Below are 113,250 nucleotides of genomic sequence, written 5' to 3'. Positions count from 1 at the left end.
GATGCTCGCCGTGCGCGAGGCGGATCCGGCCGCGGAGATCGCGCTGACCTGGACGACCAAGGCCCCGCCACGCCCGGTCCTCCTGGACGCGGTGAAGCCGCGCTGGCTCAACTACCGCTTCCCGCTGATCGACCGCGAACTGACGCTCCACGTGCACCGCCAGGGCCTGCTCGTCTCGGCCTGGACCCCGGACACCCGCCGTTCGATGCGCCGCCTGATCGACGCGGGCGCCGACGCGATCACAACAAACCGCATCGACACCCTGCACGGCCTCCGCCGCCTTCCCGAGACCGCCTGACACGAGGCCGCGCATGCCACCCACCTGGAACTGGGAGACCGCCGAAGGCATGCTCGGCATGGATGACCCAGCCGAGTGGGACGCCGCCTACGCACGCGGCGAGCGGTCGCTCGGCACGGCGGTCATCGGGCTCGCCTTCCACTGCACGCCGGCGGACGCCTCGCCACGCATCCTCAAGGGCACCCGGAAGGCCCTGCACGACCGCCGTCGCTGCGACTGGTCCGCCGGAGCGGCTACAGCCCCGCCAGCCCGTTCCACCGCTTCGCGAACTCCGTCCGCTCCCTCGACGTGATGTCCCGCGCGATGACCAGCCGCTCGCGCATCGCGTCGTCGGGGAAGATCAGCGGATCCTCGGCGAGCGCGGCGAGTTCCTTGTCCTTGGAGGAGGCCAGGATGTCGCGGGCGGCCGGGACGGGGCAGACGTAGTTGACCCAGGCGGCGAGCTCCGCGGCGACCTCGGGGTCGTAGTAGTAGTCGATGAGCCGCTCGGCGTTCTGCTTGTGGCGGGCCAGGTTGGGGACCATGAGCGACTCCGCCCACAGCTCCGCGCCCTCCTCGGGGACGACGAACTCGATGTCAGGGTCGTCCGCCTGGAGCTGGATGACGTCGCCGCTGTAGGCCTGGCAGGCCAGGACGTCGCCGCTGGAGAGGTCCTTGATGTAGTCGTTGCCGGTGAACCGGCGGATGTGATGGCTGTTCACCATCTTCTCGACCTTGTCGCACATCCGGTGGAAGTCGTCCGCCGTCCACTTCCTGATGTCCACGCCGTCGCCCTGGAGGAGCAGCGCGAACGCCTCGTCGAGGCCGGAGAGGAGGGTGACGCGGCCCTTGAGGTCGTCCGCCCACAGGTCGGAGACCTGCTTGATCTCACGGCCGACCTTGCGCTTGTTGTACGCGATGCCGGTGATGCCGGACTGCCAGGGGACCGTGTACTTGCGGCCCGGGTCGAAGTGCGGCGAACGCAGCAGCGGGTCCAGGTACTTGGTGACGTTGGGCTGGCGGGCGCGGTCCATCTCCTGGACCCAGCCGAGCCGTACGAAGCGTGCGCACATCCAGTCGCTGATGACGATGAGATCGCGGCCGGTCTCCTGGTGGTTCATCAGGGACGGGCTGATCTTGCCGAAGAACTCGTCGTTGTCGTTGATCTCCTCCGTGTAGCGGACGTCGATGCCGGTCCGCTTCTCGAAGGCGTCCAGCGAGGGGCGCTTCGTCTTGTCGTTGTCGTCGGTGTCGATGTACAGCGGCCAGTTGGCGAAGGTCAGCGTCCTGTCCCTGCGCGAGCGGTCCCGCGCGGCCCGCTCCCCCGGTTCGATGTACGCGGCCGGCACCCCGCATCCGGCGAGCGCGCCGACAGCCGCACCGACGGCCGCGCCCCCGCCCAGGACGCGGAGCAGGGAACGGCGGGACACGGAGGAGGTCCGGGACCGGGGCACGGAGGAGGTCATGGGGTTCGCTCGCACCTCGGCAGCATGCGCCCTCGCCCGTCGGCGCGGCAATGGACGCAGCGTCGAGCCCCGCCCCGAGGAGCCGACACCTTGTCGATCACCTCGCCGTGCGCGCGTACGTCACGCGGGCTCCAGCCACCCCGCCAGGTCCCCCGCCGTGACCCGCTCCACCGCCGCCTCGTCCACCGGTCCCGGGAAGAGGCGGTACGCCGTGCCGGACGCCGCCGCCTCCGCACCCGGCAGGTCGCCGTGCAGCAGCGCCAGCAGGGCCGCCCGGTCCGTCAACTCCGCCTCCGCGCGCAGCGCGTCCGGCTCCCAGCCGTCCCGTACGCGCAGCGCGAAGTCGGCGCGCGGCTCGTCCTCCGCACGGCGGTAGCCCCACAGGACGTGACCGCGGCCGCGCACGTACACGTCGCCGTCGGTGCGGGCCGCCGCCGTCCAGCAGGCCAGGTCCCAGAGCGTGGCCCGGCCGCGCGGCTGGAAGGTGTCGAGGAGGTCGTTGCCCATGCGGCCGATCTGCTTGCGGTAGCCCCACACGGCGTGGTGCGTGCCCGTCGTGGCGAGGGTGACGTCCGTCCACCAGGCGCGGCGCGTCCGCAGGTCGACGATCATGGGCACGGTCAGCTTCGCGTCGCCCGCGAGATCGAAGCGCTGCCGGACCGTACGCGGGTCGTAGACGGCCCGCTCCTTGCCGGTGACCGCCATGAACCCCGTGAAGGCGTCCGGGAGTTCGTCGAAGGGGATGTCGTTGTACGAGAACACCGCGGGCACCACGAACCGCACCCCGGTGTTCGCGAGCCGCGGCAGGTCGAGGTCCAGGTACTCGGTGGCGCCCCGCGGTGCGGGCGCGGAGGTCAGGTCCCCGGAGTGCCGTGCGGCGCCGCCCGCGTACTCCAGCCGCGTGTAGTCGCAGAGGCCCACGAAGCGCCACAGGTCGTCGTAGAGCGCGACGGACAGGTCGAGGTCGACGCGTACGCCCTTGGGCTGCGTCCAGTGCAGGAAGAGGCGGACGGTCTCGCTGTCCTGCGGCATCGGCAGGGAGGCGCCGCGCGGCACGGCGACGAGCGAGGCGGCCGACGCCCGCTCGGCGAACGGCACGGGCAGGTCGGCGAGCGCGGCGTCCAGGACGGCCACGTCGTACCGCTCGCCGTCCCGTTCCGCGAGACGTCGCACCGCCTCGGCCTCGATGAGCTCACCGGCGCGGCCCGCGACGCGGGCGGGCAGCGGCGGCCGGTGGTCCTCGACCGCGTACGCCTTGGTGACACGGCCGCGCGGGAAGAAGACGCGGCGGTGCCCCGGCACGGCACGGACCTTCATACGGCCGTACGCCCCGAGCAGCGGCCCGGGGCCGGAGCGCGGCAGGACGTCGGCGAGCGCCTCGCCGACGGTGTCGGGGAGCGTCGTCGAGCCGGAGCGGGCGAGCAGCAGGTCGAGGCGGCGCAGGAATTCGCCGGGGCGCTCGCGCAGCAGGCGTACAGCGGCCTCGACGTCCCAGTGGCCGAGCGCTTCCTCGACGCGCGCCTGCCAGGTGACGACGTGCGGCCGGTCGCCCGCGAGGCGGACGTCGTCGTGCCGGGCGGCCTCGGCGAGCAGGACCTCTCCGAGCGCGCCGTCACGCACGCGCGTGCCGCGCAGGGCGGCGAAGGCGAGTGCCACGCGCGCGTGGCGGCGGGCGTGCTCGAAGGGGTGCAGGATCTCGCCGACGCGCTGCCACGCGCGCGGGTGGCGTGCCATGTCCTCCGCGAGGCGCCGGAAGTCGAACCCGTCGAGCAGGGCGAGGAGTTCGCGGCGCACCGGTCGCGGCAGGCCGCGCAGGCGCGGGAGTTCGAGCAGGTCGGGGTCGCCCCCGGAGCGTACGACGAGGATGCGCAGCACGTCGGTGGCCGTGTCCGCGTACCGCCCGATCAGCGGGCGCACGGCGGGCAGGTCGAGGAGCGGCGCGAGGGCGAGCGCCTTGCTCTCGCGCAGCGGGATGTCGGGCGGCAGCCACGCCGCCGCGGCGGCCGGGTCCAGGTGGCCGAGGAGCAGGACGAGGTCGTCGTGGTCCTGCGGGTTCAGGGGCGTGCGGCGGGCGAGCAGCGCGCCGAGTTCGGCGGCGGCGTCGCCGGGGGCACCGAGGGACAGGGCACGCAGGACGGGGCCGCCGTCACCGGCCCGGTCGGCGCCGGTGTCGAGCCAGGGGTCGAGGGGTCCTTCGGTCTCGTAGCGCTTGTCGCAGATCGGGCACTCGTACCACTCACAGCACTGGTCGCAGCAGTTCCAGGGGGCGGTCTTCGCGCCGAGGCAGTCGTCGCACAGGAGGTGCGCGCACGGGTCGAGCGCGCGCACGCTCGCCTTGGTGCCCGCGCAGTTCATGCAGGGCTGGTGCGGCTGCGCGGCGAGGTACTCGGCGACGACGGTGGTGTACCGCTCGTACGCGGGCTGGAAGGCGGTCTCGGCGGGGAACCGCGCGAACAGCGGGGCGTGATGCCGGTCGGAGCCCATCAGCGCGTCGACGTCGGCCAGCAGCTTGCGGCCGGTCGTGGCGAGGTCGTCGGCGGACAGCGCGGTCAGCGCGCGGCGCAGGGGGGCTGTCAGCAGGTGCCCGCGGTCGGCGAGTTCGGCTTCGAGGACGACGACGCCGGCCTCGGTCACGGCGGACGGTCCGGCGCCCTCAAGGACGGCACCTTCCTCAAGGACGGCACCTTCGGGGACGTAGACGCTCTGCCGACGGCGCAGCAGCATACCGAGGAGGTCGTCGTGCGTTGTCGTCGTCATCAGGTCCCACCCCCGTGGTGCGGAGAAAGAGCGGGGGCGGGGAGTGGGTGCGCTACGGATCTTTTACAGAGAAGAAAAAAGAAGGAAGCACACCGCGGAGCCGCCCCCGCGTACGCAACGGTACGCGGGGGCGGCGGGCCCGGTCACTTCAATAAAACCCAGGCCAGAGCGGTACTAGCCCTCGATGGACGTCATCACGTGCTTGATGCGCGTGTAGTCGTCGAAGCCGTACGCGGAGAGGTCCTTGCCGTAGCCGGACTTCTTGAAGCCGCCGTGCGGCATCTCCGCGACCAGCGGGATGTGCGTGTTGATCCAGACGCAGCCGAAGTCGAGGACCTTGGACATGCGCATCGCGCGCGCGTGGTCCTTCGTCCAGACGGAGGAGGCGAGCGCGTACTCGACGCCGTTCGCGTACTCGACGGCCTGCGCCTCGTCCGTGAAGGACTGGACGGTGATGACCGGGCCGAAGACCTCGTTCTGGATGATCTCGTCGTCCTGCTTGAGGCCGGAGACGACGGTCGGGGCGTAGAAGTAGCCCTTCTCGCCGACGCGCTGACCGCCGGCCTCGACCTTGGCGTGCGCCGGGAGGCGGTCGATGAAGCCGGAGACCTGCTTCAGCTGGTTGGCGTTGTTCAGCGGGCCGTAGAGCACGTCCTCGTCGTCCGGCTGACCGGTCTTCGTGTCGGCGGCGGCCTTGGCGAGCGCGGTCACGAAGTCGTCGTGGATGGACTCGTGGACGAGCACGCGCGTGGCGGCCGTACAGTCCTGGCCGGCGTTGAAGAAGCCCGCCATGGAGATGTCCTCGACGGCCTTGGCGATGTCGGTGTCCTCGAACACGACGACCGGCGCCTTGCCGCCGAGCTCCAGGTGGACGCGCTTGAGGTCCTTGGAGGCGGACTCGGCGACCTGCATGCCCGCGCGCACCGAACCGGTGATGGACGCCATCGCCGGGGTGGGGTGCTCGACCATGGCGCGGCCGGTGTCGCGGTCGCCCGTGACGACGTTGAAGACGCCGGGCGGCACGATGGAACCGATGATCTCGGCCATCAGGACGGTCGACGCCGGGGTGGTGTCGGACGGCTTCAGCACGACCGTGTTGCCGGCCGCGAGCGCCGGGGCGAACTTCCAGACGGCCATCATCATCGGGTAGTTCCACGGCGCGACCTGCGCGCAGACACCGATCGGCTCGCGGCGGATGATGGAGGTCAGACCCTCCATGTACTCGCCCGCGGCGCGGCCTTCGAGCATCCGGGCCGCACCCGCGAAGAAGCGGATCTGGTCGACCATGGGCGGGATCTCCTCGGACCGCGTGAGCCCGGTCGGCTTGCCCGTGTTCTCGACCTCGGCGGCGATGAGGTCCTCGGCCCGCTCCTCGAACGCGTCGGCGATCTTGAGCAGGGCCTTCTGCCGCTCGGCGGGGGTGAGGTCGCGCCAGGCGGGGAACGCGTCGGCGGCGGCCTTCATGGCGGCGTCCACGTCGGCCTGGCCGGACAGCGGCGCGGTCGCGTAGGCCTCGCCGGTCGCCGGGTTGATGACCTCGGTGGTCCGTCCGTCGGCCGCGTCCCGGAATTCTCCGTTGATGTAGTTGCGCAGACGGCGCAGCTCGGTGGTCACTTCCGCGGCCCTCCAAGTCAGATGTCCAATGGATGAGACACCCACCCTAGTCGCTGTACCGACGCTTTCAACATACCCAGCTGCCCAGAACTGCGGAATCCGTGAGTATCCGAGTCTCAGACAACGAATTTCATCGATCGAGGCTTGCGGAAGTGACGAGACGTCGTGCACAGTGAGCCTGTGGCCAGTCGCAGCGCAGACCCCAGCACCCCTCGCAGCTCCCGCACCGGAAACCCTGGCGGAAGCGGCAGTGGGAACGGCACCCCTCCCGTGGACGCCGTATCTCTGGCGATCATCGAACAGCTCCAGGAGGACGGACGCCGTCCGTACGCCGCCATCGGCAAGGCCGTGGGCCTCTCCGAGGCGGCCGTGCGCCAGCGCGTCCAGAAGCTGCTCGACCAGGGCGTGATGCAGATCGTCGCCGTCACGGACCCGCTCACCGTGGGCTTCCGCAGGCAGGCGATGGTCGGCATCGACGTCGAGGGCGACGTGGACCCGGTCGCGGACGCCGTGGCCGCCATGCCGGAGGCCGAGTACGTGGTGATGACCGCGGGCTCGCACGACCTCCTCGTGGAGATCGTCTGCGAAGACGACGACCACCTGCTCGAAGTCATCAACAAGCGCATCCGCGCCCTCCCCGGCGTGCGCTCCACCGAGAGCTTCGTCTACCTCAAGCTCAAGAAGCAGACCTATATGTGGGGAACCCGATAGCCGTGAGCAAGGACCTCAGCCAGACCGCCTACGACCACCTGTGGATGCACTTCACCCGCATGTCGTCGTACGAGAACGCGCCCGTCCCCACCATCGTGCGTGGCGAGGGCACCTACATCTACGACGACAAGGGCAAGAAGTACCTGGACGGCCTCTCAGGCCTCTTCGTCGTCAACGCGGGCCACGGCCGTCACGAGCTCGCCGAGACCGCCTACAAGCAGGCGCAGGAGCTGGCCTTCTTCCCGGTGTGGAGCTACGCCCACCCGAAGGCCGTCGAGCTGGCCGAGCGCCTCGCGGACTACGCGCCGGGCGACCTCAACAAGGTCTTCTTCACCACCGGCGGCGGCGAGGCCGTCGAGACCGCGTGGAAGCTGGCGAAGCAGTACCACAAGCTCAACGGCAACCACACGAAGTACAAGGTCATATCCCGCGCGGTCGCCTACCACGGCACCCCGCAGGGCGCCCTGTCCATCACCGGTCTGCCGGCCCTGAAGGCCCCCTTCGAGCCGCTGGTCCCCGGCGCGCACAAGGTGCCGAACACCAACATCTACCGCGCCCCGATCCACGGCGACGACCCCGAGGCCTTCGGCCGCTGGGCCGCCGACCAGATCGAGCAGGAGATCCTCTTCGAGGGCCCCGAGACGGTCGCCGCCGTCTTCCTGGAGCCGGTGCAGAACGCGGGCGGCTGCTTCCCGCCCCCGCCCGGCTACTTCCAGCGCGTGCGCGAGATCTGCGACAAGTACGACGTGCTGCTCGTCTCCGACGAGGTCATCTGCGCCTTCGGCCGCCTCGGCACGATGTTCGCCTGCGACAAGTTCGGCTACGTACCGGACATGATCACCTGCGCCAAGGGCATGACCTCGGGCTACTCCCCGATCGGCGCGTGCATCGTCTCGGACCGCATCGCCGAGCCGTTCTACAAGGGCGACAACACCTTCCTGCACGGCTACACCTTCGGCGGCCACCCCGTCTCCGCCGCGGTCGGCATCGCCAACCTCGACATCTTCGAGAAGGAGGGCCTCAACCAGCACGTCCTCGACAACGAGGACGCGTTCCACCAGACCCTCAGCAAGTTGCTCGACCTGCCGATCGTCGGCGACGTCCGCGGCAACGGCTTCTTCTACGGCATCGAGCTCGTGAAGGACAAGGCCACGAAGGAGACGTTCAACGACGAGGAGACCGAGCGCGTCCTGTACGGCTTCCTCTCCAAGGCGCTGTACGACAACGGCCTGTACTGCCGTGCCGACGACCGCGGCGACCCGGTCGTCCAGCTCGCCCCGCCGCTGATCTCCACGCAGGAGACCTTCGACGAGATCGAGGGCATCCTGCGGCAGGTGCTCACGGAGGCGTGGACGAAGCTGTAAGCGCTTGGTCCGATCCGGTGTGATCCGGTGTGATCCGGTGTGATCAACAACGGCCCGGGGGCCGCCGTTCGAGTGAGAACGGCGGCCCCCGGGCCGCGTCGTTTCCGGCCCGGTCCGCCCCTGTCCCTACCGTGCCCAGTGACCGATCGGCCCCGCCTTCGTTCCCCCGTACGGGGGAGTCGAGCTGATCTGAACCGAGGTGTACGCCATGGTGGCCCCGCCGGACAACGACGTGCTGTGGGCACGCGCCCTACATGTCACACACAACGGCTCCCCCGCCCTCACCGGCGTCTCGCTCGGTGTCCGCGAGGGCGAGATCCTCGCCGTCAACGGCCCCCGGGGCAGCGGCAAGACGACCCTCCTGCAGTGTCTCTCCGGCCAGCTGCTGCCCCAGAAGGGCGAGGTGTGGTTCAACAGCACGCCCGTCCACACGATGGGTCCACTCGTACGCGAACGGCTGCGCCGCGACCGCTTCGGCTGGATCGACCCCGAACCGCACCTCGTCCCCGAGCTCACCGCCTGGGAGAACGTCGCCCTGCCGCTGATGCTGCGCGGCGCCTCGCACCGGGTCTCCAAGCCCGCCGCCCAGGAGTGGCTGGACCGCCTCGACATCGGCGGCTGCGCGCGGAAGCGGCCGCACGCGCTCCTCCAGTCGGAGCGGCAGCGCGTCGCCATCGCCCGCGCCCTGGTCACCACGCCGTCCGTGCTCTTCGCCGACGAGCCCACGGCGCCCCTGCACCGCGCCGACCACACACTCGCCCTGCGCACCCTGACGACGGCGGCCCGCTCCCACGGCATCACGGTCGTCCTCGCCACGAACGACCAGGCGGTCGCCATGCTGGCCGACCGCACGGTCAACCTCCTGGACGGACGACGGGTCAGCACCGTGCACCTGCCGGGGGCGGACGGGTCGGAGGCAGGTGAGGGGGCGATGCCCGAGAAGTCGGACACCACGGAGCCCCCGGGTGTCGCGGACCCCGCGGACACGACGGGCGCCACCAGCGCGACCGGAGACACGACCCCCACAGGCACCACGATCACCACAAGCACCACGACCACCACAAGCACCACCGCCGGAGCCAGTCGTTCCGCCGGGGTCACCGCCCCCGTCCGGACGGAAGGGGCCGCGTGCTCGCTTTCCGTCTAGCCCGGGGCGCCCACCCCGTCGTCCAGCTCCGGCGGCTCCTCGTCGCCGCCGCGTCCGCCGGCACCGGCTTCCTGCTTCTCTGCACCCTGGCGTACGCGATGGAACACCCCGGAGCGGGCGCCGGTCTGCGCCTCGCGTGGTGCGCCGCGCCCGTCGCCGCCACCGTCTACTTCGCCGTCGCCGTCGCCCGTACCGACCCCGGCACCCGCCCCCGCAGCGGGCTCTCCGCGGTGGGCCTCGGCCCCGGCCGCCTGATGGTGCTCGCCACCATCTCCACGGCCGTCGCCTGCACGCTCGGCTCCATGCTCGCGCTGCTCTTCTTCCTGCACCTGCGCGGCGACGTCTCGGGCTTCCCCTTCGACGGGTCGGCGGCCGATCTGCTCGCCGCCGACCAGCCGCTGCCGGTCGCCGCCGCGCTCACCCTGCTCGCGGTGGTCCCGCTCGCCGCGTCCGCGGCAAGTGCCTTCGTGCTGCGACCACATGCCACGAAGACCGCGGCCGGAGCCGCGGGCACGCCCCGCGGAGCCAAGGCCCGTCCGGCGACCGCGCCCAGGCCGGACGCCGAGGCGGCACCCGAGTCCGGGCCCTCGACCCGCCCAGAACCCAGTACCGGTCCCGGCACCGACCCCGCCACCGGGCCCGCCGCGCCCGCCCCGCCCCCGAGCGGTCTCCCGTGGGGCGTCGCGCTGCTCGCCGCCGGCCTCGCCGTCGAGACGTACACGAGCCGCTCCGGCACCGCTCCGCGCACCGGCCTTCCCCTGCCCGGCAGCGCCGACGGCAGCCCCGCGGGCGTGCTCGCCGGATGGGCGCTGACCGCGCTCGGCCTCGTCCTCGCGGGTCCCGGCCTCACCTACCTCTGCGGACGGCTGCTCCAGGCGGTCAGGCCCGGTGCGCTGCGCCTGCTCGCGGGCCGCGTCCTGCAGGAGGAGGCACGGCGCATCGGACGTCCGCTCGGCGTGCTGTGCGCGGTGGCGTCGGGCGCGTACGCGTCGATCGTGCTGTACGCGGGGCCGCGCCCCGAAGCCGGTCCGCTGACCACGCTCGGCGTGCTGCTCGTCGGGGGCTGTGCGGTGCTGACGCTGGCCACGGCTTCCGTGGAGGCCCGGCAGGCCCGCTCGGAGACGACGTCCGCGCTGCTGCGGCTCGGCGCGCCCGCGACGGTGCTGCGCGGTTCGGCGGCGCTCCGCGCGGGCGCGCTGCTCGCCGTGTTCGGCCCGCTGACCTGGGTCGTCGCGCAGTTGGCCGCACTGCCGCTGACCCCGTGACAGGTATGCCGGGAGTGACCGCGACAGGTATGCCGGGAGTGACCGCGAAAAGAAGTCACGAGAAAGTTCGCGACGAGCGATGAGTTCCGAGTCGAACGGATGTCTATCCTCCCGTAAGCACACGCGCCGACAGCGCACCCACGCAGCGCGCACACGCGCACACACGCCTCGGGAGAGACACACATGTACCAGCAGATGATCTTCGTGAACCTGGCCGTGTCCGACGTCGCCGCGTCGAAGAAGTTCTTCACGGAGCTCGGCTACACGATCAACCCGCAGTTCTCGACCGACGATTGCGCGTGTGTGACGATCAGCGACACCATCGTCGCGATGATGCTGAGCAAGGAGCACTACGCGAACTTCACGCAGAAGGAGATCGCGGACTCCACCAAGGTCAGCGAGACGCTGATCTGTCTGAGCGCCGAGAGCCGCGAGAAGGTCGACGAGCTCGTCGACAGAGCGATCGCCGCCGGCGGCACGGCGGGCAAGGTCCAGGACTACGGCACGATGTACGGCCGCGCCTTCGACGACCTGGACGGCCACACCTGGGAGGTCATGTGGATGGACCCGTCCGAGGTCCAGGGCTGACCGAGGCCCCGCTGCCCGCCCTGCTTAGCATGGGCGGATGCAGCCGACTCCCGAACCCGCGTCGCCGGCACCCGTGTCCCCCGGGACGTCCGGGGCCGCGCCCGCCCCGCAACACCCCGGCGAGGACCGCGAGATCGAGACCCTCGCCGAGTTCGACGAGGTCTCGGGACGCGGCGCCCTCGCGGGGCGCCGCGTCCAGGCCGTCGACCTGACGGAGCGCACCTCCGCCCTCCTCGCGGCCGACGTCGCGGGCGCCGTCTTCCTCGGCTGCCCGATGCGGGAGGACGCGGCGGCGAAGGTGCGGGCGGGCGGCGCGCTGGTCTTCCCGCCCGTCCCGGGACTGCCGTTCAACCCGTACCGCGGCCTGCTCTACTCCGCCGACGACCTGTTCGCCGGCCTCGCCGAGGGCGGATACGACGCGACGCCGGACGCGCACGCGTACGACTGGTTCCAGCGCACCAAGGCCGACGGCGACGTCTTCTCGTCGATGCTGCGCGCCATACACGACGACTCCATCTCGGACGCCCTCGACGAGCTCCTCGTCGGTGCCGAGGTCGTCGGCGTAATGGGCGGTCACGCGATGGCCCGCGGCACGGAGGCCTACGCGGGGGCGGCCCGCCTCGGCCGCGCGCTGGCCCGCGCGGGGTTCACGGTCGCCACGGGCGGCGGCCCCGGCGCCATGGAGGCGGCGAACCTCGGCGCCTACGCGGCTCCCTTCGACGACGCGATGCTGGACGAGGCCCTCGAACTCCTCGCCAAGGCCCCGTCGTTCACGCCCTCCGTCACGGAGTGGGCGCGGGCGGCGTTCGCGGTACGCGAGCGGTGGCCCGACGGCGGCGCCTCCGTGGGCATCCCCACGTGGTTCTACGGCCACGAGCCCCCGAACGCGTTCGCCTCGCACCTCGCCAAGTACTTCGCCAACGCCACCCGCGAGGACGGCCTCCTGGCCCGCTCGAACTCCGGCGTCATCTTCCTCCCCGGCGCGGCGGGCACCGTCCAGGAGGTCTTCGACAACGCCACCCCCAACTACTACGAGTCCCGCGGCGAGCCCACCCCCATGGTCCTGGTCGACCGCGCCCACTGGACCGACCACCTGCCGGTGTGGCCGCTGCTGCGGTCGCTGGCCCGCGACCGCTCGATGGAGTCCCGGATCGCCCTGGTGGACCGGGTGGAGGACGCCCCGGACGCTTTGCGAAAGCTCGGCGCGACACCGTCCCGTACGGCCTGAGGCCTCGTGCGCCACGACGGAACCGCACCGGCTCACACGAACGAAGCCCGCTCCGGCCAGAAGTCCAGCAGCCCCCGCTCCCCCACGACCTCCACGTGCCCGCTGTCGAGCGGCAGCCGCCGGTGGAAGGCGAGCAGCAGCACCCCCATGAGCGGCCCGCGCCCTTGAGCTCCGCGGCACTGTCCTCGGGGTCGGTGCGCTGGGCGAGGGCGACGAGGTCGAGCCATTCGTCGATGGCGTCCGCGGCGACCTCCGGGGCGACCTCGAACGGGACGCCGACGGTGACGGCCGCGTCCGCGCGGTGGATCACCAGCTCGCGTGTCATGCGGCGCGCCCAGAACCCGGCGCTGTGGTCCTCGGCCCACGACCACACGGCCGCGTCGGCGCCCGCCTCGCGGAACGTGGCCGCGCCGGGCTCCGCGGTGCGGGCGAGCCAGGCGTCGAGGGCCACCGGGTCGTCGCCCTCGGGACCTTGAGGTCGAGTTGCCGGGCGACTTCGTCGCAGTATCGATCATGGCCGAGTGTCGTCATAGCCGAGTGTCGTCATGGCCGAACACTGGAACGACCCGCCCGGGGCGGTACCCGAGTTGCGGCGTCGGCACACAGCCGACCGGCCGAGCACCGGAGAGGGCACTCAGCCGAGTACCACCACATCCTCAGCGTCGAATCCGACACCCACCGTCTCCCCCACCGCCGGCGCCCTGCGCAGCGCGCAAGCCGCCTCCAGACGGGGCCCGTCGGTGGGCTGGAGGTGAACGGCGACGTGCGTACCCCGGAAGGTGCGTGCCGTGACAAGGCACGGCAGCCCCTCCTCGGCGGAGACGAGCCGCACCCCGGCCGGCCGCACCAAAACCTTGCACGGTCCGGCCGAGGTGCCCTCAGGGACCGGGATCTTGCCCCACACCGTGTCGGCGGCCCCTCCCGCCACGGTCGCCCGCACCACGTTGTCGAAGCCGAGGAATCGCGCCACGAACTCGTCGACAGGGTGCTGCCACACCTCCAACGGCGTGCCGGACTGGGCGATCCGCCCGTCCCGCATGACGACGACGCGGTCGGCGAGCGCGAAGGCCTCACCCTGGTCGTGCGTGACGGCGAGGACGGTCGTGCCCAACTCGTCGAAGAGCTCACGGAGTTCGACGACGAGACGCTCCCGCAGCGAACGGTCGAGCTGGCCGAGCGGCTCGTCGAGCATCAGCAGCCGGGGGCGTGGCGCGAGTGCCCGCGCCAGCGCCACGCGCTGCTGCTCACCACCGGAGAGCGCCGCCACCGCACGCCGCTGCGCCTTCGGGAGGCCGACGAGGTCCAGCAACTCGGCGACCCGGTCGGCCTGTTCGCCGCGCGACGCACCGTGCATGCGCAGCCCGAACGCGACGTTGCCCGCCACGTCCCGCTGCGGGAAGAGCTGGTGGTCCTGGAACATGAGGCCGACGCCCCGCTTGTGCGCGGGCACCCCGCGCTGGTCGCGCCCCCCGAGGACGACCCGCCCCGAATCGAGTCCCTGGAGCCCGGCGACCACCCGCAGCAGCGTCGACTTGCCGCTGCCGCTCGGCCCCAGCACACAGACGATCTCATGCTCGGCGACATCGAGGTCCACGGCGTCGAGCGCGGCCCGCGCCCCGAACCGTACCGTCGCGTCCCGCAGGCTCAGCAGCGCGTCCGTCATCAGAACTCCCCCGTGGTGCGCCCGGTCCGGACGCGTTCCAACATCATCAGGGACACCGCGCACACCACCATGAGAATCGTCGAGAGGGCCATCGCCTGGCCGTAGTTGAGGTCGCCCGCGCGTCCGAGCAGGCGGGCCACGGCGACCGGCAGCGTCGGGTTGTCGGGGCGTGCGATGAAGACCGTCGCGCCGAACTCGCCGAGCGAGACGGCGAAGGCGAACCCGGCGGCGATCAGCAGTGCCCGCCACACCATCGGCAGGTCGACCTCGCGCCACGCCCGCAGCGGCGAAGCCCCGAGCACGGCCGCCGCCTCGCGTAGCCTGCCGTCCACCGCGCGCAGGACGGGCAGCATGGTGCGTACGACGAACGGCACCCCGACCAGGGCCTGGGCGAGCGGCACCAGGATCCAGGAGGACCTCAGGTCCAGCGGCGGCTTGTCGAGCGTGATCAGGAACCCGAAGCCCACCGTCACCGCGGAGACGCCGAGCGGCAGCATGAGCAGCGCGTCGAACCCGCGCACGAGACGCCCCGCGCGCCGGGTGAGGGCGGCGGCCGCGAGCCCCCCGATCAGCACGGTGATGCCCGTGGCGACCACCGCGTATTGCAGCGAATTACCGATGGCCTCGATCGGCGGCACGAGGAAGGCGCCGCCGTCCGCCGAGGTCAGCTCCTTGTAGTACGCGACCCCGAAGCCTTCGGGACCGTCGAAGGACCGCTGCACCAGCACGCCGAGCGGCAACAGGATCAGCAGCACGACCGTCACCATGACGAACGCGAGCAACGTCCACTGCCCGGCGCCGCGCGGCCTGCGTGCCACCGCGGAGGCGTCGACGAGCTTCAGCGCGCTCTCGCGCCGCCGCACCGTCCACGCGTGGATCGCCAGGATCAGGCCGACCGCGGCGAACTGCACGAGAGTCAGGACGGCGGCCGTCGGCAGGTCGAGGAGTTGCGCGGTCTGCCGGTAGATCTCCACTTCGAGCGTCGAGTACGCGGGTCCGCCGAGGATCTGCACCACGCCGAAGGAGGTGAAGGTGAAGAGGAAGACCATGAGCGCGGCGGCCGCGACGGCGGGCGCGAGCGCGGGCAGCGTCACCGTCCGCCACGCGGCCCACCGGGAGGCGCCGAGCATCCGCGCGGCCTCCTCCTGGCGCGGGTCAAGCTGCGACCAGAGGCCGCCGACGGTCCGTACGACGACCGCGTAGTTGAAGAAGACGTGCGCGAGCAGGATCGCCCACACCGTGGTGTCCAGGCGTACGCCCCACAGCTCGTCGAAGAGCCCGCCCCGCCCGATCAGCGCGAGGAACGCCGTGCCGACGACGACGGTCGGAAGCACGAACGGCACGGTGACGACGGCCCGCAGCACCCGCTTGCCGGGGAAGTCGAAGCGCGCGAAGACGTACGCGCCGGGGAGCGCGATCAGGAGCGTGAGCGCCGTCGACGCGAGCGCCTGCCAGGTGGTGAACCACAGCACCTGCCGGATGTCGGACTGCCCGAGGACGTCCGTGATCCGCCCGAACCGCCACACGCCGTCGACGTGCAGCCCGCGCGCGACGATCGCCGTGACGGGATAGGCGAAGAAGAGTCCGAAGAACGCGACGGGCACGGCCATCAGACCGAGCCGCGTCGCGCTCCCGCGCCGGGACCCCGCGCGTGGGCCCGGTTTCGCTACTTCAGTACGAGCGAGGTCCACGACTTGATCCACGGCTCGCGGTTGTCGGCGATCTTCTTCGGGTCCATGGTCTGCGGGTCGTCGACCGTCACGCCGTGCTCGGTGAACAGCTTCGGCAGCTTGGTGCCCTCGCGCACCGGGTTCACGAACATGTTGAGCGGCATGTCCTCCTGGAACTCCTGGCTCGCCAGGAAGTCGAGGAGCGCCTTGCCGCCCTTCTCGTTGCCCGCGTTGCTGAGCAGGCCCGCGTACTCGACCTGGCGGAAGCAGGTGCCGGTGGCGACGCCGGTCGGCGCCTGCTTGGGCTGCGGCTCGCCGTACAGCACCTCGACGGGCGGCGAGGAGGCGTACGACACCACGAGCGGCCGGTCGCCCTTGGCCTTCTTGCCACCGGCGGACCCGGAGAACTCCTCGTTGTACGCCTGCTCCCAGCCGTCGACGACCTTGACGCCGTTGGCCTTGAGCTTCTTCCAGTAGCCGGCCCAGCCGTCGTCCCCGTACGCGGCGGCGGTGCCGAGCAGGAAGCCGAGGCCGGGCGACGAGGTCGAGGCGTTCTCGGTGACGAGCAGGTTCTTGTACGCGGGCTTGGTCAGATCGGCGAAGGACTTCGGGGGCGCGAGCTTCTTGTCGGCGAAGTACTTCTTGTCATAGTTGACGCAGATGTCACCGCTGTCGACGGGCGTGACCCGGTGCTTGCCCTCATCGACCCGGAACTCGGCCTTGATCTTCTCCGAGCCCTTGACCTCGTGAGCCTGGAAGAGCCCGTTGTCGAGCGCCCGGGAGAGGAGCGTGTTGTCGACGCCGAAGAAGACATCGCCCTGAGGGTTGTCCTTGGACAGGATCGCCTTGTTCACGGCAGCGCCGGCGTCACCGTCCTTGAGGACCTTGACCTTGTACCCGGACCGCTTCTCGAAGTCCTTCAACACGTCCTTGGAGACATTGAAGGAGTCGTGACTGACCAGCGTCACACTCTTGGAATCGGACGTCCCGGACCCGCCCCCGGAGCTGCCGCACGCGGAGACGGCGACGAGCCCGATGCCCACCGCCACGGCGGTGAACGTGACCTTCTTGGTGCTCCCTGACTTGGTGGTGCTCACTGACTTTCCTCCTGGGTGACCAGGAGAAGACGCGGCCCCGCCCGCGCACCGACGGCACGCGGGCAGGGCGCTACAGCTTGAGTGATGCCCGAACTTCCTACCCAGAATGACCTGGGCGAGGTTCAGAGGGTCTGCGGCCCACCTGTCCAAGTGACCGCACTCTCAGCGCTGTGGCGCTCCCCTGTCGGAATATGCAGATGTGTGTACTCGTACGCAGCGGTACGCCCGCCAGACTACCTCTCGACCTACCGCTCGGCCGCCGCCAGCTGGCCGCACGCCCCGTCGATCTCCTGACCACGGGTGTCCCGAATCGTGACGGGCACACCGTGGGCGGCGATGGCCTCCACGAACGCCTTCTCGTCCTCGGGCCGCGAGGCCGTCCACTTCGACCCCGGCGTCGGGTTCAGCGGAATGAGGTTGACGTGCACGGGCTTGCCCTTGAGCAGCCGCCCGAGCCGGTCACCACGCCACGCGTGGTCGTTGATGTCACGGATGAGCGCGTACTCGATGGACAGTCGGCGCCCGGACTTCGCGGCGTACTCCCACCCGGCGTCCAGCACCTCCCGCACCTTCCACCGCGTGTTGACCGGTACGAGGGTGTCGCGCAGCTCGTCGTCCGGCGCGTGCAGCGAGATCGCGAGCCGGCACTTGAAGCCCTCGTCGGCGAACCGGTGGATGGCGGGCACGAGCCCCACCGTCGACACGGTGATACCGCGCTGCGAAAGACCGAGACCGTCGGGCTCCGGGTCGGTCAGCGCACGAATGGCACCGACGACCCGCTTGTAGTTGGCGAGCGGCTCGCCCATCCCCATGAAGACGATGTTGGACAACCGTGCCGGCCCACCCGGAATCTCGCCGTCCCGCAGCGCCCGCATGCCGTCGACGATCTGATGCACGATCTCGCCGGTCGACAGGTTCCGGTCGAGACCGGCCTGCCCCGTGGCGCAGAACGGACAGTTCATGCCGCAGCCCGCCTGCGAGCTGATGCACATGGTGACCCGGTCCGGGTACCGCATGAGCACGGACTCGACGAGCGTCCCGTCGAACAGCCGCCACAGCGTCTTGCGCGTCGTGTCGTCGTCACAGCTGATGTGCCGCACCACAGACATCAGATCGGGCAGCAACGCGTCCCGCAGCTTCTCGCGCGCCCCGGCCGGGATGTCGGTCCACTCGGCCGGGTCGTGCGCGTACCGCGCGAAGTAGTGCTGCGAGAGCTGCTTGGCACGGAACGGCTTCTCGCCGATGGCGGCGACGGCTTCCTTGCGCTCGGCGGGCGTGAGGTCGGCGAGGTGCCGCGGGGGCTTCTTGGCACCGCGGGGCGCGACGAAAGTGAGTTCTCCGGGTACAGGCATGGTCCTTCCAGTGTCGCAGATCCACATCGCTGACCTTGGCTCACGGAGATCGGTGTAGGTCATCACTGCCCGTCATCGGTCGTTGTGGGCCCTCCTCGCACGGCCCACAGGTCACAGGCCTGAAAGTGCCTTCATGCTCACCCCGCTGCGGTCACCGACTACGAGAAGCAGCTCTGCCTCACCTCCCGGCGCCGCGACGCCGCCCAGGGCAAAGGCTCCGTCGCCAGGCCTGCCGCGCGCGGGGAGTGGGGGTGGGAGATGCCACCCAACGTCATCGACCACGCCGCCTGAGCCGACAACAGATCGGGATCAAATTCCCTAAGACGCCCATCGGACGGACACGAGCTTCGTCGCACGGGCTTTTGATCCGGAACCCATAACGGAGCACAGACATACGCAGTGAGAACGACACCTGCACATACAACTGAAAATGAGGCAGAGCCTGGGACCCGCACGTCCGAGAGGATGCTTTACCCCGAGGTGAAACATGCCTTTCACCTCGGGGTGCGAATCACCTTCGGCCTCTAGTTGCAACCCAGAAGACCAACAGGGCGCCCGGTACAGCAATAGCCAAATAGAATAGGGCCGACTGAGCCACGCTTCCGTCATCTGCCACAAATTCGCTACCGATTAGCAGGACGAAGAAGAAGGCGAATGCGGCGACGGCCGTTCCGATAGCTGATGGGGTGCGCATGCTCCCCTCCTAGGCGTTTAGTAGCACTTGGCGCCCTTGAACTTGGCAAGGTAGGTGAACTTGAACTCTACACCCTTCTTGCACTTGTCGATCTTTTCGTTGCCCATGGATACAACCGCGGCGTAGACGCCTGCGGCGACGGCTCCGCCGATCCCTCCGGTGATGGCGCCGATGAGACCGGCTGCAGTAGCCGCAGACCCAGCATTGACGGCCTTGGCCTGAGACTTGCTCAGCTTCACGTAGACGTACCAACCAAGGCTGACACCACGCGCCACGACCTCGGTCGCGTCAGCCTCCGGCACCTCACCCTTTACCACCGTGACGACCGGGGAATCTTTGAACGCCTCGACAGCCTCTTCGTAGGTGTATCCCTGCGAGGCGAGGTCCAGGTAAGCGCCACCATCGTCAACTGCCGCAACTGCGGCGGGCTTTATTTTGCCCTGCCTGGCAGTTGAGGCAGACGCCGCAGGGGCAACCGCAGCCAGCAGCGCACCAGTCATGACTGCCGAGCAAGTTGCCTTGAAAACACGGGACTTGATCACTCGTAACCTCTGCCTTCATAACGCTAGGGATTCCTCGGGGTGTTCGGACCAAAGGACCGTAGCATGATCAAATCTTTGCCAACCTCGCCTCAACGAGGCAAGACGACGGCACGTCAATTCTGCTGCCATGTAGGGAAGTTGCAGAACTCTCCAGTGCGCGCGTACCCGCCAGAGCTGGAGCCCGGTTCATTTCGCTTTTGCGCATTTGAGATCCAATCGAAATCTACAGCGCTGTAGAACAGGCTCAAATGGTTCTAAATGGCTCAAAAGCAACTACCCGTTCGCGATCACCACGAGCGCTTCAGGCACGAGGCCCCTGAACTCGTCAGCCACAGCCCGTTAGGTCCCCCCGGTCTGACCCACGTGCCGTTACGGACGAGCCCAGCCGCCCAGAGCCAACTCCGGCCGCTCTTCCTGGCCTTCATCTGCACATCTGCGGCGGCGAAGGGCTGGCAGGCCGACCGGCCCGCACCCCACGCCCTGTCACAACTCGGAGGCTTCACCATGCTGTTGGGAAAGAGCACTCCCACGCGCTACGAGATCAGCATCACCCCCGTCGCCCCCGTCCGGCGGCCCATCTGGTTCTGGGCCCTGATCGTTTTGCTCGTTCTCGCCCTCGCCGCCGTCATCGACGGGCACGACGAGGACGCCAGCCCCGCGCACCGCCCCGAGCACACGCAGACCGCCGACACCCGCACCCACGGCCAGGAGTAGCGCCGTGGCCTGCCGCGAGTGCACCGCGGGACACCCCGTCCTGCTCGACTCCTACCCGGCCGGCGACACCCGCGCCTCCTGGTCACCGCGCACCGTGCCACCCAGGCCCGCAATGAGGCCCCTGGCCCGGTCCACGTCCACTACGACCAGGCCAACGACACCTTCGCCGTCATCCGCACCGCCCCTAGGAGAACCCCGCATGAGTGCCGCCCTGTGGCCCGTCACGGCCCGCATCACCGCCACATTGGACGCGGCCAACGGCCGTGACGAACACGAGATCGCAATGCGCCTGCTCAAGGTCAACGAGGAGGCCGGGGAAGTGGCCGCCGCGTACATCGGTGCCACCGGCCAGAACCCCCGCAGGGGCCTGACCCACAGCCACAACGACGTCGCCCAGGGAACTGGCCGACGTCATCGTCGCCGCCGCGGTCGCCCTGCTCTCCATCACCGACCACGCCCCCTCCGTACTCAACATCAAGCTGCACAACGCCGCTCAGCGGCTCACCCTGCCTCCCCGGGACGGACGCTGATGGCCCGGTTGCGCATCGAGCGCACCGCTTGGCCCCGGCCCGCCCTCGTCCTGTCGGACACCCCGCGCCCCGACTGTCCCGACTGCGAGGGCGCGGGCGCGGGCGGCACGGAGTACGACCCCGGCGACCCCGAAACCGGCGAATACGCCGGTACCAACTGGCACCGTGCCACTGCTGGAACGCACAGCGCCGCTGGATCGTGCTGCCGCTCCCGCGCCGCCGCTGGCACCCGCGCCGTCACACCGACCCGTGGGCCGCCCACGGCTACAGGGACGGTCCGCCCTTCTAACCCATTGACCAGGGAGATTCCATGTCGTTCGGAGAGACCCCCGTCACCGTCGTCGGCAACCTCACCGCCGACCCCGAGATCAAGTTCACCGAGGGCGGGGCCGCACTCGCCAAGTTCACCATCGCGACCACCCCGCGCGTCTTCGACCGCGAGTCCAACCAAGGGAAGGACGGCACGTCGCGGCAGGGCGAAGTCTTCGGTGTGCCGGTCGACGCCGTGGGGTCCCTTACGGGCTGGCTGCACGACGGGCTGCAGATCAAGGTCGTGACGGGCAGGGCGCTCTTCGGGAAGCCCAAGAACAACAAGGTGCGTGACGTGCCGCTCCCCGATTCAGTCGCTCAGGCACTCACTCAGCACATGCAGCACCATCCGCCCGTGGACGTCACGCTTCCGTGGAAGAGGCCCGATGGCCCGCCCGTCACCAAGCGGCTCATCTTTTCGGGCCCGAAGGGCAACCACGTCTACCGGAGCAACTTCGACATCAGCCCGTGGAAACCAGCTCTTGCTACGGCAGGCCCCATCGACAAGCCGGAGGACGGCGCCCCCCTGCCCTCGGCTCGCGAGCACGGCATGCACGCGCTTCGACACTTCTACGCTTTTGTGCTCTTGGACGCTGGAGAGAACATCAAGACGCTCAACAGCTACCTCGGGCACACAGATCCCGGCTTCACTCCGCGGGTCTGCACGCACCTCATGCCGAGCAGCGAGTCCCGGACGCGAAGGGCAATCGACACCCTCTGCAAGAGCGCCAGCGAGGGCAACGAGGCTCAGGCAGCGTAGAAACGCAGGGGAGGCGAGAGTGCAGGTAGACCCAGGTTCCCTGCACTCACTCTCCACGCGAGCTACCCGGGCTCGCTATGCAGTGAGCGCCAGCGCGGGAACAATGCCCCCATGGGCGTTTGGGGGACGTTGCTCGCAACCGTTGTTGGTGCTGCGATCGCTCTACTGGGGCAGCACCTCGTGAAGCGCGCTGAACACAGGGCTCGCATCTCGGAACTGCTCTTGGAGCAATGCGCTCTGGTAGCCGCCTCATCCTCAGACTTCCATAACCGTGTCTGGGAGGAGCGGGTCCTCAACATGGTGGACCGCGTCAGTAGCTGGGATGTATCGGCTCACCAGCTGGCATCGGCTCGGCTGCGAATCCTCTCGAAGGACCGGGCCCTGCTCTCAGCGCTGCAGGAACTGAACAGGGCCGGTCAGCAACTCGGCAGCTACTGGCGGCGAGGCATCGTGGACGAAGCCGAGTTCACCAGCCGTTGGAACCGGCACCGTATCGCCACCGAACAATTCCTCGCCGCGAGCGGCGAGGTAGTCCATCAACGCCTCTCACATGCATGAGCAGTGAAGTCCCACCGCCCAGCGACGGCCCAGCGCCCCCGAAGAGGCCTCCCTACCAGTGCCAAACGATCAGGTAGGGGGCCTTTCACGGACGAACCACTGGCAGTTCCCCGGGCACAGGCAGGTCCTTCCAGTGCCGCAGACGTACGACGAAGGGCCCGCCGCCCTGTGGACAACGGACCCCTCACGCACATCTACGCAGGTCAGGCCTCGTATCAGCCGAGCCCCACGAACGCCACGAGCAGCAACCACACCACCGGTGCGGTCGGCAGCAGGGAGTCCAGGCGGTCCATGATGCCGCCGTGGCCCGGCAGCAGCGTACCCATGTCCTTGATGCCGAGGTCCCGCTTGATCATCGATTCGCCGAGGTCGCCGAGCGTCGCGCTCGCCGCGACGGCGAAGCCGATCACCAGGCCCTGCCACCACACACCGTCGTCGATGAGGAAGTGCAGGCACAGCGCGCCCGCGGCCATCGCGAAGGTGACCGCGCCGACCAGGCCCTCCCGGGTCTTGCCGGGGCTGATGCGCGGCGCCAGCTTGTGCTTGCCGAAGCGCCAGCCGATCGCGTACGCCCCCGTGTCACTGACCACGGTCAGGAGCAGGAACGTCAGGACCCGCTGCGGACCGTCGTCCGCGGTGAGCATCAGCGCCACGAAGGTCGCGAGGAACGGGACGTAGAAGGCCGCGAAGACCCCCGCCGTGACGTCCTTCAGATAGCCCTCGGGCGGCTCCGTCATGCGCCAGACGAGGACGGCGAGTGCGGTGAGCGCCATCGCGACCCACGCGCCCTCGGTCCCGCGCACGTACCCGGCGACGACCATCGCCGCGCCGCCCACCGCGAGCGGCACGAGGGGCGCCTTGATGCCCTTGCGCTCCTCCAGGCGGGAGGTGAGCTCCCAGAGGCCGACGACGACGGCGACCGCTATGACGCCGATGAAGACGGCCTTCACGATGAACAGCGACGCGATGATCACCGCGCCGAGTCCCACACCGACTCCTATGGCTGCCCCGAGATCGCGGCCCGCGCTCTTCTTCTGCGGTGCGGCCGGGGCGGGCTGCGGCTGTGGTGCGCTGGGCATGGGCTCCTGCGGAGGCTCGTCACGGAACAGGGGGCCGCCCATCCGAGTGGCCCCCCGGTCGTCGTCCTGGTCTCCGCCGGTCACGGGTACGTCGGGCACGATGGGCATGGGCTGCGTCTCGGACGGAAACAGCGCGTCCTGCGCATCGTACGCGGGACCCGGCGGGGTCGCCCCCTGGCCGGGGCCCTGGTCGGACGGCCCCCAATACCCGGCTCTGGGCGGCGCCCCCCAGGAAGAGTCGTTCACGGATCGATTTCCTGATTCCTCGGACTCGAGCCTCGGCTCAGACTTCGAGCAGCTCGGCTTCCTTGTGCTTGAGCAGCTCGTCCACCTGGGCGACGTACTTCGCGGTGGTGTCGTCGAGCTCCTTCTCGGCGCGGCGCCCCTCGTCCTCGCCGACGTCGCCGTCCTTGACCGCCTTGTCGAAGGCCTCCTTGGCCTTGCGGCGGATCGACCGGATCGAGATCTTGGAGTCCTCGGCCTTGGTCTTGGCGACCTTGATGAACTCCTTGCGGCGGTCCTGGGTGAGCTCGGGGAAGGTCACCCGGATGATGTTGCCGTCGTTGCTCGGGTTGACGCCGAGGTCGGAGTCCCGGATGGCCTGCTCGATGTTGCGCAGCGCGCTCTTGTCGAACGGGGTCACCACGGCCATCCGCGGCTCGGGCACCGAGAACGAGGCCAGCTGGTTGATCGGCGTCAGCGCGCCGTAGTAGTCAGCCACGATCTTGTTGAACATCGCCGGGTGCGCACGGCCGGTGCGGATCGCGGCGAAGTCCTCCTTGGCGACCACGACGGCCTTCTCCATCTTCTCCTCGGCCTCGAGGAGGGTCTCTTCGATCACCACTTGCTCCTGCGTGTCTTGAGTGGCCCGGCTAGCACGGGGCGGCCGGCTGCGTCGCGTCTCTTTCCTGCACGGTGTCCGACCGGCAGGGCTTTGTCCATCCCCTCAAGGCCCGTCCACAGGACGTTCCTTGAGGCTGGCCCAGGTCTCTCGGGGTCAGGCCCGGCTTCCCTGGTCGCCCACGAGTGTGCCGATCTTCTCACCCTTGACGGCCCGTGCGATATTGCCCTCGGAGAGCAGCTCGAAGACCAGGATGGGCAGCTTGTTGTCCCGGCACAGCGTGATCGCGGTCATGTCGGCGACCTTGAGGTCGCGGGTGATGACCTCGCCGTAGCCGAGGGAGTCGAACTTCACCGCGTCGGGGTTGGTCTTCGGGTCGGAGTCGTAGACCCCGTCCACGCCGTTCTTGCCCATGAGCAGCGCCTCGGCGTCGATCTCGAGGGCGCGCTGCGCGGCGGTGGTGTCAGTGGAGAAGTACGGCATGCCCATGCCGGCACCGAAGATGACCACACGGCCCTTCTCCAGGTGGCGCACGGCGCGCAGCGGGATGTACGGCTCCGCGACCTGCCCCATCGTGATGGCGGTCTGGACGCGGCAGTCGATGCCTTCCTTCTCCAGGAAGTCCTGCAGCGCGAGGCAGTTCATGACGGTGCCGAGCATGCCCATGTAGTCGGAGCGGGCCCGGTCCATGCCGCGCTGCTGGAGCTCGGCGCCGCGGAAGAAGTTGCCTCCGCCGATGACGACGGCGATCTGGGCGCCGTCACGGACGACGGCGGCGATCTCCCGGGCGATGGCGTGCACCACGTCGGGGTCGACCCCGAGGCCGCCCCCACCGGCGAACGCTTCGCCGGAGAGCTTCAGCAGGAAGCGTCCGGCTACTTTGCCGTCATCACTCTTCGAGTCGGCCTGGGTGGTCATGTGCTTCTCGCTTCTCTTACTCGGCACAACATACGAAGAAGGCCACTGCCGGTGGGGTGTCGTTCGCAACCCATGCTCGGCAGTGGCCTCCTCGTCAGATCCTGCGGTCGTACGTCGCGTACGAGGACCGTACGCGGGCGACCGCTGTCGACCCTATACGGGTCTACCGTCGATCGCGGTACGGACTCAGATGCCGACCTTGATGCGCGAGAAGCGCTTCAGGGTGACACCGGCCTCGGCGAGAACCTTCTCGACCGACTTCTTGTTGTCCAGCGCGTAGGGCTGGCCGAGGAGGGTGGCCTCCTTGAAGAAGCCGTTGACGCGACCCTCGACGATCTTCGGGAGGGCGGCCTCGGGCTTGCCCTCGGCGCGGGTGGTCTCCTCGGCGACGCGACGCTCGGTCTCGACGACCTCGGCCGGGACGTCCTCACGGGAGAGGTACTTCGGCGCGAAGGCGGCAATGTGCTGGGCGATGCCCTTGGCGACGTCGGCGTCGGCCTTGTCCAGCTCGACGAGGACACCGATCTGCGGGGGCAGGTCGGGCATCGTGCGGTGCATGTACGCGGAGACGTAGGCGCCGGAGAACTGCGCGAAGCGGTCCAGGACGATCTTCTCGCCGAGGTTGGCGTTGGCCTCGTCGACGTACGCCTGGACGGTCTTGCCGGCCTCGATCTCGGACGCGAGCAGCGCCTCGATGTCGGCCGGGGAGGTCTTGGCGATGTGGGCGGCGAGGTTGTTCGCCACGGCCTGGAACTTGTCACCCTTGGCGACGAAGTCCGTCTCGCACTTCAGCTCGACGATGACACCGGAGGTGTTGTCGTCGGCGATGAGGGAGACCACGGCGCCGTTCTCGGCGGAGCGGCCCTCGCGCTTGGCGACGCCCTTCTGGCCCTTGATGCGGAGCGCCTCGACGGCCTTGTCGACGTCGCCCTCGGCCTCGTCGAGCGCCTTCTTGCAGTCCATCATGCCGGCGCCCGTGAGCTCACGGAGCTTCTTGACGTCAGCGGCGGTGTAGTTCGCCATGATCGAAAATTCTCTCTCGAAGTCTGAAAGATCTACGGAGGTCTACGGGTGAACGGCGGGGGCCGATCGGGCCCCCGCCGTCAACAACCGAACCTGTGAGGTCAGGCCTGCTCGGCGTCCGCGGCCGCGGCGGGGGCGTCGGCCTGCTCGGCGTCGGCAGCCTTCTCCGTCTCGGCGGACTTCTGAACCTCGGCCTCGGCCTCGGCGGCCTTCGGCTCGTCGGCCTTCTTCTCGCCCTCGAGCAGGTCGCGCTCCCACTCGGCGAGGGGCTCGCCCTGGGCCTTCTCGCCCGGCTTCGAGTCACCGGCGGCAACGCCGGAGCGGGCGATGAGGCCCTCGGCGACGGCGTCGGCGATCACGCGGGTGAGCAGCGTGACGGAGCGGATCGCGTCGTCGTTGCCCGGGATCTTGTAGTCGACCTCGTCGGGGTCGCAGTTGGTGTCGAGGATGGCGACGACCGGGATGTTGAGCTTCCGGGCCTCGCCGACCGCGATGTGCTCCTTCTTGGTGTCCACGATCCAGACGGCGCTGGGCACCTTCTGCATCTCGCGGATACCACCGAGGGTCTTCTCCAGCTTGGCCTTCTCGCGCGAGAGCACGAGAAGCTCCTTCTTGGTGAGACCGGAGGCGGCGACGTCCTCGAAGTCGATCTGCTCGAGCTCCTTGAGGCGCTGCAGACGCTTGTAGACGGTCGAGAAGTTGGTGAGCATGCCGCCCAGCCAGCGCTGGTTGACGTAGGGCATGCCGACGCGGGTGGCCTGCTCCGCGATGGCCTCCTGCGCCTGCTTCTTCGTGCCGACGAACATGACCGTGCCGCCGTGGGCGACGGTCTCCTTGACGAACTCGTAGGCGCGGTCGATGTACGACAGCGACTGGAGCAGGTCGATGATGTAGATGCCGTTGCGCTCCGTGAAGATGAAGCGCTTCATCTTCGGGTTCCAACGACGGGTCTGGTGACCGAAGTGGACGCCGCTCTCCAGCAGCTCCCGCATCGTGACGACGGCCATGGCCGTTCTCCTTGAGATTCTCGGTTGTGCCGCGTGTGCCGGACGGCACTCGCGCCTGACGCCCGCTGTGCGCCTTGCCACTGGTTGCCACCAGGGACCGAGGGGCGCTGACACCGGCTGTTCATGGCCTGGTGTCGGGGCGTGCGAAGTCGACCCGGTGACCCGGATCGCCAAAAGAAGTGTACGGGACCCGCGGGGTGGCAGGTGACGCCGCTTCCCTTGACCGGGTGGCGGCACTTTCCCCCGTCCGGGCGCGGCGCTGTCCCCCGTCCGGGCGCGGTGCTGTCCCCGCCCAGGCGCAGCGCTCTCCCCCGCCCGGTCTGCGGCGCCTCACCTGCGCGGGTGACGGGGTTGTCCACAGCCCGGCAGTCGTCCACAGAAACGGTCCATGATCCCCGCGGGCGGGCCCGGCGCGGGACGGTTCTCACATGCACCCGGAACTGTTGCTGCCCACGCTGGCGGCCCTGCTCGTGACCTTTCTGGCCCCGGCCCCGCCCACGGCTTCGACGTGGCCGGTGGGCGCCCGGCCGCCGGTCGTACGCGGCTGGAGCCCGCCGGCGACCGCGTACGGAGCGGGTCACCGGGGCGTGGACCTGGCCGCCGCGCCGGGCTCCGCGGTGCGCGCCGTGGCTCCGGGGCGCGTCTCGTTCGCGGGCCGGGTCGCGGGCCGGGGCGTGGTCGCGGTGGAGCTGGACGGCACGGGGGATCCACCGCTGCGCACGACGTACGAACCGGTGCGGGCGACGGTGAAGAAGGGCGACACGGTTGAGGCAGGGGCACCGGTCGGCTTCCTGGAGCGCCCGACGGGCCACTGCCCGACGAGCTGTCTCCACTGGGGCCTGCTCAGAGCGCGGACCTACCTGAACCCGCTGACCCTCCTGCCACCGTGGCTCCTGGGCCACGGCCCGTCCCGCCTGCTGCCGACCCAGGACCCCTTGAGGCCGCCTTCGTACGCCTACACGCGGGAAGGGCCTCCCTACGGGCGAGGGGCGTACGTCCACGGGCGGGAAGGGCCGTCCTACGGGCGAGGGCCGTACGCCTACGGGCGAGGTCCGTACACCTATGCGCGGGGGCTCAGCCCTGGACTCCCCGCAGCGCCATGGCCACGGCTGCCTCCGTGATGGCCTCGGGCTGCTCCGCCACGCCGAGCTCGATGCGCCGCACCGCGGCGTCCACGATGCCCTGGAGGAGCATCGCCGCCATGCGGGGCTGCTCGTGCCCCAGCTCTTCGAGCGCCTCGACGATCATCGCGATGAGGCCACCGTGCGCGGCGCGGATCTTCTCCCGCGCCCCGGCGTCCAGCTCGCTCGCGGAGATGGCGACCACGGCGCGGTGCCGCCGATCCCCGACCAGCGCCAGCTGCCGTCGTACGTACGCCTCGACCTTGCCCTCGGCCGACTCCTCGCACTCCATCGCCGCCGAGACCTCCGCCGCCCAGACGGGGAAGTCGACCTCGCACAGCTCTTCGACCACGGCGGCCCGCGACCGGAAGTACTCGTACACGGACGACCGGGCGAGCCCGGTGCGCTCGGCGAGTGCGGGGAAGGTCAACGCCTCCGTACCGCCTTCGGACAGCAGGGAACGCGCGGCGTCCAGCAGGGCGCCGCGCTGCATCGACCGGTGCTCGGCCACGGAGGCCGCTCGAATCCTTGGCACGGCTCCACTTTACGGATGGGACGCCGCACACGGGAGCCGCTCCCTCGCGCGCGCCCTCGGGCAGGGACGATTCAGCGACACTCAGCGCCCAAAACTCGCCAGCTTCGCACGCAGCTGCAGCACGGATTTGGTGTGGATCTGACTCACCCGGCTCTCGGTCACCCCGAGGACGTTGCCGATCTCGGCGAGCGTCAGCCCTTCGTAGTAGTAGAGCGTGACGACGGTCTTCTCACGCTCCGGCAGCGTGTTGATGGCCCGCGCGAGCAGCCTGCGCAGCTCACGGTCCTCAGCGACCTCCACGGGGTTGTCGGCCGCGTGGTCCTCGAGCGTGTCCATCAGGCTGAGCCGGTCGCCGCCGTCGGCTCCCGCGTGGAGCAGCTCTTCGAGGGCCACGACGTTGGCCAGCGACAACTGGCTGAAAACCGCGTGCAGTTCCTCCAGCGCGATCCCCATCTCGGCGGCGACCTCGCCCTCCGACGGAGTGCGCCTCAACTGCGCCTCGAGTGTGGCGTACGCCCGCTCGACGTTGCGCGCCTTCTGCCGCACCGAACGCGGGATCCAGTCGAGCGCGCGCAGTTCGTCGATCATGGCCCCGCGGATGCGGGTGATCGCGTACGTCTCGAACTTGATGGACCGCTCGATGTCGAACTTCTCGATCGCGTCGATGAGCCCGAACACGCCTGACGACACGAAGTCGGCCTGCTCGACGTTGGGCGGCAGCCCCACGCTGACCCGCCCCGCGACGTACTTCACCAGCGGCGAGTAGTGCAGGATCAGCTGCTCCCGCAGCCTCCCGTCCCCCGTCTCTTTGTACGAGCGCCACAGCTCGTCCAGCGACGAGGGCGCGGGGGGCCGCTCCTGCTCGCCGCTACGGGCGGCGGGGGGAGCCGCTGCCCGATCGGACCCTGAGGTGTGCTGGGGCATTCGTCGCCTTGAGCCGTTCTGCCGTGAACCTGGGAGGTCGGTGAGGTCGCCTGAAGTGGGGAGATCGCGTGGGTCGGTGTGGTCGCGCGAGTCGGTGGGGGCACCGGTGTCGCTCGCGCCGGAGCGGTGGAGAGCGTGCGTGGAGTGAATGAGGTCGTCCGTCTGTTGCCTGTCCGCGTCGGAATCTGTGTGAGCGTAGCGTGACTGAAGTGTCGCAGTGAGCGAAGAGTATGGGATCGCGCGTGCGCAGATACGTTCCGCTTGCCCCCTTCAGGAGTCGGCGCCGTCGCTCTGCGTGATGACTCCGGCGCGCCAACTGCGCGATTTCCCATGGTCGTCGGGGGTCATCCGTCCGGCGGAACACGCTCGGTCACGATTCCTTTCCCTCGGCGCAGACGGACAGAATCGCCTGGCGTGTCAACTGCCAGCCGTCGCCGTGTCGTTCGACGAACCCCAACGACTGAAGTTCGTACAGCCGCCCGACCGCGTCGTCCTCGGTCGTCCCCGCGCCGATCGCGATGTCCCGCACCGCCGCGAGCCCCCGTGCGGGCAGGGCCGCGAGGACGCGCCGCACTCCGGAAGCGAGCAGGTCTCGTGGCACGACGGGCCCCCGCCGGACCGGAGCGAGCTCCCCCATGTCACCGACCAGCTCGACGACTTCGGAGGCGTCCGTGACGAGGACTCCGTCGCCCCGCAGCAGTTCGTGCACGCCGGCCGACAGGCCGCTGGTCGCGGGCCCCGGCACACCCATCACGAAGCGCCCCAATTCCTGGGCACTGCGCGCCGTGGCGAGGGCCCCGCTGCGGTATGCGGCCTCGATCACCACCGTCCCCCTGGTCAGTGCCGCGATCACCCTGTTCCGCAGAATGAACCGGCTCGGCGTCGGATGGTCCCCCGGCGGCAACTCACCCACCACGAGGCCCTGTTCCGCGATGCGTCCGATGAGCCCGGCGTGTCCGCGCGGGTAGGGCCGGTCGACCCCGCAGGCGAGGACGGCCACGGTTGCACCGCCGGCGCCGAGCGCCCCTCGGTGTGCGGCACCGTCCACGCCGTACGCCCCTCCTGAGATCACGACCCAGCCGCGCTCCGCGAGCCCCGCGGCGAGCTCGGCCGCCATGTGCGCGCCGTATTCCGAACAGGCCCGCGAGCCGACGACGGCCACCGACCGCAGCCCCCATATCCGCAGGGAGGGCCGCCCCCGCACCCACAGCCCGACCGGACGCGCGTCCCCCAGGTCGTCCAGGGTCACCGGCCACTCCGCGTCCCCCGGACACACGAACCTCCCCCCGACGTCCCGCGCCGCCGCCAGGTCCTGCTCCGGGCGCGCCGCGGCGGCCCGTGCCCGCAGACCCTCCCACCGCCGCGCCGTCACCCCCGGCAGCCGCGCCTCTTCCTCCGTTCCGGTGAGGCGCCGCAGCACTTCGCGCGGCCCGACCTCGCGCAGCCACCGCCCACCGGCGGCGTCACCCGGTTCGAGGACCCGCGTCAATGTGACGCGCGCCAACCGCTCCCCGTCGGACAGCGGGACCGACGGCGCGTCGGCGCTCACGAGGACGCCCCGATGACCATCGGCACGCCTCGCGCGATCCCCGTACGCAGTTGCAGCGCGAGGGCGACGTCCTGCGCCAGGGGCCGGTCGTGCCCCGCGAGGTCGGCGACGGTCCAGGCGACCCGCAGCACGCGGTCCAGTCCCCTGGCTGTCAGGAAACCCCGCTCCAGGTCCAGTTCGGCCGCCTCCAGCGCACCGGGAGCCGCGGGCCAGCGCGTGCGCAGGGCGTGTCCCGCGACCTCACTGTTGGTCCGCCAGCCGGTGCCGGCCAGGCGGGCTGCCGCCCGTTCGCGCGCGGCACGCACCCGGTCGGCGACGGTCCGGGTGGACTCCCCCGGCGTGCCGTACCCGGCCAGCTCGGAGCGGGTGACGGCCTCCACCTCCACCTTCAGGTCGACCCGGTCGAGCAGCGGCCCCGAGAGGCGGGCCTGATAGCGGCGGATGACGGACGCGGGGCATTCGCAGCCGTCGCCCAACAAGGTGTACCGCCCGCACGGGCAGGGGTTGGCCGCGAGCACCATCAGAAACTTGGCGGGCAGCCGCACCACGCCCGCGCTGCGCGCGATGACCACGTGCCCCGACTCCAGGGGCTGCCGCAAGGAGTCCAGGGTCTGACTGCTGAACTCGGGCGCCTCATCCAAAAAGAGCACCCCTCTATGAGCGAGCGAGACCGCGCCCGGCCGTGCGATTCCCTTGCCGCCGCCCACCAGTGACTGCATGGTCGCGGAATGGTGGGGGGCGCAGTACGGCGCGATGTCCACCAGCGGTCGGCCCGGGGGCAGCATGCCCGCCACCGAGTGGACCGCCGTCACTTCCAGGGACTCCTCCCGTGTCAGCCGCGGCAGGACCGCCGGGAGCCGCTCCGCGAGCATGGTCTTGCCCGCGCCCGGTGGTCCTTGCAGGAAGAGATGGTGCGCGCCGGCCGCGGCCACTTCGACGGCCGTCCTCGCCGCCACCTGCCCGACGACATCGGCCAGGTCGAGCGCGTGGGCGTCGTCCGGGGCGCCGCTGAGCCCCGTGCCGACCCCGGTGCCCGGCACGCACAGCCCGGCGAGCAGCGGGTCGGGCCGTCCGGGCTCGTCCGGCTCCTCCTCCGGCACCGGCTCGTCGGTGAGCACGGCGATGAGCTGGCGCAGACTGCGCACCCCGAGGACCGAGATGCCCGGCACCAGGGACGCTTCGGCGGCGGTGCACTCGGGGACGACCACCTGTTCGTACCCCGCGTCGGCCGCCGCGAGGACCGCGGGCAGCACCCCGAGGACCGGGCGCACCCGGCCGTCGAGCCCGAGCTCCCCGATCATCACGATGTCGGCGAGGACACGGGGATCGATCCGCTCGGCCGCTCCGAGGACCGCGCAGGCGACGGCCAGATCGAAACCGCTGCCGCCCTTCGGCACCGACGCCGGGCTCAGCCCGACCGTGAGCTTCTTCTGCGGCCACTCACCGCCCGAGTTGACCACAGCGGCCCTGACCCGGTCGCGGCTCTCGGTGAGGCTCTTGTCCGGCAGCCCCACCAGCGTGAACGCCGCGACTCCGGGCTCCAGGTCGGCCTGCACCTCGACGACCACGCCCTCGACGCCGACCAGCGCCACCGAACACGTACGCGCGAATCCCATCAGGCCACCCCCCGCGCATGCTCGACCACGGGAACACCGCGTCGCGGGATCAGGACTCCGACCAGGTCGATGCGGACGCCGCCCGGGGGTGGGCCGCCGCGTTCCTCGATCCAGCGTTCGGCGAGCCTTCGCAGCCGTTCCGCCTTGGTCCGGTCGACGCCTGCCATCGGGTGTTCGAAGGGTGGGGAGCCGGCCGGGCCCCCTCTGCGCGTCTTGACCTCGCAGACGACGAGTGCCTCGCCGTCCATGGCCACGATGTCGATCTCACCGGTCCTGCCCGCGCGCCAGTTGCGCTCCAGGACCGTCATCCCCGCGTCGATCAGCCGTCGTGCGGCCAGATCCTCGCCGTACCTGCCGAGTGCTCCCCGTGCGTTCATGTCGGCACCACCTCCGACACCCACGGTCACGGTTCAGCCCGCACCTGTTGGATCTTGGTGCACTACTCACCGGTTGTGGAAAACGCCCTCACCCCGCCGAGTGAATCAGCCGCACGCGGCGGGCGAGTACGGCTGCGTTCAGCTGCCCGGCAGCTCCAGATCGCTCTTGTTGAGCTCCTCGATGTTCACGTCCTTGAACGTGAGCACCCGCACCTGCTTGACGAACCGGGCGGGCCTGTACATGTCCCACACCCAGGCATCCGCCATCGAGACCTCGAAGAACACCTCGCCCTGAACCGAGTGCACCTGCATCTCGTAGTCATTGGTGAGATAGAAACGGCGTTCGGTCTCGATCACGTATTTGAACAGCCCGACGACATCGCGGTACTCCCGGTAGAGCTTCAGCTCCATCTCGGTCTCGTACTTCTCGAGGTCCTCGGCGCTCATGGCATGTTCCCCTTCAGCCGTGCGTCCCCCTATTGTGCGTCAGCCCCGCGAACCCCTACACGATTTCCGTGTCGAGGATCTCGGGCCTGTCCGGGGGCCCCTCGTCGAGCAGTCTGCGAAGCAGCTCGGCGAGCCTGGTCGGGTACACCGTCTCATGAGCCTCGGTCAGTTCTCGGCACGTCCACCAACGTGCTCCGTCGACACTGCGTCTTTCCAGCTCGGTCAGACCCTGCGCGGCGATCGCGGTCTGCGACGTACGCGCCAGGTAGTACCACTCGTCCTGGTCCCAGCGCCGCCCCGCGAAGGGGAACGAACACACGCGCCGCCACAGGACCGGACCGAGCTCGACCTCCGTGATGCCGGTCTCTTCCCGCAACTCGCGCAGGGCCGCCTGCTCCCGCGTCTCGTCGCCCTCCACCCCGCCGCCCGGGGTGAACCACCAGTCGTCCGACGCGTTCCCCGGCTCGAAGCCGTGCATGAGCAGGATGCGGTCGCTCGGGTCGAGCAGGATCACCCGGGCGACCCTGCGCAGCTCAGCCGACACCGGCGGTCTCCTGAGCACCGCTGTCGGCGCGGCGCCGACCCGCGCGCCTGGCCACAGGACCGTAGGCCGCGCCGCCCAGGACGAGGACCATGCCCGCGACGACGGCAATCACCATCAGGCGCAGCGGGCCCGGCTCGGAGGTGCCGCCCGGCAGGGCAGCGAAGCCGTCGGGCCGCTCGATCATGCCGAACCGGTCCATCGGCCAGGCCACCGCGTCGACCCGCGCCTTCACGGCCTTCCGCGACACCGTGCCGTTCTCCCCGTCGGTCAGGTGCGCGGTGGAGTCCAGCGACCCGCTGCGCTCGTCGCCGAGCAGGAACAAGCGCCCCTTGGGCACCGTCGTGGCGGGGATGCGGGTGGCCACGGCGGCCTCGCCCTGATCAAGGAGATACGGTTCTGCGACGTCCTCGCCGTTGACGGTGAGCTTGCCGTTCTCACAGCAGGCAATCCTGTCGCCGCCTATGCCGACGACGCGCTTCACCATGGGCAGGTCGCCCCACGTGGACTGCTCGAAGACGACGACGTCGCCGCGGCGCACCTCGTCGCCGTCGATCCGCTGCGCGAGCACACGGTCGCCCGAGCCGATCGTCGGGGCCATCGATCCGGTCGGGACGGTGTACGGCTGGTACAGGATCGCGCCCCAGACGAACCCGCCGAGGAAGAGCACACAGCCGAGGGCCACGGCGATGCCCGACAGCACGCTGCCGAGCCGTCCGCGGCCCTCGTTCGTACGTTGTGTCCTGCTCATCCCGGTGCTCCCCCATCTCGGAGACGACCTCGCCGCCCGTGCGTACGGGCGGCGGAAGATCGGCGATCTGGGACGGCACCCTACCCGGCGGTACTGCCGCCAGAAACCCTCGCGGCGCGCGCGGCGGTCACCGTGAGACGGCGCCTGCGCCACAGTACGAGCGGCACGGCACCCGCGAGTCCGAGGACGCCCGGAGCCGCGCCGGAGAGCGCGTTGATGCCCGGCTGGTCGAAGGTGTCCGGCTTGGGCAGCGTCGCCCAGCGGGTGGGCGGCCAGGCGATCACGATGGCGCGGCCCACGACGTTGTCCACCGGGACGGCGCCGCCGCCCGGCTGCTTCTGGTGGTACCGGGAGTCCAGCGAGTTCTGCCGGTGGTCACCCATGACCCAGATTTTGCCCTTGGGAACCTTGATCTTGAACTGGCCGCCCTGGTCGTCGACGCTGCACGGGGTGTTGCCCGCGAAGACGTACGGCTCGTTCAGCGCCTTGCCGTTGACCTTCACCGGACCCGTGCCCTTGCACTCCACCGTGTCGCCCTCGACGCCGATGACGCGCTTGATGAGGTCCTTCTCGTCGGCGGACGGCATCAGACCGACCCAGCCGAGGACCCGCTGGATCGCGTTCGGATCGGGCGTGGGCTCGCCGTCCAGCCAGTGGCCGGGGTCCCTGAAGACGACGACTTCGCCGCGCTCGGGCTCGGAGCCGAACCATGGCGTCAGCTTGTCGACGAGGACGCGGTCGCCCTGCTGCAGCGTGTTCTGCATCGAGTCCGACGGAATCGAGAACGCCTGGACCAGGAACGTCTTGATGAGCAGCGCCAAGACCAGGGCGATACCGATGAGGAGCGGCAGCTCCTTCCAGAAGGAGCGGGGCTTCTTCTTGGGCTGCTCGGGATCCTGCTCGCGCGTCGCGCCACCGTCGCCGTCGTCGCCCACGGCGTCATTCCCGGGGGTCGTACCGTCCGCGACGGGGTCGACGCCCGGCTCGTCGGATCGTACCGGCCGATCTTCGGGCCCCTCGTGTCCGGATCGTGCGCCGACCGCCAAATCCCCCACATCCACTCCTCAGTCCGTGCCGCCGCCTGCCCCATATGCGATGCAGGCCCACCACTCCCATAACGAGCGGGAGTTCCGCAGGGGTCGGGAGCCGGATCAATCCGTATCGATCGTCAGGGGTCAGCCTATGCGACGCTCCTGTGGCGATGTCCGATCCCGCACGCGCGTCGGGAACTGACGCATAGGTGTCCGGTGCCTCGAGCTTGCGCCAGTGTCCGAAGGGCCACGCGATGACCATGGCGCGTCCGACGACCTGGTCCTCGGCGATCGTGCCGCTGAACTTCTCGGTGCGGTGGAAGCGGGAGTCGGCCGAGTCGCTCCTGTGGTCGCCCATCATGAAGAGGCGGCCTTCGGGGACCTTCACCTCGAACTCGAAGGCGGAGGGCTTGTCACCGGGGTTGATGTAGGGCTCGTCCAAGGGCACGCCGTTGACGGTGACCTTGTCGTTCTTGTCGCAGCACTTCACGGTGTCGCCGCCGACGCCGATGACCCGCTTGATGAGGTCGCGTTCGCTGTCGGACGGCAGCAGGCCGATCTGGGTCAGCCCTTCCTTGACCTGCTTGACGACCACGGGGTCGTCCTTCTTCTTGCCCTGTTCCTCTTCGAGCCAGCTGCCGGGGTCCTTGAAGACGACGACGTCGCCGCGCTCCGGCTTCGATCCGAACCAGGGGGTGAGTTTGTCGACGAGGACGCGGTCGCCGATCCGGATCGTCTGCTCCATGGAGCCCGACGGAATCACGAAGGCCTGCACCAGGAAGGTCTTCAGGACGAGGGCTATGAGCAGCGCCACCCCTATGAGAAGGGGTATCTCCTTGATCGCCGAACGTCGCCTGCGTCGCTTGACCTTCTTCGCGAGCTTGCGCCGCTCTGCACGGCCGGGCAGGGCGGGGCCGTCGGTCGGCCGGGATCCCGTGGGCAGCCGGGTGTCGACGGCGTGGCCGGCGCGGGCGCGTCCGCGGCTACCCATGGGCGCCTCCGGGTGCGGGCACGCGCGCGTAGCTGTCGGGGCGCTCCAGGGACGTCCAGCGGCCGACGGGCCAGGCGATCCAGTCGGCCCTGCCGATGACCGCGTCGACGGGGATCATGCCGCCGCCGGGCTCTCCGAGGTGGTCGCGGGAGTCACGGGAGTCACTGCGGTGATCGCCGAGGAGGAAGAGGCTGCCCTCGGGTACGACGACGTCGAAGGGCACCTTGGAGGCGGTGTCGCCGGGGTACAGGTACGGCTCGTCGACCGGCTCGCCGTTCACCTGGACCCTCCCCCGTTTGTCGCAGCAGACCACCCGGTCTCCCCCGGTGCCCACGACGCGCTTGATGTAGTCGGCTTCTCCGAAGTAGCCGCTTCCGTCGAAGACCACCGCGTCACCCCGCTGTGGCCCGGAACCGAAACGGTACGCCAACTTGTTGACGAGTACCCGGTCCCCGGAGCGGAACGCGGGCTCCATGGAGCCGCTCGGGATCTGGAAGGGCTGCACCACGAAGGCGCTGAGCAGGAGCAGGGCACCCACGCACAGCAGGAACGACAGCGTGAGCCCGCCGCCGGGCACGCGGTCGACGAGGGACGCAAAAACGGAGCGCGACCGTTCCTCCGTCTCCTCGGATGCTTCGGCGACGTCCGTGACGTCTCCGGGCTCGGAGGGTGGGGAGGAGCGGTCGCGCTCCGTGTGCTGTGCTTCGGTGTCCATCGGGGCCAGATGCTATCCGGCCCCGCTGTGGACCCGCGCGGGAGCTCAGCTCTCGCGCTTCTCCTTGATCTTCGCGGCCTTGCCGCGCAGGTCACGGAGGTAGTACAGCTTCGCGCGACGCACGTCACCGCGGGTGATGAGCTCGATCTTCTCGACGATCGGGGTGTGCACCGGGAAGGTGCGCTCGACGCCGACGGAGAAGGAGACCTTGCGGACCGTGAAGGTCTCGCGCACGCCGGCACCCTGGCGGCGGATGACTACGCCCTTGAACTGCTGCACACGGGAGCGGTTGCCCTCGATGACGCGGACGTGGACGTTGACGGTGTCACCCGGGCGGAAGGCCGGGATGTCGCTGCGCAGCGACGCGCTGTCGACGGAGTCGAGCAGGTTAGCCATGATCGTCTGCTTTCTTCACTGATGCCACAGGTCATCAGCGGAACGTGGTGATGAGGTTTCGGTAGCTGATCGCGTCGGGCGGGCGTCGTTCCCCCTGTGGCAGGGGCGCACGCTGGACGTACAGCAGCGTTCTATTCTTCCACGGCCTCGGGGTTACGCCCAAATCGGCCGTCAGGCCCCGGCCGCCACCCCAGGATCGAGAGCATCTCGCGGTCCTTCTTGTCGAAGGCCCCGGGGTCGCAACGCTCGATGAGATCGGGCCTGTTGCGGGTCGTGCGCCGGAGCGCCTCGTCCCGCCGCCAGCGGGCGATCTTGCCGTGGTGTCCGCTGAGGAGGACGTCGGGGATGCCGTGGCCGCGCCACTGGGGAGGCTTGGTGTACACCGGGCCCTCCAGGAGGTTGGCCATGGCTCCGGGGGCGAAGGAGTCGTCCTGGTGGGATTCGGCATTGCCGAGGACGCCGGGCAGGAGCCGGGCCACGGCCTCGGTGATGACCAGGACGGCGGCTTCCCCGCCCGCGAGGACGTAGTCGCCGATGGAGACCTCGTAGACGGGCATGCGGGTCGCGTACTCGTCCGTGACGCGGCGGTCGATGCCTTCGTAGCGTGCGGGCGTGAAGACCAGCCAGGGGCGCTCGGAGAGCTCGACGGCGAGTTCCTGGGTGAAGGGGCGGCCGCTGGGCGTGGGGACGACCAGGACGGGCCCGTGGGCCCCGTTCTCGTACCCGTCGGCGAGCACGTCGTCGAGGGCCGCGCCCCAGGGGTCGGTCTTCATGACCATGCCGGGGCCGCCGCCGTAGGGGGTGTCGTCGACCGTGTTGTGCCGGTCGTACGTCCACTCCCTGAGGTCGTGCACCTGGACGTCGAGCTGCCCACGCGCGCGTGCCTTGCCCACGAGGGAGACGTTCAGGGGGTCCAGGTACTCGGGGAAGATCGTGACGACGTCGAGCCGCATTACGCCTCGTCCCGGGTGGAGGCGATCTCCGCGCGGTCGTCGATCAGGCCGGGCGGCGGGGCGATGACGGCCTTCTGCTCCTCCAGGTCGATCTCGACGACGATCTCCTGGACGAAGGGGATCATGACCTCGCTGCCGTCGGGCCGCTCCACGATGAAGAGGTCCTGCGAGGGCAGGTGCGAGATCTCGGTGATCCGGCCGACCTCCTCGCCGTCCTCGGTGACGACGTCGAGGTCCATGAGCTGGTGGTCGTAGAACTCGCCCTCTTCCTCGGGGAGCTCTTCGGGGTCCACCTCGGCGATGAGGAGGGTGTTGCGCAGCGCCTCGGCGCCCGTGCGGTCGCGCACGCCCTCGAAGCGCAGGATCAGTCGGCCACTGTGCACCCGGCCGGACTCGATGGTCAGCGGCCCCGTGGCGGCGGGGTCGGTGGCGAGCACGGCGCCGGGGCCGAGCCGCAGCTCCGGCTCGTCGGTGCGGACCTCGACGGTGACCTCACCCTTGATGCCGTGGGCACGGCCGATACGGGCGACTACCAACTGCACTAGCGTTTCTCCTCATCCAACGACTACGGGCCGGGGATGGCCCTGGAGCCCTCCCCGGCCCGAGCCGGTGCTGCTGTGGTTCTACGAACCCATCGGTCCTGGGAACCCGGTTCAGCGAACCTGGTCCACGTCGACGAGGTCGACGCGGACACCACGGCCGCCGATCGCGCCCACGACGGTGCGCAGAGCGCGCGCGGTGCGGCCGTTGCGGCCGATCACCTTGCCGAGGTCGTCGGGGTGAACCCTGACCTCGAGGACGCGCCCGCGGCGCAGGTTGCGCGAGGCGACCTGCACGTCGTCGGGGTTGTCGACGATGCCCTTCACGAGGTGCTCGAGAGCCTCCTCGAGCATGCTCAGGCCTCGGTGGACTCGGTGGACGCGGCGTCAGCCTCGTCCGCCTTCTTGTCCGACTTCTTGGCCTTCTGCGTGATGGCCTCGCCCTTGGCGTCGTCGCCCTCGAGACCCTTGGTGAAGGCCTCGAACGCGGCGCGCTTGTCCTTGGGCTCGGCGACCTTCAGCGGCGCCGGGGCCGGCAGGCCCTTGTGCTTCTGCCAGTCACCGGTGAGCTTCAGGATGGCCATGACCGGCTCGGTCGGCTGGGCGCCGACGGACAGCCAGTACTGGGCACGCTCCGAGTTGACCTCGATGCGCGACGGGTTCTGCACCGGGTGGTACAGACCGATCTCCTCGATGGCCCGGCCGTCACGGCGGGTACGGGAGTCGGCGACGACGATGCGGTAGTGAGGCGAACGGATCTTGCCCAGACGCTTCAGCTTGATCTTGACTGCCACGGGAGTGGTGTCTCCTGGTCTTGACGTGGGTGGGCACAACGTGGATGCCGCGTGGGGTTGCGGTACTCGAGTGCCCGATGGACGCGTCAGCCGGAGGAGAGAGGGGTCCTGTGCGACTGTCGAGTACAGCTAGCCATTGTGCCATACGTCGGCGGGGCGCCCGCACCCGGACCGGGCGCCCCGGTCCAGCTCAGCCCACACCCACCGCGACCCCTTCCGGGATCCGGAACGGCTTGCCGCAGCCGCCGCACATGATCGGCGCCTGGGCGAGCACGGAGGGCACGACGCGGACGTTGCGCCCGCAGTCGCAGACGGCCTTGACGCGCACGCCTCCGCCGGAGGAGCCGTGCCGTGCGGCCGGCCCCCGGAAGCTGCGCGCGGTGTCCGCCGTCGTCGCCGCGGTGTGCGCCTTCAGGGCTCGCTGGAGCCGCTCGATCGTCGGGCGATAGCGCTTCTTCGCCTCCGGGTTGAGCGTGACCAGTGAGAAGCCGCTGCTGGGATGTGGCTCCTCCGGGTGGTCCAGACCCAGCTCCTCGGCGATCGCGAGGAATCTGCGGTTGTGATATCGGCCGGCACGTGAGGTGTCGCGTACACCGCGCGAGGCGGCGATGCCATGGACTGCCTCGTGAAGCAGTCGCTCGAAAGAGAGCTCGGCGCCACAGGCGGACGACGACTCTCCGATCAGGGATTCGGGCGCGGCAAGGTCGGGCAGCTCGGGGTGGTGCCGCTGAATGTCGGCCCACGCCTGTGCCAGCTCTGCGGCGAGAACAGGTGGTGTCGTGCTCACGTCGTGAACAACGAGCCGGGAGCCCCGGGGGTTCCATTCCGGGGCATCCCAAATAATTTGCACGTACCCGTCAGTTGCCGTTGATGCGTCCGGACGAGGGCGGGTGCGCTGATCTGCGGAGAAGCCTCACAGCTCGCACCAAGCCGGTACGTAGCGGCGCGTACGCCCCGGCGCGTAGATCGAGTCCTCGCGCCGGGGCTCGTGATGCCTGGGCGGGCGTGCGAGCCGAGATCGAGCGCGGGCGTACCGGAGGCGCCCTCCTCAGTAGGAGCGGGCCACGAGAGCGACGTTACCCGGGGTCTCCTCGGCGTGCGGCACCGCCCCGTCCTCCGTGACCAGACACCGTACGGTCACGGAGTGCTCGGCCAGCCTGGCCTCGCCTTCTTCGCCGAGGGCGGCCCACGGGACGCGTGCCCAGCCGCCGGCGGCCGTCGCCTCCACGGCCTCGTCGACCGTGCGGACGTCCGAGGTGCGGGACTCGCGGCGAGCGCGGGCCTGCGTCAGGAGCAGCGCCTGGTCCTCTTCGAGGACCGTGGGCAGCAGGGTGGCGAGGGCGTCGACGGGGACCGGCTCCTTGCCGCCGGGGCTGTGCTTGCCCAGGATGCGGCGGACCAGCATGACGGTGCCGCTCGCCAGGTCCCGCGGGCCGACCTCGACGCGCACGGGGACCCCCTTGAGCTCCCAGTCCACGGCGCGCCTGCCGAAGGGGGTGTCCGTGCGGTCGTCGACCTGAACGCGGATGCCCGCGGCCCGCAGGGCGCCGCCGATCTCGTGGACCTTGGCGAGCACGGCGTCATCACCCTTGATGGCGAGGACGACGACCTGGACGGGGGCGAGCCGGGGCGGTACGCGCAGCCCGTCGTCGTCGCCGTGCATCATCGCCAGCGCGCCGATCATGCGGGTCGTGCTGCCCCAGGAGGTCTGCCAGACGAGCTCCCGCGTGCCGTCCTTGGCGAGGTAGCGGGTGTCGAAGGCCTCGGCGAAGTTCTGGCCGAGCTCGTGGCTGGTGCCGAGCTGGAGGGCTTTGCCGTCGCCCATCATGCCTTCGAGGGTGAGGGTGTTGATGGCCCCGGCGAAGCGCTCCTTGGCGGTCTTGCGGCCCAGGACGAAGTCCATGGCGAGGACGTCGCGCATGAAGTCCCCGTAGACGTGGCGGTGGATGCGGGCGGCGAAGTCGCGGGCTTCCTCGTACGTCGCGTGGGCGGTGTGGCCCTCCTGCCAGAGGAACTCCGACGTCCGCAGGAACAGGCGGGGGCGCATCTCCCAGCGGACCACGTTGGCCCACTGGTTGATCAGCAGGGGCAGGTCGCGGTAGCTCTGCACCCACTTGGAGAAGTACTCGTTGACGATCGTCTCCGACGTGGGGCGGACGACGACCGGCTCCTCCAGTTCCTTGCCGCCGCCGTGCGTGACGACGGCGAGCTCCGGGGCGAAGCCTTCGACGTGCTCGGCCTCCCTGGTGAGATACGACTGCGGGATGAGGAGGGGGAAGTACGCGTTCTGCGCGCCCGTCTCCTTGATGCGGGCGTCCATCTCCCGCTGCATACGTTCCCACAGCCCGTAGCCGTACGGTCGGATCACCATGGTGCCGCGCACCGGGCCGTTGTCGGCCAGTTCGGCCTTGTTGATCAGGTCCTGGTACCAGCGCGGGAAGTCGTCCGCCTGGGGCGTGAGCACGGGTGTCTTGGCCATGGCGCGCATGGTAGGGGCGGGCCTGCGGAGAGTGCGCGTGGTTGTCGCAGGGGGGCGCACAACGGTGGAACGCAAGCATTGGCCCACAACCTCTGGACTCCACGACGGATGCGGAGTTCTCTGGCATACGGGGGGAGTGCGAGCGCACTGCACGGGGGCGGACGAACCGTTGGATTACGTCACGGCACTAACTCTCGGCTGATTGGGGCGCATTCGATGACACCAACACTCGTGCAGTCGCACCTTCCCCACGCGGGCGCGGCGCCCCGTGTGGACCTGGGTGCACGCGCGCGTGACTGGGCGGAGATCCAGGAACGGATGCTGGTCCCGCTCTACGAAGCGGTGTACGAACGGCTCGACGTGGGGAACGGCACCCGGCTCCTCGGCCTCGGCTGCGGTTCCGGACTGGCTCTGCTGATGGCGGCCTCACGGGGTGCCGCGGTCACCGGGGTCGACCCCTCGCAGCCCGAACGTCTTGCTCTCGCGCGTGAACGTCTGCTGCCGGACTCGACGGGTGACGCACGCGCGCGTGCCGCCGCCCGGCTGGTGGAAGGCGGTCCCGCGGACGCGGCGGACCCGGGCCTGCCCACGTACAACCTCGTCACGGCCTTCCAGCCGATCGGCTGTAGGGCGGGCGACTCCGAAGGGCTTTCCGACCTCCTGGAGGCGGCGACGCCGTTGGCCGGGCACGGCACTCCGGTGGTGCTCGCCGGCTGGGGCCCGCCGGAGCGTTGCGCGACCTCGTCCGTCCTGAAGGTGGCGACGAAGCTCGCGGACCCGCTCCGGAGCGCGGGCAGCTGGCGCCCCGCGCTCCGCGACGACCTGGAGATGGTCGCGGAACGGGCGGGCCTGAAGCCGGACGGGTCGGGCCGGGTCGCGTGCCCCTTCGGGTACGCGGACGTGGAGAGCGCGGCACGCGGGCTGCTCTCGACGGGACTGTTCGACGCGGCGGCGCGGGCGACGGATCAGGCGCAGGTCGACAAGGAGCTGACGGAGGCACTGCATCCGCATCGGCGCGCGGACGGGACGGTGTGGATGCCGAACGTCTTCCGGTACTTGATCGCACGTACTCCGTGACGGGGGCGGTACGTCAGCTGCCCTTGGTCAGCCGCGTGATGCCGGCGATCCGGTACGCCTCGGCTTCCTCCAGCGTCTCGTTCTCGAGGAGCGCGGCGGACAGGGCGTCCAATTGGTCGCGGTGGTCGCGCAGTTGGCGGCAAGCGCTTTCGTAACACTCGTCCACGATGCGGCGCATCTCGCCGTCGATCGTGTCGAGGGTCTGCGGGGCGGCCGCGAGGCCGTACGCCTGCTGGGCGTCGTTCGGCAGGGCGGAGAGGCGGCCGACGCGTTCGCTCATGCCCCAGCGGGCGACCATGCCGCGGGCGATGTTGGTGACCTGCTCCAGGTCGTTCTCGGCGCCGGTGGTGACCACTCCGTAGACGACGTGTTCGGCGGCCATGCCTCCCAGGGCGCCGATGATGCGTCCCCGGAGGTACTCCTCCGTGTAGGCGTATTTGTCGGAGTCCGGGGTCGAGAGGGTCACGCCCAGCGCGCGCCCGCGCGGCACGATGGTGATCTTGCGGACGGGGTCGGCGCCGGGCTGGAGCATGCCGAGCAGGGCGTGTCCGCTCTCGTGGTAGGCCGTGCGCCTGCGCTCGTCCTCGGGCATCACCAGCGGCCGTTCGGCGCCGAGCTGCACCTTCTCCATGGCTTCGGAGAGGTCGGACTGCGTGACCGTGCGCTGCTTGCGCTTGACGGCGATGAGGGCCGCTTCGTTGGCCAGGTTGGCGAGTTCGGCGCCGGTCATGCCCGGTGTCGTACGGGCGACCTGGGCGAGGTCGACGTCGTCGGCGAGCGGGATGGGACGGGTGTGGATCCTGAGGATGGCCTCGCGTCCACCGCGGTCGGGCGGTGACACGTTGACGACCCGGTCGAACCGCCCCGGCCTGGTGAGAGCGGGGTCGAGGATGTCGGCCCGGTTGGTGGCGGCGAGCACGATCACTCCTTCCGCGCCCGAGAAGCCGTCCATCTCGGTGAGGATCTGGTTGAGCGTCTGTTCGCGCTCGTCGTGGCCGCCCATGCCGCTGCCGCCGCCCCTGGCGCGTCCGATGGTGTCGATCTCGTCGATGAAGATGATGGACGGCGCGACCTTGCGGGCCTCGGTGAAGAGTTCCCGTACGCGCGAGGCGCCGACGCCGACGATCATCTCGATGAACTCGGAGGCGGAGGCCGAGAAGAAGGGCACGCCCGCCTCGCCGGCGACGGCGCGCGCGAGGAGGGTCTTGCCGGTGCCGGGCGGGCCCGCGAGGAGCACACCGCGCGGCATCTTGGCGCCCATGGCGCGGTAGGCCCCGGGATTCTTCAGGAAGTCGACGACGTCGTTGAGTTCGCCCTCGACCTCGTCGATGCCCGCCACGTCCTCGAAGGTGGTCCGTTTCGCCCCGGGCTCCAGCTCGACGGGCTTGGGCGGCGTCTTGCGGCCGAGCATGCCGCCACCGCCGCCCATGCCGGCGCTCATCCGCCGCGCGATGAAGATCCACAGCACGACGAGCAGGAGCATCGGCGCGAGCGAGATGAGGAGGTTGGAGAGGAAACTGCGTTCCTGCACGACGGGCTCGGCGGTGACGGTGACCTTGTGTTCGGTCAGGTCGTCCCAGAGCTTGTCGTCGGCGAAGGCGGGCCGCTGGGTGGTGAACTTGGTGTACTTCCCCTTGTCGCCGTCCGGCCTCGGCTGCTCCTTCTTGAGCTGCCCCTGGATCGCGTCGCCCTTGGAGTAGATCTTCGTGACGTTGCCGGAGTCGACCTGCTTGCTGAACTCCGTGTACGAGATGGTCGGCTCGTCGCCGTCGTTGAAGAAGGAGAGCACGAGGTTGGCGATGAGGTAGACGATCAGGGCCGTCAGGACGAGACCGCCCCAGCCGCCCGGCATCTTCTTCTTCGGCGGCGGCGCGGGGTCGGGCGAGGGCGCGCCCTCGGAGCGCCACGGCTTGTCGGGCGCCCGGTCCGGCGGCACGGGGTTGCTCATATCCGGACGTTACGACACAAACAACGGGCCAGCACCTGCTCGAAAACGCATGAGGGCGCCCCCGGCGACCGGGAACGCCCTCATGCGCGCGTACGTACGGAACGCACGTACCGCCACGTCAGCCCATGAACTTCTTGAACTCGTCCGGCAGCTCGAAGTCCTTGCCCGGCTGCGCGCCCGGCATCCCGAAGGCGGCACCCGCCTGGTTCGCGGCCTCGCGGCGCGCGGCGGCCTCCTGCTCCTCCTGCTTGCGCTTCATCGGGTTGCCCGACTTGCGCTTGCCCTTCGCCTGCTTCTGCTTCTTCTTCTGCTTGCCGGGGCCGCCACCCATGCCCGGCATCCCGGGCATACCCGGCATGCCGCCGCCCTGGGCCATGCGGGACATCATCTTCCGCGCCTCGAAGAACCGCTCGACGAGGTTCTTGACCGCGCTGACGTCGACACCGGAACCCTTGGCGATACGGGCTCGACGCGAGCCGTTGATGATCGTCGGCTCCTGACGCTCGGCGGGCGTCATCGACTTGATGATCGCGGCCGTGCGGTCGACGTCGCGCTCGTCGAGGTTGTTGATCTGGTCCTTGATCTGCCCCATGCCGGGCATCATCCCGAGCAGCTTGCTGATGCTGCCCATCTTCCTGACCTGCTCCATCTGGGCCAGGAAGTCGTCCAGGGTGAAGTCCTGGCCCTTCTTGGACGCCAGCTTGGAGGCCATCTTCTCGGCCTCCTGCTGCGAGAAGGTCTGCTCGGCCTTCTCGATCAGCGTGAGCATGTCGCCCATGCCGAGGATGCGGGACGCCATGCGGTCCGGGTGGAACGCGTCGAAGTCGTCCAGCTTCTCGCCGTTCGAGGCGAACATGATCTGGCGGCCCGTGACCTGCGCGATGGAGAGCGCGGCACCACCGCGGGCGTCACCGTCGAGCTTGGACAGCACGACGCCGTCGAAGCCGACGCCGTCACGGAACGCCTCGGCCGTGTTGACCGCGTCCTGACCGATCATCGCGTCGACGACGAAGAGGACCTCGTCCGGGCTGACGGCATCGCGGATGTCCGCGGCCTGCTGCATCAGCTCCTGGTCGATGCCGAGGCGGCCCGCGGTGTCGACGATCACGACGTCGTACTGCTTCGTCCGCGCGAACTCGATGGAGTCCTTGGCGACCTGCACCGGGTCGCCCACGCCGTTGCCCGGCTGCGGGGCGTACACCCCGACGCCCGCGCGCTCGGCGACCACGCCCAGCTGGTTGACGGCGTTGGGACGCTGCAGGTCGCACGCCACGAGGAGCGGCGAGTGGCCCTGCCCCTTCAGCCAGAGACCGAGCTTTCCGGCGAGGGTCGTCTTACCGGCACCCTGCAGACCCGCCAGCATGATGACGGTCGGCGCGGTCTTGGCGAACCGGAGGCGGCGCGTCTCGCCACCGAGGATGCCGATGAGCTCCTCGTTGACGATCTTGATGACCTGCTGGGCGGGGTTGAGGGCCTGGGAGACCTCGGCGCCGGCCGCGCGCTCCTTGACCTGCTTGATGAAGGCGCGGACGACGGGCAGGGCCACGTCCGCCTCGAGCAGGGCGATGCGGATCTCGCGCGCCGTGGCGTCGATGTCCGCCTCGGACAGGCGGCCCTTGCCCCGGAGGTTCTTGAATGTCGCTGCGAGGCGGTCGGAGAGAGTATCGAACACGGCGGTCGCGAATCCTCGGGTCGGGGAAAGGGGGACAGGTCGCCTTCCAGAGTATCTGTCCCGGGCGGGTGCCCGGGGCGGCGGGCGGGACTTCCCGAACGCCGTACGCTCCGCGTCCGGCCCGGGACACCACCCGCGCCACCCCCTATCCCCGCAGCACCCCCTCCACCTCCCGGGCCACCCCCGCCGCCGTCTCCCCCGCCAGCGGCGCCCCGTCCGCTCCCGTCACATAGAACGCGTCCACCGCGTTCGCCCCCAGGGTCGACACGTGGGCGCTGCGCACCGCCACCCCTGCCGCTTCGAGGGCCCGCCCGATCCGGTGCAGCAGGCCCGGGGCGTCCTGGGCCCGCACCTCGATCACCGTGGCGAGACGCGACGCAGCCGGAGCCACCGTCACCCGCGCCGGAGGCGCCACCGTGCCCCTGCGGCGCGGGTAGGCCGCCTCCCGCTCGGCGAGGCGGGCCTCGACGTCCAGCGAACCGTCGAGCACCCGCACCAGATCCGCCCGCAACCGCGCCGCCTGCGGCATCGAGCCGTACTCCGCCGCCACCCGCCAGCTCAGCAACAGCACCGAGCCCCCCGCACCGGACCCGATGTCGGACGGCAGCGTCACCGACCCGAGCTCCGCGGTCCGCACGGCGAGCCGGTGCAGGGCGAGCACCCCGGCGACCGAGGACAGCACCCCCGGCCGTTCCGGGACCGCGACGACCAGCTCCACCCCGAGCGGCTCCGGCCCGTCCTCAGCCGGAATTCCCGAGTCCGCCCGCATCGAGAGCACCGGACCGCCCGTTCGGTACGCCTCCACCGCGAGCCGCTCCTGTTCCGCCGTAGGCGCCGCGTCCTGCGCGGTCCGTTCCTCGGGCGTCTCCCCGGACAGCACCGCCGCCACCCGCTTCACCAGATCGGCGACGAGCGCCCCGCGCCACGTCGACCAGGCCGCGGGCCCGGTGGCCAGCGCGTCCGCCTCGGTGAGGGCGTGCAGCAGCTCCAGCGTGCCGACGGAGCCGACCGCCTCGGCGACGCCGCGTACCGTCGCGGGGTCGTCGAGGTCCCGGCGCGTGGCGGTCTCCACGAGCAGCAGGTGGTGCCGGACCAGGCGCGCGACGACCGCCACGTCAGCGGCGTCGAAGCCGATCCGTGCCGTGACGTCCCGGGCGATGGTCTCCCCGGCCGTGGAGTGGTCGCCCGGCCACCCCTTCCCGATGTCGTGCAGCAGCGCGGCCACGAGCAGCAGGTCGGGCCGTCCGACCCGGCGCGTGAGCGCGGAGGCCCGCACCGCCGTCTCGACCAGGTGCCGGTCGACCGTCCAGGTGTGGACGGCGTTGCGCTGCGGACGGCACCGGACCCGCTCCCAGTCGGGCAGGAGCCGGGTGATGAGTCCTTCGGCCTCCAACGCCTCCCACACCTGCACGGTCGGCCGGCCCGCCCCGAGCAGCGTCACGAGTTGCTCGCGTGCCTCGGCCGGCCACGGCGTGGTGAGGGGCCGTGCCGTGGCGGCGAGGTGGCGCACGGCGTGCAGGGAGAGCGGGAGACCCGCCTGCGCGGCCGCCGCCGCGGCGCGCAGCGGCAGCACCGCGTCCCGTTCGGGGCGCGCCGCACGGGCGAGCACGGCTTCCCCGTCCTGCTCCACGACCCCCTCGGCGAGCGGCGACCGCTCGGCGACCGCCGTCCGGCCGCCGCTCCTGCCGCCGAGCATCGCCCGCAGCCGGGGGCGTCCGGCCCGTGCCCGCAGCACGCGCCCGACCTCGCGCCAGGTGACGTCGCCCGCGTAGGCGACGACGCGTGCGGCCTCGTACACCTGGCGCAGCAGGGTGTCCGCGTCGAGGAGGCCGAGCCCGTCGGCGACCTGGTCCTGTTCCTGGAGGGCGAGCCGGTCGGTGGCGCGGCCGGTCGCCAGGTGCAGTGCGTCGCGTACGTCGAGGAGGCGTCGGCGGGCCTCGTCGAGGCCTTCGCGGGGCGCGTCGGCGAGCCAGGACGCGGCGACGGCGCGCAGCGCGGTGGCGTCGCGCAGTCCGCCCCGCGCCTCCTTGAGGTCGGGTTCGAGCAGGTGGCTCAACTCGCCGTGGCGTTCGGCCCGTTCGTCGCAGAGCTCGCGGAGTTCGGGCAGGCGTTTGGGGGCCTGGTTGCGCCAGTCGGCGAGGACGGCGGTGCGCAGCGCGGTGGTCATGCCGAGGTCCCCCGCGATGTGCCGGGCGTCGAGCAGTCCGAGGTGCGCCTTGAGGTCCTCGCCCGCGGTCTTCCGCGCCTGTGCGGGGGTGCGCACGGAGTGGTCGAGGGCGATCCCCAGGTCCCATACGGGGTACCAGAGGCGGTCGGCGAGCGCGGCGAGCTCCTTGGAGTCGGCGCTCCCGTCGTGCAGCAGGAGGAGGTCCAGGTCGCTGCGCGGCGACAGTTCACCCCGTCCGTAGCCGCCCACCGCGATGAGCGCGGCGCCTTTCGGGTTCGGGGTGCCCGATGGCCCTCCCCGGAAGAGGCCGGCGAGCCAGTCGTCCGTCAGGTCGGCGAGGGCGCCACGGCGCGGCGGCCCGGACCGCGACTCCTCGTGGAGGAGCCGCAGCCGGGCCGCCGCGTAGCCGCTGGGGCCGGAGTCTTCCGTTTCCGCTTCGGTCCGTACGTCCATACTCGTCACCCGGCAGCTCCCGTTCGGTCCCGCTCAGTCCTGCTCAGTCGTCCCGTCCTGCCCCCCTTGCGCAGCTCGGCTCAGAGCGCGTCGGGTCCGCGCTCCCCGGTCCGCACCCGCACCGCCGTGTCGACCGGGACGCTCCAGACCTTGCCGTCGCCGATCTTGCCGGTGCGGGCGGCCTTCACCACGACCTCGATGAGCTGCTCGGCGTCGTCGTCGTCGACGAGGACCTCGATGCGGATCTTCGGTACGAGGTCGACGGTGTACTCGGCGCCCCGGTAGACCTCCGTGTGGCCGCGCTGTCGTCCGTAGCCGCTGGCCTCGGTGACGGTCAGGCCGTGCACACCGAAGGCCTGCAGCGCCTCCTTGATCTCGTCGAGCCGGTGCGGCTTGACGACCGCGGTGATGAGCTTCATGCGTCCACCTTCTTGTTCCGCTGAACCTGAGCCGTTGTCTGCGCGCCGTCCTCGCCGGGCGCCGGGACCGTCGTCCGCGGGGCCCGGCCGCCGCCCGCCCCGCTGAAGTCGTACGCGGTCTCGGCGTGCTCGACCTGGTCGATGCCCGCGACCTCGTCGTCCTCGGAGACCCGCATGCCGATGGTCTTGTCGATGAGGAGGGCGAGGACCGCGGAGGCGATCAGGGAGTACGCGAGCACCGCTCCGACGCCCGCGAGCTGCTTCCACAGCTGGTCGAGGCCGCCTCCGTAGAACAGGCCCTGCGCCTTCGACTGTCCGCCGCCGGTGGCGAAGAAGCCGACGAGGATCGATCCCGCGATGCCGCCGACCAGGTGGACCCCGACGACGTCGAGGGAGTCGTCGTACCCGAACCGGAACTTGAGCCCGACCGCCATGGCGCACAGCACGCCCGCGATGGCGCCGATGGCGATGGCGCCGAGCGGCGAGCAGGAGCCGCCCGCCGGGGTGATGGCGACGAGGCCCGCGACGGCGCCGGACGCGGCGCCGAGGGTGGTGCATGCGCCGTGGCGGAGCTTCTCGTAGATGAGCCAGGCGAGCATGGCGGCGGCGGTCGCGACCTGTGTGTTGACGAACATGAGCGCGCCGACACCGTCGTCGTTGCCGAGCCACGAGCCGGCGTTGAAGCCGAACCAGCCGAACCACAGCAGGGCCGCGCCGAGCATCACGAGCGGCAGGGAGTGCGGGCGCATCGGGTCCTTCTTGAAGCCGACGCGCTTGCCGATGACGAGGATGACGCCGAGGGCGGCGGCTCCCGCGTTGATGTGGACGGCGGTGCCGCCCGCGAAGTCGATGACGCCGAGCTCGAAGGCCCAGCCGCCGGTGCCCCACACCCAGTGCGCGACGGGGAAGTACACGATGGTGGCCCACAGGGCGACGAACAGCGCCCACGCCGTGAACTTCACGCGGTCCGCGAGGGCACCGCTGATCAGCGCGGGGGTGATGACGGCGAACATCAGCTGGAAGACGGCGAAGACGTAGACCGGGATGGTGTAGCCGTCCCAGAGCTGGTTGATGCCGAGTCCGCTGAGTCCTACGTAGTCGCCCTCCCAGCCGAAGAGGCTGCCGTGGTCGGTGCCGAACGCGACGGAGAAGCCGTACAGCACCCAGAGGATGGTGACGATGCCCAGGCTGATGAAGCTCATCATCAGCATGTTGAGGGTGCTTTTGACGCGGACCATGCCTCCGTAGAAGAAGGCCAGGCCGGGTGTCATGAGCATCACCAGGGCGGAGCAGATGAGCATGAAGCCTGTGTTGGCGGCAGACAGCTCGGGGGCGTCTGCGGCGATCGTGATGCCTGGGGGCATCGGCGTCTCCTCGCTGTGGGGCCGGTTGTGCGCCAGAGACTGGCCGAGCGCCGTTTCGGCGGGGGCCCCTCGGTGTTTCGCCGCAGTGACGAAGAGGTCGCGCGTGTTACATGCCCATGAACTCGCGGGTCGCGCGGGGTGCGCGACGCACCCGTGTGCGCGGTACTGGAACCGGCCGCGGCGGCCATCCGGCTGACCTGGCATGGGGGAGCCGAGTCGGGCTGTAAGGGATGGTCCTGCCGCGGCCGGGGCAGGTCGTGCCGGACGTCAGACCGCCTCCACGGTCTCCGGCATCTCGATGGCGAGCCGTTCGGTGAGCTCGACGACTTCGGCGACGTCCCCGAAGTCCCGCACGGCGGTGTCGACGGTCTTGCGCAGGCGGGTGTTGACCCGCTCCGAGCGCACTTTCTTGGCGATGCCGAGCGCCTGCCCGGCGAGGACCGTGCTCTGCTCGGGCTCGCGTTGGAGCAGGTGGACGGTTGCTTTGCCGATGAGGTTCAGTGCGTACGAACGCTGGTGTTCGAGGTCCTTCTCGAAGAGTTCCACGGCGCGGTCCATGACCGGTTCGGCCAGCGAGGCGTACGTGGGGCTGCGGCCCGCCACGTACGCCAGGTCGCGGAACGAGTGGGCGTTCTCGCCGTTCAGCTCGGCCTCGGAGAAGAAGCGGATCCAGTCCGGCTCGGGCTCGCCGAAGTCCTCGGCGTCGGCGAAGGTGTCCTCGGCCATCCTGACGGCGCGCTTGCACTTGCCGGGCTGGCCCATGCTCGCGTACGCCCTGGCCTCCATCGCATACAGCATGGCCTGGGTGCGCGGCCCGGCGCAGTCCCGGCTTCCGTACTGCGCGAGGTGGATGAGTTCGAGCGCGTCGTCCGGCCGGTTGAGGTGGATCATCTGGCGGCTCATGCTCGACAAGATGTACGACCCGAGAGGCTTCTCGCCCGCTTCCTTCGCGGCGTGCAGGGCGAGGACGAAGTACTTCTGGGCGGTGGGCTGGAGCCCCACGTCATAGCTCATCCAGCCCGCGAGTTCGGCCAGTTCGGCCGCGACCTTGAAGAGGCGCTTGGAGGTCGCCTCGGGCTGGGGCTCCTGCAGCAGGTCCGTCACCTCGTGCAGCTGCCCGACGACGGCCTTGCGCCGGAGCCCTCCCCCGCACTGGGCGTCCCACTGGCGGAACATCACCGTCGTGGACTCGAGCAGGTCCAGTTCCGGCTTGGAGAGCCGCGCCGGGCGGCGCGACGCGGCGGGTTCGGGGTCGTCGCGCGGCGTCGCAGGCGAGGGCACCAGCCAGCGCTGCATGGGCTCGATGAGGGCGGGGCCAGCGGAGAGCGCGAGCGAGGTGCCGAGGAAACCTCGGCGCGCGAGCATCAGGTCGCTGCGCGAGAACTCGCTGATGAGCGCGACCGTCTGCGGTCCGGTCCAGGGCAGGTCGACCCCGGAGGACGCCGGTGTGCGGTGCGCCGCGCGCAGGCCCAGGTCCTCGACGGCGACGACACAGCCGAACCGTTCGGAGAACAGCTCGGAAAGGATGCGGGGAATCGGCTCGCGCGGATTCTCGCCGTCCAGCCAGCGGCGCACCCGCGAGGTGTCCGTGGAAATGTGATGTGCACCCAACTGGCGTGCCCGCCGGTTGACTTGCCGGGCCAGCTCACCCTTGGACCAACCGCTGCGCACGAACCACGACGTGAGCATCTCGTTGGGGCGCTTCTCCGCGTTCGCGCCGCCTCCGCCATTGCCGCTCACTGGAACGCCCCCATCCCTCAAGACATCTGCGCGCTGTACACGGCTAGCCCTAACAGAATGCCGCCACTCGCCGCTGTCCGTCCGGAGAATGTCACCCGTCGAACAGGAAACCGACTTGCCTCCGGCATACCCACGAGTGCTCGAACTTCCAGGGCCGTGCACCGAAAGTAATCCTACGATCACCGGTCCGGCGAGGGCCTTCGCGGAAACGCCACCATTCGCCACCCCTTCGAATGAACTCCCTTGCCCCCACAAGCGATTCACTTGACATAGGACGGATGAAAGTGGGCGCAGGGAAGTGCACCGGGGCGTATGACACCGGGCGCACCACCCTCCGTGCAACCGGGCGCCGTCAAGAACAGAGGGTCACGATCCGATTCCGTCACGTAACCGAGGCACGCTCGACCCGTTGGAGGGAGCATGGGCTTCACGATCGGCGGCATCCGGGGAACCGACCGGCCCCGGACCGGATCACGGCGGCGCGGCCGCACATCGGACTGCACGGCGGTGGCGGAGTACACCGGACTCTGGGGCTGGGCCGCGGTGCCCGGCGCCCGCGCCCTGGACGGCGTCTGCTCGTGCGGGTCGGCCGACTGCGCAGCACCCGGCGCCCACCCACTGGGGTTCGCCCCCGAGGTCCCGGCCGGGGCCACACTCGACGAAGTGGCGGACGCCTGGGCCGAGTTCCCCGGCGCGGCGGTCATGCTGCCGGTGGGGCGGGCGTTCGACGTGATCGAGATGGCGGAGGCCGCGGGACGGCGCGCGCTGGTCCGCCTGGAGCGGATGGGCCTTCCCCTGGGGCCAGTGGCGGTCACGCCGGACGGCCGGGCGCAGTTCTTCGTCGCCCCCGGCGCCGCGACCGAGCTCCCCCGGCTGCTCTACCGGATGGGCTGGGACGACGCCGACCTGGACCTACACGGCCTGGGTCGGGGTGCCCACATCACGGCGCCCCCGTCCGACCGCGGCGGCCTCGGCCCGGTCCGCTGGCTGCGCGCCCCCGCCCTCGACTCGGCGACGAACCCGCCGCAGGCCCGCCTGCTGCTCGGCACCCTGGCGTACGTCGCGCACCGCTCCCCTGCGTAGCCCGCGCGCCCGCAGACAGAAGGGCCCCCTCGCATCTGCACCGTGCGAGGGGGCCCTTCGTCGCGTACGCGAGACTTGCGAAGCCGTCTCAGTCGCCGATGAGCGCGTCGACGAACGCCTCCGGCTCGAACGGTGCCAGGTCGTCCGCGCCCTCGCCGAGACCCACCAGCTTCACCGGCACGCCCAGCTCGCGCTGCACGGCGACGACGATGCCGCCCTTGGCGGTGCCGTCGAGCTTCGTGAGGACGATGCCCGTGATGTCGACGACCTCGGCGAACACGCGGGCCTGGATGAGGCCGTTCTGCCCGGTCGTGGCATCGAGGACGAGCAGCACCTCGTCGAGCGGGGCGTGCTTCTCGACGACGCGCTTGACCTTGCCGAGCTCGTCCATGAGGCCGGTCTTGGTGTGCAGCCGGCCCGCGGTGTCGATGAGGACGACGTCCGCGCCGTCGGCGATGCCCTCCTTGACGGAGTCGAAGGCGATCGACGCGGGGTCGCCGCCCTCGGGGCCGCGGACGGTGCGGGCGCCCACGCGCTCGCCCCAGGTCTGCAGCTGGTCGGCGGCGGCCGCGCGGAACGTGTCCGCGGCGCCGAGGACGACCGTGCGGCCGTCGGCGACGAGGACGCGGGCGAGCTTGCCGGTGGTGGTGGTCTTGCCGGTGCCGTTCACGCCGACGACCATCACGATGCCCGGCGTCTCCAGGCCCGACTCGGTCTTCACCGTGCGGTCGAAGTCCGCGCCGTCGGCCGTCCCGAGGAGCTTGATCAGCTCCTCGCGCAGCAGCGTGCGCAGCTCGTCCGGGGTGCGGGTGCCGAGGACACGGACGCGCTCGCGCAGCCGCTCCACGAGCTCCTGGGTGGGCGCGACGCCCACGTCCGCCGTGAGCAGCGTGTCCTCGATCTCCTCCCAGGTGTCCTCGTCGAGGTGCTCGCGGGACAGCAGCGTGAGCAGCCCCTTGCCGAGCGCGTTCTGCGAGCGGGAGAGCCGGGCGCGCAGCCGGACCATGCGGCCGGCGGTGGGCTCGGGGGTCTCGATCTCCGGCGCGGCCGGCTCGGCGACGACCGGCTCCTCGACGACCGGTGCCGACGCCGTCGGCTCGGCGAGCGGGAGTTCCACCTCCTCGATCGTGCGGCGCGGTTCGTCGCGCGGCGTCTCGGCCTCGTCGCCGACCTTCGGTTCGGCGGGAGGGGCGGTGATGGTGGGCGTGCTCGACGGGGCCTGCGGGGGCAGCTGCTTCTTCTTGCGGCTGCCGATCACGAGCCCGCCGAGCGCGCCGATCACGACCACGGCGATGACTACAGCAAGGATGACGATTTCCATAACCCGTCCAGTATCAGCCATGGCCCCGGAAGAGGCCCAGATTGTGGTTTCCTCCAAAGAACATATGCCTTGCGAGGGCACTACTCGGACTAAAGTACGATGGAGGTCTCCGCATCAACGCGCGTAGAGTCCATCGCGATCACCCCCACCGACGGGTCGCAGCGTTGCGAGCCGAGCGAGAGGCACGGACCCACCCCCATGAGCACCACCGCCGAAACCGAAGGCGCCCTCGAGACACGCGGCCTCGAGCCCGTTCCGGACGCCGAGCGCACGGGCCGTACCCGTGAACTCTTCCCCACCTGGGTAGCGGCCAACATCAGCGTTCTGCTGCTCACCATGGGCGCGGGCCTGATCGTCTCCAACCGCCTGAACATCTGGCAGGTCCTGGTCGTCGCCCTCGTCTCGCCCCTGTTGAGCTACGGCATGGTGGGGTTGATCTCCATCGCCGGCAAGCGCGGCGGCTCCCCGGGCATGACGCTCTCCCGCGCGGTCTTCGGCCAGCGGGGCAATCTCTTCCCCGGAGCCCTGATCTGGGTCGCCCGCTGGGGCTGGGAGACGATCAACGCGGTGACGGGCGCGTACGCGATCATCACCGTCCTGAACATCTGCTTCGGCGTCGAGTCGAGCACCTGGCTGACGGTCGTCACGCTGGTCGCCTTCGTCGCCTGCACGTTCCTGATCAGCGGCCTCGGCCGGAAGATCCTGCACGTCTGCAGCACCTGGTCGACGTACGCCTTCGGCGCGTTCAGCGTGCTCGTGCTGATCTACCTCATCGCCGAGACCGACTGGTCGGCCGTCTTCGACAAGCCCGCGGGCTCCACCGCGATGATGGTCGCGGGCGTCGGCACGATCGCCGCCGGCGGCATCAGCTGGGTGCCCACCGGACCGGACTTCACCCGGTACCTGCCGCGCACGGCCTCCAACAAGCCGCTGATCGGCCACGCCATCGGCGGCGCCGGCATCGTCGTCGTCCCGATGGTCCTGATGGGCGCCGTCATGGCGGTCTCCGATCCGAAGCTGTCCTCGGCGCAGGACCCGGTCTCCTTCCTCGGCGAGCTGCTCCCGATGTGGATCGCGGTGCCGTACCTGCTGATGGCCCTGATCGGCATGCTGCTGATCAACTCGATGTCGATGTACTCCGCGGGCTTCACCGCCATGACGCTCGGCATCAAGGTCCCGCGCGCGTGGGCGGTCAGCGTGAACGCGATCATCAGCCTGATCTTCGGCTACATCCTGATGAACGTGGCGACGAGCTTCATGGGCTCGTTCATCTCCTTCCTCACCCTGCTCGCGGTCGCCTTCTCCGCCTGGATCGGCGTCTTCGGCGTCGACATGCTGCGCCGCAAGACGTACGACGGCGAGGCGCTGATGGACACCAAGCGCACCAGCGCCTACTGGTACAAGGCGGGCTTCGCCTGGCAGGCCATGACGGCGTGGGCGGTCGCCCTGGTCGTGGGCCTGCTCTTCACCAAGGTCGACTGGTTCAGCGGTCCGCTCGCCACGTCGTGGATCGGCCGCCACGGCCTGGGCTGGCTGACCACGATCGTCATCGCGGCCGTGCTGTACGCGGTCCTGCCGAAGTCGCCCCTGCCCGAGACGGCGGCCTCCGGCAAGGACAACGGCGAGACCGAGCTGGTCTCCGCCTGATCCCCGCCAACTTGGCCGCGGGAAACCTCAACTTCCGTACGAGGCTACCCATCTGACCCACGGTCAACTAGCGTCCCCCTTCGCCGCCCACGCACGGTGAAGGGGGACGTTTCCATGCCCACCACAGTCGTACGGTTCAATCTCGTCGATCCCGCCGCCACACCCGCCTCGTTGAGCGAGCGCTACCGTGCCGCCCTGGAGATGGCCACGTACGCGGACGACCGCGGCATCTCCACGATCCAGACCGAGGAGCACCACGGCACGGAGAACAACTGGATCTCCTCGCCGTTCACGTTCGCGGGCGCGGTGTTCGGCGCGACCCGGCGCATCGCGGTGACGGTGTCCGCGGTCATCGGCCCGCTGCACGACCCGCTGCGGCTCGCCGAGGACATCGCCGTGCTCGACCTGCTGAGCGCGGGCCGCCTGGTGACGGTGGCGGGGATCGGCTACCGGCCCGAGGAGTACGAGCAGTCGGGCGTCGACTGGAAGAGCCGCGGCAAACTCCAGGACGAGCTGCTGGAGACGCTGCTCGCGGCCTGGACCGGCGAGCCGTTCACCTTCCGGGGCCGCACCGTGCGGATCACGCCGCGCCCGTTCACCCGCCCGCACCCGCTGCTGCTCGTCGGCGGTTCGTCGAAGGCGGCGGCCCGGCGCGCGGCCCGGCTCGGCCTGCCGTTCTTTCCCAGCGCCCACCTGCCCGACCTGGAGGCGTACTACCAGGAGCAGCTCACGGAGCACGGCACGGAGGGCTGGACGATGATGCCCGCCGCCGAGACCCCGCTGCTGCACGTCGCCGACGATCCGGACCTGACCTGGGCCAAGCACGGCGAGCACTTCCTGCACGAGGCCCGTACGTACGCGTCCTGGCAGAACAAGGACATCCGCTCGGCGGTGAAGTCGACGGCGACGACGGTGGAGGAGCTGCGCGCCGAGGGTGTGTACCGCGTTCTGACGCCCGACGAGTGCGTGCGGTACGCGAAGAGCGGCACGGACAGCCTCATCCTGCACCCGCTCTCCGGCGGCATGCCGATCGACGAGGGCTGGCGCAGCCTGCACCACTTCTGCGAAAACGTACTGCCCCGGCTGAAGGACAGGTGAGCACGAGTCCTTCGGCCGGGGCAGCTTCCTGAAGAGGAGGGGGCAGCGGGGGTTAGCCCATCTCCTCCAGGGCCTTGCCCTTCGTCTCCTTGACGAACTTCATGACGAAGGGGATCGAGACGGCGGCGAACGCGCCGTAGATGATGTACGAGCCGGTCAGGGACCACTCGGACATGCTCGGGAACGTCTTGGTGATCGCGAAGTTGGCGAGCCACTGGGCGGATGCGGCCACACCGAGCGCGGCGGCGCGGATCCGGTTGGGGAAGATCTCGCCGAGCAGCACCCAGACGACCACACCCCAGGACAGGGCGAAGAAGAGCACGAAGGCGTTGGCGGCGATGATCGCGGTCAGACCCTGCGCGTTCGGCAGCGAGACGGTGTCGCCGGAGCCGGTCTTGTACGAGAACGCCCATGCCATGGTGAACAGGGCCGCCGCCATGCCCGCGGAGCCGATGATGGCGAGGGGCTTGCGGCCGATGCGGTCGACGAAGATCATCGCGATGACCGTACCGATGATGTTCACGATCGACGTCTCGAACGAGTACAGGAACGAGCTGGACGGGTCCTTGCCGATCGACTGCCACAGCTGGTTCGAGTAGTAGAAGATCACGTTGATGCCGACGAGCTGCTGGAAGACCGAGAGCCCGATGCCGATCCACACGATCGGCAGGAAGCCGACCTTGCCGAGCAGGTCCTTGAAGGACGGCTTGTGCTCGCGGTGCAGGCCACGCTCGATCTCGTCGACGCGGGCGTCCAGGTCGATGGAGGTGCCCTCGACCTCGCCGAGGACCTTCTTGGCCTCGGAGTGGCGTCCCGCCGAGATCAGGAAGCGCGGCGACTCCGGGATGATGAAGGACAGCAGCCCGTAGAGCAGCGCCGGGATGACCATGACGCCGAGCATCCACTGCCAGGCCTCGAGGCCGCCGAGCTTGCCGCGCTGGTCGCCGTCGGCCATGTTCAGGATGCCCCAGTTGACCAGCTGGGAGACGGCGATGCCGATGACGATCGCGGCCTGCTGGAACGAGGCGAGGCGGCCGCGGTAGGCGGGCGGCGCGACCTCGGCGATGTAGGCCGGGCCGATCACGGAGGCCATGCCGATGCCGATGCCGCCGATGAGGCGCCACATGGTGAGGTCCCAGGCCGCGAAGGGCAGGGCCGAGCCGACGGCGCTGGCGGCGAAGAGGACGGCGGCGATCTGCATGCAGCGGATGCGGCCGATGCGGTCGGCGATGCGGCCGGCCACGGCGGCGCCGACGGCACAGCCGAGGAGCGCGGTGGCGATGATCCAGCCGAGCATGTTGGCGTCGACGTCGAAGCGGTGCTGGATGGCGACGGTCGCGCCGTTGATCACCGAACTGTCGTAGCCGAAGAGGAAGCCACCCATCGCGGCGGCCGCCGTAATGAAGATGACATGGCCGAGATGGTCCGGGTGGGCCTCTCTGGCTCCGGACTGGGGCGCCTGCGATGTGCTGGTCACGTGTACTCCTCGGGCCACCGGCAGCGCTGCCGGGGGTGGGGGCGAGCTCTTCAAGTGGCGCACAACTTCACGCCGCCCACCACCTGAAGGTAAAAGCAACGTTGCAGAGACTATGCCTTCAAGTTTCGAAGTCAATAGGTCCGCCGTTGTGAATTTATGGGCACTCTGAGGTCGCGTGCGTTCAAGGCTTGAACTTGTGAAGGGGGAGCGCGAGGCGCCCGTGACGCCTAGCGGAGGCGCTGGCTGATGACCTTCGAGACGCCGTCGCCCTGCATCGAGACGCCGTACAGCGCGTCCGCGACCTCCATCGTGCGCTTCTGGTGCGTGATCACGATGAGCTGCGAGGCCTCCTGCAGCTCCTGCATGATGCGGATGAGCCGCTGCAGGTTGGTGTCGTCGAGCGCCGCCTCGACCTCGTCCATCACGTAGAACGGGCTGGGCCGCGCCTTGAAGATCGAGACGAGCAGCGCCACGGCGGTCAGCGACCGTTCGCCGCCGGAGAGCAGCGAGAGCCGTTTCACCTTCTTTCCGGGCGGCCGGGCCTCGACGTCAACGCCGGTGGCGAGCATGTTGTCGGGGTCGGTCAGGATCAGCCGTCCCTCACCGCCGGGGAACAGCCGCGAGAAGACGCCCTCGAACTCCCGGGCCGTGTCGTAGTAGGCCTCGGTGAAGACCTGCTCGACGCGTTCGTCGACCTCCTTCACCACCTGGAGGAGGTCGCTGCGTGTCTTCTTCAGGTCTTCGAGCTGCTCGCTGAGGAACTTGTGGCGCTCTTCCAGCGCCGCGAACTCCTCAAGGGCCAGCGGGTTCACCTTCCCGAGCTGCTGATACGCCCGTTCGGCGGACTTGAGCCGCTTCTCCTGCTCTCCCCGGACGAACGGCACCGGCAGGTTGCGCGGGTGGCTCGGGTCGTCGGGCAGCTCCTCGCCCTCGGCGGCGGGCGAGGGCGGCACGGGCTGATCGGGACCGTAGTCCGCCACGAGTCCCGCCGGCTCCACACCGAGCTCCTCCAGTGCCTTGGTCTCCAGCTGCTCGATCCGCAGCCTCTTCTCGGCTCCTAGTACCTCGCCCCGGTGAACTGAATCAGTCAATTTGTCGAGCTCGGCCTTGAGGTCGCGGCCCCGGCCCCGCGCGGCGAGCAGCTCCCGCTCCCGCACCTCCTTGGCGCGCTCGGCCGCGGTGCGCTCGTCGTCGGCCCGTACGAGGGAGACCTCGACGTGGGCGAGCAGCTGACGCCCGCCCGACGCGACGGCCTCGGCGACCGCCGCCTCGTGGCGCAGCCGGGCCCTGCGCTGCTCGGCACGCGCGCGTGCCTCGCGTTCGGCGCGGGCGGCCCGGTCGAGGGAGTCGGCGCGGCCCGCGAGCGCCTTCACCCGCTCCTCGTGCGTACGCGCCTGGAGCCTGGCCTCCATCTCGGTCTGCCGGGCGTTGGCCCCGTCGGCGGCGAGCCGGTCGCGGACGGAGGTGTCGGGCTCCTCGTCCTCGCCGCCCTGGGACGCCTCCTCGGCGACGGCGAGCCGCTCGGCGAGCTCCTCGGCCTCCGCGACGGCCTTGTCCAGCGCGTCCTGCGCCGTGGCCGCGGCGGCGGTGCTGCGCTCGGCCTCGCCCGCGGCGCCCCGCGCCTGCCCGGCGAGGGCACCCAACTGCTGCGCCACGGACGACTTCTCACGGTCGGCCGCCCTGCGCCGCTCCCCCAACTCCTCGACGAGAGCGGCACATTCTCTGCGCCGCTCCCCCGCACGCTCCTGAACCAGCGCCAACTCCTCGCACTGCGCTGCGAGTTGCTCCAGCTCCTCGGCCGCTTCGTCGACGGAAGCCTGCACTTCGAGCAGGCTCGGCGCCCCCGCGGAGCCGCCCTGCGCGAAGTGCGCCCCGAGCAGGTCTCCTTCGGCGGTGACGGCGGTCAGTCCGGGATGCGCGTACACCAGATCCTCGGCGTCCTCCAGCGTGCCGACGGCGACGATCCCGCGCAGCAGCCGTCGCACCGCGGGCATCAGCTCGTCGGGTCCCCGCACGAGATCGGCGGCGTACGGATGCCCGCCGGGACGTTCCTCCGGTACGTCGTCGGGGGCGCCGCCGAGCAGCAGCGCCGCGCGCCCCGCGTCCTGCTTGCGCAGCAGGCGGACGGCTTCGACGGCGGTGCTCGGGCCGCTGACGGCGACGGCGTCGGCCGCGGCGCCGAGCGCGGCGGCGACGGCGACCTCGTGGCCGGGGGCGACGGTGAGCAGTCCCGCGGCCGGTCCGAGCACCCCGGTGAGCCGGTCCTCGGCGGCGAGCAGCGCGCCCGTGCCGTCCTTGCGCCGCAGGCCCAGGGCGAGTGCCTCGCGGCGGGCGGCGACCGCGGCCCGTTCGCGTTCGGCGGCGGTGGCGGCCTCCCGGGCGGCGGTGAGCGCGGCCTCGGCGTCGGCGAGCTCCCGCTTCGCCGCGTCGTGCCGCTCGCCGAGCTCGGCGTCGTCCGCGTCGAGCCCGTCGACCTCGGCCTTCAGCTGCTCGTACGCCTCCTGCGCCACGACCGCCCGCTCCGCGGCCTCGTCGCGTGCGACGGCGAGCCGGTCGATCTCGGCCTGCGCCGACGCGGCCCGCGACCGGGCCGCGTTGACCTGCCCGTGCAGCCGGGCGAGCCCCTCGCGGCGGTCGGCGATGGCCCGTGCCACGTCCTTGAGCCTGCGCTCCTCGACGGCCAGCTGCTGTTCGAGGTCGGCGCGGTGGGCGACGGTGTCGTCCAACGCGTGTTCGGCGGCTTCGAGGGCGGCTTCGAGCTCGGCCTCCTGTTCGCGGATCCGGGCGGCCTCGCGCTCCATGTCCTCGGGGTCGCGGCCGCGCCGTTCCTCGGGCGGCGCGGCGGTGGCGCTCTTGACCCGGGCGTCGGCGAGCGAGACGGTGCCGCGCACCCGCTCGGCGAGCTGCGACAGCTCGTACCAGGTCTGCTGGGCGCGCTGCAGCCGCGGCGTGAGACGGCGCACCTCTTCCTCCAGCTGCGCCTCGCGCTGCAGGGCGGCCTTCAGCTCGGCCTCGGCGCTCTCCTTGCGCTCCTTGAGGGCGGCTTCGTCGGCGACCTCGGCGTTGAGCGCCTCGCGCATGCGGACGAGGTCGTCGGCGAGCAGGCGCAGGCGGGCGTCGCGCAGGTCGGCCTGGATGACGGCCGCCCTGCGGGCGACGGCGGCCTGTCGGCCGAGGGGCTTGAGCTGGCGCCTGAGTTCGTCGGTGAGGTCCTGGACGCGGGCGAGGTTGGCCTGCATCGCGTCGAGCTTGCGCAGCGCCTTCTCTTTGCGCTTGCGGTGCTTGAGGACGCCCGCGGCCTCCTCGATGAACGCGCGGCGCCCCATCGGGTCGGCGTGCAGGACTCCGTCGAGCTGTCCCTGCCCGACGATGACGTGCATCTCGCGGCCGATGCCGGAGTCGGAGAGGAGTTCCTGGATGTCGAGGAGGCGGCAGGTGTCGCCGTTGATCTGGTACTCGCTGCCGCCGTTGCGGAACATGATCCGCGTGATGGTGACCTCGGCGTACTCGATGGGCAGCGCGCCGTCGGAGTTGTCGATGGTGAGGGACACCTCGGCGCGGCCGAGCGGGGGCCGCCCGGTGGTGCCGGCGAAGATGACGTCCTCCATCTTGCCGCCGCGCAGGGATTTGGCGCCCTGTTCTCCCATGACCCAGCTCAGCGCGTCCACGACGTTGGACTTGCCGGAGCCGTTGGGTCCGACGACGCAGGTGATACCCGGTTCGAACTTCAGTGTCGTCGCCGACGCGAAGGACTTGAAGCCGCGCAGGGTCAGGGCCTTGAGGTGCACGCCGTCGGACTCTACCTTTCACTGGCCGTTTCACCGATGAAGGTGCAGGGCACATCAGACGGTAAAGAAAGCAGCGTACGCGGACACAAGAAAGAAGGGACGCCGAAGCGTCCCTTGAATGTCTTGCCTACCTGAGGACAGTACTCAGGACTGCTCAGGGCGCGTGTTCAACAGCTCAAGGCCCTGATGCCATTGATCGTGATCGGATAGGGGTCAGGTGAGCGCAGGCTCCGCCTGGGGTACGTCGATGCTCTCCAGGAGCGATTCGTGAGAAGCGGCAGCCGCGAGCGCGTCGTTCTCGGCCTGGATACGGCCGAGCTCGGATTCGAGGTCCTGGACGCGCTGCTGGAGCCGTCGCATCTCGGCGAGGAGTCGCGGGTCGCTGCCGCCGACGTAACCGAGAAGCGCCTTTGCCATGATGGATGGTCCTCCACACTGAGTGACCGACCGAAGCGGTGTGGGTCGTGAGGGAATCGCACCCGCGGTGCTTGGCACTCATTGTTTCGCTGGGTCTTGCTGGCCGTTCTCACATGCCAAACAGCTAAGGTGCGCGGGGCTTCCAGAGTCTCACCAAAAAGTTTGACGGTCAACACGATCACACCCCGTATTGGCGGGCGACCCGGGGGCGCGCGGCCTGGAAACCGGCGGCGCTGCTACTCCTTCGGGGCCCTGGGGGCGTGGAGATCATCCTTACCCGGGGAGCCTGCCACGACAAGCCGTTCTTGGCAACCACCAGGCTTTTTCTGCCTCAGGCAGTTGCCCGGGACACCCGTCCGGCCTCGCGCCGCGCCCGCCCCACCGCGTTCTCCGAGGTCGGACTCAGCGGATGGCGAAGGTCTCGTATATGCCACGCGGTGTGTCCCAGATCTCGGTGACTCCGTCGACGCGGCCGGGTGTGTCGCCCTCACGCAGCCAGTCGAGCAGTGCCTGGCAGCCGATCCGGGGCCCTTCGGCGACGACCTGGACGCGACCGTCCTCCAGATTGAGAGCAAAACCACTCAGCCCGCCGATCTCCAGGGCCTTGGCCCGCGTGAACCAGCGGAATCCCACGGCCTGCACGCGTCCGCGCACCCAGGCGGTGAGTCGTACGTCTTCGTTCATGGGTGCACGCTAACCGGCCAATTGCTCAGTGAGCACTTCGTCCCCATGCGCCATCGCGTACAGTCGCGAATCGATGAGCCTCACTCATATGGGTGAGTCACGTTGATCTTAGGACGAAAGGTCAGGAGATGGGACGCCACCGACGCTCCGGCGCCGGCCGCGCCGCCGCCACCCCTGAGAACCACCCGGGAACGGTGTCGCACCGCCGCAGGGGCCGTGCCGTCGCCCCCGTCCGCACGGGTCTGCTCGGTGTCTCCGCCGCTGTCGCGATGGGCGCCGTCGCGGTCGCCGCGGGCGTGCTCCCGGGCAGTGACGGTTACCGCCTCGGCGGCGGGGACGACTCCGGCGAGGTGCGCTCCGCGGCCGTTCCCACCGAGGTGGACGCCCAGGGCGGCAGGAGCACCGACGCCGGTCGCGGCGAACCGTCGCCGAGCCGCGGCACCGGCCGCTCCGAGGCCCCGAAGCCCACGCCTTCCAAGGCCGAGCGGAAGCCGTCCAGGACCCCGTCCGAGAAGCCGTCGTCCCAGGCTCCGCGGCGGGACGCCGACAAGGACGGCAAGGCGAGGACCACCCCGTCCCACAAGCCGGAGAAGAAGCCCGGGACTCCCCCGCCGGGCCGCTCCGAGTCGTCCTCCGACGAGAGCACGGCCGAGGCCGCGGTCCTCGCCCAGGTCAACCAGGAGCGGGCCAAGGCGGGCTGCCGACCGGTGCGGGCCGACGACCGGCTCGCCGCGCTGGCCGGAGACTTCAGCGCCGACATGGCCGAGCGCGACTTCTTCGACCACACCGACCCGGACGGCGCGACGCCGTGGGACCGCGCCGAGAAGGCCGGGATAGACGACCTCGGCGGCGAGAACATCGCGCGCGGCCAGGCGAACGCGCAGTCGGTGATGGACGCCTGGATGAACAGCGCGGGCCACCGCGCCAACATCCTCAACTGCGACTACAAGACACTCGGCGTCGGAGCGCACTTCGCACCGGGCGGCCCGTGGTGGACGCAGGACTTCGGTTTCTGAGCCCGCCACTCCTCCCGTCTGCGCTAACTATTCGAAAGCGCTGTGCGCGAGTAGGCTGTCCGCATGGAACCGACCGTCGGTATGGAGCCGACCGACCTGGCGTACGACGTGTTCTCCCGCCAGTGCCCTTCCCGCGGCACCCTGGAGCACATCACGGGGCGCTGGGGCGGGCTCACCCTGGGCGCGCTGCACGAGGGCACGTTCCGGTTCAACGAACTGCGCCGCCGGGTCGACGGCGTGAGCGAGAAGATGCTCTCCCAGACCCTGCACGCCCTGGAGCGCGACGGTCTTGTGCACCGCGACGCACAGCCGACCAACCCACCGCGCGTGGACTACGCGCTCACCCCGCTGGGGCGGGAGGTCGCCGAGCGCCTGCTGGCCCTGATCCGGTTCGTGGAGAGCCGGCAGGACGACGTGGTGCGGGCGCAGGAGCGTTACGACGCGGAGCGCGGCGGACGCTGACAGCGCGGGCAGTAGTAGCTGGACCTGTTCATCCAGGGACGTCGGCGGATCGCGGCGCCGCAGCGGCGGCACGGCTCGTTCTCCCTGCCGTATGCGTCGAGGGACCGGTCGAAGTATCCCGACTCGCCGTTCACGTTGACGTAGAGACTGTCGAAGCTGGTGCCGCCCACGGCCAGGGCCGCGTTCATCACGTCCCGTACATGACCGAGGAGTTCGGCCGTGCGCGGGCGCGTGAAGGTGCCGGTGGGCCGTTCGTAGTGCAGCTTCGAGCGCCACAGCGCCTCGTCCGCGTAGATGTTGCCGACCCCGCTGATCAGCGACTGATCGAGCAGCGCCCGCTTGATCGTCGTACGCCTGCGGCGCAGCGCGGAGTGGAAGGCGTCGTCGTCGAACGCGTCGTCGAGCGGGTCGCGTGCGATGTGCGCGATGACGTCGGGCAGCCCGTCGGGGGTGTTGTCGTGGAGCGAGAGCCCGCCGAAGGTGCGCTGGTCGACGAAGCGGAGCTCGGTGCCCTGTGCGTCCGCGAAGCGCACCCGGATCCGCAGGTGCTTCTCGTCCGGCGCCTCGTGGGGCTGCACGAGCAACTGCCCGCTCATCCCGAGGTGGGCCAGGACGGACTGCGCGGAGTCGGCGAGCGGCAGCCACAGGTACTTGCCGCGCCGCTGCGCGAGACCGATCCGGTGCCCGGTCAGCCGGTCCCCGAAGTCCGCACCGCCCGCCACATGCCGCCGCACCGCACGCGGATGCAGCACCTGCACGTCGGCGACGACGCGCCCGCTGACCCAGCGCTCAAGACCGCGCCGGACGACTTCGACTTCGGGCAACTCGGGCATGGGTCTCCTTCAGGGACTGTCGAGACCGTCCTTCAGCACGATGCCGGCCGCCCCCCTGAGGGAGCGACCGGCAACAAAGGAGGGCGGTGATCAGACCGAGGGGGTGTCGGCGGTCCCCTCGGACCGGGCGGCAGCGGCGGCCTCGGCCGCCTTGATCCGCTCGTCCGCTGCGGCGCGGATCGCACGCCACGCGGATTCGGCGGCCTGCTGCTCCGCTTCCTTCTTGCTGCGGCCGGTGCCGGTGCCGTACGAGACGCCTCCGACGCGGGCGGCAGCAGTGAAAGTCTTCTCGTGGTCGGGGCCGCTCTCCGTGACGAGATACTCGGGCACGCCGAGGCTCTCCGTCGCGGTGAGCTCCTGGAGACTGGTCTTCCAGTCCAGGCCCGCGCCCAGGTTCGAGGACTTTTCGATCAACGGGTCGAAGAGCCGGTGCACCAGCTCTCCCGCGGCGTCCAGACCCTGGTCCAGATAGACCGCGCCGATCACCGCTTCGAGGGTGTCGGCGAGGATGGATGCCTTGTCCCGGCCCCCCGTGCCCTCTTCGCCCCGGCCGAGCCGGATGAAGGAGCCGAGTTCGAGGCCACGGCCGACCTCCGCCAGCGCACGCGAATTGACCACCGCGGCCCGCAACTTGGCCAGCTGGCCTTCGGGCAGGTCGGGGTGGGTTCGGTACAGCGTGTCCGTGACGACGAGGCCGAGCACCGAGTCCCCGAGGAACTCCAGACGCTCGTTCGTCGGCAGGCCGCCGTTCTCGTACGCGTACGAACGGTGGGTCAGCGCACGCACCAGAAGGGCGGACTCGAGCTTGTACCCGAGCCGCCCTTCCAGAAGCGTGTGGGACGAGGCCGTTGTCTCCGCCGGTTTCTTGGCGTCTTCCGCCTTCTTGGGGCTAGACACGGTGCCTCTCACCAGCCGCTCAGACCTCGAGGACCTGGCGCTTGTTGTAGGTGCCGCAGCTCGGGCACGCGATGTGCTGCTGCTTGGGCTCCTGGCAACGCTCACACGAAACCAGGGTGGGGACCGCAGCCTTCCACTGCGACCGGCGGTGGCGCGTGTTGCTGCGCGACATCTTCCGCTTCGGAACAGCCACGGCTACTTCTCCTGCTTCTCGTCGACGCCCGCTTCCGCTTCGGCGCCGCTCATCTCGTCCTTCTCGCCGTCCTGGATGGTGCCAGCGAGTCCTTGCAAAGCCGCCCAACGGATGTCGACGGCGTCATGGTGGTGGTCCGGGTCGTCCGCGAGCCGCACTCCGCACTGGGAGCACAGGCCCGGACAGTCGTCCTGGCACACCGGCTGCATCGGCAGTGCGAGCACCACCGCATCACGCAGCACGGGCTCGAGGTCGAACATGCCGTCCTCGAGGTAGAGCCTGCTCTCGTCTTCCTCGGCGTCGTCGGCCGGTTCCGCGGTGCGGCCCCGGTCGTCGGCGTCAGGGTACGAGAACATCTCCTGGAAGTCCGCGTCGAGCTCCAGCTCGAGCGGCTCCAGACACCTTACGCACTCCCCCTCGGCCGATGCACGGGCGGTGCCTGTGACAAGCACCCCTTCCATGACCGACTCGAGTCGGATCTCCAGCTCGACCGGGGCACCCTGCGGCACACCGATGACACCTTCGATGCCGAAGGCGCTCGGCGGACCGGGCGCCTCGATCTCGCGGGTCAGCCGCTGCATGGCACCAGGACGCCGCCCCAGCTCGTGTGTGTCGAACACGAGGGGGTTCCGGTGGTCGAGGCGCGTGCTCAGGGCTTTTCCTGCTTTCGAATCCTGGGAGTTCAAGGGGGGCCGCCGCACCGATGCCGCAGTATCGCCACTCGGGTGGGCAGCCGGGATCGCGGACGTATGCGCGACCGAAGAGCCAGGATACTTGACCTTTCGCTCTCGGCCCAATCCGGTCCCGACGGCCGCTAGCGCCCCTGTTCGTACCGGCGCAGCTGCTCGGCGCTGATCATGGTCGTGTCGAAGAGACTGGCCTCTTCCAGCGCGGCGGGGGCCTGCGCCGCCGGCGCCTCGTACCGGGGCTGCTCGTAGCCCTGCTGTGGGTAGCCGTACTGATCGTGCTGCTGGTACGCGTAAGGGTCCTGCTGGCCGTACGGCTGCTGGTACGCGTACTGGTCCTGCTGCTGGTACCCGTACGGGTCGGGCTGCTGCTGCGGTGGCGCGTAGGGCTGCTGGGGCGGGATCGGCGGGACCTGGACCGGGGGCGACTGGACCGGCGGCGCGGGGACGGCCCGCGGCTGCACGGCTTCCGCGGTGGCCGCGGGGCCCGCGAGGTCCGCCAGGTACTCGGCGTCCGTGGTGTGAGCCTGGGTGGCGGTGCCCTCGCCCAGGGAGCCGAGCTCGTCAGCGGGGGCCCGGCCGTGCAGGGTCTGCCGACCCTTGCCGACCGCCTCCAGAGTCTTGGCGAGGACCGCCTCGAAGGCGCCGAGCTTGGCGTCGACGTACGCGTCCGCGTTGCGGCGCAGCGTCTCGGGATCGTGGCTGCGCTCGGGGGCGTCCTCGTCCTCGTACCCGTTCTCGTCGAGGCCGGGTCCGGTGCCGAGGAGCTTCTCGCGGCCGCGGCCGACCGAGCCGAGGGTCTTGGTGAGGACGACCTCGAAGTTGGCGAGCTTGCTGTCCACGTAGTCGTCGGCCTCGGCGCGGACGTCTTCGGCGGCCTGGCGGGCCTCCGCGAGGATGCGGTCGGCCTCGCTCTGCGAGTTGCGGGCGACCTCGGTGTCGGAGATCAGGGAGCCGCGCTCGGCGTGCGCGGACTCGATGATCCGCTCGGCCTCCTGGCGGGCCTGCTCGACGAGCTGCTCCCGACCGCCGATGAGCTCCTGGGCCTGGGCCAGGGAGCCCGGCAGGGCCTGGCGCACCTCTTCGAGCATCGAGAGCAGATCGGCGCGGTTGACCACGCACGAGGCCGACATCGGCATGGACCGGGCGCTGCCGACCGCCTGGACGATCTCGTCGATCTTCTTCTGCACGTCCACCGTGTGCTCGCCACTCTCTACAGCTGGTTGTGAGACGGACGGGACGACTGTAAGGCCAGTGGCCGCCCGCCCGACACCGGGTGACGAACTGTCAGCGATCCTGCCGGAAGGTCACTTCTTGCCCAGGCGTTCGATCAGGGCCTCGTGGACCAGCGGGGGCAGCAGGTGCGCGACGTCGCCGCCCCAGGCGGCGACCTCCTTGACCAGCGAGGAGGAGAGGAAGCTGTACGTGGGGTTCGTCGGCACGAACAGGGTCTCGACGCCCGAGAGGCCGTTGTTCATCTGGGCCATCTGGAGCTCGTAGTCGAAGTCGCTGACCGCGCGCAGGCCCTTGACGATGGCCGGGATGTCCCGCTGCTTGCAGAAGTCGACGAGAAGGCCGTGGAAGGACTCCACCTCGACGTTGCCGAAGTCGGCGGTGACCTGGCGGATCAGCTCGATCCGCTCCTCGATCTCGAAGAGGCCCTTCTTCGACTGGTTGATCATCACCGCGACGTGCACCACGTCGTACAGCTTGGAGGCGCGGGCGATGATGTCGAGGTGTCCATTGGTGATGGGGTCGAAAGACCCCGGACAGACGGCGCGGCGCATCGTGAGTCCCTCGCTCTCCGGTCCGGTCATGGCGCGATCACTGAGTCGTCGCACGTAGAGGCGGCGCGACCGTACCAAAACGTCCCTTCGCCGTAGCGACGGGACCTGAGGGCCTCGAAACCCTCCGGCCAGCCGAAGACACCGCCTCTTGTACTGCGTTCAACGGTGACGAGCGCGTCCTCCGTGAGCCAGCCCTCCGAGCGGAGTGTGAGGAGGATCTCCCGAAGATCGTCATCGGTGACCGCGTACGGAGGGTCGAGGAAGACCAGGTCGTACGGGCTGGTCGGCGCCCCGGCCCGGACGATCTGGGCGGCTTTGCCCGCCCGTACCTCGGCGCCGGGCAGGCCGACGGCCTTCACGTTCTCGCGGATGGTGCGGGCGGCCCGCGCGTCGGCCTCGACGAGCAGGGTGTGGGCGGCGCCGCGGGACAGCGCCTCCAGGCCGACGGCTCCGGAGCCCGCGTACAGGTCGAGGACACGGGCCCCGTCGAGCGTGCCCTGAAGGGCCTGCCAGGTGGAGAAGAGGCCTTCGCGCGCGCGGTCGGACGTGGGGCGGGTGCCGTTGCCCGGCGGGACGGCCAGGCGGCGTCCGCCGGCCGTGCCGGCGATCACGCGGGTCATCTGATTCCTTCTGGCTGGACGGTGGTCATCCCACGATATGGCGTACGGCGGCGTCAGCCCTTGTCGAGGTACTGCTCGCGCTCCGCGTCGAGGAGGGAGTCCAGTGCGGTGCGCAGGGCGGGGAGCCGCTCCAGGTCCGGGTCGTCGGCGACCACGGAGACCGCCTCCTCGCGGGCGGCGGCGATGATCTCCTCGTCGTCGATGACGGCGAGCATGCGCAGGCTGGACCGGACGCCGGACTGGGCCTGGCCGAGGACGTCGCCCTCGCGGCGCTGCTCCAGGTCGATGCGGGACAGCTCGAAGCCGTCGAGCGTGGAGGCGACGGCCGAGAGGCGGCCGCGGGCGGGGCTGGCCTCGGGCATGTCGGTGACCAGGAGGCAGAGTCCGGGGGCGGAGCCGCGGCCGACGCGGCCGCGGAGCTGGTGCAGCTGGGAGACGCCGAAGCGGTCCGCGTCCATGATCACCATGGCGGTGGCGTTCGGGACGTTCACGCCGACCTCGATGACCGTCGTCGCGACGAGGACCTGTGTCTCCCCCGCGGCGAAGCGGCGCATCACGGCGTCCTTGTCGTCCGGCTGCATGCGGCCGTGCAGGACCTCGACCTTCAGGCCGTTCAGCGGGCCGCGGGAGAGCTGCTCGGCGACCTCGACGACCGCGAGCGGGGGCCGCTTCTCGGCGGTGGCCTCTTCTTCGGCCTTCTTCTTGGCCTTCTTGGGGTCCGCGGCTTCGTCGACATCGTCACCGATGCGGGGGCACACCACGTACGCCTGGTGGCCGTTCTCGACCTCCTCGCGCACGCGTTCCCACGCGCGGGCCAGGAAGTGCGGCTTGTCCTCGGCGGGGACGACGTGGCTGGCGATCGGCGAGCGCCCGGCGGGCAGCTGGTCGAGGACGGACGTCTCCAGGTCGCCGAAGACGGTCATCGCGACGGTGCGCGGGATGGGCGTGGCCGTCATGACCAGGAGGTGCGGGGGCTGCTTGCCCTTGCCGCGCAGGGCGTCGCGCTGCTCCACGCCGAAGCGGTGCTGCTCATCTACGACGACGAGACCCAGGTCGTGGAACTGGACCTTGTCCTCGATCAGCGCGTGGGTGCCGATGACGATCCCGGCGTCGCCGGTGACCAGGTCGAGCAGGGCCTGGCGGCGGGCCGCCGCGCCCATGGAGCCGGTGAGCAGCGTGACCTTCGTGGCGTGCTCGGCGCCGCCCAGCATGCCGCCCTCGGCGAGCTCGCCCATCATCTCGACGATGGAGCGGTGGTGCTGCTGGGCGAGGACCTCGGTGGGAGCGAGCATCGCGGCCTGCCCGCCCGCGTCCACGACGGCGAGCATGGCGCGCAGCGCGACCATCGTGTTGTGCGTGACCGTGAAGTTGTCGGTGACATAGGCACTGCTCGGGTGAGCGACACTGATGCACTGGACCGGCTTCCGACCGATGAACTCGGCACCGCGGATGCCCCTGCGGAAGGTGTTGTACTTCGGCCTCGGGCACACCCGCGCCGCCTTGCGCGTCAGCCTGAACGGCATGTACTCCTCGGGCAACGCGATCGAAACGTTGAACGCCGCCTTCTTCGGCAGCACCCTGGCCCTCCCTCCAAGTGACCGCACGAGCCAGGCGACATCCTCGGCCAGTCGGAGCGACGCCGAGCACAGGGAAATACTCAACCCGTCCGACTGAATCGTGCCGTCCGTGTCCAGCAGCCCTTGCAGCAACGCCAAACGATTCTTGATCGAAGTGTTCTTGAAGGCCTCGGGCACGAACTTTCCGTGCGAGGTCACCCCCCACAGATCCATGTCGCGCAGGGCCTGAATGACGGGATTGCGGACGCCTCCCGAGCGCTGTGCCGGCTGGATCGTGTAGTCGCACGAGGAACCTGCCACACGGACCAGACGACACTCCGGCGCCACGGCGTCGACCGCCGCGTCGTGGATCTCCTCGTCGACCGTGGACAGCCGCAGGTTGTGGCGGAACGACCCGTCCCCCAACAGCAGGCCGAAGAGGTAGGGATCGAGCGGTAGCGGCTCGTCGTGTCCCAGGTCCACCGGCGCGGCGGCGGGCAGATACCACTTCGAGGAACCGTTCGCCTCGAAGAGGTCCAGGCGAATTTCTCTTGTCGTCAGAACCTTCGGCGGCTGCCCTCGGTGCCAACCACAGCTGGTGCCAACGATCCAGAGGTGCTCGTCGTCACACTCGACGGAGCTGCCGTCGGAGAGGGTCAGACGCCATACGTCCCGTTCGCCCTGCGGGAAGACGCCACTGACGACCGCGGACTCCCCGGTGGGAACGACCACGAGATCACCGGTCTTCATGTCACCCATCGGGCGGAAGCCTTCGGGAGTCAGCACCAGCGCATCAAGTGGTTGCGCCTTTCCCGAACCGACCTCCCCCTGGAGGAGACGGTGCATGGGATGTTCGGTCGCGAGGTCGTCGAAGATCTCCTTGGAGACCTTCTCCTGGCCCTCGGTGAGCGTGAAGGGCAGCTTGGCGTCGAACGCGTCGAGGAGGCCGCCGGGCTTCGGCCTGCGGGCGACGGCGGGGAGCTGGGCGTCCGCGTACCGCCGCCGGGCCAGGGCGACCTGGAGGACGAAGGCCTCGTCCCACTTGAGGCGGTCGCGGGCGGCCTCGATGTCCGCCTTGGAGTGCGGACGGTGGATCTTCAGGAGGGCTTCGGGGAGCGGGATCAGGCCGCGTCCGTCGCGGAGGGAGGGCGGCAGCGGGTCCTGGGCCTCCTGGGCGCTGGGCAGGACCATGTCGACCGACTTGGCGATCTTCCAGGACTCCAGCTTGGCGGTGGCCGGGTAGATCGGCAGCTGGGCGCCGGCCCAGGAACCGACGGTCTCGCCCGCCTCGTCGCCGTCGCCCCGCAGCAGTTCGTACGCCGGGTGGGCCAGCTGCATCTTGCGGTTGAAGACCGACACCTTGCCCGCGAACATCGCGCGGGTGCCGGGCAGCAGGTCCTTGTGCGGCTTGTGGATGCCGCGCCCGAAGAAGACGAGCTGGACCTGGCCGCTGCCGTCGGTGATCGTGACTTCCAGGCGCTGGCCGCGGCCGCCGTTGAACTTGAGGATGCGTGCGCTCGCGACCTGGGCGACCACCGTGACGTGCTCGTCCAGGGGGAGGTCGGCGAGGCGGGTGAGCTCACCGCGCTCGGCGTACCGCCGCGGGTAGTGGTGCAGGAGGTCGCCGACCGTGTGCAGGTCGAGATGCTCGGCCATCACCTTCGCGGTGGCGGGGCCGACCACTTTCTTCAGGGGTTCTTCGAGCGCGGGCACGAGATCCATTGCACACCACGGCACTGACAATGCGGCGCAGGTCCCCGGGATCCGCCCGGCTACTCCACGCCGATCAGCAGCAGCGCCGACTGGCGGCCTCCGCGGTAGACGACGGTGTCGACGGCCAGGTACGTCTCGCGCACGTGCTTCTCCAGGTGCTCGGCGACGGTGTCCGGCACGGATTCGCCGAGGACGAGCGTGACCATCTCGCCGCCCGCCGACAGCATCCGGTCGAGCACGGAGACGGCGGTGCGGGCCACCTCGGAGCCGATCACGGCGACGTCGCCGTCGATCAGGCCGAGCACGTCGCCCGTCTGACAGATGCCCGCCATCGTCCAGGACTGGCGCTCGGCGACGGCGAGTTCGCCGTAGCGGGTCGCGCCGGCCGCCGAGGTCATGGCGACGACGTCCTCGTCGAAGCGGCGGTCCGGCTCGTGCACGGCGAGGGCCGCGATGCCCTGGACCGCGGAGCGGGTGGGGATGAGCGCGACGCGTACGCCCTCGGTGCGGGCCTGTTCCGCGGCGGCAGCCGCGGTGTGCCGCAGCTCGGCGTCGTTCGGCAGGAGCACGACCTCGCGGGCGTGGGCCCGCCGGATCGCGTCGACGAGCTCGCCGCTGGCGGGCGGCTCCCCCACGCGCGCGGGCACGGTGGTCGCCCCCGCCTCGGAGTACAGCCCCGCGAGGCCCTCGCCGGGCACCACGGCGACGACGGCACGCTGTGCGCGTTCCCGAGGCGGGGCGGTGGAGCGCTGGGAGGTGGTGTGCGCGTCGTCCGCACCGAAGTGGGTGATGCGGATGCGGTGGGGGCGGCCCGCCTCCACACCGGCCTCGACGGCCGCTCCCGCGTCGTCGACGTGGACGTGGACGTTCCAGAGCCCGTCGCCGCCGACCACCACGAGGGAGTCGCCGAGCCGGTCGAGGCGGGCCCGCAGCCGGGTGACGGCGGCGTCGTCCGCCTCCAGGAGGTAGATCACCTCGAAAGCGGGGCCGCCCTCCTCGCCGGGTACGTCATCGCACTCGACGGCCTCGCCTCCGTCGACGTCCACGCGCGCGTGGACCGAGCCCTTGAGGTGCGCCGAGCTCCTCGGGATGAGGCTCTCACCCGACAGGGCGCCCGTCAGCGCCCCCAGGACCGCCACGAGCCCACGCCCTCCGGCGTCCACCACTCCGGCGCGGCCGAGCACCGCGAGCTGCCCCGGCGTCGCGTCCAGCGCCGCACAGGCCCCGTCGTACGCCGCCCTGGCCACGGCCCCGCAGTCGCCGCCGGTGCCGGTCGCCGCGTCGGCCGCCGCGGTGGCCACCGTCAGGACGGTGCCCTCCACGGGGTGGGCGACCGCCTGGTACGCGGATTCGGCGGCCTGCCGCAGCGCGCGCTCGAGGACCGGCCCCTCGACGTGATCTGCCTCACCGCCCGGCTCCCCCTGGGCGCCGATGACCTGCGCCATCCCCCGCAGCAACTGCGACAGGATCGTGCCCGAGTTCCCGCGGGCGCCTATGAGCGCGCCGTGCGCCATCGCGCGCACCGTCTCGGCCAGGGAGGGGAGGGCGGGCTCGTGGCCCGTGAACGCCGCGTCCACCGCCTGGGAGGCGGACTCCACGGTCAGATAGAGGTTCGTCCCCGTGTCCCCGTCGGCGACCGGGTAGACGTTGATCGAGTCGATCTCCTCGCGGGCCCTGCCGAGGGCGTCCAGAGCCAGTCGGCACCAGGCGCGCACCGCGACCGCGTCGAGGTTCTGCGGCACCTGTTTCGCCTCCTTGACCATCCGGAATGGACGCAGCGTAGACCCGGCGTGAACGGAGGGCGCGGGGCGGGGGCCGGGCCGTCCGTGGTAGTTTCGTTGTACCGAAGCAGTCGTTGTATGCTGCTTCGGTTGCCCGATACGCATCGGGCCATTCCTCCTGGCAACGCCACTTCGATCATTGCACTGATCCCGGCATGCCGGGTTTAACCGTAAGTGCATCTGAAGTCTTTGGAGTGACCCGTGGCTGCCAACTGCGACGTCTGTGGCAAGGGGCCGGGCTTCGGCAACAACATCTCGCACTCGCACCGCCGTACGCCCCGTCGCTGGAACCCGAACATCCAGCGTGTGCGTGCCGTGGTGAGCGGGACGCCGAAGCGCCTCAACGCTTGCACCTCGTGCATCAAGGCCGGCAAGGTCTCGCGCTGACGTCAGCGCGGCCACCTAGCTGGTTGCTGAAAGAGCCGGTTCCCCTTCGGGGGGCCGGCTCTTTCGTCTGTCCTTGATGCTTCTGTCCGTGACGCTTCTGTCCGTGACGCGGCTGCCAGCGACACGTCTCTCCGTGGCGCGTTACCTGAACCGCCAGCCGTGGTCCACCGGGCCGATCCCGCCGCCGAGCGCGAACCCCTCGGCGATCGCCCCGGTGACGTACTCCTTGGCCGCCATGACGGCCTCCGGCACACTCTGCCCCTTCGCCAGCTGTGACGCGATCGCGCTGGCCAGCGTGCAGCCCGTGCCGTGCGTGTGGCGGTTGTCGTGCCGCGGGGCGCGCAGGACGTGCTCCTCGGAGCCGTCGGTGAGCAGGTCCACGGCGTCCCCGCGGAGATGGCCGCCCTTGATGAGGACCCACTGCGGCCCGTACGCGAGGACGGCGTCCGCCGCCCGCCGAAGGCCGTCCTCGGAGGTGACCTCGACGCCGGTGAGCTGCGCGACCTCGTCGAGGTTGGGGGTGGCGACCGTGGCGGCCGGCAGCAGTTTCGAGCGGACCGAGTCCAGGGCCGAGGCGGCCAGGAGTGAGTCGCCGTGCTTGGAGACGCCGACCGGGTCGACGACGGACGGTGCGTCCGTACCCGCTATGAGCTCGGCGACCGTCTCGACCAGTGCGGCCGAGGCGAGCATGCCGGTCTTCACGGCCTGTACGCCGATGTCGTCGACGACGCTGCGGTACTGGGCCCGCACCGCCTCCACCGGAAGCTCCCAGAAGCCCTGGACGCCCACGGAGTTCTGCGCGGTGACAGCCGTGACGACACTCATGCCGTGCGTGCCGAGGGCCAGCATCGTCTTCAGGTCGGCCTGGATGCCCGCGCCGCCGCCGGAGTCGGATCCGGCGACGGTCAGGACCCGCGGCGGGGCGGTCACTCCGTGTCCCCGTTGTCCCCGAAGTGGTCCCAGCCCTTGCTGGTCCACGGGGCGCCGTCCACGGTCACCTGGGGCAGCGCGGAGGGGTTGAGGACCTCGCCGATGACCTTCCAGCGGGCGGGCAGCTTCACGTCCGGCGGGAAGGTCGCCACGATGGCGTGGTCCTCTCCCCCGTTGAGCACCCACTGGAGCGGGTCGACTCCGACGGCCTGCCCGATGTCGTTCATCTGGGAGGGCACGTCGACGTCTCCGGAGCGGATGTCGATGCGCACCTTGCTGGCGTCGGCGATGTGACCGAGGTCGGCGATGAGGCCGTCGCTGACGTCCGTCATGGAGGTCGCGCCGAGACCGGCGGCCGCGGGGCCCGCGTGGTACGGCGGTTCGGGCCTGCGGTGCGCCTCGACGAAGGCGCGCGGGGAGCGGAAGCCGCGGGAGAGGACGGCGTGCCCGGCCGCGGACCAGCCGAGCCAGCCCGTGACGGCCACGACGTCGCCGGGCTGGGCGCCCGCGCGCGTGACGGGGTCGTGGTTGCGCAGGTCGCCGAGTGCGGTGATGGCGACGGTGATCGTGTCGCCGCGCACCACGTCGCCGCCGACGACGGCCGCGCCCGCGACCTGGCACTCGTCCCTGAGGCCGTCCATCAGCTCGGTGGGCCAGCTCGCGGGGAGTTCCGCGGGCACGACGAGACCGAGCAGCAGCGCGGTCGGCACGGCGCCCATGGCCGCGATGTCGGCGAGGTTCTGCGCGGCCGCCTTGCGGCCCACGTCGTACGCGGTCGACCAGTCGCGGCGGAAGTGCCGCCCCTCGAGGAGGACGTCGGTGCTCGCCACGACCCTGCGGTCCGGGGCGGTCACGACCGCCGCGTCATCGCCGGGGCCGAGCCGTACGGCCGGCGTGGAGGTGAGCCGTGAAGTGAGCTCTCTGATGAGCCCGAACTCCCCCAACTCGCCCACGGATCCCTTCACCGAGTCTCACCATGCCCTTTCAAGCTGCCCGGCCCCCGGTCGCGAGCCGTCTCTGTCGTCGGTACGGTCGACGTGACCGTCACCTTCTGTTGTCCGTCCACCGCGATGTGCGCGCCACAGGTCACCCGGGTCTCCCCGCGGCGAGCGGCGACGCGGTACCGTGGCGTCCCTTTCTCCCCCCACATGATCCTCGTGGCCGCCCTGGAGGTTCCGTGGTACAGGCGTACATCCTGATCCAAACAGAGGTCGGCAAGGCGTCGACCGTCGCCGAGCTGATCGGCAAGATCCCGGGAGTGATCCAGGCCGAGGACGTGACCGGACCCTACGATGTCATCGTGCGCGCCCAGGCGGACACGGTCGACGAACTCGGCCGCATGGTGGTCGCCAAGGTCCAGCAGGTGGACGGCATCACAAGAACTCTGACCTGCCCGGTCGTGCACTTGTAGCCCCCGTCTACCCTGGCCCGGTGAACATCCCCCACCTCCGGCGCCGTTGCCTCACAGGAGTGTCCGCCCTCGCCCTGTCGATCACGACAGCCGCCTGTTCAGGTACGGACGACGAGGCGTCAGTGGTGGTTCCGTCCCCGGACGCGAAGGCCGCGAGTCTCTGCCGGGACCTGCACGAACAGCTGCCGGAAAAGGTCGACGGGCTGGGGCGCACCGACCCCGGGCCGACGTCCGAGCTGACCGCGGGATGGGGAGACCCGGCGATCATACTGCGCTGCGGTGTGCCGCGGCCCCCCAAGATGATCGACCCCTCCTACGCACCGAAGAACGGCGTGAAGGTGAACGGCGTGGCCTGGCTCCTGGAGAAGCGGGACGACGGGTCGTACACCTTCACGACCGGTGCGCGCCTCGCCTACGTGGAGGTGACGCTGCCGAAGGAGCGGACGGCGGAGGGCCTCGGCCCGCTCACGGACTTCGCCGGCCCCGTCAAGAAGACGATCCCCAAGGGGATCGCCGACTGACTCCTCCTGACGGGGGCGGCGTACCGGGCGTGCGTCAGCGCAGGCCCGTGGAGCGGTGCAGGGCCGCCTGGATGAGGCGGTCCACCAGCTCGGGGTAGCTGACGCCGCTCTTCTCCCACATCTGCGGGTACATCGAGATGGGCGTGAAGCCCGGCATCGTGTTGATCTCGTTGATCACGAACCGGCCGTCCTCGGTGAGGAAGAAGTCCGCGCGCACCAGGCCCTCGCAGGACGCCGCCTCGAACGCCTCGACGGCGAGCCGCTGGATCTCCGCGGTCTCCTCGGGCGTCAGCGGGGCGGGCACGATCCCGGGCGCCGAGTCGATGTACTTCGCCTCGAAGTCGTAGTAGTCGTGCGCCTGCACGGGCGGGATCTCGGCCGGGACGCTCGCGCGCGGCCCGTCGTCGAACTCCAGGACGCCGCACTCGATCTCACGGCCGCGCAGCAGCGCCTCGACGATGATCTTCGGGTCATGGTGCTGGGCCTCGGCGATGGCCTCGTCGAGACCGTCGAAGGAGTCGACCTTCGTGATGCCGATGGAGGAGCCCGCGCGCGCGGGCTTGATGAACAGCGGCCAGCCGTGTTCGCCCACGAAGTCCGCGATGCGCCGGCGGGCACCCTCTTCGTCCTGCCGCCACTCGCGGGGGCGGATCACCAGGTACGGGCCGACGTTCAGCCCGAAGGAGGAGAACACCCGCTTCATGTAGTCCTTGTCCTGGCCGACGGCCGAGGCGAGGACCCCGGAGCCGACGTAGGGCACTCCGGAGAGTTCGAGCAGGCCCTGGAGGGTGCCGTCCTCTCCGTAGGGACCGTGCAGCATCGGGAAGACGACGTCGACCTCGCCGAGCGCCTTGGGCACGGAGCCGGGCTCGCTGTAGACGACCTCGCGGTTGCCGGGGTCCAGGGGCAGCACGACGCCGCCCTCGACGGAGTCCGCGAGGTCGGAGACGTTCGGCATCGTGCGGTCGGCGATGGCCATGCGCTCGGGCTCGTCGGCGGTGAGCGCCCAACGGCCGTCCGTGGTGATGCCGATCGGCAGGACGTCGTACTTGGTGCGGTCGATGGCGCGCAGCACGGCACCGGCCGTGACGACGGAGATGCCGTGCTCCGAGCTGCGGCCGCCGAACACGACGGCCACGCGCGGCTTGCGGGGCGGCTGCTCAGGGCTCTGGGGGAGGTTCTCGCTGCTCATATCGCGTTGAGAGTACCCGTTGGTCCCGGAGTAGTCAGTCGTGCCTCAGCGGCGCTCGGGCTTGGCGCTGCGCGACATGAGGTCCTTGAGGGCGACCATCGGGGGTGTGCCCTCGTGCACGATGCCCACGACCGTCTCCGTGATCGGCATGTCGACTCCGTGCCTGCGGGCCAGATCGAGCACGGACTCGCAGGACTTGACGCCCTCGGCGGTCTGCTTGGTGACCGCGATGGTCTCCTCCAGGGTCATGCCCTTGCCGAGGTTGGTGCCGAAGGTGTGGTTGCGCGACAGCGGCGAGGAGCAGGTGGCCACCAGGTCGCCCAGGCCGGCGAGTCCGGAGAACGTCAGCGGGTCGGCGCCCATGGCGAGGCCGAGGCGGGTGGTCTCGGCGAGTCCGCGCGTGATGAGCGAGCCCTTGGCGTTGTCCCCGAGGCCCATGCCGTCGGCGATGCCCACGGCGAGGCCGATGACGTTCTTCACGGCGCCGCCGAGTTCGCAGCCGACGACGTCGGTGTTCGTGTACGGGCGGAAGTACGGCGTGTGGCAGGCCGTCTGGAGGCGCTGGGCGACGGCTTCGTCCCGGCAGGCGACCACGGCGGCGGCGGGCTGCCGTGCGGCGATCTCGCGGGCGAGGTTGGGTCCTGTGACGACGGCGACGCGGTCCGACGGGACCTTCGTGACGTCCTCGATCACCTCGCTCATCCGCATGGCGGAGCCGAGTTCGACGCCCTTCATGAGGGAGACGAGGACGGTCTCGGGGGCCAGCAGCGGTGCCCACTCGGCGAGGTTGCCGCGCAGCGTCTGCGAGGGCACGGCGAGGACGGTGAAGTCGGCGTCGGCGGCGGCCTCCGCGGGGTCGGAGGTCGCCCGGAGGTTCTCCGGGAGCCGCACACCGGGGAGGTAGTCCGGGTTCGTCCGCGTGGAGTTGACGGCGTCGGCGAGTTCGGCTCGGCGGCCCCACAGGGTGACGTCGCAGCCCGCGTCGGCGAGCACCATGCCGAAGGCCGTACCCCAGGAGCCCGTTCCGAAGACGGCGGCCTTCGCGGGGCGCGCCGCGTTCAGGGGGTTCGTCACTTGCTGTCCTCCGAGGAGCTCTCCGTGGAGCCACGCGTGGTTCCGCGGTCCGCCTTGCGTCGTTGTTCCAGCCGTGCCCTGCGCGGGTCGTACGGCGTATCGGGGGCCTTCTCGCCCCGGACCTCCTCCAGGAGTTCGGTGATCGCGGCCATGATGGTCTCGGTCACCTCGCGCAGCACGTCGGGCGTCGGCTCCTTGTCGTGGAAGCGCGACAGGTCGACCGGCGGCCCCGCCTTCACCTGGAGGGTCTTGCGCGGGAAGAAGGCGGGCTTCTTGCTGTACGGCGGCAGGGCGAGGTTGGCACCCCACTGGGCGACGGGAATCACCGGGCACTTGGTCTTCAGGGCGACCCGCGCGGCACCGGACTTGGCCGTCATCGGCCACATGTCGGGGTCCCTGGTGAGGGTGCCCTCGGGGTAGAAGGCGACGCACTCGCCGCGCTCGATGGCGTCGACTGCGGCACGGAAGGCGTCGAGGGCGTTCGTGGTCTCGCGGTAGACCGGGATCTGACCGGTGCCCTTCATGACCTTGGCGACGAAGCCGCGCTTGAAAAGGCCGTCCTTTGCCAGGAACCGCGGCACTCGTCCGGTGTTGTACTGGTAGTGCGCGTAGGAGAACGGGTCGATATGCGAGTTGTGATTCACCGCCGTGATGAATCCTCCGTCGGCCGGAATGTGTTCCATTCCACGCCAGTCCCGCTTGAACAGAACCACGAGCGGCGGTTTAGCGATGACGGCCGCCAGGCGGTACCAGAAGCCGATTCTGCGGCGGGACACTCGGACACCTTCCTCCATGAACCTGGTCGGCCGCACAAGTGTCGCCCCAGGCTGCCTGTCTGTCGAGAACACCGTACGCCCACCCCTTCCCGGCCACCCCGTGCACCGGCCCTCCAGCAGGTCACAATGGGCGCGAGACAAAGGACGGAGCGCGCGTGCAGTGGACCCTGGTGATACCCCTGAAGCCGCTCGCGCGCGCCAAGAGCAGGCTCGCCGCGGCCTCCGGGGACGGTCTGCGGCCCGGTCTGGCCCTGGCGTTCGCGCAGGACACCGTGGCCGCGGCGGTGGCCTGCCCGGCGGTCAGGGATGTGGTGGTCGTCACGGACGACGCCCTGGCGGGTCGTGAGCTCGCGGCGCTGGGCGCCCGGATCGTGCCGGACCAGCCGGGAGAGGGCCTGAACGCCGCTCTGACGCACGGAGCGGCCTCCGTGCGCGCCGAGCGGCCGAAAGCGGCCGTCGCGGCCCTCAACGCCGATCTGCCGGCGTTGCGCCCCGCGGAATTGGCGCGGGCCCTTGAAGGTGCCGGTCCTTTTCCCCGCGCATTCCTTCCTGATGCCGAAGGAATCGGCACCACGTTGCTGTGCGCGGGGTCGGGTTCGGAATTGCGTCCCGCATTCGGTATGGCGTCCCGGGCCCGGCACGCCGCGTCGGGGGCCGTGGAACTCTCGCTCGACGGGGTCGATTCCGTACGCCGGGACGTGGACACCGGAGAGGACCTGCGGGCCGCTCTTCTGCTGGGTGTGGGGCCCCGCACGGCCGACACCGCGGCGGGCCTGCTCATCCCCGACTGAGTACGCTGCCTTCCATGCAGGCGACCGCGTACACGTACGACTCCGAGACCCGCAGCGGCAGTGTGCTGCTCGACGACGGGACTCCGGTGCCCTTCGGGGCCCCCGCTTTCGACGCGGGCGGGCTGCGGCTGCTGCGGCCGGGGCAGCGGGTGCGCATCGAGGTCGACGGCGAGGGCGAGGCGCGCTGCATCACCCTGGTGACCCTGCAGACGTTCTGAGAGCCCGTGTCGTCACCGGGGTGACGACAGGCCCTGAACACGACGCGGGCCGGGCTCCCCCGTGGGAGTCCGGCCCGGCGCGTGAGTGCCCTCGTGCCCTTACTTCTTGCGGGCCGTGGTCTTCTTGGCGGTCGTCTTGCGCGCCGTGGACTTCTTGGCGGGCGCCTTCTTGGCGGTGGCCTTCTTCGCCGGAGCGGTCTTCTTGGCCGTGGCCTTCTTCGCCGCCGGGGTGGCCTTCTTGGCGGTGGCGGTGGTCTTCTTCGCCGCCGGGGTCGCCTTCTTGGCCGTGGCCTTCGTGGCGGTCTTCTTGGCGGTGGCCTTCTTCGCGGCCGCCTTCGTCGCCGTGGCCGTGGTCTTCTTGGCGGTGGTCTTCTTCGCCGTGGTCTTCTTGGCGGTGGCCTTCGTGGGGGTGGCCTTCTTGGCGGTGGCCTTCTTGGCCGCGGCCTTCTTGACCGTCGCCGAAGCGCCGCCCGACAGGCTGCCCTTGGGCGCCTTCTTGACCGCGACGTCGTTCTTGGGGAGCTTCTTGGAGCCGCTCACCAGGTCCTTGAAGCCCTGTCCGGCACGGAAGCGCGGAACGGAGGTCTTCTTGACCCGCACGCGCTCACCCGTCTGCGGGTTGCGGGCGTAACGGGCCGGGCGGTCGACCTTCTCGAACGAGCCGAAGCCGGTGACCGAAACCCGGTCCCCGCTGACCACGGCACGGACGACGGCGTCCAGGACCGCGTCGACGGCGTCGGCGGCCTGCTGGCGGCCGCCCACCTTGTCGGCAATCGCTTCTACGAGCTGCGCCTTGTTCACGTCTTCCCCTTCGGAGACATTGCCGGGAGCGAAATACTCCGGCTTTTTCGCACGTTAGGCAGATATATACCGCAAATCAAACACGAAACGGGCTAATCACCCTTGTGCCGCAACGAAGTGGCCCATCTCGGAGTTCCTCGAAGGCCCGTTGAGGCTGCGGCTCAGCCGTCTTGGGGGAATCGGTCCTCGTCTGCTTCGTCGAGGGACGCCATCAATCGCTCCAGACGCCTTGCCGCATCGGCGAGATCGTGTTTGGCCGCGGCCGTAATGACCAGCAGCTTCCGGGTCAGCGCCATCCGTACGCCCTCCGGGACTTGCAGTGCGCGCACTCGCGAGTGCGCTTCCTTCAGTTGGTCCGCGACGAGCCCGTAGAGCTCGAGTTGGCTGTCACGTCCCATGCACCGATTGTGCCATCTGGGGCGAGTTGTCGCCTCCGCAGGGGGTAACTGCCGCCGTCCGCCGCCTTCCTGAGGGTACCCCGTCGCGCCGAGTGCAAGGGGATTTCCAGCCTCTTCTTCCTTCGCGGGCACGGGAGTTGAGACCACCCGTTCAGGTCAGCCGGTACCCAGAACCGCCGCATACAGACGTACCCCCAACCGTTCACGATTGGGGGTACGTCGGGGTGTTGCGGAGTGTTGCGAGGTGTCAGACCTGCACGGTCCGCGGCTTGTACGAGGGGCGCCCGGACTCGTACGCGGCGATGTCCGGCTCGTTCTGCAGGGTGATGCTGATGTCGTCCAGGCCGTTCAGCAGACGCCAGCGGGCGTTCTCGTCGAGCTCGAAGTCGGCGGTGATGCCCTCCGCGCGGACCTGGCGGTCCTCCAGGTCGACGGTGACCTCGGCCTGGGGGTCCCGCTCCGTCAGCTCCCAGAGCGCGTCGACGACCTTCTGGTCGAGCACGACGGTGAGCAGGCCGTTCTTCAGCGAGTTGCCCCGGAAGATGTCGGCGAAGCGGGACGAGATGACCGCCTTGAAACCGAAGTTCTGCAGCGCCCACACGGCGTGCTCTCGCGACGACCCGGTGCCGAAGTCGGGTCCGGCGACCAGGACCGTGGAGCCCTGGCGCTCGGGCCGGTTGAGGACGAACTCGGAGTCCTTGCGCCAGGCCTCGAAGAGCCCGTCCTCGAAGCCGTCCCTGGTGACCTTCTTGAGCCAGTGGGCGGGGATGATCTGGTCGGTGTCCACGTTGCTGCGGCGCAGCGGGACGGCCCGGCCCGTGTGCTTGGTGAATGCTTCCATGGTTATCGGACTCCGGCGGTCACGGGGGCGTCGGACAGGTCGGCGGGCGAGGCGAGGTGGCCGGTGACCGCGGTGGCCGCGGCGACCTGCGGGGACACCAGGTGGGTGCGCCCGCCCTTGCCCTGCCTGCCCTCGAAGTTACGGTTCGACGTGGACGCCGAGCGCTCGCCGGGAGCCAGTTGGTCGGGGTTCATGCCCAGGCACATCGAGCAGCCCGCGTGCCGCCATTCGGCGCCGGCACCGGTGAAGACCTTGTCCAGGCCCTCCTCCACGGCCTGCAGGGCGACCCGGACCGAGCCGGGGACGACCAGCATCCGTACGCCGTCGGCGACTTTGCGGCCCTCGACGATGGAGGCGGCCGCGCGCAGGTCCTCGATGCGGCCATTGGTGCACGAACCTACGAAGACGGTGTCGACCTTGATGTCGCGCAGCGGCTGCCCGGCGGTCAACCCCATGTATTCCAGGGCCTTTTCGGCGGCGTGGCGCTCCGAAGCGTCTTCGTACGAAGCCGGGTCGGGGACGCTCGCCGAAAGCGGCGCCCCCTGGCCCGGGTTGGTGCCCCAGGTGACGAACGGCGCCAGCGACGCGGCGTCGATGTAGACCTCGGCGTCGAAGACGGCGTCGTCGTCGGTCCTCAGGGTCTTCCAGTACGCGACGGCGGCGTCCCAGTCCTCGCCCCGCGGGGCATGGGCGCGGCCCTCGATGTAGTCGAAGGTGGTCTGGTCGGGGGCGATCATCCCGGCGCGGGCGCCCGCCTCGATGGACATGTTGCAGATGGTCATGCGCGCCTCCATCGAGAGCTTCTCGATGGCGCTGCCGCGGTACTCCAGGACGTAGCCCTGGCCGCCGCCGGTGCCGATCTTCGCGATGATGGCGAGGATCAGGTCCTTGGCCGTGACGTCCTCGGGCAGTTCGCCGTCGACGGTGATGGCCATGGTCTTGGGGCGGGCCATCGGCAGCGTCTGGGTGGCGAGGACGTGCTCTACCTGGGAGGTGCCGATGCCGAACGCCAGCGCGCCGAAGGCGCCGTGGGTGGAGGTGTGCGAGTCGCCGCAGACCACCGTGGTGCCGGGCTGTGTCAGTCCCAGCTGCGGTCCCACCACGTGGACGACGCCCTGCTCGACGTCGCCCAGCGGGTGCAGACGTACACCGAATTCGGCGCAGTTCTTGCGCAGCGTCTCCAGCTGCGCCCGCGAGACCGGGTCGGCGATCGGCTTGTCGATGTCGAGGGTCGGGGTGTTGTGATCCTCGGTCGCGATGGTGAGGTCGAGCCGCCGCACCGGCCGGCCGGCCTGACGGAGGCCGTCGAAGGCCTGGGGGCTGGTCACCTCGTGCAGCAGGTGCAGATCGATGAAGAGGAGGTCGGGCTCGCCCTCGGCGCGCCGGACGACATGGTCGTCCCAGACCTTCTCCGCGAGTGTCCTACCCATCGCTTTCCCTCCGACCGGCCGCTTCGCCGGCCCAACTAGAGAATCCGTTCGCCGACGCACGTACCCCTCGTGCCGCGCGTCGGCCGCCGATCCGTTGGTCCGCGGATCGCTCGTACAGAGTGGCGCGTCTCGCAGAAAATTGAACTTGCGTTTCACAGAGTGAGACGGGAGTATCGACGCATGGACAACTCTAGCGGCGTCGGCGTTCTCGACAAGGCGGCCCTCGTCTTGAGCGCTCTGGAGTCCGGTCCGGCCACCCTCGCGGGCTTGGTCGCGGCCACCGGGCTCGCACGACCCACGGCCCACCGACTGGCCGTGGCACTGGAACACCACCGGATGGTGGCTCGGGACATGCAGGGCCGTTTCATTCTCGGCCCGCGCCTCTCGGAGCTCGCGGCGGCGGCGGGCGAGGACCGTCTGCTCGCCACGGCGGGCCCGGTCCTGACGCACCTGCGCGACGTCACGGGCGAGAGCGCTCAGCTCTACCGCCGCCAGGGCGACATGCGCATCTGCGTGGCCGCGGCCGAGCGCCTCTCGGGCCTCAGGGACACCGTCCCTGTCGGCTCGACGCTCACGATGAAGGCGGGCTCCTCGGCCCAGATCCTGATGGCGTGGGAGGAGCCGGAGCGGCTGCACCGGGGCCTCCAGGGCGCCCGCTTCACCGCCACGGCCCTTTCGGGTGTACGCCGCCGGGGCTGGGCCCAGTCGATCGGCGAGCGCGAGCCGGGCGTCGCGTCCGTCTCCGCGCCGGTGCGGGGCCCCTCGAACCGTGTGGTCGCCGCCGTCTCGGTCTCCGGACCGATCGAGCGCCTGACCCGCCACCCGGGCCGTATGCACGCCCAGGCGGTCATCGACGCCGCCGGGCGCCTCTCGGAGGCCCTGCGCCGCTCCGGCGGCTGACACCCACGGCGCCGGGAGCGCCGACCCACGCGCAGCGCCGGAAGAAGCCGCCTCAACGCCGCGGCAGCCTCTTCCGGCGCTTTTTCGTGGACCGCCCGTGGCGTCAGGCCACCGTCAGCCGCTCGGCGGCCCGTTCCCCGCGCCGTCCGACCGGGATCACGCCGGTGGCCGCCCCCAGGCCGAACGGCGGCATGTTCACGTACACCTGCTCATGGGCCCCGGCCGGCACCACGAACGTCTCGTGCCAGAAGCCGACCTTGCCCCGGCCTTCCCTGATGCGCCGGTTGAAGGCCGCCCACGCGGGCCGGTGCTCCTTGTCCGGAGCGGTCGAGTACGCGAGGAGTTTCTCCTGCGACTCCCAGTACTGGACGACGTACATCAGTCGGGGCCCGCCGAGCAGCAGCCGGTATCCCAGCATTCCGCTCTCCGGGTCCCGCGCCAGCTCCTTCAGCATGCGCGGCATCGCAGTGAAGACGGGCCACCAGCTGCGGACGGCGCGGAAGGCGTTGACGCGCATCCCGATGTGGAAGACGACGACGCCGTCTCCCGCCTCGGCGGTCATGCGCCCTTCGATCGGCTTGCTGCTCATGACGGTTCCCCCTTGAACGGAGCCCTGGCCGAACATTGGATAGTCCTGCTATCCATGCTTGGATAGTGGCACTCTCCAACGAGGAGCGCAAGAGGAGGCACGAGCCGATGAGACTGGCGGAACTGAGCCGGCGCAGCGGGGTCCCCACCGCCACGATCAAGTACTACCTGCGCGAGGGGCTGCTCCCGCCGGGCCGCCGCGTGACGGCGACGCAGGCCGAGTACGACGACACCCATCTGCAGCGGCTCCGGCTGGTGCGGGCGCTGGTCCAGGTGGGCCGGGTGCCGATCGCGTCGGCACGCGTGGTGCTGACCGCCCTGGAGGACGACTCGCTGGACCACAACTCCCGTCTGGGCACGGCGGTTTGGGCCCTGCCGCACGGCCCGGAGGCCGCCGCGGACGACCCGTCCCAGGAGGCGGCGCGCCGCACGGTGGACGCCCTCCTTGAACGTCTGGGCTGGCAGAACGCGCGGGAGTACGGAGCGGATTCCCCGGCCTACCGGATGCTGGTGACCGCTGTCGGGACCCTGGCCCGGCTCGGATACCCGTGCGGCGTGGCGGACTTGGCACCCTACGCACACGCGGGGCGGCAACTGGCCGTGGCGGACCTGGACTTGATCGAGCGGTACGAGTCGCCCGACGAGCAGCTGGAGGCGGCGGTCGCACTCACGGTGCTCTATGAGCCGGTCCTGCTGAGCCTGCGCCGCATGGCGCAGGCGGAGGAGTCCAACCTGCGCTACGGGCCGGAGGCCACGCAGGCATGACGAAAGGGCCTCCCCGTACGGGAAGGCCCTCTGTCGTTCTTGTACCCCCGACCGGATTCGAACCGGCGCTACCGCCTTGAGAGGGCGGCGTGCTAGGCCGCTACACAACGGGGGCGAGGATCTCGTGTCACCACAGATCCAGCTGGGCTACCAGGACTCGAACCTAAACTAACGGAACCAGAAACCGTCGTGCTGCCAATTACACCATAGCCCAATGTGGTCTAGACCATGTCTAGTACCTACAGTACCCCCGACCGGATTCGAACCGGCGCTACCGCCTTGAGAGGGCGGCGTGCTAGGCCGCTACACAACGGGGGCCCTAGCGATCCTGCATCAGTGACAGTGGGTGCGACCCGATCTGTCCCCGCGGGAAGGATCTGTACCCCCGACCGGATTCGAACCGGCGCTACCGCCTTGAGAGGGCGGCGTGCTAGGCCGCTACACAACGGGGGCATTGTGGATGAGATCCACAGTTTGCAGATGAGCTCTGCGAGCTGGCCTACCAGGACTCGAACCTAGACTAACGGAACCAGAAACCGTCGTGCTGCCAATTACACCATAGGCCATCAAAGCGCCACCCCTTGACGGGGTTTTGTTTGACTTGCGCTTCCCGGCCGGACCTTTCGGCCCTCTCGGGCGGCGCAGGAAGAACATTACCCGAAGGTGGACGGCGCTCCAAAACGGGTATCCGCACGCAGCAGCGCGGGGAGCTCCGAGAGGTCCCGGATGCGGTGCACGCCCGACGGTCCCTCCCCCGCCGCGCCGCCGCGGTCGAGCCAGATTCCGAGCAGGCCCGCGTCCCTGGCGCCCCTGGCGTCGATCTCCGGCTGATCGCCGACGTAGGCGATCTCCGCGGGCGGGAGGCCGAGGTGGGTGCAGACGGCGCGGAACGCCTCGGGGGCGGGTTTGGAGACGCCCAGGTCGGCGGCGCACAGCACGGCCTCAAAGCGGTCGCGTACGCCGAGGACGGTCAGTTTGCGGTCCTGGACGACCAGCGCGGAGTTGGAGAGCACCGCGTGGCGGTACTCGCCGGCGAGCGCGTCCAGGGCGGGGAGGGTGTCGGGGAAGAGGGACCAGGCCGATTCGTAGTGACCGACGTAACGCTGGAACCAGGCGTCGGCGTCGTCGTCGGAGAGGTCCGGGGCGTCCATGAAGTCGCGTACGCGGTCGCGGCGCTGCTCCTGGAAGGTCACTCCCCCGGCGCCGAAGCGGGTCCAGTGGCGCTCGGTGAGCTCCCGCCACCGCTCCAGCGCCCGCTCCGCCGACTCGTACCGCTCCAGGAGGCCCTCGGCCGTGAGGTGCGCGTGCATGCCGGTGGTGTCGGCGCGCGCGTAGTCGAAGATCGTGTCGTCGATGTCCCAGACCACGGCTTTGATCGGCATGTCTACGACGGTAATCGCAGTCCCGGCTCCCGGCTGGGGGTTCGGGGGTTATCCCCCGAAGAACGCAGTGTCGATGTCCCAGACCACGGCTTTGATCGGCATGTCTACGACGGTATGCGAAGGACCCGGGAGCCGTCAGGCTTCCCGGGTCCTTCGTCGGCACGGGGCCGGTTACGCGGTCAGCTTCGCCAGGGCCGCGTCGATGCGGGTGAGCGCCTTCTCCTTGCCCAGGATCTCCAGGGACTCGAAGAGGGGCAGGCCGATGGTGCGGCCGGTGACGGCGACGCGGACCGGGGCCTGGGCCTTGCCGAGCTTGAGGCCGTGCTCCTCACCGGCGGCCAGGACGGCCTCCTTGAGGGACTCGGGGGAGGTCCAGTCGGCCGCGTCCAGCTTGGCGCGGGCGGTGCGCAGGAGCGCGTCGGAGCCCTCCTTCATCGCCTTCGTCCAGGACGGCTCGTCGAAGACCGGCTCCGCGCGGAACAGGAAGTCGACGTTGTCCGTGATCTCGGAGAGGACCTTGAGGCGGGTCTGCGCGTGCGGCGCGATGGCCTGCCAGGCGGCCTCGTCGAACTCCTCGGGCGCCCAGTTGGCGTGCGGGGCCTTCAGCCAGGGCTCGCAGGCCTCGGCGAAGGTCTTCACGTCCAGCATGCGGATGTGGTCGGCGTTGATCGCCTCGGCCTTCTTCAGGTCGAAGCGGGCCGGGTTCGCGTTCACGTCCGCGAGGTCGAACTTCGCGACCATGTCGGAGATCGAGAAGACGTCCTGGTCCGCCGAGAACGACCAGCCGAGGAGCGACAGGTAGTTCAGGAGCCCCTCGGGCAGGAAGCCGCGCTCGCGGTAGAGGTTGAGCGAAGCCTGCGGGTCGCGCTTGCTCAGCTTCTTGTTGCCCTCGCCCATGACGTACGGGAGGTGGCCGAACTCGGGGATGCCCTTGGCGATGCCCAGCTCGATCAGCGCCTTGTAGAGGGCGATCTGGCGGGGGGTGGAGGAGAGCAGGTCCTCGCCGCGCAGGACGTGGGTGATCTCCATGAGCGCGTCGTCGACCGGGTTGACGAGCGTGTAGAGCGGGGCGCCGTTCGCGCGGACGATGCCGTAGTCGGTGACGTTCTCGGCCTGGACCGTGATTTCACCGCGGACCAGGTCCGTGAAGGTCGTGGCCTCGTCGGGCATCCGGAAGCGGATGATGTGCTTGCGGCCCTCGGCCTCGTACGCCTGGATCTGCTCCGCGGTGAGGTCGCGGCAGTGGCCGTCGTACCCGGACGGCTTGCCGGCGGCGCGGGCGGCCTCGCGGCGGGCGTCCAGCTCCTCGGTGGTGCAGTAGCAGGGGTAGGCGTAGCCGCCGTCGATCAGCTTGGCGGCGACGTCCTTGTAGATGTCCATGCGCTGCGACTGGCGGTACGGCGCGTGCGGGCCGCCGACCTCGGGGCCCTCGTCCCAGTCGAAGCCCAGCCAGCGCATCGAGTCGAGGAGCTGCTCGTACGACTCCTCCGAGTCGCGAGCGGCGTCGGTGTCCTCGATGCGGAAGACCAGGGTGCCCTCGTTGTGCCGGGCGTAGGCCCAGTTGAAGAGGGCGGTGCGGACCAGGCCCACGTGGGGGTTGCCGGTCGGCGAGGGACAGAACCGTACGCGTACGGGGGTCGCGTTAGCCACGCTTGATCACCCTGTTGGTGAGAGTGCCGATGCCTTCGATGGTGACGGCGACCTCGTCGCCGACGTTGAGCGGGCCGACCCCTGCCGGGGTGCCCGTGAGGATGACGTCGCCCGGGAGCAGCGTCATGGCCTCGGAGATGTGCACGATCAGGTCCTCGACGGAGCGGACCATCTCGGTCGTACGCCCCAGCTGGCGCTGTTCGCCGTTGACCGTGCACTGGATGGTGAGGTCGGAGGGGTCGAGGTCGGTCTCCACCCAGGGGCCGAGCGGGCAGGCGGTGTCGAAGCCCTTGGCCCTGGCCCACTGCTTCTCGCGCTTCTGCACGTCACGCGCGGTGACGTCGTTCGCGCAGGTGTAGCCGAGGATGACGTCACGGGCGCGCTCGCGCGGGACCTCGCGGCACATGCGGCCGATGACGACGGCGAGCTCGGCCTCGTGATGCACCTCCTGCGAGAAGGAGGGGTACACGATGGCGTCGCCGGGGCCCGCCACGGAGGTGGACGGCTTGAAGAAGGCGACCGGGACGTCGGGGACCTCGTTGCCGAGTTCCGCCGCGTGGTCGGCGTAGTTGCGGCCGATGCCCACGACCTTGTTGGGGAGCACCGGCGGCAGCAGCCTGACCTTGCTCAGCGGGACCTTCGTGCCGGAGAGCTCGAAGTCCGCGAACGGGATGCCCTTGATGATGTCGAGGACGAGTCCGTCGGTCGTTCCGGGGGGACTTTCGCCCTCGACCGCGCCGAAGGCGACGTTGCCGTCGATGGAGAACCTGGCGATGCGCACGTGTGCCTCGGCCCCTTGCTGGAATGGGTGGAGTCTGACGCTCCAGGCTAACGCGGCAAGGGGGTCCGACCTCCCGTGATCAGCCCGCCACGGGGGTGGGCTGCTCCGGGGCGTCCATGAGGATCGTGCGCCGGGGGTTGGCGGTCTGCGTCGGGAGTTCGACGGCGTGTTCCGGGCGGTCGGCCGCGGTCTGGAGCTCGTCCGCGTCGGTGAGGTGCGCGAGAGTGGTGCGGCGCGGGTTGGCTATGTTGCGGAACATCGTCGACTGCACAGTCTTCATCTGCTGTTCGGACCTTGTCGGTTGTGCGTCGCGCGAACGAGACGCGGCTTGTCGGATTCGCCATCCCTGTAAAGCGTCAGGCTAAACATCCAATTCCCGGCCAAAGTCAGGAAGACGCCATGATCTTCGTGTGAGTTTGCTCACGAGGTAGCGGACAAAAGGGTCAATCCAGGCCCGGAGTCGACCACTCGGAAACGGACATTGCGCCACTGAAGGCATCATTCCGCTCCTGATCATGAAGACTGGGACACCCCTCATCGGTAGGAACTTTGTGGGGATGAGTCCGTTTTTTACTAGATCACTTTCTACGTCTCGTAACTCGGCACTCACAACGTGTCACGTAGCTCGCGCCGCGACACACGGGCCTTGTTGGAGATCCGGCACTGTGCTGGAATTCCCGGGACCGCCGCGGGATCGAACCGGCGCGCAGGGGCGCAACGCAGCGCCGAGTGGCGGCGGGGAGGGGGAGCAAGCGCCGGTCACTCACGACCACCCATGGGGCGTTTGCCGCCCCACGACGCCGACACCGTCCCGCCGTTACCCGGCAGGACGCCTGGTCCAGAGGTTGCGACGCTAGTGCAGGGACGTTTCAAGAGGGATGGCAAGGGGTCTCCCCAGGCCGACCGCGGCCGAGGGGATGCTCCGGCGGAGCCGGAGCGCGGCTCCTCGCCCCAGCACGCCCAGAACCCCGGCCCGGGCTCACCCGGTGACAGCGGCCCCGGCGCCGCGCGCCAAGGTGCCGTCGGCAGCGGCCCCGCGGCCGCCCCGGCCAAGGGCAAGAGCAAGGGCAAGACCGCGTCCGGAGCCGCGACGCCCCCCGGCCCCGGCTCCCGAATAGCCCTGCGCAACTGGCGCATCTCCACCCGTCTGGTCTCGCTGCTCGCGCTCCCCGTGATCACCGCGACCTCGCTCGGCGCACTCCGCATCAACTCGTCCCTGGACGAGATCGAGCAGCTCGACAACATGAAGCTGCTCACCGAGATGACCAAGCAGGCCACGGAGCTGGCCGCCGCGCTCCAGGAGGAGCGCGACAAGTCGGCGGGTCCCCTCGCGCACGGCGCGAGCGCCTCGGACTACACGGTCAAGGGCGCGCGGGACAAGACCGACCGCGTCTACCGGAACTTCCTGCAGGGCACCCAGGACCTCAACGACACCGACGGCGAGAAGGGCCTTCTCGGCGTCCGGCACAGCGCGGTCCAGATCACCCAGCAGCTGCAGGGCATCAACGACGTCCGCAAGAAGGCCTTCCAGGACGAGAAGTCCACCTCGCAGACCGTCGAGGCCTACAGCCAGCTCGTCGAGCAGCTCCTGAAGCTGTCGCAGGACATGGCGCAGGCGACGAGCAACCCGGACATGATCCAGCGGACCCGTTCGCTGGCCGCCTTCTCCTCCGCCAAGGAGTACGCGTCCGTCCAGCGCGCGATCATCGCCGCGGCCCTGCCCGCCAACGACAGCGACTACGGCAAGATCTCCGAGACCGACCGCACCTTCGGCCTCAGCGCCAACGAGAAGGAGCGCTCGGAGCTCCAGACCTTCAGCAAGATCTACGCGGGCAACGCCGGTGAGCTGACCAAGCCCATCGACGGCGGCAACCCCGCGGTCAAGGCCGCCAACGAGTACGCCAAGCGCGTCCTCGAGCAGGAGGGCGGCATCAAGCTCCAGGACAAGCGGTCCTACAAGGACTGGGTCGACAACGACACGACCAAGATCGACGCGATGGCGAAGATCGAGCTGACGCTCCTCGGCGAGATGGAGCAGAAGGCTCGCGAGCTGCGCAACGAGTCGGAGCAGTCGGCCATCCTCAACGGTGCGCTGATCCTCCTCGTGCTCGGCGTCTCGCTCGTCGGCGCGTTCGTCGTGGCCCGGTCCATGATCCGTTCGCTGCGCCGCCTCCAGGACACCGCGACCAAGGTCGCCCAGGACCGCCTGCCCGAGCTGGTCAAGCAGCTCTCGGAGTCGGACCCGCAGGACGTGGACACGTCGGTGGAGTCCGTGGGTGTGCACTCGCGCGACGAGATCGGCCAGGTGGCCGCGGCCTTCGACGACGTGCACCGCGAGGCCGTCCGCCTCGCCGCCGAGCAGGCCCTTCTGCGGGGCAACGTCAACGCGATGTTCACCAACCTCTCGCGCCGTTCGCAGGGCCTCATCCAGCGCCAGCTCTCGCTCATCTCCGAGCTGGAGTCGCGCGAGGCCGACCCGGACCAGCTGTCCTCGCTCTTCAAGCTCGACCACCTCGCCACGCGCATGCGCCGTAACGGTGAGAACCTCCTCGTCCTCGCCGGTGAAGAGCCCGGCCGACGGTGGACCCGGCCCGTCCCGCTCGTCGACGTGCTGCGTGCCGCCGCGTCCGAGGTGGAGCAGTACGAGCGCATCGAACTCTCCTCGGTCCCCGCGACCGAGGTCGCCGGACGCGTCGTCAACGACCTCGTGCACCTCCTCGCCGAGCTGCTCGAGAACGCGACGTCGTTCTCCTCGCCGCAGACCAAGGTCAAGGTGACCGGTCACGCGCTGCCCGACGGGCGCGTCCTCATCGAGATCCACGACACCGGCATCGGCCTCTCCCCCGAGGACCTCGCGGCGATCAACGAGCGGCTCGCGTCGCCGCCCACCGTGGACGTCTCGGTCTCGCGCCGCATGGGTCTGTTCGTGGTCGGCCGTCTGTCGCAGCGCCACGGCATCCGCATCCAGCTCCGCCCGTCCGACTCCGGTGGTACGACCGCGCTGGTCATGCTTCCCGTCGACGTCGCCCAGGGCAAGAAGATGCCGGGCAAGCCCGGCGCGACCGGCGGTCCCGCCGCGGCTCAGGCCGCCGCGGGTGCCGCTGCCGCGCGACGCGGTGTCGGCCCCGGTGGCAACGGTGGCCCCGGCCAGGGCGGTGGCCCCGGTCGCGGCGGTCCCGCGCTCGGCGGCGGTCCCGGTGGACCCGGTGGTGGCCAGGGTGGTCCCGGGCTGCTCGGTGCCGGTGCGCCGCGCCAGCAGGTCGCGGGCACGGGTCCGCGCGCCGCGCTGCCCTCGCGTGACACCGGACAGCAGCGTCCGCCGGGCGGTCCGCAGGCCGGCGGCCCCCAGAGCGGTCAGCCGATGGTGCCGCAGGGCAACCAGCCGGTACGCGGACAGGGCAACAACCAGCCGCAGGGCGGTCAGCCCGGTCAGTCCGGTCAGCCCCAAGCCGGCCGTGGCGACAACGCGCCGCAGCCTCCGGTGCCCCAGCAGCGTACGAACGCCATGGACGCGCCGTCGGACGCCGGTGAGCAGCGTCGCAGGCCCCAGCTGCCGCCCCGCGGGGGGCCGCGCGCCGAGCTGCCCGGGGGCAACCCGCAGCCGCGTGTGCCCAGCTGGAGCGACGAGAACGCGCAGCCGCAGGTGTCGCGCGAGCCCTTCGACACCCCCCGGGGTCACGAGGAGCACGAGGCCGGCGGCCAGTTCCCGCAGCCCACGGCCGCCGCGGACGACCGGCAGGGCCCCGGCTCCACCGCGGAGTTCGCCCGCCCGGACTTCGACGGTCCGCCGCCCGGCACCAGCGCGCCGCAGGACGCGGGCTCGACCGGCCAGTTCGTCCGCTCGGACGTCTTCGGCGGCACGGGCGTGCCCCGGCGCGGCCAGCAGCCCGGCCGTCCGGCCGCGCCGCAGCACCAGAATCAGCAGCAACAGCAGAACCAGCAGCAGGACCAGGGCAACAACTTCGCGCCGCAGCAGGGCGGTCGGGAGAACCCCGACTACACCGTGCCGCGTCCGCCGGCCCCCCGCCGCGGCCAGGGCGACCCCAACCAGGGCCTCCCGCAGCAGCAGGGCCAGGGCCAGGGCGTGGGCCAGGCGCCGCAGCAGGACCGGCTGAACCAGCAGCAGGACCCGCTGACCCAGCACGAGGACCCGCTGAACCCGCAGCAGCCCCTGCCGCCGGGTGGCCCGGACGACGGACGTACGCCGCTGTTCGACACGCTGGAGACCAACTGGTTCCAGCAGCAGCAGAACCAGCGGCAGAACCCGCAGAGCCAGCACGCGGCGCAGCAGCCCGCGCAGCAGGACCAGCAGGAGCACCGGAACGAGCACCGGAACCGGCAGCCCGCGCGACAGGATCAGCAGCACGGCGGCACGGCCGCCGACGCCGGTCCGCGCCAGGCTCCCGAGTCCGCGCGCCACCAGGCCCCCGAGATGCCGCAGCGTCCGCTGCCCTCGCGCCCCCAGCGCCAGGACCCGGCCGCCGCGCCCGCGAACCCGGGCGGCGCCAACGGCACCAACGGCGCGGGCATGCCCGGCGGCTGGCGCTCCTCCCCGAACGACGAGCTGGGCCGCCAGGCCGAGCGCGTCCGGCAGCCCTCCGCGGGCGGCGTCACCACATCCGGACTGCCGCGTCGCGTCCCGCGGGCCAACCTGGTCGCGGGCACGGCACAGCAGCAGCAGGACAGCACAGGTCCGCAGGTTTCGCGTGCACCGGAAGAAGTACGCGGCCGGCTGACGAATCTCCGTCGGGGCATCCAGCAGGGTCGCCAGGCCGGCACCGGCCAGACCGGTAGTTTCCCTCGCCCCACTCACCAGCAGGAGCGTTAGTTGAGTCCGATGAGCCAGGCGGCACAGAATCTGAACTGGTTGATCACCAACTTCGTGGACAACACCCCTGGGGTGTCCCACACGGTCGTGGTCTCCGCCGACGGCCTCCTTCTGGCCATGTCCGAAGGGTTCCCGCGCGACCGCGCCGACCAGCTCGCCGCGGTCGCCTCGGGGCTGACCTCGCTGACGGCGGGCGCCTCCCGGATCTTCGAGGGCGGCACCGTCACGCAGACGGTGGTGGAGATGGAGCGGGGGTTCCTCTTCATCATGTCCGTCTCGGACGGCTCGTCCCTGGCCGTGCTCGCGCACCCCGAGTGCGACATCGGCCTCGTCGGGTACGAGATGGCCCTGCTCGTCGACCGCGCGGGTGCCGTCCTCACCCCGGACCTCCGCGCCGAGCTGCAGGGCAGCCTGCTCCACTAGCCCGGAGCACGCTCCGAAGCCCCACCCTTCGGCCGCCCCACCGACCGAACGTACTGACCAACCGTCCGGCCGCCACACTGCCCCCACCGGCTCTGTCAGACGGCACACGCAGATGACCTGCTGTCCCGCCCGGAGGATCCATGACCCCGCCCACCGCCTCTCACAACCCGTACGGCGATGCCTCGTACGGAATGGAGGGCGACCAGCCGCTGGTGCGTCCTTACGCGATGACCGGCGGCCGGACCCGGCCCCGCTACCAGCTCGCGATCGAGGCGCTGGTGAGCACCACGGCCGACCCGGCCCAGCTGATGGGGCTGCTCCCCGAGCACCAGCGGATCTGCCACCTGTGCCGTGAGGTCAAGTCGGTGGCCGAGGTCTCGGCCCTGCTCGCGATGCCGCTCGGCGTGGCCCGGATCCTCGTGGCGGACCTGGCCGAGGCCGGGCTCGTCGCCATCCACCAGCCCGGCGGCGACGAGAACGCCGGTGGCCAGCCTGACGTGACACTGCTCGAAAGGGTGCTCAGTGGACTTCGCAAGCTCTAGCGGTTCGGGCACGGACGCTGCCCGTTCCACCACCTCCGCGAAGATCGTGGTGGCGGGCGGCTTCGGCGTGGGCAAGACCACGTTCGTCGGGGCGGTGTCCGAGATCAACCCGCTGCGCACCGAGGCCGTCATGACGTCCGCGTCCGCGGGCATCGACGACCTGACCCACACCGGCGACAAGACCACCACCACGGTGGCCATGGACTTCGGCCGCATCACCCTGGACCAGGACCTGATCCTGTACCTCTTCGGTACACCCGGCCAGGACCGCTTCTGGTTCATGTGGGACGACCTCGTCCGTGGCGCGATCGGCGCGGTCGTCCTCGTCGACACCCGCCGCCTCGCCGACTGCTTCCCCGCCGTCGACTACTTCGAGAACTCCGGCCTCCCCTTCGTCATCGCCCTCAACGGCTTCGACGGCCACCAGCCCTACACCCCCGACGAAGTACGCGAAGCACTCCAGATCGGACCCGGTACGCCGATCATCACGACCGACGCACGACACCGTGCGGACGCAAAGAGTGGCTTGATCACGCTGGTCGAGCACGCACTTATGGCACGTCTCAAGTAGGCAGGTCCATACGGTAGTTGCCGTAGTCGACTTGGAGGGATCTGTGTCCTTTGACACGGCCGGTCCCGGTGTTCATAACGTTTCGACAGAGAATTGCCCGGTGACAGACACGCGTCGCGTTCACCTGGTGTCGCTGTGCTCACAAGAGCCCCGCCTTTTGGCGGGGCTCGCTCTTTATGACCGTTTTATCTGAGGCTTACACCACTCGGAGGTCACGCATCTCACTGTTTGGAAGAGCAGCCCCTGACGTGCTGGAATGCGCTGAACTGCCCAGTAGCACGGGCCTTGGAGACGACAGCGGCACGACGTGAGTGCCGCCGCCGAGAGGTTGTTGGTCGAGTGAGGCGAAGCAAGCCGAGCCCCGCGGCATCCCCCACCGGGGACACGCGGGGCAACTTCACCCCGCCGCCGCGCACAGCGGCGTCCCCCGTTGACGTGAGCGCGGCCTCCGGCAACGAGTCCCCGGCTCCCTCCGGCGGACGGATGTCGCCCCGCAACTGGCGCGTGCCGACCAGACTGAACGCGATCCTGCTCATACCCGTGCTCGTCGGTCTCGTCATGGGCGGCTTCCAGGTGAAGGGCTCCATCGACACCTGGAGCGAGGCCCAGGACGCCGAGAGCACCGCCCGCCTGGTGCGGGCGTCGCTGAACTACGGAAACCGCCTGATCGAGGAGCGCGACCTCACCGCCGCTCCCCTGCTGCGCGGCAAGCGGAACGACCCGGTCGTCGTCAAGGCCCGCAAGGCCACCGACCGGGCCGCCGCCGAGTTCAAGTCCGCGGCGGAGAGCATGCCGGACAAGGAAGGCCTCAACCGTCGTCTCGACGCCTTCCGCAAGGTCGAGCCGAAGCTCGCCCCGCTGCGCCAGGCCGCGTACACCACCAAGCTTCCGGGTGTGAAGACCGAAGAGGGCTACGTCGCCATCCAGCACCCGCTGATGGAGTTCGCCAACGAGCTCGGTCTGGGCACCGGCAACATCACCAGCTACGGCCGCACCGTCTACGCGATCTCGCTCTCCAAGGCAGCGCTCTCCCTGCAGCGGTCCATCGGCACACACCTCCTGGTCGAGCCGGGCCCCGGCACCGGTTCGTTCACGCTCCAGCGCACCTCGTTCTCCTCGTACGCCTACCTGGAGCGCATCGCCATCGAGGAGTACACCGGCGGCGGCACCCCCGAGGACGTCCGCAAGCTGGAGGAGGCGAAGAAGGAGCTGGCGGCCGCCGCCGAGAAGCAGGGCGGCCCGGCCCTCACGCAGGACAAGATGGTCGCGGCCATCGCCACCATGCCGAGCACCCAGCCGAGCGCGCGCGTCGAGCTGGCCGGCAAGGGCATCACGCCCAAGGCCTGGTGGGCCACCACCACCGCCAAGTTCGACGCCTACCGCACCATCGAGTCGGACCTCGCCGACAAGGCCGTGGACGAGGCGTCCGACATCGCCGCCACCGCCCAGCGCAACGCGTACATCACCGGTGCCATCGTGGTGCTCGCGCTGCTCGCCGCCTTCATCCTCGCCGGGATGATGGCGCGCCAGATGTCCAAGTCGATGCGCCGGCTGCGCACCGCCGCCTTCGGCATCGCCGAGCAGCGCCTGCCGATGCTGGTCGACCAGCTGTCGCGCACCGACCCGGGCCGCGTCGACACCCGCGTGCAGCCCATCCCGATCAACTCCACGGACGAGATCGGCGAGGTCGCCCGCGCCTTCGACCAGGTGCACCGCGAGGCCGTGCGGCTCGCCGCCGAGCAGGCGCTGCTCCGCGGCAACATCAACGCGATCTTCACCAACCTGTCGCGCCGCAACCAGTCGCTGATCGAGGGCCAGCTGACCCTCATCACCGACCTGGAGAACAACGAGGCCGACCCGGACCAGCTGGAGAACCTCTTCCGCCTGGACCACCTGGCGACCCGCATGCGCCGCAACGGCGAGAACCTCCTCGTCCTCTCCGGCGAGGAGCCGGGCCGCCGCTGGGACCAGCCGGTCCCGCTGGTCGACGTGTTGCGCGCCGCCTCCTCCGAGGTGGAGCAGTACGAGCGCATCGAGCTGGAGGGCGTGCCGGAGGCCGAGATCCACGGCCTCGCCGTGACCGACCTCGTGCACCTGCTCGCCGAGCTCCTGGAGAACGCGACGACGTTCTCCTCGCCGCAGACCAAGGTGCGGGTCACCGCGACCCGGCTGCCCGACGGCCGCGTCATGGTCGAGATCCACGACAAGGGCATCGGCCTCACCGCCGAGGACTTCGCGGACATCAACCACAAGCTGGCCAACCCGCCGACCGTGGACGCGGCGATCTCGCAGCGCATGGGCCTGTTCGTGGTCGGCCGGCTCTCCGACCGGCACGGCATCCGCGTGCAGCTGCGCCCCTCGGGCGAGCAGGCGGGCACCACGTCGCTGGTCATGCTGCCGGACGCGATCACGCACGGTGGCGGTGGCGAGCACGCCTCGCAGGACCCCGAGTTCACGGTCTCCTCGATCATCCCTGAGCAGCAGGCGCTGGCGCCCGAGCCGATGCGCACCGCCGCCGAGCTGGGCTTCGACGACAGCCGCTACCACGGTGACGGCTCCGAGCCGCAGCACGAACTCGACCCGGTCGGCCGCTCCCTGATGCGCGAGGAGCGCCGCGCGGCGCTGGAGGCGCAGGCCCAGCAGCCCGGCGCCCACCGTCCGCTCTTCCGCGACGAGGTCGAACCGCAGCAGCCCCAGCAGAGCGGTTACGAGCAGCAGGCCCCGGCCTACGACGAGCAGCAGCAGGTCGCATACGACCAGGGCGTGCAGTACGACAACGAGCAGTACGCCACCGGGCAGTACCCGACCGCGCAGTACGCCGAGGACGGTTACCGCGAGGAGCAGTACCAGGCCGAGCAGTATCCGGCGGAGCAGCAGTACTACCAGGACCAGCAGATCGCCTATCCGGAGCGCTCCGGTCAGGATGACTGGCCCTCCGCCGACGGCTACCAGCCGGAGTACGGCCAGGAAACGGAATCTGCGCAGGCGGGCCACACGGCCGACGCCGAGCGCGTAGGCTTCGAGCGGCCGGGTCCGGCGCCGTCCGTCGTCCACGACATGACCGACGCGGGCCTCCCCCGCAGGGGTTCCTCCGGCGCGAACGGCAACGGAAACGGCAACGGCGGTTCTCCCGCCGCGAGCGAGGGCCGGGACGACTGGCGTTCGTCCAACGACGAGCGCTGGCAGCGAGCCGAGCGCCTCAAGGAGCCGAAGGCGGGCGGGGTCACCGCGTCCGGGCTCCCGCGGCGAGTGCCCAAGGCCAATCTGGTCGAGGGCACCGCGGAACAGACCCCACAGGGCGGCCCCCAGGTCTCCCGCGACCCCGAGGACGTACGGGGCAGGCTGAGCAACCTGCGCCGCGGCGTCCAGCGGGGCCGCACCGCAGGAAGTGACACGAATGGCCAGGGCTTCAGCCCTGATAGCACCTACAACCAGGAGCGTTAGTGTGAGCCCGATGAGCCAGGCGGCGCAGAACCTGAACTGGTTGATCACCAACTTCGTGGACAACACCCCCGGGGTGTCCCACACGGTGGTGGTCTCCGCCGACGGACTCCTCCTCGCGATGTCCGAAGGCTTCCCCCGCGACCGTGCGGACCAGCTCGCGGCCGTCGCCTCGGGCCTGACCTCGCTGACCGCCGGGGCGTCCCGGATCTTCGAGGGCGGCTCCGTGACCCAGACCGTTGTGGAGATGGAGCGAGGATTTCTCTTCATCATGTCCATCTCCGACGGCTCCTCACTCGCCGTTCTCGCCCACCCGGATGCGGACATCGGTCTCGTTGGGTACGAAATGGCACTTCTTGTCGATCGCGCGGGCACGGTTCTCACTCCGGACCTCCGCGCGGAGCTCCAGGGGAGCCTGCTCAACTAACAGACAGACGGTGCGTTTTCGCGCCTCGTGGCCGTAAGGTTCGGGACGCGGCTCCACAGTGATGGTGCCCGGCACAGTTGGAGGAGGAAGCAACGTGGCAACACCCCCAGACGGTTCGTCATCGGCGAACTGGTCCCCTGGTCACGGCCAGGGCGGCCAGCACGACGGCGGTCCGAACAGGTACAACTTCCCCTCCGCTCCGAGCCACCGCCGCCCGCCGTACGCGCAGCCCCAGCAGCCGGGGCCGCGCCCGTACGACCAGGGCAACCCGGCGCACGCGCCCCGCATCCAGCCCGTGCAACCCCAGCGGCGCGCCCCCGAACCGGCGCCCGCGGGGTCGGCGAACAACCCCCTGGTGCGCCCGTACGCCATGACGGGCGGCCGCACCAGGCCCCGTTACCAGCTCGCCATCGAGGCGCTGGTGCACACCACGGCACAACCGCATCAGCTGCAGGGCCAGTTGCCCGAGCATCAGCGGATCTGCAATCTGTGCCGGGAGATCAAGTCGGTCGCCGAGATCTCGGCGCTCCTCTCCATCCCCCTCGGCGTCGCCCGGATCCTCGTAGCCGACCTGGCGGAGGCCGGACTTGTCGCCATCCATCAGCCCGGCGGCGACGAGACCGCCGGCGGCCAGCCAGACGTGACACTGCTCGAAAGGGTGCTCAGTGGACTTCGCAAGCTCTAGCGGAGGAGCAACAGCCCGCTCCACCACCAGCGCGAAAATCGTGGTGGCGGGCGGCTTCGGCGTGGGCAAGACCACGTTCGTCGGGGCGGTCTCTGAGATCAACCCGCTGCGCACCGAGGCCGTCATGACGTCCGCGTCCGCGGGCATCGACGACCTGACCCACACCGGCGACAAGACCACCACCACGGTGGCCATGGACTTCGGCCGCATCACCCTGGACCAGGACCTGATCCTGTACCTCTTCGGTACACCCGGCCAGGACCGCTTCTGGTTCATGTGGGACGACCTCGTCCGTGGCGCGATCGGCGCGGTCGTCCTCGTCGACACCCGCCGCCTCGCCGACTGCTTCCCCGCCGTCGACTACTTCGAGAACTCCGGCCTCCCCTTCGTCATCGCCCTCAACGGCTTCGACGGCCACCAGCCCTACACCCCCGACGAAGTACGCGAAGCACTCCAGATCGGACCGGACACCCCGATCATCACGACCGACGCACGACACCGCGCGGACGCGAAGAGCGCGCTGATCACCCTGGTCGAGCACGCGCTGATGGCGCGGCTTCGGTAGCGGTCGTCCCACCCTTTTTTCGTACGCGGACGACGGCCCGCACGCTTCGGCGTGCGGGCCCCTGTCAGTTTCCGCGGTAGTACGCGAGCTGGGTGACCCCTTGGTAGCCGTAGCTCTCGGGGTGCAGTTCGTGGAGGGCGACGCCGCCGCGGGCGAGCGGGCCGAGGAGTTCCGTCAGGAACACGGCGGCTCCGGAGACGAAGGCGGCCTTCTCCGCCGCGCTGTTGGTGCCCGCGGTGATACTGACCTCCAGGTGCACGTCGCGGGCGCCGTCGGCCAGGGGTTTTCCGGCCACGTAGTAGCGGTCGGCGGGGACGGGGTCCAGGTGGACGATGGTGCGCTCGGCGGACTTGCCGAGCGCGGTGACGGCAAGCCCGGTCAGACCTTCGGCGAGGCCGCGGGCGATGTCGGCGGGCAGGTCGGGGCCGGTGACGGTGGCTCGGATGTGGGGCATGGCTCTCCTCGGGTTCGCTCCTCGTCCCGCCTGGTGGGGCGGCACGGGAGCCACCCTCGCCCCGTCCGGCACGATGGAGCCAACGCAGCACCCTCACCGCCCTATGAGGCCGCCTCATGACCGTGAACTTTCCGCAGCTCAGAGCCTTCGTCGCCGTCGTCGACGCGGGCGGCTTCGGCGCGGCCGCCGACGAGCTGGGCGTCAGCCAGTCCGCGGTCTCGCACGCGGTGGCGTCCCTGGAGCGGGAGGTGGCCGGGCCGCTGCTCGTCCGCTCCGGCCGGGTCCGCCCGACGGTGCTCGGGGAGCGCGTCCTGCCGTACGCCCGGGGCGCGCTGTCGGCGGTGCGGGGCGTCGAGGAGGCGGCGGCGGACGCGGCGGGCACCCTGACCGGTACGGTGCGGCTCGCGGCGACGCCCACGGTCTCCCAGGGCCTGCTGCCGACCCTGACGGCGCACTGGCGGGAGAGCTGCCCGCACGTCACGGTACGGGTCTTCGAGGGCGACAGCGCGGAGATCACGGGCTGGCTGGAGAACGGCACGGCGGACGCCGCCGTCCTGGTCGACCCGCCGCCGGGCCCCGGCGTCCGGCTCGCCGTCGACGGCTATCGCGCCCTGCTCCCCCGCGACCACCCGCTGGCGGCCGAGCCGGTCGTCGACGTGCGCGACCTGGCGGACGACGACTTCCTGATCTCGCCGGGTGGCTGCGAGGACCGGGTGCGCGCGCTGCATGAGTCAGCGGGCCTGCGGTTCGCTCCGGCGCAGCGGGTCCGCGATCTGGCGACGCTGATCGGCATGGTGCAGGCGGGCATCGGGGTGACGGTCCTGTCGGAGGTGGCGCGGCCGTTGCTGCCGGCGGATCTGGTGCTGGTGCCGGTGTCGCCGCGGGCCGCGCGGCGGCTGGTTCTGAGCGGGCCACGGGGGCGGGCCCGGCATCCGGCCGTGCGTGCGTTGGCGGAGTCCGCCGTCGGGCTCCTGGCGGAGGGCGTTCTCGCCTCGGGGCGGTGATCCGTCCGCGGGCCGCAGGGGGCTGGCCGCGCAGTTCTCCGCGCCCCTGACGGGGCACGGCGAAGCCCCCGCCCTCCCGAAGGAAGACAGGGGCCTCGTCCGTGCTGTGTGCGTCAGCCCTGCCAGCTGTGCGGGGCGCGGAAGCCCGGGGTGCGCTCCAGGCGGCGCCAGCCGGCCTTGTCGCGGCCGCGGCGGGCGGGAGCGGCGGCGGGCTGGGCCGCGGCGCGGGCCAGCAGGATCGCGGTGATGGCCGCGACCTCCTCGGGCTCGGCGTGGCCCTTCTCGACGCGGATGTCGGGGGGTGTCATCTGCAGCGTTCTCCTTGTGGGCTACTGCGGGGGGTTGCCGTGCTTGCGCGAGGGCAGGTCGGCGTGCTTGTTGCGGAGCATCGCGAGGGACTTGATGAGGACCTCGCGGGTCTCGGCCGGGTCGATGACGTCGTCGACCAGGCCACGCTCCGCGGCGTAGTAGGGGTGCATCAGCTCGGCCTTGTACTCCTTGACCATGCGCGCGCGCATCGCCTCGGGGTCCTCGGCGGCCGCGATCTGACGCCGGAAGATCACGTTCGCGGCACCCTCGGCGCCCATGACCGCGATCTCGTTGGTCGGCCACGCGTACGTGAGGTCCGCGCCGATCGACTGGCTGTCCATGACGATGTACGCGCCGCCGTACGCCTTGCGCAGGATCAGCGAGATCCGCGGGACGGTGGCGTTGCAGTACGCGTACAGGAGCTTGGCGCCGTGGCGGATGATGCCGCCGTGCTCCTGGTCGACGCCGGGCAGGAAGCCGGGCACGTCGAGCAGGGTGAGGATCGGGATGTTGAAGGCGTCGCACATCTGCACGAAGCGCGCGGCCTTCTCGGAGGCCTCGATGTCGAGGACACCGGCCAGTGCCTGCGGCTGGTTGGCGACGATGCCGACGACCTGGCCGTCGAGACGGGCCAGGGCGCAGATGATGTTGCGCGCCCAGCGCTCGTGGACCTCCAGGTAGTCGCCGTCGTCGACGAGCTCCTCGATGACCTTCGTCATGTCGTACGGCCGGTTGCCGTCCGCGGGGACCAGGTCGAGGAGGACGTCCGAGCGGCGCTCGACCGGGTCCTCCGACTCGTGGACCGGCGGGTTCTCCCGGTTGTTGGAGGGGAGCATCGAGATCAGGTAGCGGACCTCGGCCAGGCAGGTCTCTTCGTCGTCGTACGCGAAGTGGCAGACGCCGGAGGTCTCGGCGTGCACGTCGGCGCCGCCGAGGCCGTTCTGCGTGATCTCCTCGCCGGTCACCGCGCGGACGACGTCCGGGCCGGTGATGAACATCTGCGAGGTGTCGCGGACCATGAAGACGAAGTCGGTGAGGGCGGGCGAGTACGCCGCGCCACCCGCGCACGGGCCGAGCATCACGCTGATCTGCGGGATGACACCGGAGGCCTTGGTGTTGCGCTGGAAGATGCCGCCGTAGCCGGCCAGCGCCGAGACGCCCTCCTGGATACGGGCGCCCGCCCCGTCGTTGAGGGAGACCAGCGGGGCACCGGCCGCGATGGCCATGTCCATGATCTTGTGGATCTTCGTGGCGTGCGCCTCGCCGAGCGCGCCGCCGAAGATGCGGAAGTCGTGGGCGTAGACGAAGACCGTGCGGCCCTCCACCGTGCCCCAGCCGGTGATGACACCGTCCGTGTACGGCTTCTTGGCCTCCAGGCCGAAGCCCGTGGCCCGGTGCCGGCGCAGCTGCTCGACCTCGTTGAACGAGTCGGGGTCGAGGAGCAGCTCGATCCGCTCGCGGGCGGTCAGCTTGCCCTTGGCGTGCTGGGCCTCGGTCGCCTTCTCGCTCGGCCCGCGCAGTGCCTCCGCACGGATCTCGTGCAGCTCGGCCACGCGGCCGCGCGAGTCGGTGGGCTCGCCCCCGGAGGAAGCGGTCTCGTCCAAAACGGTCATGTAGCGACCTTACGGAGGGCGCCCCGGGAAACGGACCGTCGACTATGAACAGTCTCCGGGCCGTTTTCCTGGCACCCCCGGACAGAAGCGGGCCAGAGCCATGAAGAAGTGACGGCTCAGGCCGCCCGAAGTTATGGGGTTTCCACAAAACAGTATGCAGCGTCAGGGCCAACGGCGCCCTCGGTCGGCCGAGAGTCACGTCACAGCGGCGGCCCGCGCAGGCCTTTCCAGGTGCGCTCAAGGGATTCTCCGGTGCGCGGCGGCTCGCTCACATGCACCGTAGCGCCTCTGCGCCGCTGCCGTACGAGCACACTGGCGGGCGCGGTCCGTGCCTTCGCCGAGTTGGCGAGGACCGACAACCGGCGGAGATCGATGGACGCGGCGTACAGAAGCCGAGGGCCGCGCGACGCTGTCGTCGCGCGGCCCTCTCCGCGAGGCACCCCCGTGGCTCCGCGGGGTCCGAGGTCGTGCGGGTTCAGCGCGTGGCGCCGCGCTTGAACAGGGAGCGCGCCCAGAGGAAGCCGAGCAGGGCGATGGCGACGCCCCAGCCCACCGCGAGCGGACCGAACCTGCCGATCTCGGTGCCGGTCAGCAGCCCGCGGAGGGTCTCGGTGAAGGCGGTGTACGGCTGCCATTCGGCGAAGTGGCGCAGCCAGCCCGGCATCGAGTCGAGCGGCACGAAGACGCTGCTGAGGAAGGGCAGCAGGAAGGAGAAGGGCAGGGCGACGCTGCTCGCCGCCTCCGGTGCCTTGACGAGCTGGCCGAGCGCGACGGCGAGCCAGGTGAGGGCGGTGCTCATGAGCATCAGCAGACCGGCCGACGCGGCCCACTCGATCGGCTCGGCACCGGACCGGAAACCGATCAGAAAGGCGACGCCGATGACGAAGACGATGGTGAGCATCGTCTGGATGACGGCGCCGACGGCCCGGCCGGTGAGGATCGAGGAGCCGTTGATCGGCATGGTGCGGAACCGGGCCACGATGCCCTCGGTCATGTCCGTGCAGACGCCGACCGTGGTGGGCAGGACGCCGGAGCCGACGGCCATGAGCAGGATGCCGGGGACGAGGTAGTCGATGTAGTCGCCGGAGCCCTGGCCTCCCGTGCCGTCCATCCCGGCGGACATCGTGCCGCCGAAGACGTAGTTGAACAGCAGCAGCATGGCGATGGGCATGCTGACCAGGCTGATCGTCATGGCCGGGTAGCGGCGGGCGTGTCTGAGGTTGCGGCGCAGCATGGTGAGGGAGTTCTGCAGCGCGGAGGTGGGGGCGGGGACGTGGGTCCGGGTGACCGCCGAGGTGGTCGTGGTGGCGGGGGTGGTGACGGTGCTCATCGGGTCGTCGCTTTCTCCTGGTCGGGGTGGCCGGTCACGGCGAAGAAGACGTCGTCCAGGTCGGGGGTGTCGATCGTGAGCCCCTCGACCTCGATGCCGGTGGCCTCGACGCGGTCGAGCACCGCCTTGACGGACTTCAGGCTGCCGTCGCTGGGGACGTGCAGGGTCAGGTCGTCCTCGCCCCTGCTGCCGAGGCCGAGCAGCCGCGCGGCCTCGTCCAGACCGGCGGGGTCGGCGAAACGGAGCTGGACGTGGCCGCCGGGGACGAGACGCTTCAGCTCGTCGGGGGTGCCCTCGGCGACGAGCTTGCCGCCGCTCAACACGGCGATGCGGTCGGCGAGTTGGTCGGCCTCTTCCAGGTACTGCGTGGTCAGGAAGATGGTCACACCGTCGGCGACGAGCTGCCGGACGATCTCCCACATGCCGTGCCGGCTGCGCGGGTCGAGACCGGTGGTCGGCTCGTCCAGGAAGATCACGCGCGGGTTGCCGACGAGGGTCATCGCGATGTCGAGCCGGCGCCGCATGCCGCCGGAGTACGTCGCGGCGGGCTTCCGCGCGGCCTCGACCAGGTCGAACCGCTCGACGAGTTCGGCGGCGAGGTGCCGGCCCTGCCGTCGTCCGAAGCCGTACAGGTCCGCCATGAGCGTCAGGTTCTCCTCGCCGGTGAGGAGGTTGTCGACGGCGGAGAACTGCCCGGTGACGCCGATCGCGGCACGCACGGCGTCGGGTTCGCGCACCAGGTCGTGCCCCGCGACACGGGCTTCTCCGGCGTCGGCGGGGATGAGCGTGGAGAGGATCTGCACGGCGGTCGTCTTGCCCGCGCCGTTGGGGCCGAGGAGGGAGAAGATCGTGCCTTGCGGGATGTCGAGGTCGATCCCGTCCAGCACGGTTTTCCGGCCGTAGGCCTTGCGCAGGTCGGTGGCTGTGATGGCTGAGGGGCGTGGGGCGTGGCGGGGGTCGGGGTGCGTGGGCATGTCCGGTCCTTCTCGGGTCGGGGAATGCGTTGGGCGGGGATGCGGGGCGGGCCTCAGGGACCTCGCCGGGGATGCACGGCTTGTGGGTACGACTGGGAGCGGCGCGGCGGGGCGCCGGGATTCCGGGTGTGGGAGGGCGGCTCCCTGGCGGGGGCTTCCGGGCGGAGCGTCTCCGGGCGGAGGGTTTCCGGGCGGAGGTTGCGGTGAGGTTCGACCGGGGCGCGGCGCGGCCCCGGGACGGCTCAAGGGGCCGGGGAGGTCGCGAAGGGAGGCCGTCGCGGGTGGACGTTCGACTCCCGGGAGGGGCGGCGCCGGCAGGCGGGGTTCGGGCCGGGGCCGGGGCCGGGGCGGGCCGGGTGGCCCGGGTCCGACCTGCTGGACGGAGGCCGCCCTGGCGGGGGGGGCAGCACCGGCTGGTGGCGAGTACCGGCTGGAGGCGTGTATCAGCTGGCCGTGATCAGCCTCCAACGAGTGGGGCCGGGTCGGGGCAGCCCGGGGGAACATTCGGGGGGCGCCGGGCCGGAACCGTATACCCGTAGGGCACATCAGATCCCTGGCCCCGCCGCGCGCATCACGCGCGGTGGATCCTGATGTCGCCGATTCCCGTGCGGGCGTGGACCTTCAGCGTGTCGGCCGGCTCGTCCGGCGCCGAGGGGCCCGACTCCTCCAGCGCCTGGCTGACCGTTCCCGCCTTCGTGCGTACGTCGAGCCACGCCGCCGTACCCTCGCGGATACCGATCTCGATCTTGCCCGCCGCCGAATCGACGACGGTCTCGCCGCGGGCCACCTCCCCGAGGCGTACCGCCCCGTTGGCCGTCTTCACACTGACGGCGGCGGCCGCGCGGTCGACGGTGACGGAGCCGTTGGACGCCTTCACCTTGATGTCGCCCTCGATGTCGCCCAACACGATGACGCCGTTGGAGTTCTTGATGTCGGCCGTCCCCTTGACCTCGCCGACACGGACCTCGCCGGAGGACGTGGAGACGTCGACCTGCCCGTCCGCGCGGCCGAGGGAGATGTCGCCGTACCCCGTGGTCAGCTTCGCGGCAGCGGTCCGTTCGAGCTGGATGTCACCCGCCGACGTCTTGATCTCGCAGTCGCCGAGGCGGCCCTCGGCGGAGACGTGCGCCATGACGGTCGTGGCGTGCACCCCGGATCCCGTCGGCACCACGATGTCCACGTCGACGGACGGCCCCTTGCCGAACATGGGGCGGTCCTTGGGCCCCTTGACCAGGAGCTTGCCGTTGGCGAACTCGACGCGGGTGCGCTCGGCCGCCTTGACGTCCGCGTCCTGCGTCGCGCTGCTCGGCCGTACGTCGACGACCGTGTTCGTACGGTCCCCGGCGGTGATCCGGAGCGTCCCGACCCTGAGGGTGACGGTGGCGCTGATGGGCTTCGGGCTGTCGAAAGAAGGCATGGCTGTCCCGTCCTGAGGGCTCGCCGAGTCCTCAAGGGCTCGGCAAGCGGAGGCTGTTGGGAAGTATCGGTGGGAGTACCGGCGTGGCAGCGCCGGTACGGGTGGGCAGTAGGCGGAGGAGCAGGGCGAGTGCGGACACTCACGGAAGGCGCGTCCGCGCTACCGCACCCAGCCCGTGAACCCCGTCCCGGAGTTCCAGGTCTCGCGGCGACCGCCCCCCGAACCCGCCCGGCCGCCCCGCCCGTCGGGCTGGTCCAGCGCGCCGGACACCGCGCGGACGAGCCACGCGTTGACGGAGAGGCCGTCCCGGTTCGCCGCCTCCTCCACACGCGACTTGATGTGCGCGGGCAGACGGAGGTTGACGCGGGCGGTGCCGCCGTCGTCCACCGCATCGGGCGTGCCCGGCGGCGGAGGGGGCGGCGGCGTCGGCCGGGCCGCCATGAGCGCCGCGTACTCGGCCTGGGCGTCGAACGGCTCGCCGGCGGGCGGCGGCGTCACCACGAACTCCGGGTCGAGGCCACGCAGTCGTACGTCCACCGAGCCGGGCGCCAGGTCGACGGTGATCTCGTCCGCGGCGGCGGAGAGCGCGTTCAGCAGGGTGAGCCGGGCGGCCGACTCCAGCGGGGCGGTGAGTCGCTCGGCCAGGGCTCGCGCCTCGTCCCCGCCCGCTTCGGCGGCCACGGCGAGTTCCTGCCGGAGCTGATCGACGTACTGCGTGAGGTTCATGACGCCATCATGGCACCATCATGGCGCCATCGCAACCGCCAATGGCGCTACACGCGCCGCCAACCGGACCCCGTCACCCTCTTTCCACAGGTCAGGCCACCCTTCGCGCTCCATGACGCCATCGCGGCGCCACCCTGATGCCGCATGGCGCCCGAACGGCACCGCCCATCCCGCCCCCGGCCGCCACAAAGACACCTCGCCCCAGAGGTTGAATGTTGAACAGAATCGCGCTACCTTCGATCTCGTTGAACATTCAACAGCAGCTCCCCACCG

Annotated in this window: 103 protein-coding genes, 5 tRNA genes, 4 pseudogenes and 1 riboswitch (1 of these 113 cut by a window edge); of the genes and pseudogenes, 33 read left to right on the top strand and 79 right to left on the bottom strand. The window is 70.3% G+C overall.

The window, feature by feature from the left end:
* Window positions 1-298: the 3' portion of a glycerophosphodiester phosphodiesterase gene (locus DEJ47_RS27930; RefSeq protein WP_150172774.1), read on the top strand. The gene continues 395 nt to the left of window position 1, outside the view; only the last 298 of its 693 coding nucleotides appear in the window; the start codon falls outside the window, past its left edge; it ends in the stop codon at window positions 296-298.
* 233 nt (window positions 299-531) lie between these two features.
* On the opposite strand, the gene DEJ47_RS27920 is transcribed toward DEJ47_RS27930, so the two are convergent.
* From DEJ47_RS27920 to DEJ47_RS27910, 3 genes are all read right to left on the bottom strand, one after another.
* A complete protein-coding gene (locus DEJ47_RS27920) occupies window positions 532-1,743 on the bottom strand; it encodes a spermidine/putrescine ABC transporter substrate-binding protein (protein ID WP_150172771.1) in 1,212 nt (403 codons plus the stop codon).
* A 120-nt stretch (window positions 1,744-1,863) separates the two neighbouring features.
* Window positions 1,864-4,500 (bottom strand): MXAN_6230/SCO0854 family RING domain-containing protein, encoded by a 2,637-nt coding sequence (locus tag DEJ47_RS27915; protein ID WP_150172769.1) that lies wholly within the window; start codon window positions 4,498-4,500, stop codon window positions 1,864-1,866.
* Window positions 4,501-4,674: 174 nt separating this feature from the next.
* Complete coding sequence (locus DEJ47_RS27910) at window positions 4,675-6,114, bottom strand: gamma-aminobutyraldehyde dehydrogenase (RefSeq protein ID WP_150172767.1); 1,440 nt, start codon at window positions 6,112-6,114, stop codon at window positions 4,675-4,677.
* Window positions 6,115-6,279: 165 nt separating this feature from the next.
* Here DEJ47_RS27910 and DEJ47_RS27905 point away from each other — a divergent pair, with 165 nt between their 5' ends.
* From DEJ47_RS27905 to DEJ47_RS27880, 6 genes and pseudogenes are all read left to right on the top strand, one after another.
* Complete coding sequence (locus tag DEJ47_RS27905; RefSeq protein ID WP_150172765.1) at window positions 6,280-6,825, top strand: Lrp/AsnC family transcriptional regulator; 546 nt, start codon at window positions 6,280-6,282, stop codon at window positions 6,823-6,825.
* Window positions 6,810-8,189: an aspartate aminotransferase family protein gene (locus DEJ47_RS27900; protein ID WP_150172763.1), complete on the top strand. Its 1,380-nt coding sequence runs from the start codon at window positions 6,810-6,812 to the stop codon at window positions 8,187-8,189. Before DEJ47_RS27905 ends, DEJ47_RS27900 begins: the two co-directional genes overlap by 16 nt.
* 208 nt (window positions 8,190-8,397) lie before the next feature.
* Window positions 8,398-9,105 (top strand): annotated as a pseudogene (locus DEJ47_RS27895) (ABC transporter ATP-binding protein); the annotation flags it as partial.
* A 212-nt stretch (window positions 9,106-9,317) separates the two neighbouring features.
* Complete coding sequence (locus tag DEJ47_RS27890; protein WP_150172759.1) at window positions 9,318-10,601, top strand: hypothetical protein; 1,284 nt, start codon at window positions 9,318-9,320, stop codon at window positions 10,599-10,601.
* 183 nt (window positions 10,602-10,784) lie between these two features.
* Entirely contained in the window at window positions 10,785-11,189 is a 405-nt protein-coding gene (locus DEJ47_RS27885; protein WP_150172757.1) for a VOC family protein, read from the top strand.
* Window positions 11,190-11,226: 37 nt separating this feature from the next.
* Window positions 11,227-12,417, top strand: coding sequence for an LOG family protein (locus DEJ47_RS27880; RefSeq protein ID WP_150172755.1), 1,191 nt, complete (start codon window positions 11,227-11,229; stop codon window positions 12,415-12,417).
* Between the two features lie 346 nt (window positions 12,418-12,763).
* Here the strand turns inward: DEJ47_RS27880 and DEJ47_RS37445 are convergent.
* The 6 genes and pseudogenes from DEJ47_RS37445 to DEJ47_RS27850 form a co-directional block, all read right to left on the bottom strand.
* Window positions 12,764-12,868: pseudogene (locus DEJ47_RS37445) on the bottom strand (hypothetical protein); the annotation flags it as partial.
* A 183-nt stretch (window positions 12,869-13,051) separates the two neighbouring features.
* Entirely contained in the window at window positions 13,052-14,080 is a 1,029-nt protein-coding gene (locus DEJ47_RS27870; protein ID WP_150172753.1) for an ABC transporter ATP-binding protein, read from the bottom strand.
* Complete coding sequence (locus DEJ47_RS27865) at window positions 14,080-15,771, bottom strand: ABC transporter permease (RefSeq protein WP_190415595.1); 1,692 nt, start codon at window positions 15,769-15,771, stop codon at window positions 14,080-14,082. Before DEJ47_RS27865 ends, DEJ47_RS27870 begins: the two co-directional genes overlap by 1 nt.
* Window positions 15,747-16,847 carry a thiamine ABC transporter substrate binding subunit gene (locus DEJ47_RS27860; RefSeq protein WP_150172749.1) on the bottom strand — a complete coding sequence of 367 codons (1,101 nt, stop codon included), beginning with the start codon at window positions 16,845-16,847 and terminating at the stop codon, window positions 15,747-15,749. Before DEJ47_RS27860 ends, DEJ47_RS27865 begins: the two co-directional genes overlap by 25 nt.
* Before the next feature lie 76 nt (window positions 16,848-16,923).
* A riboswitch (TPP riboswitch) is annotated at window positions 16,924-17,040 on the bottom strand.
* A 52-nt stretch (window positions 17,041-17,092) separates the two neighbouring features.
* Complete coding sequence (gene rlmN / locus DEJ47_RS27855) at window positions 17,093-18,199, bottom strand: 23S rRNA (adenine(2503)-C(2))-methyltransferase RlmN (protein WP_150172747.1); 1,107 nt, start codon at window positions 18,197-18,199, stop codon at window positions 17,093-17,095.
* Window positions 18,200-18,910: 711 nt separating this feature from the next.
* Window positions 18,911-19,393, bottom strand: a complete 483-nt coding sequence (locus DEJ47_RS27850) for a hypothetical protein (protein ID WP_150172745.1) — start codon at window positions 19,391-19,393, stop codon at window positions 18,911-18,913.
* 405 nt (window positions 19,394-19,798) lie between these two features.
* On the opposite strand from DEJ47_RS27850, the gene DEJ47_RS27845 reads away from it, so the two are divergent.
* The 3 genes and pseudogenes from DEJ47_RS27845 to DEJ47_RS27830 all read left to right on the top strand — a co-directional run bounded on the left by DEJ47_RS27845 (window position 19,799) and on the right by DEJ47_RS27830 (window position 21,748).
* Window positions 19,799-20,149 carry a hypothetical protein gene (locus DEJ47_RS27845; protein WP_150172743.1) on the top strand — a complete coding sequence of 117 codons (351 nt, stop codon included), beginning with the start codon at window positions 19,799-19,801 and terminating at the stop codon, window positions 20,147-20,149.
* 529 nt (window positions 20,150-20,678) lie between these two features.
* Window positions 20,679-20,968, top strand: a pseudogene (locus tag DEJ47_RS37095) (hypothetical protein).
* A gap of 21 nt (window positions 20,969-20,989) precedes the next feature.
* On the top strand, window positions 20,990-21,748 hold the full coding sequence (locus DEJ47_RS27830) for a single-stranded DNA-binding protein (protein WP_317850844.1): 759 nt from the start codon (window positions 20,990-20,992) through the stop codon (window positions 21,746-21,748).
* 387 nt (window positions 21,749-22,135) lie between these two features.
* Here the strand turns inward: DEJ47_RS27830 and DEJ47_RS36595 are convergent, their stop codons facing one another.
* The 6 genes from DEJ47_RS36595 to rpsB form a co-directional block, all read right to left on the bottom strand.
* The gene (locus tag DEJ47_RS36595) at window positions 22,136-22,285 is read right to left on the bottom strand and encodes a hypothetical protein (RefSeq protein ID WP_161237249.1); all 150 of its coding nucleotides are present in this window, start codon (window positions 22,283-22,285) and stop codon (window positions 22,136-22,138) included.
* A gap of 236 nt (window positions 22,286-22,521) precedes the next feature.
* The gene (locus DEJ47_RS27825; protein WP_150172741.1) at window positions 22,522-23,631 is read right to left on the bottom strand and encodes a phosphatidate cytidylyltransferase; all 1,110 of its coding nucleotides are present in this window, start codon (window positions 23,629-23,631) and stop codon (window positions 22,522-22,524) included.
* 37 nt (window positions 23,632-23,668) lie between these two features.
* Window positions 23,669-24,226 carry a ribosome recycling factor gene (frr, locus tag DEJ47_RS27820; RefSeq protein WP_150172739.1) on the bottom strand — a complete coding sequence of 186 codons (558 nt, stop codon included), beginning with the start codon at window positions 24,224-24,226 and terminating at the stop codon, window positions 23,669-23,671.
* A 156-nt stretch (window positions 24,227-24,382) separates the two neighbouring features.
* On the bottom strand, window positions 24,383-25,144 hold the full coding sequence (gene pyrH, locus DEJ47_RS27815) for a UMP kinase (RefSeq protein WP_150172737.1): 762 nt from the start codon (window positions 25,142-25,144) through the stop codon (window positions 24,383-24,385).
* Between the two features lie 186 nt (window positions 25,145-25,330).
* Window positions 25,331-26,167: a translation elongation factor Ts gene (tsf, locus tag DEJ47_RS27810; RefSeq protein WP_150172735.1), complete on the bottom strand. Its 837-nt coding sequence runs from the start codon at window positions 26,165-26,167 to the stop codon at window positions 25,331-25,333.
* A gap of 101 nt (window positions 26,168-26,268) precedes the next feature.
* The gene (rpsB, locus tag DEJ47_RS27805; RefSeq protein WP_150172733.1) at window positions 26,269-27,174 is read right to left on the bottom strand and encodes a 30S ribosomal protein S2; all 906 of its coding nucleotides are present in this window, start codon (window positions 27,172-27,174) and stop codon (window positions 26,269-26,271) included.
* Window positions 27,175-27,602: 428 nt separating this feature from the next.
* On the opposite strand from rpsB, the pseudogene DEJ47_RS27800 reads away from it, so the two are divergent.
* Window positions 27,603-28,097: pseudogene (locus tag DEJ47_RS27800) on the top strand (murein hydrolase activator EnvC family protein); the annotation flags it as partial.
* A gap of 151 nt (window positions 28,098-28,248) precedes the next feature.
* Here DEJ47_RS27800 and DEJ47_RS27795 read toward each other — a convergent pair.
* From DEJ47_RS27795 to proS, 18 genes are all read right to left on the bottom strand, one after another.
* The gene (locus DEJ47_RS27795; RefSeq protein ID WP_150175906.1) at window positions 28,249-28,806 is read right to left on the bottom strand and encodes a TetR/AcrR family transcriptional regulator; all 558 of its coding nucleotides are present in this window, start codon (window positions 28,804-28,806) and stop codon (window positions 28,249-28,251) included.
* A gap of 105 nt (window positions 28,807-28,911) precedes the next feature.
* Complete coding sequence (gene whiG, locus DEJ47_RS27790; protein ID WP_150172729.1) at window positions 28,912-29,754, bottom strand: RNA polymerase sigma factor WhiG; 843 nt, start codon at window positions 29,752-29,754, stop codon at window positions 28,912-28,914.
* A gap of 370 nt (window positions 29,755-30,124) precedes the next feature.
* A complete protein-coding gene (gene dprA / locus DEJ47_RS27785; RefSeq protein ID WP_223828529.1) occupies window positions 30,125-31,303 on the bottom strand; it encodes a DNA-processing protein DprA in 1,179 nt (392 codons plus the stop codon).
* Window positions 31,300-32,919, bottom strand: a complete 1,620-nt coding sequence (locus tag DEJ47_RS27780) for a YifB family Mg chelatase-like AAA ATPase (RefSeq protein ID WP_150172727.1) — start codon at window positions 32,917-32,919, stop codon at window positions 31,300-31,302. The genes dprA and DEJ47_RS27780 overlap by 4 nt, the downstream gene beginning before the upstream one ends.
* Complete coding sequence (locus tag DEJ47_RS27775; RefSeq protein WP_150172725.1) at window positions 32,919-33,326, bottom strand: YraN family protein; 408 nt, start codon at window positions 33,324-33,326, stop codon at window positions 32,919-32,921. The genes DEJ47_RS27780 and DEJ47_RS27775 overlap by 1 nt, the downstream gene beginning before the upstream one ends.
* A gap of 108 nt (window positions 33,327-33,434) precedes the next feature.
* The gene (locus DEJ47_RS27770; RefSeq protein ID WP_005311352.1) at window positions 33,435-33,743 is read right to left on the bottom strand and encodes a DUF2469 domain-containing protein; all 309 of its coding nucleotides are present in this window, start codon (window positions 33,741-33,743) and stop codon (window positions 33,435-33,437) included.
* Window positions 33,744-33,798: 55 nt separating this feature from the next.
* A complete protein-coding gene (locus DEJ47_RS27765) occupies window positions 33,799-34,287 on the bottom strand; it encodes an NUDIX hydrolase (protein ID WP_317850843.1) in 489 nt (162 codons plus the stop codon).
* Entirely contained in the window at window positions 34,277-35,035 is a 759-nt protein-coding gene (gene lepB, locus DEJ47_RS27760; protein WP_150172720.1) for a signal peptidase I, read from the bottom strand. The genes DEJ47_RS27765 and lepB (DEJ47_RS27760) overlap by 11 nt, the downstream gene beginning before the upstream one ends.
* A gap of 80 nt (window positions 35,036-35,115) precedes the next feature.
* Complete coding sequence (lepB, locus tag DEJ47_RS27755; RefSeq protein ID WP_150172718.1) at window positions 35,116-36,090, bottom strand: signal peptidase I; 975 nt, start codon at window positions 36,088-36,090, stop codon at window positions 35,116-35,118.
* Window positions 35,975-37,057: a signal peptidase I gene (lepB, locus tag DEJ47_RS27750; protein WP_150172716.1), complete on the bottom strand. Its 1,083-nt coding sequence runs from the start codon at window positions 37,055-37,057 to the stop codon at window positions 35,975-35,977. Before lepB (DEJ47_RS27750) ends, lepB (DEJ47_RS27755) begins: the two co-directional genes overlap by 116 nt.
* Window positions 37,050-37,772: a signal peptidase I gene (lepB, locus tag DEJ47_RS27745; protein ID WP_150172714.1), complete on the bottom strand. Its 723-nt coding sequence runs from the start codon at window positions 37,770-37,772 to the stop codon at window positions 37,050-37,052. The genes lepB (DEJ47_RS27750) and lepB (DEJ47_RS27745) overlap by 8 nt, the downstream gene beginning before the upstream one ends.
* A gap of 45 nt (window positions 37,773-37,817) precedes the next feature.
* Complete coding sequence (gene rplS / locus DEJ47_RS27740) at window positions 37,818-38,168, bottom strand: 50S ribosomal protein L19 (protein ID WP_150172712.1); 351 nt, start codon at window positions 38,166-38,168, stop codon at window positions 37,818-37,820.
* 131 nt (window positions 38,169-38,299) lie between these two features.
* Window positions 38,300-39,121: a tRNA (guanosine(37)-N1)-methyltransferase TrmD gene (trmD, locus tag DEJ47_RS27735; RefSeq protein ID WP_150172710.1), complete on the bottom strand. Its 822-nt coding sequence runs from the start codon at window positions 39,119-39,121 to the stop codon at window positions 38,300-38,302.
* Window positions 39,121-39,663 (bottom strand): ribosome maturation factor RimM, encoded by a 543-nt coding sequence (rimM, locus tag DEJ47_RS27730; RefSeq protein ID WP_150172708.1) that lies wholly within the window; start codon window positions 39,661-39,663, stop codon window positions 39,121-39,123. Before rimM ends, trmD begins: the two co-directional genes overlap by 1 nt.
* 111 nt (window positions 39,664-39,774) lie before the next feature.
* Entirely contained in the window at window positions 39,775-40,014 is a 240-nt protein-coding gene (locus DEJ47_RS27725; protein WP_014176063.1) for an RNA-binding protein, read from the bottom strand.
* Window positions 40,015-40,016: 2 nt separating this feature from the next.
* A complete protein-coding gene (gene rpsP / locus DEJ47_RS27720; RefSeq protein ID WP_150172706.1) occupies window positions 40,017-40,454 on the bottom strand; it encodes a 30S ribosomal protein S16 in 438 nt (145 codons plus the stop codon).
* Between the two features lie 190 nt (window positions 40,455-40,644).
* Window positions 40,645-41,241, bottom strand: coding sequence for a hypothetical protein (locus DEJ47_RS27715; RefSeq protein WP_150172704.1), 597 nt, complete (start codon window positions 41,239-41,241; stop codon window positions 40,645-40,647).
* A gap of 261 nt (window positions 41,242-41,502) precedes the next feature.
* Window positions 41,503-42,933 carry a proline--tRNA ligase gene (proS, locus tag DEJ47_RS27710; protein WP_150172702.1) on the bottom strand — a complete coding sequence of 477 codons (1,431 nt, stop codon included), beginning with the start codon at window positions 42,931-42,933 and terminating at the stop codon, window positions 41,503-41,505.
* Window positions 42,934-43,149: 216 nt separating this feature from the next.
* On the opposite strand from proS, the gene DEJ47_RS27705 reads away from it, so the two are divergent.
* Window positions 43,150-44,010 carry an SAM-dependent methyltransferase gene (locus DEJ47_RS27705; protein WP_150172700.1) on the top strand — a complete coding sequence of 287 codons (861 nt, stop codon included), beginning with the start codon at window positions 43,150-43,152 and terminating at the stop codon, window positions 44,008-44,010.
* 13 nt (window positions 44,011-44,023) lie between these two features.
* Here DEJ47_RS27705 and ftsH read toward each other — a convergent pair whose 3' ends face one another.
* The 6 genes from ftsH to DEJ47_RS27675 form a co-directional block, all read right to left on the bottom strand.
* Window positions 44,024-45,958, bottom strand: a complete 1,935-nt coding sequence (gene ftsH / locus DEJ47_RS27700; protein WP_150172698.1) for an ATP-dependent zinc metalloprotease FtsH — start codon at window positions 45,956-45,958, stop codon at window positions 44,024-44,026.
* Window positions 45,959-46,076: 118 nt separating this feature from the next.
* On the bottom strand, window positions 46,077-47,630 hold the full coding sequence (gene ffh, locus DEJ47_RS27695; protein ID WP_150172696.1) for a signal recognition particle protein: 1,554 nt from the start codon (window positions 47,628-47,630) through the stop codon (window positions 46,077-46,079).
* A 145-nt stretch (window positions 47,631-47,775) separates the two neighbouring features.
* Window positions 47,776-50,259, bottom strand: coding sequence for a [protein-PII] uridylyltransferase (locus DEJ47_RS27690; protein ID WP_190415593.1), 2,484 nt, complete (start codon window positions 50,257-50,259; stop codon window positions 47,776-47,778).
* Between the two features lie 71 nt (window positions 50,260-50,330).
* Entirely contained in the window at window positions 50,331-50,669 is a 339-nt protein-coding gene (locus tag DEJ47_RS27685) for a P-II family nitrogen regulator (RefSeq protein ID WP_150172692.1), read from the bottom strand.
* Entirely contained in the window at window positions 50,666-52,033 is a 1,368-nt protein-coding gene (locus tag DEJ47_RS27680) for an ammonium transporter (RefSeq protein ID WP_150172690.1), read from the bottom strand. Before DEJ47_RS27680 ends, DEJ47_RS27685 begins: the two co-directional genes overlap by 4 nt.
* Before the next feature lie 267 nt (window positions 52,034-52,300).
* Window positions 52,301-53,773: a hypothetical protein gene (locus DEJ47_RS27675; RefSeq protein ID WP_150172688.1), complete on the bottom strand. Its 1,473-nt coding sequence runs from the start codon at window positions 53,771-53,773 to the stop codon at window positions 52,301-52,303.
* A 420-nt stretch (window positions 53,774-54,193) separates the two neighbouring features.
* On the opposite strand from DEJ47_RS27675, the gene DEJ47_RS27670 reads away from it, so the two are divergent.
* Complete coding sequence (locus DEJ47_RS27670; RefSeq protein ID WP_150172686.1) at window positions 54,194-54,856, top strand: bifunctional DNA primase/polymerase; 663 nt, start codon at window positions 54,194-54,196, stop codon at window positions 54,854-54,856.
* Window positions 54,857-54,944: 88 nt separating this feature from the next.
* On the opposite strand, the gene ftsY is transcribed toward DEJ47_RS27670, so the two are convergent.
* Window positions 54,945-56,177 carry a signal recognition particle-docking protein FtsY gene (gene ftsY / locus DEJ47_RS27665; RefSeq protein WP_150172684.1) on the bottom strand — a complete coding sequence of 411 codons (1,233 nt, stop codon included), beginning with the start codon at window positions 56,175-56,177 and terminating at the stop codon, window positions 54,945-54,947.
* Window positions 56,178-56,375: 198 nt separating this feature from the next.
* Between ftsY and DEJ47_RS27660 the strand changes: the two genes are divergently transcribed.
* Both DEJ47_RS27660 and DEJ47_RS27655 read left to right on the top strand, forming a co-directional pair.
* Complete coding sequence (locus tag DEJ47_RS27660; protein WP_150172682.1) at window positions 56,376-57,824, top strand: cytosine permease; 1,449 nt, start codon at window positions 56,376-56,378, stop codon at window positions 57,822-57,824.
* 114 nt (window positions 57,825-57,938) lie between these two features.
* Window positions 57,939-58,922, top strand: coding sequence for an LLM class flavin-dependent oxidoreductase (locus DEJ47_RS27655; protein ID WP_150172680.1), 984 nt, complete (start codon window positions 57,939-57,941; stop codon window positions 58,920-58,922).
* 52 nt (window positions 58,923-58,974) lie between these two features.
* Here DEJ47_RS27655 and DEJ47_RS27650 read toward each other — a convergent pair whose 3' ends face one another.
* The 4 genes from DEJ47_RS27650 to DEJ47_RS27635 form a co-directional block, all read right to left on the bottom strand.
* Window positions 58,975-60,399: a sugar porter family MFS transporter gene (locus DEJ47_RS27650; RefSeq protein WP_150172678.1), complete on the bottom strand. Its 1,425-nt coding sequence runs from the start codon at window positions 60,397-60,399 to the stop codon at window positions 58,975-58,977.
* A 227-nt stretch (window positions 60,400-60,626) separates the two neighbouring features.
* A complete protein-coding gene (smc, locus tag DEJ47_RS27645) occupies window positions 60,627-64,187 on the bottom strand; it encodes a chromosome segregation protein SMC (RefSeq protein ID WP_150172675.1) in 3,561 nt (1,186 codons plus the stop codon).
* Between the two features lie 213 nt (window positions 64,188-64,400).
* Window positions 64,401-64,604, bottom strand: coding sequence for a hypothetical protein (locus DEJ47_RS27640; protein WP_055551056.1), 204 nt, complete (start codon window positions 64,602-64,604; stop codon window positions 64,401-64,403).
* A gap of 402 nt (window positions 64,605-65,006) precedes the next feature.
* Window positions 65,007-65,288 carry an acylphosphatase gene (locus DEJ47_RS27635; protein WP_150172673.1) on the bottom strand — a complete coding sequence of 94 codons (282 nt, stop codon included), beginning with the start codon at window positions 65,286-65,288 and terminating at the stop codon, window positions 65,007-65,009.
* 128 nt (window positions 65,289-65,416) lie between these two features.
* Between DEJ47_RS27635 and DEJ47_RS27630 the strand changes: the two genes are divergently transcribed.
* Window positions 65,417-66,304, top strand: a complete 888-nt coding sequence (locus DEJ47_RS27630; RefSeq protein ID WP_150172671.1) for a CAP domain-containing protein — start codon at window positions 65,417-65,419, stop codon at window positions 66,302-66,304.
* Window positions 66,305-66,367: 63 nt separating this feature from the next.
* A complete protein-coding gene (locus tag DEJ47_RS27625) occupies window positions 66,368-66,766 on the top strand; it encodes a winged helix-turn-helix transcriptional regulator (RefSeq protein WP_150172669.1) in 399 nt (132 codons plus the stop codon).
* Here the strand turns inward: DEJ47_RS27625 and mutM are convergent.
* The 9 genes from mutM to DEJ47_RS27580 form a co-directional block, all read right to left on the bottom strand.
* The gene (gene mutM / locus DEJ47_RS27620) at window positions 66,739-67,599 is read right to left on the bottom strand and encodes a bifunctional DNA-formamidopyrimidine glycosylase/DNA-(apurinic or apyrimidinic site) lyase (protein WP_150172667.1); all 861 of its coding nucleotides are present in this window, start codon (window positions 67,597-67,599) and stop codon (window positions 66,739-66,741) included. The two genes, DEJ47_RS27625 and mutM, sit on opposite strands and share 28 nt — an antisense overlap.
* A gap of 90 nt (window positions 67,600-67,689) precedes the next feature.
* Window positions 67,690-68,508: a ribonuclease III gene (rnc, locus tag DEJ47_RS27615; RefSeq protein WP_161237651.1), complete on the bottom strand. Its 819-nt coding sequence runs from the start codon at window positions 68,506-68,508 to the stop codon at window positions 67,690-67,692.
* Window positions 68,509-68,515: 7 nt separating this feature from the next.
* Window positions 68,516-68,689, bottom strand: coding sequence for a 50S ribosomal protein L32 (rpmF, locus tag DEJ47_RS27610; RefSeq protein ID WP_026165248.1), 174 nt, complete (start codon window positions 68,687-68,689; stop codon window positions 68,516-68,518).
* 2 nt (window positions 68,690-68,691) lie between these two features.
* The gene (locus DEJ47_RS27605; RefSeq protein ID WP_150172663.1) at window positions 68,692-69,375 is read right to left on the bottom strand and encodes a YceD family protein; all 684 of its coding nucleotides are present in this window, start codon (window positions 69,373-69,375) and stop codon (window positions 68,692-68,694) included.
* Window positions 69,376-69,503: 128 nt separating this feature from the next.
* Window positions 69,504-70,571, bottom strand: coding sequence for a cell division initiation protein (locus DEJ47_RS27600; protein ID WP_150172661.1), 1,068 nt, complete (start codon window positions 70,569-70,571; stop codon window positions 69,504-69,506).
* Window positions 70,572-70,682: 111 nt separating this feature from the next.
* Window positions 70,683-71,162 (bottom strand): pantetheine-phosphate adenylyltransferase, encoded by a 480-nt coding sequence (gene coaD, locus DEJ47_RS27595; protein ID WP_190415846.1) that lies wholly within the window; start codon window positions 71,160-71,162, stop codon window positions 70,683-70,685.
* A gap of 26 nt (window positions 71,163-71,188) precedes the next feature.
* Window positions 71,189-71,782 (bottom strand): 16S rRNA (guanine(966)-N(2))-methyltransferase RsmD, encoded by a 594-nt coding sequence (gene rsmD, locus DEJ47_RS27590; RefSeq protein WP_150172658.1) that lies wholly within the window; start codon window positions 71,780-71,782, stop codon window positions 71,189-71,191.
* Between the two features lie 53 nt (window positions 71,783-71,835).
* Entirely contained in the window at window positions 71,836-75,060 is a 3,225-nt protein-coding gene (locus DEJ47_RS27585; RefSeq protein ID WP_150172656.1) for a helicase-related protein, read from the bottom strand.
* Between the two features lie 50 nt (window positions 75,061-75,110).
* Window positions 75,111-76,814 (bottom strand): DAK2 domain-containing protein, encoded by a 1,704-nt coding sequence (locus DEJ47_RS27580; protein WP_150172654.1) that lies wholly within the window; start codon window positions 76,812-76,814, stop codon window positions 75,111-75,113.
* 219 nt (window positions 76,815-77,033) lie between these two features.
* Between DEJ47_RS27580 and rpmB the strand changes: the two genes are divergently transcribed.
* Window positions 77,034-77,219, top strand: a complete 186-nt coding sequence (gene rpmB, locus DEJ47_RS27575) for a 50S ribosomal protein L28 (protein WP_016642993.1) — start codon at window positions 77,034-77,036, stop codon at window positions 77,217-77,219.
* 141 nt (window positions 77,220-77,360) lie between these two features.
* Here rpmB and thiD read toward each other — a convergent pair whose 3' ends face one another.
* Together thiD and DEJ47_RS27565 are read right to left on the bottom strand one after the other, a co-directional pair.
* The gene (thiD, locus tag DEJ47_RS27570; RefSeq protein ID WP_150172652.1) at window positions 77,361-78,149 is read right to left on the bottom strand and encodes a bifunctional hydroxymethylpyrimidine kinase/phosphomethylpyrimidine kinase; all 789 of its coding nucleotides are present in this window, start codon (window positions 78,147-78,149) and stop codon (window positions 77,361-77,363) included.
* On the bottom strand, window positions 78,146-79,114 hold the full coding sequence (locus tag DEJ47_RS27565; protein ID WP_150172650.1) for a thiamine-phosphate kinase: 969 nt from the start codon (window positions 79,112-79,114) through the stop codon (window positions 78,146-78,148). The genes thiD and DEJ47_RS27565 overlap by 4 nt, the downstream gene beginning before the upstream one ends.
* 212 nt (window positions 79,115-79,326) lie before the next feature.
* Between DEJ47_RS27565 and DEJ47_RS27560 the strand changes: the two genes are divergently transcribed.
* The gene (locus DEJ47_RS27560) at window positions 79,327-79,560 is read left to right on the top strand and encodes an Lrp/AsnC family transcriptional regulator (RefSeq protein ID WP_016642988.1); all 234 of its coding nucleotides are present in this window, start codon (window positions 79,327-79,329) and stop codon (window positions 79,558-79,560) included.
* A gap of 20 nt (window positions 79,561-79,580) precedes the next feature.
* Window positions 79,581-80,081 carry a DUF3515 domain-containing protein gene (locus DEJ47_RS27555; protein WP_398338240.1) on the top strand — a complete coding sequence of 167 codons (501 nt, stop codon included), beginning with the start codon at window positions 79,581-79,583 and terminating at the stop codon, window positions 80,079-80,081.
* A gap of 34 nt (window positions 80,082-80,115) precedes the next feature.
* Here the strand turns inward: DEJ47_RS27555 and DEJ47_RS27550 are convergent, their stop codons facing one another.
* From DEJ47_RS27550 to DEJ47_RS27540, 3 genes are all read right to left on the bottom strand, one after another.
* The gene (locus DEJ47_RS27550) at window positions 80,116-81,273 is read right to left on the bottom strand and encodes a D-alanine--D-alanine ligase family protein (RefSeq protein ID WP_150172648.1); all 1,158 of its coding nucleotides are present in this window, start codon (window positions 81,271-81,273) and stop codon (window positions 80,116-80,118) included.
* 45 nt (window positions 81,274-81,318) lie between these two features.
* The gene (locus tag DEJ47_RS27545; RefSeq protein ID WP_237528278.1) at window positions 81,319-82,269 is read right to left on the bottom strand and encodes an NAD(P)H-dependent glycerol-3-phosphate dehydrogenase; all 951 of its coding nucleotides are present in this window, start codon (window positions 82,267-82,269) and stop codon (window positions 81,319-81,321) included.
* Between the two features lie 74 nt (window positions 82,270-82,343).
* Window positions 82,344-83,123 (bottom strand): lysophospholipid acyltransferase family protein, encoded by a 780-nt coding sequence (locus tag DEJ47_RS27540; protein ID WP_150172646.1) that lies wholly within the window; start codon window positions 83,121-83,123, stop codon window positions 82,344-82,346.
* A 155-nt stretch (window positions 83,124-83,278) separates the two neighbouring features.
* Between DEJ47_RS27540 and cofC the strand changes: the two genes are divergently transcribed.
* Entirely contained in the window at window positions 83,279-83,914 is a 636-nt protein-coding gene (cofC, locus tag DEJ47_RS27535) for a 2-phospho-L-lactate guanylyltransferase (protein WP_150172644.1), read from the top strand.
* 14 nt (window positions 83,915-83,928) lie between these two features.
* Entirely contained in the window at window positions 83,929-84,132 is a 204-nt protein-coding gene (locus DEJ47_RS27530; RefSeq protein ID WP_150172642.1) for a hypothetical protein, read from the top strand.
* Window positions 84,133-84,231: 99 nt separating this feature from the next.
* On the opposite strand, the gene DEJ47_RS27525 is transcribed toward DEJ47_RS27530, so the two are convergent.
* From DEJ47_RS27525 to leuC, 4 genes are all read right to left on the bottom strand, one after another.
* Window positions 84,232-84,933 (bottom strand): HU family DNA-binding protein, encoded by a 702-nt coding sequence (locus DEJ47_RS27525; RefSeq protein ID WP_150172640.1) that lies wholly within the window; start codon window positions 84,931-84,933, stop codon window positions 84,232-84,234.
* A gap of 161 nt (window positions 84,934-85,094) precedes the next feature.
* A complete protein-coding gene (locus tag DEJ47_RS27520; RefSeq protein ID WP_150172638.1) occupies window positions 85,095-85,331 on the bottom strand; it encodes a hypothetical protein in 237 nt (78 codons plus the stop codon).
* A 247-nt stretch (window positions 85,332-85,578) separates the two neighbouring features.
* Complete coding sequence (gene leuD / locus DEJ47_RS27515; protein WP_150172636.1) at window positions 85,579-86,172, bottom strand: 3-isopropylmalate dehydratase small subunit; 594 nt, start codon at window positions 86,170-86,172, stop codon at window positions 85,579-85,581.
* Between the two features lie 2 nt (window positions 86,173-86,174).
* Complete coding sequence (gene leuC / locus DEJ47_RS27510) at window positions 86,175-87,602, bottom strand: 3-isopropylmalate dehydratase large subunit (protein WP_150172634.1); 1,428 nt, start codon at window positions 87,600-87,602, stop codon at window positions 86,175-86,177.
* A gap of 180 nt (window positions 87,603-87,782) precedes the next feature.
* Here leuC and ndgR point away from each other — a divergent pair, with 180 nt between their 5' ends.
* The gene (gene ndgR, locus DEJ47_RS27505; protein WP_055564460.1) at window positions 87,783-88,502 is read left to right on the top strand and encodes an IclR family transcriptional regulator NdgR; all 720 of its coding nucleotides are present in this window, start codon (window positions 87,783-87,785) and stop codon (window positions 88,500-88,502) included.
* Between the two features lie 103 nt (window positions 88,503-88,605).
* On the opposite strand, the gene DEJ47_RS27500 is transcribed toward ndgR, so the two are convergent.
* On the bottom strand, window positions 88,606-89,091 hold the full coding sequence (locus DEJ47_RS27500; RefSeq protein ID WP_190415591.1) for a DUF4188 domain-containing protein: 486 nt from the start codon (window positions 89,089-89,091) through the stop codon (window positions 88,606-88,608).
* A gap of 107 nt (window positions 89,092-89,198) precedes the next feature.
* Between DEJ47_RS27500 and DEJ47_RS27495 the strand changes: the two genes are divergently transcribed.
* Window positions 89,199-89,855: a MerR family transcriptional regulator gene (locus DEJ47_RS27495; protein WP_150172632.1), complete on the top strand. Its 657-nt coding sequence runs from the start codon at window positions 89,199-89,201 to the stop codon at window positions 89,853-89,855.
* Window positions 89,856-89,897: 42 nt separating this feature from the next.
* On the opposite strand, the gene DEJ47_RS27490 is transcribed toward DEJ47_RS27495, so the two are convergent.
* From DEJ47_RS27490 to DEJ47_RS27450, 9 genes are all read right to left on the bottom strand, one after another.
* Window positions 89,898-89,970: transfer RNA gene (locus DEJ47_RS27490), tRNA-Glu, on the bottom strand.
* A gap of 27 nt (window positions 89,971-89,997) precedes the next feature.
* A tRNA-Gln gene (locus DEJ47_RS27485) sits at window positions 89,998-90,069 on the bottom strand.
* Window positions 90,070-90,100: 31 nt separating this feature from the next.
* Window positions 90,101-90,173, bottom strand: a tRNA-Glu gene (locus DEJ47_RS27480).
* A gap of 62 nt (window positions 90,174-90,235) precedes the next feature.
* A tRNA-Glu gene (locus DEJ47_RS27475) sits at window positions 90,236-90,308 on the bottom strand.
* 41 nt (window positions 90,309-90,349) lie between these two features.
* Window positions 90,350-90,421 (bottom strand) — tRNA-Gln (locus DEJ47_RS27470).
* 87 nt (window positions 90,422-90,508) lie between these two features.
* Window positions 90,509-91,237: an HAD family hydrolase gene (locus DEJ47_RS27465; RefSeq protein WP_150172630.1), complete on the bottom strand. Its 729-nt coding sequence runs from the start codon at window positions 91,235-91,237 to the stop codon at window positions 90,509-90,511.
* 171 nt (window positions 91,238-91,408) lie between these two features.
* Window positions 91,409-92,887, bottom strand: a complete 1,479-nt coding sequence (gene gltX / locus DEJ47_RS27460; RefSeq protein WP_150172628.1) for a glutamate--tRNA ligase — start codon at window positions 92,885-92,887, stop codon at window positions 91,409-91,411.
* A complete protein-coding gene (locus DEJ47_RS27455) occupies window positions 92,880-93,668 on the bottom strand; it encodes a fumarylacetoacetate hydrolase family protein (protein WP_150172626.1) in 789 nt (262 codons plus the stop codon). The genes gltX and DEJ47_RS27455 overlap by 8 nt, the downstream gene beginning before the upstream one ends.
* 79 nt (window positions 93,669-93,747) lie before the next feature.
* Entirely contained in the window at window positions 93,748-93,948 is a 201-nt protein-coding gene (locus DEJ47_RS27450) for a hypothetical protein (RefSeq protein WP_150172624.1), read from the bottom strand.
* Window positions 93,949-94,524: 576 nt separating this feature from the next.
* Here DEJ47_RS27450 and DEJ47_RS27445 point away from each other — a divergent pair.
* The 8 genes from DEJ47_RS27445 to DEJ47_RS27410 all read left to right on the top strand — a co-directional run bounded on the left by DEJ47_RS27445 (window position 94,525) and on the right by DEJ47_RS27410 (window position 105,150).
* Entirely contained in the window at window positions 94,525-98,496 is a 3,972-nt protein-coding gene (locus tag DEJ47_RS27445) for a nitrate- and nitrite sensing domain-containing protein (RefSeq protein ID WP_190415589.1), read from the top strand.
* 9 nt (window positions 98,497-98,505) lie between these two features.
* On the top strand, window positions 98,506-98,919 hold the full coding sequence (locus tag DEJ47_RS27440) for a roadblock/LC7 domain-containing protein (RefSeq protein ID WP_030787430.1): 414 nt from the start codon (window positions 98,506-98,508) through the stop codon (window positions 98,917-98,919).
* A gap of 140 nt (window positions 98,920-99,059) precedes the next feature.
* Window positions 99,060-99,461, top strand: coding sequence for a DUF742 domain-containing protein (locus tag DEJ47_RS27435; protein ID WP_150172620.1), 402 nt, complete (start codon window positions 99,060-99,062; stop codon window positions 99,459-99,461).
* On the top strand, window positions 99,442-100,032 hold the full coding sequence (locus DEJ47_RS27430; RefSeq protein WP_150172618.1) for a GTP-binding protein: 591 nt from the start codon (window positions 99,442-99,444) through the stop codon (window positions 100,030-100,032). The genes DEJ47_RS27435 and DEJ47_RS27430 overlap by 20 nt, the downstream gene beginning before the upstream one ends.
* 339 nt (window positions 100,033-100,371) lie before the next feature.
* The gene (locus tag DEJ47_RS27425; RefSeq protein ID WP_150172615.1) at window positions 100,372-103,476 is read left to right on the top strand and encodes a nitrate- and nitrite sensing domain-containing protein; all 3,105 of its coding nucleotides are present in this window, start codon (window positions 100,372-100,374) and stop codon (window positions 103,474-103,476) included.
* Window positions 103,477-103,486: 10 nt separating this feature from the next.
* Entirely contained in the window at window positions 103,487-103,900 is a 414-nt protein-coding gene (locus tag DEJ47_RS27420; RefSeq protein ID WP_055564496.1) for a roadblock/LC7 domain-containing protein, read from the top strand.
* A gap of 94 nt (window positions 103,901-103,994) precedes the next feature.
* The gene (locus DEJ47_RS27415) at window positions 103,995-104,585 is read left to right on the top strand and encodes a DUF742 domain-containing protein (RefSeq protein WP_150172614.1); all 591 of its coding nucleotides are present in this window, start codon (window positions 103,995-103,997) and stop codon (window positions 104,583-104,585) included.
* Window positions 104,566-105,150 (top strand): GTP-binding protein, encoded by a 585-nt coding sequence (locus DEJ47_RS27410; protein ID WP_030361923.1) that lies wholly within the window; start codon window positions 104,566-104,568, stop codon window positions 105,148-105,150. The genes DEJ47_RS27415 and DEJ47_RS27410 overlap by 20 nt, the downstream gene beginning before the upstream one ends.
* Window positions 105,151-105,214: 64 nt before the next feature.
* Here DEJ47_RS27410 and DEJ47_RS27405 read toward each other — a convergent pair whose 3' ends face one another.
* Window positions 105,215-105,604, bottom strand: coding sequence for a tautomerase family protein (locus tag DEJ47_RS27405; protein WP_150172612.1), 390 nt, complete (start codon window positions 105,602-105,604; stop codon window positions 105,215-105,217).
* Between the two features lie 116 nt (window positions 105,605-105,720).
* On the opposite strand from DEJ47_RS27405, the gene DEJ47_RS27400 reads away from it, so the two are divergent.
* The gene (locus DEJ47_RS27400; RefSeq protein ID WP_150172610.1) at window positions 105,721-106,608 is read left to right on the top strand and encodes a LysR family transcriptional regulator; all 888 of its coding nucleotides are present in this window, start codon (window positions 105,721-105,723) and stop codon (window positions 106,606-106,608) included.
* A 113-nt stretch (window positions 106,609-106,721) separates the two neighbouring features.
* Here the strand turns inward: DEJ47_RS27400 and DEJ47_RS27395 are convergent, their stop codons facing one another.
* The 6 genes from DEJ47_RS27395 to DEJ47_RS27370 all read right to left on the bottom strand — a co-directional run bounded on the left by DEJ47_RS27395 (window position 106,722) and on the right by DEJ47_RS27370 (window position 112,977).
* Window positions 106,722-106,916 (bottom strand): acyl-CoA carboxylase subunit epsilon, encoded by a 195-nt coding sequence (locus DEJ47_RS27395; RefSeq protein WP_150172608.1) that lies wholly within the window; start codon window positions 106,914-106,916, stop codon window positions 106,722-106,724.
* A 21-nt stretch (window positions 106,917-106,937) separates the two neighbouring features.
* Window positions 106,938-108,530 carry an acyl-CoA carboxylase subunit beta gene (locus tag DEJ47_RS27390; RefSeq protein WP_150172606.1) on the bottom strand — a complete coding sequence of 531 codons (1,593 nt, stop codon included), beginning with the start codon at window positions 108,528-108,530 and terminating at the stop codon, window positions 106,938-106,940.
* Window positions 108,531-109,005: 475 nt separating this feature from the next.
* Complete coding sequence (locus DEJ47_RS27385) at window positions 109,006-109,860, bottom strand: ABC transporter permease (RefSeq protein WP_150172604.1); 855 nt, start codon at window positions 109,858-109,860, stop codon at window positions 109,006-109,008.
* A complete protein-coding gene (locus DEJ47_RS27380; protein ID WP_150175901.1) occupies window positions 109,857-110,834 on the bottom strand; it encodes an ATP-binding cassette domain-containing protein in 978 nt (325 codons plus the stop codon). Before DEJ47_RS27380 ends, DEJ47_RS27385 begins: the two co-directional genes overlap by 4 nt.
* Window positions 110,835-111,405: 571 nt before the next feature.
* Entirely contained in the window at window positions 111,406-112,251 is an 846-nt protein-coding gene (locus DEJ47_RS27375) for a DUF4097 family beta strand repeat-containing protein (RefSeq protein WP_150172602.1), read from the bottom strand.
* 159 nt (window positions 112,252-112,410) lie between these two features.
* The gene (locus DEJ47_RS27370) at window positions 112,411-112,977 is read right to left on the bottom strand and encodes a hypothetical protein (protein WP_150172600.1); all 567 of its coding nucleotides are present in this window, start codon (window positions 112,975-112,977) and stop codon (window positions 112,411-112,413) included.
* Window positions 112,978-113,250 lie beyond the last annotated feature (273 nt).

The sequence above is a fragment of the Streptomyces venezuelae genome, assembly GCF_008642355.1.
Taxonomy (GTDB): domain Bacteria; phylum Actinomycetota; class Actinomycetes; order Streptomycetales; family Streptomycetaceae; genus Streptomyces; species Streptomyces venezuelae_B.
The sequence above is the reverse complement of the archived record's forward strand: the minus strand, read 5'-3'. Positions and strand labels throughout refer to the sequence as shown.

Excerpts from the sequence above, each read along its gene's own strand:
- DEJ47_RS27500 (WP_190415591.1), bottom strand. The coding sequence starts at position 89,091 with ATGAGCAGCAAGCCGATCGAAGGGCGCATGACCGCCGAGGCGGGAGAC.
- whiG (WP_150172729.1), bottom strand. The coding sequence starts at position 29,754 with ATGCCCCAGCACACCTCAGGGTCCGATCGGGCAGCGGCTCCCCCCGCC.
- DEJ47_RS27380 (WP_150175901.1), bottom strand. The coding sequence starts at position 110,834 with ATGCCCACGCACCCCGACCCCCGCCACGCCCCACGCCCCTCAGCCATC.
- leuC (WP_150172634.1), bottom strand. The coding sequence starts at position 87,602 with ATGGGTAGGACACTCGCGGAGAAGGTCTGGGACGACCATGTCGTCCGG.
- DEJ47_RS27670 (WP_150172686.1), top strand. The coding sequence starts at position 54,194 with ATGGGCTTCACGATCGGCGGCATCCGGGGAACCGACCGGCCCCGGACC.
- lepB (WP_150172716.1), bottom strand. The coding sequence starts at position 37,057 with ATGGGTAGCCGCGGACGCGCCCGCGCCGGCCACGCCGTCGACACCCGG.
- rsmD (WP_150172658.1), bottom strand. The coding sequence starts at position 71,782 with ATGACCCGCGTGATCGCCGGCACGGCCGGCGGACGCCGCCTGGCCGTC.
- DEJ47_RS27440 (WP_030787430.1), top strand. The coding sequence starts at position 98,506 with ATGAGCCAGGCGGCACAGAATCTGAACTGGTTGATCACCAACTTCGTG.
- DEJ47_RS27850 (WP_150172745.1), bottom strand. The coding sequence starts at position 19,393 with ATGACTGGTGCGCTGCTGGCTGCGGTTGCCCCTGCGGCGTCTGCCTCA.
- proS (WP_150172702.1), bottom strand. The coding sequence starts at position 42,933 with ATGGCCAAGACACCCGTGCTCACGCCCCAGGCGGACGACTTCCCGCGC.
- DEJ47_RS27520 (WP_150172638.1), bottom strand. The coding sequence starts at position 85,331 with ATGGGACGTGACAGCCAACTCGAGCTCTACGGGCTCGTCGCGGACCAA.
- DEJ47_RS27530 (WP_150172642.1), top strand. The coding sequence starts at position 83,929 with ATGCAGGCGACCGCGTACACGTACGACTCCGAGACCCGCAGCGGCAGT.
- DEJ47_RS27625 (WP_150172669.1), top strand. The coding sequence starts at position 66,368 with ATGGAACCGACCGTCGGTATGGAGCCGACCGACCTGGCGTACGACGTG.
- rplS (WP_150172712.1), bottom strand. The coding sequence starts at position 38,168 with ATGGCTAACCTGCTCGACTCCGTCGACAGCGCGTCGCTGCGCAGCGAC.
- DEJ47_RS27630 (WP_150172671.1), top strand. The coding sequence starts at position 65,417 with ATGGGACGCCACCGACGCTCCGGCGCCGGCCGCGCCGCCGCCACCCCT.
- DEJ47_RS27395 (WP_150172608.1), bottom strand. The coding sequence starts at position 106,916 with ATGACACCCCCCGACATCCGCGTCGAGAAGGGCCACGCCGAGCCCGAG.
- DEJ47_RS27655 (WP_150172680.1), top strand. The coding sequence starts at position 57,939 with ATGCCCACCACAGTCGTACGGTTCAATCTCGTCGATCCCGCCGCCACA.
- DEJ47_RS27450 (WP_150172624.1), bottom strand. The coding sequence starts at position 93,948 with ATGAAGACTGTGCAGTCGACGATGTTCCGCAACATAGCCAACCCGCGC.
- DEJ47_RS27370 (WP_150172600.1), bottom strand. The coding sequence starts at position 112,977 with ATGAACCTCACGCAGTACGTCGATCAGCTCCGGCAGGAACTCGCCGTG.
- DEJ47_RS27495 (WP_150172632.1), top strand. The coding sequence starts at position 89,199 with ATGAGACTGGCGGAACTGAGCCGGCGCAGCGGGGTCCCCACCGCCACG.
- DEJ47_RS27545 (WP_237528278.1), bottom strand. The coding sequence starts at position 82,269 with ATGGTGCTCGCCGACGCGGGCTGCGACGTCACCCTGTGGGGCCGCCGA.
- DEJ47_RS27725 (WP_014176063.1), bottom strand. The coding sequence starts at position 40,014 with ATGCTCGAGGAGGCTCTCGAGCACCTCGTGAAGGGCATCGTCGACAAC.
- coaD (WP_190415846.1), bottom strand. The coding sequence starts at position 71,162 with ATGCGCCGCGCCGTCTGTCCGGGGTCTTTCGACCCCATCACCAATGGA.
- DEJ47_RS36595 (WP_161237249.1), bottom strand. The coding sequence starts at position 22,285 with ATGGACTACCTCGCCGCTCGCGGCGAGGAATTGTTCGGTGGCGATACG.
- DEJ47_RS27870 (WP_150172753.1), bottom strand. The coding sequence starts at position 14,080 with ATGACGGACGCGCTGCTGAGCCTGCGGGACGCGACGGTACGGTTCGGG.
- DEJ47_RS27405 (WP_150172612.1), bottom strand. The coding sequence starts at position 105,604 with ATGCCCCACATCCGAGCCACCGTCACCGGCCCCGACCTGCCCGCCGAC.
- rlmN (WP_150172747.1), bottom strand. The coding sequence starts at position 18,199 with ATGCCTGTACCCGGAGAACTCACTTTCGTCGCGCCCCGCGGTGCCAAG.
- rpsB (WP_150172733.1), bottom strand. The coding sequence starts at position 27,174 with ATGGCCGTCGTCACGATGCGGGAGCTGCTGGAGAGCGGCGTCCACTTC.
- DEJ47_RS27385 (WP_150172604.1), bottom strand. The coding sequence starts at position 109,860 with ATGAGCACCGTCACCACCCCCGCCACCACGACCACCTCGGCGGTCACC.
- DEJ47_RS27420 (WP_055564496.1), top strand. The coding sequence starts at position 103,487 with ATGAGCCAGGCGGCGCAGAACCTGAACTGGTTGATCACCAACTTCGTG.
- DEJ47_RS27920 (WP_150172771.1), bottom strand. The coding sequence starts at position 1,743 with ATGACCTCCTCCGTGCCCCGGTCCCGGACCTCCTCCGTGTCCCGCCGT.
- DEJ47_RS27770 (WP_005311352.1), bottom strand. The coding sequence starts at position 33,743 with ATGAGCGCCGAGGACCTCGAGAAGTACGAGACCGAGATGGAGCTGAAG.
- DEJ47_RS27780 (WP_150172727.1), bottom strand. The coding sequence starts at position 32,919 with ATGGGATTCGCGCGTACGTGTTCGGTGGCGCTGGTCGGCGTCGAGGGC.
- DEJ47_RS27435 (WP_150172620.1), top strand. The coding sequence starts at position 99,060 with ATGACCCCGCCCACCGCCTCTCACAACCCGTACGGCGATGCCTCGTAC.
- trmD (WP_150172710.1), bottom strand. The coding sequence starts at position 39,121 with ATGCGGCTCGACGTCGTCACGATCTTCCCCGAGTACCTGGACCCCCTG.
- DEJ47_RS27400 (WP_150172610.1), top strand. The coding sequence starts at position 105,721 with ATGACCGTGAACTTTCCGCAGCTCAGAGCCTTCGTCGCCGTCGTCGAC.
- ftsY (WP_150172684.1), bottom strand. The coding sequence starts at position 56,177 with ATGGAAATCGTCATCCTTGCTGTAGTCATCGCCGTGGTCGTGATCGGC.
- tsf (WP_150172735.1), bottom strand. The coding sequence starts at position 26,167 with ATGGCGAACTACACCGCCGCTGACGTCAAGAAGCTCCGTGAGCTCACG.
- DEJ47_RS27375 (WP_150172602.1), bottom strand. The coding sequence starts at position 112,251 with ATGCCTTCTTTCGACAGCCCGAAGCCCATCAGCGCCACCGTCACCCTC.
- DEJ47_RS27390 (WP_150172606.1), bottom strand. The coding sequence starts at position 108,530 with ATGACCGTTTTGGACGAGACCGCTTCCTCCGGGGGCGAGCCCACCGAC.
- ftsH (WP_150172698.1), bottom strand. The coding sequence starts at position 45,958 with ATGAGCAACCCCGTGCCGCCGGACCGGGCGCCCGACAAGCCGTGGCGC.
- DEJ47_RS27550 (WP_150172648.1), bottom strand. The coding sequence starts at position 81,273 with ATGAGCAGCGAGAACCTCCCCCAGAGCCCTGAGCAGCCGCCCCGCAAG.
- DEJ47_RS27880 (WP_150172755.1), top strand. The coding sequence starts at position 11,227 with ATGCAGCCGACTCCCGAACCCGCGTCGCCGGCACCCGTGTCCCCCGGG.
- DEJ47_RS27885 (WP_150172757.1), top strand. The coding sequence starts at position 10,785 with ATGTACCAGCAGATGATCTTCGTGAACCTGGCCGTGTCCGACGTCGCC.
- DEJ47_RS27585 (WP_150172656.1), bottom strand. The coding sequence starts at position 75,060 with ATGGATCTCGTGCCCGCGCTCGAAGAACCCCTGAAGAAAGTGGTCGGC.
- DEJ47_RS27635 (WP_150172673.1), bottom strand. The coding sequence starts at position 65,288 with ATGAACGAAGACGTACGACTCACCGCCTGGGTGCGCGGACGCGTGCAG.
- DEJ47_RS27685 (WP_150172692.1), bottom strand. The coding sequence starts at position 50,669 with ATGAAGCTCATCACCGCGGTCGTCAAGCCGCACCGGCTCGACGAGATC.
- pyrH (WP_150172737.1), bottom strand. The coding sequence starts at position 25,144 with ATGACCACCCAGGCCGACTCGAAGAGTGATGACGGCAAAGTAGCCGGA.
- DEJ47_RS27640 (WP_055551056.1), bottom strand. The coding sequence starts at position 64,604 with ATGGCAAAGGCGCTTCTCGGTTACGTCGGCGGCAGCGACCCGCGACTC.
- DEJ47_RS27830 (WP_317850844.1), top strand. The coding sequence starts at position 20,990 with ATGTCGTTCGGAGAGACCCCCGTCACCGTCGTCGGCAACCTCACCGCC.
- DEJ47_RS27660 (WP_150172682.1), top strand. The coding sequence starts at position 56,376 with ATGAGCACCACCGCCGAAACCGAAGGCGCCCTCGAGACACGCGGCCTC.
- ndgR (WP_055564460.1), top strand. The coding sequence starts at position 87,783 with ATGGACAACTCTAGCGGCGTCGGCGTTCTCGACAAGGCGGCCCTCGTC.
- lepB (WP_150172720.1), bottom strand. The coding sequence starts at position 35,035 with ATGAGCAGGACACAACGTACGAACGAGGGCCGCGGACGGCTCGGCAGC.
- DEJ47_RS27680 (WP_150172690.1), bottom strand. The coding sequence starts at position 52,033 with ATGCCCCCAGGCATCACGATCGCCGCAGACGCCCCCGAGCTGTCTGCC.
- lepB (WP_150172714.1), bottom strand. The coding sequence starts at position 37,772 with ATGGACACCGAAGCACAGCACACGGAGCGCGACCGCTCCTCCCCACCC.
- DEJ47_RS27705 (WP_150172700.1), top strand. The coding sequence starts at position 43,150 with ATGACACCAACACTCGTGCAGTCGCACCTTCCCCACGCGGGCGCGGCG.
- DEJ47_RS27465 (WP_150172630.1), bottom strand. The coding sequence starts at position 91,237 with ATGCCGATCAAAGCCGTGGTCTGGGACATCGACGACACGATCTTCGAC.
- leuD (WP_150172636.1), bottom strand. The coding sequence starts at position 86,172 with ATGGAAGCATTCACCAAGCACACGGGCCGGGCCGTCCCGCTGCGCCGC.
- mutM (WP_150172667.1), bottom strand. The coding sequence starts at position 67,599 with ATGCCCGAGTTGCCCGAAGTCGAAGTCGTCCGGCGCGGTCTTGAGCGC.
- DEJ47_RS27915 (WP_150172769.1), bottom strand. The coding sequence starts at position 4,500 with ATGACGACGACAACGCACGACGACCTCCTCGGTATGCTGCTGCGCCGT.
- DEJ47_RS27580 (WP_150172654.1), bottom strand. The coding sequence starts at position 76,814 with ATGGTCAAGGAGGCGAAACAGGTGCCGCAGAACCTCGACGCGGTCGCG.